This window comes from Pseudoalteromonas sp. Angola-7 (genome assembly GCF_028599255.1).
Taxonomy (GTDB): domain Bacteria; phylum Pseudomonadota; class Gammaproteobacteria; order Enterobacterales; family Alteromonadaceae; genus Pseudoalteromonas; species Pseudoalteromonas atlantica.
Window position 1 is genome coordinate 1 of sequence record NZ_JAQREL010000016.1, and the last position, 115,343, is coordinate 115,343.

At 41.9% G+C, this 115,343-nt stretch carries 88 protein-coding genes, 1 rRNA gene, 1 pseudogene and 1 riboswitch (1 of these 91 running past the window's edge); of the genes and pseudogenes, 44 read left to right on the top strand and 46 right to left on the bottom strand.

The annotated features are described in order from the left end of the window. Window positions 1-4: 4 nt before the first annotated feature. A 5S ribosomal RNA gene (rrf, locus tag PSH50_RS17475) occupies window positions 5-119 on the top strand. A gap of 151 nt (window positions 120-270) precedes the next feature. Here the strand turns inward: rrf and PSH50_RS17480 are convergent. Continuing rightward, a complete protein-coding gene (locus PSH50_RS17480) occupies window positions 271-798 on the bottom strand; it encodes a sugar O-acetyltransferase (protein WP_273609903.1) in 528 nt (175 codons plus the stop codon). Window positions 799-992: 194 nt separating this feature from the next. Here PSH50_RS17480 and PSH50_RS17485 point away from each other — a divergent pair, with 194 nt between their 5' ends. From PSH50_RS17485 to PSH50_RS17505, 5 genes are all read left to right on the top strand, one after another. Further along, window positions 993-4,433 carry a PKD domain-containing protein gene (locus PSH50_RS17485; protein WP_273609904.1) on the top strand — a complete coding sequence of 1,147 codons (3,441 nt, stop codon included), beginning with the start codon at window positions 993-995 and terminating at the stop codon, window positions 4,431-4,433. 184 nt (window positions 4,434-4,617) lie between these two features. After that, window positions 4,618-5,382, top strand: a complete 765-nt coding sequence (locus PSH50_RS17490) for a DeoR/GlpR family DNA-binding transcription regulator (protein WP_256846392.1) — start codon at window positions 4,618-4,620, stop codon at window positions 5,380-5,382. Window positions 5,383-5,428: 46 nt separating this feature from the next. After that, window positions 5,429-7,249, top strand: a complete 1,821-nt coding sequence (glmS, locus tag PSH50_RS17495) for a glutamine--fructose-6-phosphate transaminase (isomerizing) (protein ID WP_273609905.1) — start codon at window positions 5,429-5,431, stop codon at window positions 7,247-7,249. 111 nt (window positions 7,250-7,360) lie between these two features. Then, a complete protein-coding gene (locus PSH50_RS17500) occupies window positions 7,361-8,548 on the top strand; it encodes an alpha/beta hydrolase-fold protein (RefSeq protein ID WP_273609906.1) in 1,188 nt (395 codons plus the stop codon). A gap of 205 nt (window positions 8,549-8,753) precedes the next feature. Then, window positions 8,754-10,052: a DEAD/DEAH box helicase gene (locus PSH50_RS17505; RefSeq protein ID WP_273609907.1), complete on the top strand. Its 1,299-nt coding sequence runs from the start codon at window positions 8,754-8,756 to the stop codon at window positions 10,050-10,052. Between the two features lie 99 nt (window positions 10,053-10,151). On the opposite strand, the gene PSH50_RS17510 is transcribed toward PSH50_RS17505, so the two are convergent. Beyond that, a complete protein-coding gene (locus PSH50_RS17510; RefSeq protein WP_273609908.1) occupies window positions 10,152-13,373 on the bottom strand; it encodes a S41 family peptidase in 3,222 nt (1,073 codons plus the stop codon). A gap of 155 nt (window positions 13,374-13,528) precedes the next feature. Next, window positions 13,529-13,672: pseudogene (locus PSH50_RS17515) on the bottom strand (5-methyltetrahydrofolate--homocysteine methyltransferase); the annotation flags it as partial. Window positions 13,673-14,174: 502 nt separating this feature from the next. On the opposite strand from PSH50_RS17515, the gene PSH50_RS17520 reads away from it, so the two are divergent. Beyond that, entirely contained in the window at window positions 14,175-15,011 is an 837-nt protein-coding gene (locus tag PSH50_RS17520) for an alpha/beta hydrolase (protein ID WP_273609909.1), read from the top strand. A 14-nt stretch (window positions 15,012-15,025) separates the two neighbouring features. On the opposite strand, the gene PSH50_RS17525 is transcribed toward PSH50_RS17520, so the two are convergent. From PSH50_RS17525 to PSH50_RS17550, 6 genes are all read right to left on the bottom strand, one after another. Beyond that, window positions 15,026-15,928: a homocysteine S-methyltransferase family protein gene (locus PSH50_RS17525; RefSeq protein ID WP_273609910.1), complete on the bottom strand. Its 903-nt coding sequence runs from the start codon at window positions 15,926-15,928 to the stop codon at window positions 15,026-15,028. Between the two features lie 166 nt (window positions 15,929-16,094). Beyond that, window positions 16,095-16,340, bottom strand: coding sequence for a DUF3297 family protein (locus tag PSH50_RS17530; protein WP_024034014.1), 246 nt, complete (start codon window positions 16,338-16,340; stop codon window positions 16,095-16,097). Between the two features lie 83 nt (window positions 16,341-16,423). After that, window positions 16,424-17,428, bottom strand: a complete 1,005-nt coding sequence (locus PSH50_RS17535; RefSeq protein WP_273609911.1) for a YeiH family protein — start codon at window positions 17,426-17,428, stop codon at window positions 16,424-16,426. Further along, window positions 17,428-18,423: a TauD/TfdA family dioxygenase gene (locus tag PSH50_RS17540; RefSeq protein ID WP_273609912.1), complete on the bottom strand. Its 996-nt coding sequence runs from the start codon at window positions 18,421-18,423 to the stop codon at window positions 17,428-17,430. The genes PSH50_RS17535 and PSH50_RS17540 overlap by 1 nt, the downstream gene beginning before the upstream one ends. Window positions 18,424-18,432: 9 nt before the next feature. Further along, window positions 18,433-19,395 carry an aldo/keto reductase gene (locus PSH50_RS17545; protein ID WP_029773103.1) on the bottom strand — a complete coding sequence of 321 codons (963 nt, stop codon included), beginning with the start codon at window positions 19,393-19,395 and terminating at the stop codon, window positions 18,433-18,435. Between the two features lie 215 nt (window positions 19,396-19,610). Next, window positions 19,611-20,360 (bottom strand): GntR family transcriptional regulator, encoded by a 750-nt coding sequence (locus PSH50_RS17550; RefSeq protein WP_004586029.1) that lies wholly within the window; start codon window positions 20,358-20,360, stop codon window positions 19,611-19,613. Window positions 20,361-20,563: 203 nt separating this feature from the next. Here PSH50_RS17550 and PSH50_RS17555 point away from each other — a divergent pair, with 203 nt between their 5' ends. The 9 genes from PSH50_RS17555 (at window position 20,564) to PSH50_RS17595 (ending at window position 33,821) form a co-directional block, all read left to right on the top strand. After that, window positions 20,564-21,298 carry a sulfite exporter TauE/SafE family protein gene (locus PSH50_RS17555; protein WP_024034010.1) on the top strand — a complete coding sequence of 245 codons (735 nt, stop codon included), beginning with the start codon at window positions 20,564-20,566 and terminating at the stop codon, window positions 21,296-21,298. A gap of 107 nt (window positions 21,299-21,405) precedes the next feature. Further along, the gene (locus PSH50_RS17560; protein WP_273609913.1) at window positions 21,406-23,466 is read left to right on the top strand and encodes an alpha-xylosidase; all 2,061 of its coding nucleotides are present in this window, start codon (window positions 21,406-21,408) and stop codon (window positions 23,464-23,466) included. A gap of 101 nt (window positions 23,467-23,567) precedes the next feature. Next, a complete protein-coding gene (locus PSH50_RS17565; protein ID WP_273609914.1) occupies window positions 23,568-25,307 on the top strand; it encodes a solute:sodium symporter family transporter in 1,740 nt (579 codons plus the stop codon). Window positions 25,308-25,519: 212 nt separating this feature from the next. Further along, complete coding sequence (locus tag PSH50_RS17570; RefSeq protein WP_273609915.1) at window positions 25,520-27,946, top strand: TonB-dependent receptor; 2,427 nt, start codon at window positions 25,520-25,522, stop codon at window positions 27,944-27,946. Window positions 27,947-28,156: 210 nt separating this feature from the next. Further along, a complete protein-coding gene (locus tag PSH50_RS17575) occupies window positions 28,157-29,740 on the top strand; it encodes an alkaline phosphatase (RefSeq protein WP_273609916.1) in 1,584 nt (527 codons plus the stop codon). An 11-nt stretch (window positions 29,741-29,751) separates the two neighbouring features. After that, complete coding sequence (locus PSH50_RS17580; protein WP_024034005.1) at window positions 29,752-31,539, top strand: alkaline phosphatase; 1,788 nt, start codon at window positions 29,752-29,754, stop codon at window positions 31,537-31,539. A 161-nt stretch (window positions 31,540-31,700) separates the two neighbouring features. Continuing rightward, a complete protein-coding gene (locus tag PSH50_RS17585) occupies window positions 31,701-32,414 on the top strand; it encodes a hypothetical protein (RefSeq protein WP_273609917.1) in 714 nt (237 codons plus the stop codon). A 262-nt stretch (window positions 32,415-32,676) separates the two neighbouring features. Beyond that, on the top strand, window positions 32,677-33,345 hold the full coding sequence (locus PSH50_RS17590; protein WP_273609918.1) for a hypothetical protein: 669 nt from the start codon (window positions 32,677-32,679) through the stop codon (window positions 33,343-33,345). A 149-nt stretch (window positions 33,346-33,494) separates the two neighbouring features. After that, window positions 33,495-33,821, top strand: coding sequence for a hypothetical protein (locus tag PSH50_RS17595; RefSeq protein WP_273609919.1), 327 nt, complete (start codon window positions 33,495-33,497; stop codon window positions 33,819-33,821). Between the two features lie 86 nt (window positions 33,822-33,907). On the opposite strand, the gene PSH50_RS17600 is transcribed toward PSH50_RS17595, so the two are convergent. The 9 genes from PSH50_RS17600 to PSH50_RS17640 form a co-directional block, all read right to left on the bottom strand. Further along, window positions 33,908-35,797, bottom strand: a complete 1,890-nt coding sequence (locus PSH50_RS17600) for a monovalent cation:proton antiporter-2 (CPA2) family protein (RefSeq protein WP_273609920.1) — start codon at window positions 35,795-35,797, stop codon at window positions 33,908-33,910. A 95-nt stretch (window positions 35,798-35,892) separates the two neighbouring features. After that, window positions 35,893-36,786, bottom strand: coding sequence for a DUF4097 family beta strand repeat-containing protein (locus PSH50_RS17605; protein WP_273609921.1), 894 nt, complete (start codon window positions 36,784-36,786; stop codon window positions 35,893-35,895). Window positions 36,787-36,992: 206 nt separating this feature from the next. Next, window positions 36,993-39,524, bottom strand: a complete 2,532-nt coding sequence (locus PSH50_RS17610; protein ID WP_273609950.1) for a TonB-dependent siderophore receptor — start codon at window positions 39,522-39,524, stop codon at window positions 36,993-36,995. A gap of 277 nt (window positions 39,525-39,801) precedes the next feature. Next, complete coding sequence (locus PSH50_RS17615) at window positions 39,802-40,647, bottom strand: DUF4198 domain-containing protein (RefSeq protein ID WP_248532859.1); 846 nt, start codon at window positions 40,645-40,647, stop codon at window positions 39,802-39,804. Window positions 40,648-40,681: 34 nt separating this feature from the next. Then, window positions 40,682-41,191, bottom strand: coding sequence for a DUF2271 domain-containing protein (locus PSH50_RS17620; protein WP_024033998.1), 510 nt, complete (start codon window positions 41,189-41,191; stop codon window positions 40,682-40,684). Next, on the bottom strand, window positions 41,191-41,823 hold the full coding sequence (locus PSH50_RS17625; protein WP_273606603.1) for a PepSY-associated TM helix domain-containing protein: 633 nt from the start codon (window positions 41,821-41,823) through the stop codon (window positions 41,191-41,193). Before PSH50_RS17625 ends, PSH50_RS17620 begins: the two co-directional genes overlap by 1 nt. A 122-nt stretch (window positions 41,824-41,945) precedes the next feature. Continuing rightward, complete coding sequence (locus tag PSH50_RS17630; RefSeq protein WP_024033997.1) at window positions 41,946-42,344, bottom strand: YbaN family protein; 399 nt, start codon at window positions 42,342-42,344, stop codon at window positions 41,946-41,948. A gap of 128 nt (window positions 42,345-42,472) precedes the next feature. Beyond that, window positions 42,473-43,792 carry a hypothetical protein gene (locus PSH50_RS17635; RefSeq protein WP_024033996.1) on the bottom strand — a complete coding sequence of 440 codons (1,320 nt, stop codon included), beginning with the start codon at window positions 43,790-43,792 and terminating at the stop codon, window positions 42,473-42,475. Between the two features lie 102 nt (window positions 43,793-43,894). Next, window positions 43,895-44,377 carry a MarR family winged helix-turn-helix transcriptional regulator gene (locus tag PSH50_RS17640; protein ID WP_004586011.1) on the bottom strand — a complete coding sequence of 161 codons (483 nt, stop codon included), beginning with the start codon at window positions 44,375-44,377 and terminating at the stop codon, window positions 43,895-43,897. A gap of 532 nt (window positions 44,378-44,909) precedes the next feature. Between PSH50_RS17640 and PSH50_RS17645 the strand changes: the two genes are divergently transcribed. The 4 genes from PSH50_RS17645 (at window position 44,910) to PSH50_RS17660 (ending at window position 50,888) form a co-directional block, all read left to right on the top strand. Further along, window positions 44,910-45,770: a D-hexose-6-phosphate mutarotase gene (locus PSH50_RS17645; protein ID WP_054983629.1), complete on the top strand. Its 861-nt coding sequence runs from the start codon at window positions 44,910-44,912 to the stop codon at window positions 45,768-45,770. A 21-nt stretch (window positions 45,771-45,791) separates the two neighbouring features. Then, a complete protein-coding gene (locus PSH50_RS17650) occupies window positions 45,792-46,325 on the top strand; it encodes a PH domain-containing protein (RefSeq protein WP_273609922.1) in 534 nt (177 codons plus the stop codon). Beyond that, complete coding sequence (locus tag PSH50_RS17655) at window positions 46,318-47,862, top strand: PH domain-containing protein (RefSeq protein ID WP_273609923.1); 1,545 nt, start codon at window positions 46,318-46,320, stop codon at window positions 47,860-47,862. Before PSH50_RS17650 ends, PSH50_RS17655 begins: the two co-directional genes overlap by 8 nt. 206 nt (window positions 47,863-48,068) lie before the next feature. Beyond that, window positions 48,069-50,888, top strand: coding sequence for a hypothetical protein (locus tag PSH50_RS17660; RefSeq protein WP_273609924.1), 2,820 nt, complete (start codon window positions 48,069-48,071; stop codon window positions 50,886-50,888). 84 nt (window positions 50,889-50,972) lie between these two features. On the opposite strand, the gene PSH50_RS17665 is transcribed toward PSH50_RS17660, so the two are convergent. Both PSH50_RS17665 and PSH50_RS17670 read right to left on the bottom strand, forming a co-directional pair. Beyond that, a complete protein-coding gene (locus PSH50_RS17665; protein ID WP_273609925.1) occupies window positions 50,973-52,118 on the bottom strand; it encodes a lipopolysaccharide assembly protein LapB in 1,146 nt (381 codons plus the stop codon). A 48-nt stretch (window positions 52,119-52,166) separates the two neighbouring features. Then, window positions 52,167-53,300, bottom strand: a complete 1,134-nt coding sequence (locus PSH50_RS17670) for a PepSY domain-containing protein (RefSeq protein WP_273609926.1) — start codon at window positions 53,298-53,300, stop codon at window positions 52,167-52,169. A gap of 364 nt (window positions 53,301-53,664) precedes the next feature. Between PSH50_RS17670 and PSH50_RS17675 the strand changes: the two genes are divergently transcribed. Then, on the top strand, window positions 53,665-54,279 hold the full coding sequence (locus PSH50_RS17675; RefSeq protein WP_273609927.1) for a PQ-loop domain-containing transporter: 615 nt from the start codon (window positions 53,665-53,667) through the stop codon (window positions 54,277-54,279). A 73-nt stretch (window positions 54,280-54,352) separates the two neighbouring features. Continuing rightward, window positions 54,353-55,141 (top strand): PhzF family phenazine biosynthesis protein, encoded by a 789-nt coding sequence (locus PSH50_RS17680; RefSeq protein ID WP_121638154.1) that lies wholly within the window; start codon window positions 54,353-54,355, stop codon window positions 55,139-55,141. A gap of 42 nt (window positions 55,142-55,183) precedes the next feature. On the opposite strand, the gene PSH50_RS17685 is transcribed toward PSH50_RS17680, so the two are convergent. Beyond that, on the bottom strand, window positions 55,184-57,694 hold the full coding sequence (locus PSH50_RS17685) for a zinc-dependent metalloprotease (protein WP_273609928.1): 2,511 nt from the start codon (window positions 57,692-57,694) through the stop codon (window positions 55,184-55,186). Window positions 57,695-57,984: 290 nt separating this feature from the next. On the opposite strand from PSH50_RS17685, the gene PSH50_RS17690 reads away from it, so the two are divergent. From PSH50_RS17690 to PSH50_RS17710, 5 genes are all read left to right on the top strand, one after another. Next, window positions 57,985-59,169, top strand: a complete 1,185-nt coding sequence (locus PSH50_RS17690; RefSeq protein WP_273609929.1) for an efflux RND transporter periplasmic adaptor subunit — start codon at window positions 57,985-57,987, stop codon at window positions 59,167-59,169. An 11-nt stretch (window positions 59,170-59,180) separates the two neighbouring features. Then, the gene (locus tag PSH50_RS17695; RefSeq protein ID WP_064385951.1) at window positions 59,181-62,321 is read left to right on the top strand and encodes an efflux RND transporter permease subunit; all 3,141 of its coding nucleotides are present in this window, start codon (window positions 59,181-59,183) and stop codon (window positions 62,319-62,321) included. A 111-nt stretch (window positions 62,322-62,432) separates the two neighbouring features. Next, window positions 62,433-62,515, top strand: a riboswitch (cyclic di-GMP riboswitch). 95 nt (window positions 62,516-62,610) lie between these two features. Next, window positions 62,611-63,177 carry a chitin-binding protein gene (locus PSH50_RS17700; RefSeq protein WP_256846394.1) on the top strand — a complete coding sequence of 189 codons (567 nt, stop codon included), beginning with the start codon at window positions 62,611-62,613 and terminating at the stop codon, window positions 63,175-63,177. Between the two features lie 161 nt (window positions 63,178-63,338). Continuing rightward, entirely contained in the window at window positions 63,339-65,414 is a 2,076-nt protein-coding gene (locus PSH50_RS17705) for a S9 family peptidase (protein WP_273609930.1), read from the top strand. Between the two features lie 60 nt (window positions 65,415-65,474). Beyond that, a complete protein-coding gene (locus PSH50_RS17710; RefSeq protein WP_273589491.1) occupies window positions 65,475-65,873 on the top strand; it encodes a hypothetical protein in 399 nt (132 codons plus the stop codon). A 17-nt stretch (window positions 65,874-65,890) separates the two neighbouring features. On the opposite strand, the gene PSH50_RS17715 is transcribed toward PSH50_RS17710, so the two are convergent. Further along, window positions 65,891-66,646: a LytTR family DNA-binding domain-containing protein gene (locus PSH50_RS17715; protein WP_024033980.1), complete on the bottom strand. Its 756-nt coding sequence runs from the start codon at window positions 66,644-66,646 to the stop codon at window positions 65,891-65,893. A 241-nt stretch (window positions 66,647-66,887) separates the two neighbouring features. Here PSH50_RS17715 and PSH50_RS17720 point away from each other — a divergent pair, with 241 nt between their 5' ends. Continuing rightward, window positions 66,888-69,830, top strand: coding sequence for a TonB-dependent receptor (locus PSH50_RS17720; protein WP_273609931.1), 2,943 nt, complete (start codon window positions 66,888-66,890; stop codon window positions 69,828-69,830). Between the two features lie 282 nt (window positions 69,831-70,112). On the opposite strand, the gene PSH50_RS17725 is transcribed toward PSH50_RS17720, so the two are convergent. After that, window positions 70,113-70,586: a Dps family protein gene (locus PSH50_RS17725; protein ID WP_024033978.1), complete on the bottom strand. Its 474-nt coding sequence runs from the start codon at window positions 70,584-70,586 to the stop codon at window positions 70,113-70,115. Between the two features lie 346 nt (window positions 70,587-70,932). Here PSH50_RS17725 and PSH50_RS17730 point away from each other — a divergent pair, with 346 nt between their 5' ends. After that, entirely contained in the window at window positions 70,933-71,142 is a 210-nt protein-coding gene (locus PSH50_RS17730) for a hypothetical protein (protein ID WP_024033977.1), read from the top strand. On the opposite strand, the gene PSH50_RS17735 is transcribed toward PSH50_RS17730, so the two are convergent. Together PSH50_RS17735 and PSH50_RS17740 are read right to left on the bottom strand one after the other, a co-directional pair. Then, entirely contained in the window at window positions 71,139-71,744 is a 606-nt protein-coding gene (locus PSH50_RS17735) for an alpha/beta hydrolase (RefSeq protein WP_004585990.1), read from the bottom strand. The genes PSH50_RS17730 and PSH50_RS17735 overlap by 4 nt on opposite strands. Window positions 71,745-71,761: 17 nt before the next feature. Then, entirely contained in the window at window positions 71,762-72,298 is a 537-nt protein-coding gene (locus PSH50_RS17740) for a YaeQ family protein (protein WP_024033976.1), read from the bottom strand. A 91-nt stretch (window positions 72,299-72,389) separates the two neighbouring features. Between PSH50_RS17740 and ylqF the strand changes: the two genes are divergently transcribed. From ylqF to fusA, 8 genes are all read left to right on the top strand, one after another. Further along, window positions 72,390-73,334: a ribosome biogenesis GTPase YlqF gene (ylqF, locus tag PSH50_RS17745; protein ID WP_054983594.1), complete on the top strand. Its 945-nt coding sequence runs from the start codon at window positions 72,390-72,392 to the stop codon at window positions 73,332-73,334. A 565-nt stretch (window positions 73,335-73,899) separates the two neighbouring features. After that, window positions 73,900-75,141, top strand: coding sequence for an OprO/OprP family phosphate-selective porin (locus PSH50_RS17750; protein WP_273609932.1), 1,242 nt, complete (start codon window positions 73,900-73,902; stop codon window positions 75,139-75,141). A gap of 11 nt (window positions 75,142-75,152) precedes the next feature. Then, window positions 75,153-76,124 carry a tripartite tricarboxylate transporter substrate binding protein gene (locus PSH50_RS17755; RefSeq protein ID WP_126008605.1) on the top strand — a complete coding sequence of 324 codons (972 nt, stop codon included), beginning with the start codon at window positions 75,153-75,155 and terminating at the stop codon, window positions 76,122-76,124. 11 nt (window positions 76,125-76,135) lie between these two features. Then, entirely contained in the window at window positions 76,136-76,603 is a 468-nt protein-coding gene (locus PSH50_RS17760) for a tripartite tricarboxylate transporter TctB family protein (RefSeq protein ID WP_154945240.1), read from the top strand. A 3-nt stretch (window positions 76,604-76,606) separates the two neighbouring features. Next, complete coding sequence (locus PSH50_RS17765; protein ID WP_064385956.1) at window positions 76,607-78,148, top strand: tripartite tricarboxylate transporter permease; 1,542 nt, start codon at window positions 76,607-76,609, stop codon at window positions 78,146-78,148. 11 nt (window positions 78,149-78,159) lie between these two features. Beyond that, window positions 78,160-79,782: a sensor histidine kinase gene (locus PSH50_RS17770; protein WP_273609933.1), complete on the top strand. Its 1,623-nt coding sequence runs from the start codon at window positions 78,160-78,162 to the stop codon at window positions 79,780-79,782. 16 nt (window positions 79,783-79,798) lie between these two features. Then, the gene (locus PSH50_RS17775) at window positions 79,799-80,524 is read left to right on the top strand and encodes a response regulator (RefSeq protein WP_273606587.1); all 726 of its coding nucleotides are present in this window, start codon (window positions 79,799-79,801) and stop codon (window positions 80,522-80,524) included. Between the two features lie 205 nt (window positions 80,525-80,729). Continuing rightward, on the top strand, window positions 80,730-82,814 hold the full coding sequence (gene fusA, locus PSH50_RS17780; protein WP_024033968.1) for an elongation factor G: 2,085 nt from the start codon (window positions 80,730-80,732) through the stop codon (window positions 82,812-82,814). 357 nt (window positions 82,815-83,171) lie between these two features. On the opposite strand, the gene mdoH is transcribed toward fusA, so the two are convergent. The 14 genes from mdoH to PSH50_RS17850 form a co-directional block, all read right to left on the bottom strand. Further along, complete coding sequence (mdoH, locus tag PSH50_RS17785; RefSeq protein WP_054983609.1) at window positions 83,172-85,133, bottom strand: glucans biosynthesis glucosyltransferase MdoH; 1,962 nt, start codon at window positions 85,131-85,133, stop codon at window positions 83,172-83,174. Beyond that, the gene (locus PSH50_RS17790; protein WP_054983610.1) at window positions 85,105-86,724 is read right to left on the bottom strand and encodes a glucan biosynthesis protein; all 1,620 of its coding nucleotides are present in this window, start codon (window positions 86,722-86,724) and stop codon (window positions 85,105-85,107) included. Before PSH50_RS17790 ends, mdoH begins: the two co-directional genes overlap by 29 nt. Before the next feature lie 324 nt (window positions 86,725-87,048). Then, window positions 87,049-89,778, bottom strand: coding sequence for an ExeM/NucH family extracellular endonuclease (locus tag PSH50_RS17795; RefSeq protein ID WP_273609934.1), 2,730 nt, complete (start codon window positions 89,776-89,778; stop codon window positions 87,049-87,051). A gap of 130 nt (window positions 89,779-89,908) precedes the next feature. Next, complete coding sequence (gene hemB / locus PSH50_RS17800; protein ID WP_029772896.1) at window positions 89,909-90,919, bottom strand: porphobilinogen synthase; 1,011 nt, start codon at window positions 90,917-90,919, stop codon at window positions 89,909-89,911. A 12-nt stretch (window positions 90,920-90,931) separates the two neighbouring features. Next, window positions 90,932-92,779 (bottom strand): diguanylate cyclase, encoded by a 1,848-nt coding sequence (locus PSH50_RS17805; RefSeq protein WP_273609935.1) that lies wholly within the window; start codon window positions 92,777-92,779, stop codon window positions 90,932-90,934. Further along, a complete protein-coding gene (locus tag PSH50_RS17810; protein WP_273609936.1) occupies window positions 92,779-93,564 on the bottom strand; it encodes a TatD family hydrolase in 786 nt (261 codons plus the stop codon). Before PSH50_RS17810 ends, PSH50_RS17805 begins: the two co-directional genes overlap by 1 nt. Next, a complete protein-coding gene (locus PSH50_RS17815) occupies window positions 93,564-94,094 on the bottom strand; it encodes a hypothetical protein (protein ID WP_054983614.1) in 531 nt (176 codons plus the stop codon). Before PSH50_RS17815 ends, PSH50_RS17810 begins: the two co-directional genes overlap by 1 nt. Before the next feature lies 1 nt (window position 94,095). Continuing rightward, on the bottom strand, window positions 94,096-94,836 hold the full coding sequence (gene tatC, locus PSH50_RS17820) for a twin-arginine translocase subunit TatC (RefSeq protein WP_004587473.1): 741 nt from the start codon (window positions 94,834-94,836) through the stop codon (window positions 94,096-94,098). A 48-nt stretch (window positions 94,837-94,884) separates the two neighbouring features. Then, window positions 94,885-95,208 (bottom strand): Sec-independent protein translocase protein TatB, encoded by a 324-nt coding sequence (gene tatB / locus PSH50_RS17825; protein ID WP_232423994.1) that lies wholly within the window; start codon window positions 95,206-95,208, stop codon window positions 94,885-94,887. 11 nt (window positions 95,209-95,219) lie between these two features. Continuing rightward, entirely contained in the window at window positions 95,220-95,474 is a 255-nt protein-coding gene (gene tatA, locus PSH50_RS17830; RefSeq protein WP_004587475.1) for a Sec-independent protein translocase subunit TatA, read from the bottom strand. A 79-nt stretch (window positions 95,475-95,553) separates the two neighbouring features. Next, window positions 95,554-97,158 (bottom strand): ubiquinone biosynthesis regulatory protein kinase UbiB, encoded by a 1,605-nt coding sequence (gene ubiB, locus PSH50_RS17835; RefSeq protein ID WP_138577397.1) that lies wholly within the window; start codon window positions 97,156-97,158, stop codon window positions 95,554-95,556. 9 nt (window positions 97,159-97,167) lie between these two features. Then, window positions 97,168-97,851, bottom strand: a complete 684-nt coding sequence (locus PSH50_RS17840) for an SCP2 domain-containing protein (RefSeq protein WP_273609937.1) — start codon at window positions 97,849-97,851, stop codon at window positions 97,168-97,170. A gap of 11 nt (window positions 97,852-97,862) precedes the next feature. Further along, window positions 97,863-98,618, bottom strand: coding sequence for a bifunctional demethylmenaquinone methyltransferase/2-methoxy-6-polyprenyl-1,4-benzoquinol methylase UbiE (gene ubiE / locus PSH50_RS17845; protein WP_004587478.1), 756 nt, complete (start codon window positions 98,616-98,618; stop codon window positions 97,863-97,865). A 95-nt stretch (window positions 98,619-98,713) separates the two neighbouring features. After that, window positions 98,714-99,700, bottom strand: a complete 987-nt coding sequence (locus PSH50_RS17850) for a GGDEF domain-containing protein (RefSeq protein ID WP_273609951.1) — start codon at window positions 99,698-99,700, stop codon at window positions 98,714-98,716. A gap of 355 nt (window positions 99,701-100,055) precedes the next feature. On the opposite strand from PSH50_RS17850, the gene PSH50_RS17855 reads away from it, so the two are divergent. Then, entirely contained in the window at window positions 100,056-101,834 is a 1,779-nt protein-coding gene (locus tag PSH50_RS17855) for a DUF885 family protein (RefSeq protein WP_273609938.1), read from the top strand. Between the two features lie 96 nt (window positions 101,835-101,930). Then, complete coding sequence (locus PSH50_RS17860) at window positions 101,931-103,412, top strand: FMN-binding glutamate synthase family protein (RefSeq protein ID WP_004587481.1); 1,482 nt, start codon at window positions 101,931-101,933, stop codon at window positions 103,410-103,412. A gap of 37 nt (window positions 103,413-103,449) precedes the next feature. Here PSH50_RS17860 and mtnK read toward each other — a convergent pair whose 3' ends face one another. Further along, complete coding sequence (mtnK, locus tag PSH50_RS17865; RefSeq protein WP_273609939.1) at window positions 103,450-104,667, bottom strand: S-methyl-5-thioribose kinase; 1,218 nt, start codon at window positions 104,665-104,667, stop codon at window positions 103,450-103,452. A gap of 128 nt (window positions 104,668-104,795) precedes the next feature. On the opposite strand from mtnK, the gene mtnA reads away from it, so the two are divergent. After that, the gene (mtnA, locus tag PSH50_RS17870; protein WP_273609940.1) at window positions 104,796-105,821 is read left to right on the top strand and encodes an S-methyl-5-thioribose-1-phosphate isomerase; all 1,026 of its coding nucleotides are present in this window, start codon (window positions 104,796-104,798) and stop codon (window positions 105,819-105,821) included. Window positions 105,822-105,869: 48 nt separating this feature from the next. Here the strand turns inward: mtnA and PSH50_RS17875 are convergent, their stop codons facing one another. From PSH50_RS17875 to PSH50_RS17885, 3 genes are read right to left on the bottom strand one after another with little or no spacing between them, the layout of a single operon-like run. Continuing rightward, window positions 105,870-106,412, bottom strand: coding sequence for an acireductone dioxygenase (locus PSH50_RS17875; protein ID WP_273609941.1), 543 nt, complete (start codon window positions 106,410-106,412; stop codon window positions 105,870-105,872). Then, on the bottom strand, window positions 106,409-107,092 hold the full coding sequence (gene mtnC / locus PSH50_RS17880) for an acireductone synthase (RefSeq protein WP_273609942.1): 684 nt from the start codon (window positions 107,090-107,092) through the stop codon (window positions 106,409-106,411). The genes PSH50_RS17875 and mtnC overlap by 4 nt, the downstream gene beginning before the upstream one ends. Beyond that, window positions 107,092-107,715, bottom strand: a complete 624-nt coding sequence (locus PSH50_RS17885; protein ID WP_273609943.1) for a methylthioribulose 1-phosphate dehydratase — start codon at window positions 107,713-107,715, stop codon at window positions 107,092-107,094. The genes mtnC and PSH50_RS17885 overlap by 1 nt, the downstream gene beginning before the upstream one ends. 212 nt (window positions 107,716-107,927) lie before the next feature. On the opposite strand from PSH50_RS17885, the gene PSH50_RS17890 reads away from it, so the two are divergent. From PSH50_RS17890 to PSH50_RS17900, 3 genes are all read left to right on the top strand, one after another. Next, window positions 107,928-109,070: a methionine aminotransferase gene (locus tag PSH50_RS17890; protein ID WP_273609944.1), complete on the top strand. Its 1,143-nt coding sequence runs from the start codon at window positions 107,928-107,930 to the stop codon at window positions 109,068-109,070. Next, window positions 109,058-109,831, top strand: coding sequence for an amidohydrolase (locus PSH50_RS17895; RefSeq protein WP_055255456.1), 774 nt, complete (start codon window positions 109,058-109,060; stop codon window positions 109,829-109,831). Before PSH50_RS17890 ends, PSH50_RS17895 begins: the two co-directional genes overlap by 13 nt. A 68-nt stretch (window positions 109,832-109,899) precedes the next feature. After that, entirely contained in the window at window positions 109,900-111,318 is a 1,419-nt protein-coding gene (locus PSH50_RS17900) for a mannose-1-phosphate guanylyltransferase/mannose-6-phosphate isomerase (protein WP_273609945.1), read from the top strand. A 28-nt stretch (window positions 111,319-111,346) separates the two neighbouring features. On the opposite strand, the gene PSH50_RS17905 is transcribed toward PSH50_RS17900, so the two are convergent. From PSH50_RS17905 to PSH50_RS17915, 3 genes are all read right to left on the bottom strand, one after another. Continuing rightward, a complete protein-coding gene (locus tag PSH50_RS17905; protein ID WP_248452283.1) occupies window positions 111,347-113,503 on the bottom strand; it encodes an ATP-binding protein in 2,157 nt (718 codons plus the stop codon). A 116-nt stretch (window positions 113,504-113,619) separates the two neighbouring features. After that, a complete protein-coding gene (locus PSH50_RS17910; protein ID WP_004587492.1) occupies window positions 113,620-114,276 on the bottom strand; it encodes a response regulator transcription factor in 657 nt (218 codons plus the stop codon). A 219-nt stretch (window positions 114,277-114,495) separates the two neighbouring features. Beyond that, window positions 114,496-114,867 (bottom strand): histidine triad nucleotide-binding protein, encoded by a 372-nt coding sequence (locus PSH50_RS17915; RefSeq protein ID WP_273609946.1) that lies wholly within the window; start codon window positions 114,865-114,867, stop codon window positions 114,496-114,498. 88 nt (window positions 114,868-114,955) lie between these two features. On the opposite strand from PSH50_RS17915, the gene PSH50_RS17920 reads away from it, so the two are divergent. Continuing rightward, a protein-coding gene (locus PSH50_RS17920; RefSeq protein WP_029772876.1) for a DUF2057 domain-containing protein crosses the window boundary here: on the top strand, window positions 114,956-115,343 show its 5' portion. Its footprint extends 224 nt past the window's final position; the window shows 388 of its 612 coding nt (coding positions 1-388); the start codon lies at window positions 114,956-114,958; its stop codon lies off the right edge, out of view.

Below are 115,343 nucleotides of genomic sequence, written 5' to 3' on the forward strand. Positions count from 1 at the left end.
TTTGCTTGGTAACCATAGCGTTTTGGACCCACCTGACCCCATGCCGAACTCAGTAGTGAAACGAAACAGCGCCGATGATAGTGTAGCATTTGCTATGTGAAAGTAGGACATTGCCAGGCTCCAAATACAAGAAAGCCCGACTCGAAAGAGCCGGGCTTTTTTATGTCTGCAGAAAAGTGAAATGCGGATAATTAATGTACACTCACCTACTTCTAGAATGTAGGTCGGGCGAGCGTAGCGACTCCCGACGCAAAACAATATCGATTATAGTTATTGTGTTCTTATCTCACGAGCTGGATTACCAGCAACAACAGTATCCGCCTCTACATTTTTAGTAACTACAGATCCCGCACCAATAACACTGTTATCCCCAATGCATACGCCCGCTAAAATAATTGCACCTGCGCCAATCCATACGTTGCTGCCTATTGTAATAGGAGCAGTAAAGTTTTCTTTATTCAGTCGCTGTGTAGGGTTAACAGCATGGGATACAGTCAATAGCTGAACATTAGGGCCAATTAAGCAGTCATCACCAATGCTGATAGCTCCTTCACTAATTGGGGCATCTAATACCGTACAGTTAATGTTTATGAAGCTACGATCACCAATAGCTATTTGATTACCATAATCGCAATGAAAACCTGATTCTATAATTACGCCTTCACCACATTGAGCGAATAGCTCTTTAATGCGTTTTAAATTACCTTTACTCGGGCTTTTATTGAAGAGTCGGCATATTTCGCCTGTTTGTTTACGTAGGGCTAAAAGCTCTTTGTTTAAGCTATTAAATGGCTGCATTAATTTCGCTCTTTATTGGGTGTCCAATTACTGTTCTAGGTATTATCGCATGGTTATATATGTTTACTGGGATGATGTTGTAACTTTTATACTAAGGCCGAGGTGAAGAAGCTCCATGATCAATACTAGATTTTATTTTAAAGATTTTAAAAAAAAAGATAATGATGTAAAATTAATGTAACAGGGAGCAAGTGATGAAAATTAATAAATCAATCCAAGTACTATGTTTAATAACTCTTTTAAGTGGTTGTGGAGGAGGAGGTGGTGATACGAGTAAACCAGTTAATAATGATTCTGGCTCTTCAGGAAAAGCTGAATTTGTTAAGCCTGACTATCAAAATGCGCCTATTTATAACGGTGAAACATCTTTATTCGAAATAACAGCAAGTAATGTAACTCAACTAACTACTCAGTACTCATATTTACTAGATAGTCTTAATTCCATAGTATTTGGTGAGGATTATCAAAATCTATTTCTCCATGACCCAGTGCTAAGTAACCAATCTGATCATTTCGGTTGTGTTACAGGCTCTACTGTAATGAAAGAGGAAGAGGCTAATCAGCACTATATAATTACTTATAACAATTGCTCTGCTGCTGGGTGGGTTTTTAATGGGCAATCTGATATTTATATCGAAAGCTCTAACGCAGAATTTGTTCTTGAATATGGAATAGTACCCAATTTAACAATTAGTAACGAAGTGCTCGGTGTTGTCTACTCAACAGAAGGTTTTGCTATTGCTAGTAGCGAAGAGGAAAATAGTGACAGTAGCGCTATTGTAAATATCCTATTCAAAGGTTCAGACGAAAGCTCGCATGATATTCTATTTTCGGATGTAAGGCTTGATGCAGTTTTAGATGCAACTAATATTGGATATGGAATTGGTTTTAATGGTGATATTTATTTCAGTGATTTAGGAAAGTTAACAGTAAAAACGGACAAATTCTATCCCAATAATGATATAGCGTTGCCTCCGATTGTTGGTGCGCAATACAGCTTTGTATCACAAAATACTGCTTTAGCTGAGCTTAAGGGCAATGACATTTCGAGCATACGTTTAACTAATGAGTTTATACCACTAGAGTTTTATTTAGCAGATCTAGACGATGTTTATAACAATGAAATCAACTCTGCTCCTAGGGCTGATATTTTAGCCCCTGACTCAATTAGAAGAAACTCTATAATTACACTTGATGCATCGCAGTCCAAAGACCCTGATTTAGAACCATTGGGTTATGAGTGGAAATTAACAGCTTTTCCTGAAAATGCTAGCTGGCAGATTAGCACAGGGAGTAAAATAGAATTTCTTGGAGATCTACCTGGTCTTTATCGTATTTCGTTAACAGTTGTAGACCCAAGTGGCGCAGAAAATACTGCAGAGCATGAGTTCAAATTAGAAAAACTCCCTGCAATTGTTTCTGATATTACTGCATATGATGAAATAGAATTAGGTGAACACTATACAGCCATCATTAATTTGTCTAATGATGAAGTCGATGGTCCTTTTGAGTACAAAATAGCTTATGGGCCTAGTAATATCTCGATTTCAGAGCAAGGAGAGGTTAATTGGTTAAGCAACGCGCCTGACTTTGGTAGTAATTTAAAGGTAAATTTTGCTGTTGATATATCAAACTCTGATACTCAAACAAGAGCTAAGCATCAAATCAACCTTCACTCACGTGGTGGCGTAGATAATCACTCAGTTGGTTATGTGAACAACTCAACATCCGCTGTAGCTTCAATTAAGCTTTCGAACAATAAAAGGGGTGTATTACGCAGTAATGTTGATTATGTCTTAAATCTCAGTGAGACAGGGTTTCTAGAATACAATAAATGGATACCTCCCTTACCTTTAAATGCTGAGCATGTAGGTGCATTTCTTAATCAGTCAGGGACGCAACTAAATTGGCTCAGTATTACTTACAACCAAGAGGCAGCTAAACATCAAATATTTTTAAGTAATGAGGACTCGAGTAGTTTGCTCATAGATGATGTTTCGGCTGAGAATTATAACTCTATGGTATTTGATTACAACGGCGATGATATTGAAGATATCCTCCTTTCGGCGGGTCATTCGTATGATAGTTATTTTATTAATGGGAATGATCTTTCTATCACTAAGCTTATTGTTGCGCCGGACCTTTCACTTAATTATTCAAATAGCTTGATTCAAGTTTGTGATTTGAATAATGACGGCTTTAAAGAGTTAATTGATAGGGGAAGTATATTTGATGTCAAACAGAACAAATACCTGATAGAGCCATACTCTGAATATGAATTTAAGGCGTTTACCAGTGGTGGTGATTGTCGTGTAACTAGGTATAAAGCCTCCGATCACTATAGTGAACTAATATGGTGGGAAGATGGTGAACTGCAGGTTAGTATTGAAAAGTTTGAGACTAGTTTCCATGATGGAATTTCAATCGGCCTTGAGGTAGATAGCCCTTATAGTCATGTTTACTTTTCTAATTCAAAAGAGCTTCATTACTTTGATCAGCAGTGGCAACTGTTCTCTGTATCTATTGATGAAAACCCCTTTGGGAGAGTAATAGGAGCTGTTGATTTTGATAATGATGGAATACAGTCTTTATTAGTAAGCAAAACAGATAGTTTAGAAGGAAGTTATTTATACGAAGAATATACGATGCAAAGCTTTAGCTATGATAATGGGCGATGGCAGCTTGAGTATTCATCAGTGCCTCAAGGTCAACTTCCTAATCTTCATATAGTTGGTGCTGTTAATGATACGGTTAGCGTTTCAGATTTTGGCCGTTCGGCTCAGATAACGCACAATAATGCACCTGTTACTTTCACTGGAGAGATGCTGTTAACGCAAGATAATGAAAATCAAATTGAGTATTCATTAACTCAAATCAATAACGAGACATTCATTGTTAAACGAAACATAGGTTCAACCAGTGTAATTTGGCAAACTAGCGTTTCAGAAGTGACTTTTTCTAATTCGTATGATTTTTCTTTTACAGAGTCCGAAACACACTTGAGTTTTAAAAGTGGTACTAGATATTTCACAATTGTAAAACAAACAGGTGAAGTCGTATCAAGAGTCTTCTTTCCTTACTTGCCGTCTGAAGAGATGTCAAAAATAATAATAGGTTATTACGATTTAGGTATAGCTTTTTACGAAAACCCTAGCTTATCACCCATTTCAATTGACAGTAGCAATTGGCCTGTTCCTTTAGATTTCTTACAAGAATCAACAAGCCATGTAGCGCATGTACACGCTATCCAGCTAGATTCAGATCCTCAACTAGAGCTAATAATTGATTATCGTACTTTTGGTAGTTTCGATGAGGAAGGTGGTTTAATAGTATTAGATACGAAAACGAAAGCATTAGAAATTTTGGATGGGCAACAAACTAAGGGCTTTACAATTTACCACAAAGAGAAAATCCTCGATGAGGCTATAGGTGGTGTTTATGGCCGTAACTATTTGGCGCAGTACTCTATAGAAAAAACAATTAGCCTAGTGGATAAGTTATCAAATCAAGTTATTTGGGAGAGTCCACAAATCTCGAATAATTACCACGATGTACTAATTCAAAAAGATGAGCGTGATTCTTGGAGTTTATATATTTTAGGTAGTGAGTTTTTAACATACCCATATTTGAACTAAAAAATAATAGCGTGCTCAGTAATCTAGTTTCTAGCTCATTGAGCAAGCTAGAATGTTTCACCACATCTACATACTGTTAAATTAAAAAGCGCACATTGCGCTTTTTTTGCTCGTTCACTTGCCATTTAACTAGTTTCGTTTAGAATTGCACATCTTTCGAAACGAAACTTAATCTACGGGCTTTATGACCAAACGAAACACACAGCAACGCCGTCATTTAATACTTACTCAGGTAAATGAGCTAGGTGAAGTGGCTGTTGAAAAGCTTGCGGAGCAGTTTCAAACATCTGAAGTAACCATTCGTAAAGATTTAACTGCGCTTGAAAAAAGTGGCCTGTTACTGCGCCGTTACGGTGGTGCTATTGCACTGCCTAAAGAAATTGTAAGTGACGAAATAGACTCTAAGCGCAAGGTAGCAATAGCTAAGGCTGCTGCTGCACTTATAAAAGATCATAACCGCATTATTATTGATAGCGGGCGCACTACGGCCGCTATGATCCCAGAGCTTGCAAATAAGCGCGGGTTAGTTGTAATGACCAACGCGATTAAAGTAGCGAGCCGTTTACTATCACTTGAAAACGAGCCAACACTTTTAATGACTGGCGGAACATGGGATCCGCATTCTGAGTCGTTTCAGGGGCAAGTTGCCGAAAACGTATTATGCTCTTATGACTTTGATCAGCTATTTATTGGTGCAGACGGCATAGATGTAAAACGCGGCACGACTACCTTTAATGAGTTAGTCGGTTTAAGCCAAGTTATGGCAAAGGCCGCCCGTGAAGTAATAGTAATGGTTGAATCAGATAAGATTGGCCGAAAAATACCAAATTTAGAATTACCGTGGAAAATAGTAACCACCTTAATAACCGATACTGGCTTAGCAGCTGATAAACGCAAAGCGATTGAGGCGTGTGGTGTAAAACTAATTTGTGCAGAGATTATTGATTAGTAACTACAAAGTGAGTTACTAGAATTAAAAAATTAATGGAGACACTATGTGTGGAATAGTTGGGGCAGTTGCAGAACGTCCAGTAAACAAAATTTTAGTTGAAGGCCTTAAACGTCTTGAATACCGTGGCTACGACTCTGCCGGTGTAGCACTATTAGAAGGCTCTACGCTAAATACTGTAAAAGCAGTCGGTAAAGTTGTGAACGTAGAAGCCGCACTTGAGAAAGCAGGCGTTAGTGGTCATACAGGTATTGCACACACACGCTGGGCAACTCACGGTAGCGTTACTGAAGAAAACGCTCACCCGCATGTATCAAACAACCAACTAGCACTTGTACATAACGGTATTATTGAAAACCACGCAAGCTTACGCGCATCGCTTAAAGAAGAAGGCTACGAGTTCCTATCTGAAACAGATACCGAAGTTATGGTGCACTTAATTCATAAGCTTCGTAAGCAACACACTACGTTACTTGCATCTGTTCAAGCAGCGGTTAAGCAATTTGAAGGTGCGTTTGGTACCGTTGTATTTGATAAAGCAAACGACAACGAAATCATCGTAGCGCGCTCAGGTAGCCCGCTTGTTATAGGTTTAGGCCTTGGCGAAAACTTTATTGCCTCTGATCAGTTAGCACTATTACCCGTTACTCGTAGCTTTATCTTCTTAGAAGAAGGCGACGTAGCCCGTATTACTCGTGACACAGTAGAAATTTTTGATGAAAATGGCGATGCTGTAGAGCGTGAAGTTGTTGAATCAAACATCACGCAAGATGCTTCAGGCAAAGGCGATTACCGCCACTACATGCTAAAAGAAATCTACGAGCAACCACTTGCGGTACGCAATACCCTTGAAGGACGCTTAAACGACGACCGTGTAGCAATTGATGCCTTTGGCGACAGCGCTCAGCAAATATTTAAAGATGTAAAACACGTACAAATTATTGCCTGTGGTACGTCATACCATTCAGGTATGGTTGCACGTTACTGGCTTGAGCAATTTGCGGGTGTTAGCTGTAATGTAGAAATAGCTTCTGAATTTAGATACCGTCAGTCGTTTGTTCATGAAAATAGCTTACTTGTTACTATTTCTCAATCGGGTGAAACAGCCGATACGCTAGCTGCGTTACGCCTAGCTAAAGAGCAAGGTTACATGGCCTCAATGACCATTTGTAACGTACCGGGTTCATCGCTTGTGCGCGAATCTGACCTTGCCTTTATGACTAAAGCGGGCGCTGAAATTGGTGTAGCTTCTACTAAAGCGTTTACTACGCAGTTAGTTGGTTTGTTAATGCTTACTGCGTCTATAGCGCAAGAAAAACAGCTTGATCAAAGTGCTATTGTAGATGCTATAAAAGTACTTCCTGCTAAGCTTGAAGAAACATTGCTACTCGCTGATGGCATTGCAGACCTTGCAGAAGAATTTGCCGACAAACATCACTCACTATTTTTAGGTCGTGGCTCGCAATACCCAATTGCAATGGAAGGTGCGCTTAAACTTAAAGAGATTTCGTACATTCACGCAGAAGCCTACGCAGCGGGCGAGCTAAAGCATGGCCCACTTGCACTTATTGATGCCGACATGCCAATTATTGTTGTAGCACCAAACAATGAGCTATTAGAAAAGCTTAAATCAAACGTAGAAGAAGTACGCGCACGTGGCGGCATTATTTACGTATTCGCAGATAAAGATTCACACTTTGAGTCAGACGACACAATGCGTGTAATCAACGTAAACCACACTGACGACATTATTGCGCCAATTGTTTACACACTGCCATTACAGTTACTCTCGTATTACGTAGCGGTAATTAAAGGCACAGACGTTGACCAACCACGTAACTTAGCTAAATCGGTTACTGTTGAGTAAAATCAAAAGGTTGGTAATTACCTGTTAAAGATAAAAAGGCGCTTAATGCGCTTTTTTTGTACCTCAATGCCTGTTAGATTAAATAACACACTATTTTCTAAAGGATTAGTAATGCGTTTATTAACCGCTGTTTTTATATGTAGTTTATTTATATTTTATTCTAGTAGCACACTTGCAGAGCCTGATTTAAAACAGCAAACCATTAGTTATACGCAACAAACACATACTATTAAATCAGCCGTTTTAAATGAGCAACGTACCGTTGTTGTCCAGCTTCCAAAGAGTTATCAAGCTAATCCAAACAAAGTTTATCCGGTCATTTATCGCCTTGATGGCGCGGGTAATATACCACTTATAAGTGCAGTGATGGAGCGTTTACAAAATGATAATCGTGCGCCTGAGGTTATTATTGTCGCTATTGAAAACACCAATCGACTCAGAGATTTTTACCCCACAGTAAATAAAGAACCACAAGGCCCGGTAGGTGAAGGCGGTGGTGCAGCAAAGTTTTTAGCATTTATTGAGCAAGAGCTTATGCCCTTGATTAATAAAAGTTACCGTTCGCACAACTTTAATGTAATTGCTGGGGCTTCTGCGGCAGGCGTGTTTGCACTTTATACAATGCAAGCTAACCCTGAGCTTTTCCAAGCACACATTGCTTACAGCCCTGCGGTTTGGTGGAACTATGGCGCACCGGTAAAAGCGGCTAAGTCGTTTATCAATAAATCAAAAGATCTGAATAACTATGTTTATATAAATATTGGTGAAGAAGCCGGTATAATGCGTGAAAGGTACGATGAATTACAGCAATCACTGCAATCGCATAAAGTGCAAGGGTTACGCTTTTTTAGTGATGCGTTCAATGGTATCTCGCATGGCTTAACCTCTGCTGCAGGCATATTTAATGCCTATTACAACTTATTTTTACCTAAGCAAATGCCAATCAGTGCTTTAAGCGATGATATAGAATCTATTGATGCTTATTATCAAACATTATCTCAGCAATGGGGCGAGCAAATATCTCCACCAGATCGTGCTGTTAGATCACTCGGTTATAACTTAACGGGTAGCAAGCAGTTTACCCGTGCTATAGAAGTGTTTAAATACAATATAAAAAACCACCCAAAATCAGTCGATGCGCTTTCGGCCTTGTCCTACGTTTATGAAATGCAGGGCGATACTCGCCAAGCGCTTGAACAGATGGAATCTGCTTTAGCGATAGCAGACGACTCATATCCTTATATAAATTATTTAAGAGAAACAAAAGCTAGGTTACAAGCAGAACTTAGCAAGAACTAATAATATTGCTAACTTAGTTGTTGGCTTTTTATGAAAGCCTCTTTAAGTTTGGAGTGCTCACGGTGACAGTCAAAATTCCTCGAAGCTTGTAGCTCGACGCTCGCAGCCATTACTTAAACCACATTAAAATCACTAATCCCTACTTAATAAGCGCTAAATACGCTAAAATTACAGGCTACTTTTTTAGCAATAAGCCCACAATTTTATGACCTCAGCAACAAGCCCTAGCACCTTTAACGATCTTGGCCTTATTCCAGAGCTACAAGCTCGTTTAACCGATTTGGAATATAACCAACCTACGCCAATTCAAGCTAAGGCGATTCCAAGTGTACTGGCAGGTAGCGATTTAATTGCGGGGGCAAATACTGGCTCAGGTAAAACAGCGACGTTTGCATTGCCTATGCTACAAACCCTATTTGTAGAGCAAGGCGCTAAAAAAACAGCGAGCAAAGGTAACTTTGTCACTGGGCTTATTTTGGTACCTACGCGCGAGCTTGCTACGCAGGTGGCCGATAGCGTTAAATCGTATTCTGCTAACTTTAATGGCGCCATTAAAACGGTGGCGGTATTTGGTGGTGTGTCGGTTAATACACAAATGCAGGCTCTACGCGGCGGCGCCGATATTATCGTGGCAACACCAGGGCGTTTGCTCGATTTAATCTCAAGCAATGCTATTAAGCTCGATAAAGTAACAACCTTAGTGCTTGATGAAGCCGACCGCATGCTAAGCCTTGGCTTTACCGAAGAGCTTGCCGAGCTGTTAGCGCTTATGCCTGCTAAAAAACAAACTATGTTGTTTTCAGCAACCTTCCCAGAGCAAGTTACACAATTAACGCAAGAGCTGTTAACCAACCCAGTTGAAATACAAGTTCAAAGAAAAGACGAAAGCACGCTTGTACAGCGCGTATTTACAGTTAATAAAGGCGAAAAAACCACGGTTTTAGCGCATTTAATTAAGCAACACAAATGGCGCCAAGCACTTATTTTTGTAAACGCTAAAAAAGACTGTGAGCACTTAGCAGGTAAGCTTGAAAAGCGTGGTATTAACGCACAGGTATTTCATGGTGATAAAGGCCAAAGTGAGCGTACTCGGGTAATTGAAAAGTTTAAAGCTGGCGAAATAGAAGTACTTATAGCCACCGATATAGCAGCCCGTGGTTTAGACATTGCCAAACTACCTGTTGTTATTAACTTTAACTTACCGCGTAGCCCCGCTGATTACATGCACCGTATTGGCCGAAGCGGCCGTGCCGGTGAAGTTGGCCTAGCGTTATCACTGATTGATTATGAAGACTTTCATCACTTTAAAATAATCGAGAAAAAAAACAAACTGCGCTTAGAGCGTGAGGAAGTAACGGGTTTTGCGATAAACCAAGCAAATCTTGATGCAGCACAAGCACTTAAAAACGAAAAGCCAATGGCAAAGCCTGAAGGCACAGGTAAGAAAAAGAAGAAAAAATCCCACAAAGAAGATGATGTATGGAGCGGCTGGAGAAAAAGATAAGCCTTAATACATATAAGTTATTAAACTCGAATTAATAAAAACCCTGCAAATTATGCAGGGTTTTTTTATTGGTATTAGCTTGTTTAGCTCTGCAGAAAATTAAAACTTAGACGGAGCTGGTGGCACCACTAAAGGTTGCTTAGGATTTTCTTTAAGCTCCTTTAATAACTCCTGTACAGCACGTTCTATTGATGGATCTTGGCCTTTATAAATAAGCTCTGGGCGATCAACCACTTTAATATCAGGAGCAACGCCTTCGTTTTCTATAATCCAGTTACCTTGGGTATCTAAAATACGGAATGTAGCCGCAATAACTTGCCCGCCATCTACAAGAGCAGGGTTGCCAGAAATACCAATTAAGCCACCCCACGTACGCGTACCAATTAGCTTACCTAAACCCGCTTGGCGGAAGTAGTAAGGAATTGCGTCACCGCCTGAGCTTGAATAGCCGTTTATTAGCATTGCTTTAGGGCCGTCGTGCGCAAACTGTGGCGTTTTGGTCGGCTCTGTACCTCGGCGCTTCCAATAGTTAAGTGGTTTACGTGCAAGCCAAGTGATCATGTGCTCAGGAATATAGCCACCGCCATTGTAACGGTCATCAATAATCATGGCGTCTTTGGTGGTTTGCGGCATGTAATTTTTAAACATGGCGCGGTTACCTTCATACGCTGTATTTGGCAGGTGTACGTAGCCAATACGTCCATTTGATAGCTTATTAACGTAGGCTGCACGCGAGTTAACCCAATCTAAATAACGTAGACCTTGCTCACTGGCTACCGGTTTTACTGCTACTTGCCACGCACCTTTGCTACGCGGTTTACTGTTTAGCACCAGCTCCACTTGCTCGCCTTGGGTGTTTTCAAGGAGTTCGTAAAAGTTAGCAACGTCTTTAACCGAGCGGCCATTTACCGCAATAATATAATCGCCGTTATGTGCTTTTACACCAGTAGTCCCCAGCGGTGAGCGGAAATCGTCATGCCAGTTTTCACCTTTGAAAATTTGCTCTATTTTTACGTAACCCGATGGATCGCTTGCAAGCTTAGCGCCTAATAAACCGTGGTTTTTACGTTCTGCTTTTGGCATATCACCCGATTGCACGTAAATATGGCCGGAGTTAATTTCGCCAGCAATTTCGCTAAGTACGTAATCAAGGTCGCTACGGTGGCTAATAGCATCAGCCATAGGTTGGTATTTAGCTAAAATAGCATCCCAATCTTGGCCGTGATGGTTTTCGTCGTAGAACCAGTCACGCAGTGTGCGCCAGCCTTCTACGTACATTTGTTGCCACTCAGCTTGCGGGTTAATTTTAAGCGTCATTTTGCTTAAATCGAGCTTGTTGGCGTCTAGGTCTTGCTTGGGTTTAGGCTCAATTAAGCTGTAACCGCCGCTTGTATGTACAAGTAGGTGCTCGCTATTGCTCGATATAGTGTAATGGCTAACGCCTTTAGCCACGGTTTCTAGTTCGCTATCGTGCTCGGTGCCTATAAGTTGTAATCCGCCATTGGCAAGTGTAAGCACGCCGTCTTTTACTGCGGTTAAGCCACGGTAATCGCCAGCAGGAGCATTAAGCGCGGTAACACGCTGCATAAAGTCGCTGCTTTGCAGTGCGTTTTTAACTTTTTTGTCGTCTTCTTTTTCGTCGTCATCGTCTTTTACAATCGTGGTTTCGTCACTTTGTAAGGCAATAAGCGGTTTAACACTGTCGTTTACTGCAGCCGCATAAATACGGGTGGCGCGGTTAAACATGTAGTCAAACTCGTAGCTGCTAAACGCAAGGTTAAAGTCGCGCTCAGAGCTAAAGTAAAGATATTGGCCATCTGGCGAAAAGGTTGGGTTTTGCTCGTTACTCATTTCGTCTGTTAGGCGCGTTACCTTTTCTTTGTTAAGGTTGTAGTGCCACAGTGAGGCATAACGATTTTCGTTATTTTTAACATACACAATGTCTTGGCTGTTAGGCGACCACGTATATTGAGTAATGCCGTCTTCGTCGTAAATGCCGGTATCAATTTTGTGTTGCTTACCCGATTTTGCATCTAACCACCACAGTGTGTGGTTTTTATCTGCAAATAATAATTTTGAGCTATCGGGTGACCAAATAGGCGTAAAGCGCCAAATAGTGCCATTGCTAGTGAGCTGTTTAATGGCATTATTTTTACTGCGATCTTTTAAGTAAATTTCGTACTCGCCGCTTTCATCGCTCATGTAAGCAATGTAACGCCCATTTGGCGACCAACTTGCGTCTATTTCACGGCTTTTTTGAGTGTACGATAAGTTACGCGTAGGGCCTTGTTTAACAGGTACACTAAATAGCTCGCCACGGGCTGTAAATACAGCACGTTTGCCATCGTGAGAAATCGACATAGAATCAATAAAGTCGCTCACATTTTTGCTGTACGGCATAGCGTATTGGCGCACACCTGCAATGTTAATGCTCAGCTTAGTGCTTTTTTGTGTTTTTGCGTCAAAGCGATATAAGTAACCGCCGTTTTCGAACACAACCGCATTAGGGCCTGCTGAGGGCCAAAGTACGTCAAAGTTTTTAAAGTTGGTGAGCTTTTTAGGCTCACTGCCTTTGCGATATTGGTAAAGGTTTAGTGTGTAATCACGATCAGATACAAAATAAATATTGTCGCCAACCCAGGTAGGTTGCTGGTCGGTTGCACGGTTAGTAGTAAGTTGCTCTGAGGTGTTATTTTCTAAATCGTAAATCCATACATCTTGCGCGCGCCCGCCACGGGTGCGTTTCCAGGTACGAAACTCACGATCAATAGGCGTATAAACATACTTGCTACCATCTGGGGAGAGCATACCGCCGCCTGTTTCTGGAATAGCTAAAGGTTGCTCAAGGCCACCGTCTGCAGGGACCATATAAGGGCGACCCATACGTTTACCCCATGGTGTGCGGTTTGCTCTAAACACCACATTTTTACCATCGGCGGTCCAATCTAAAACGCGGTAATCAAAGCCACCACGCGGCGGCATTGGGCCAACATCGTTGTAGTATGTAAGCTGCTTAAGGCCTGAGCCATCGCTGTTAATTACATAAACTTGGCGGCTGCCGTTATACTCAGCCGAAAACGCAATACGCTTACCATCAGGAGAAAACTTAGGAAATGTTTCAAAACCAATGTGGTCGGTTAAACGTTTGCTTTCGCCGGTTTGTGTATTAGCAATATAAATATCGCCGCTGTAAACAAAGGTCACGTTTTGGTTATGAATATCAGGAAAGCGTAGTAAGCGAGTGTCTTTAGTTTCATAGGCCGATACGCTCGGTGCAATAACCGCAGCCAAGGCAAGCGCCAATGTTGTTAATTTTTTCATGGGATTACATCCTATATTAATAGCTGTTACATCATAACAATAAGGTGATAAATAGCGATGCACTTGCGATAAAAGGTCTGTTACAAAATGTGAATAAAAAAAGGTTGGCATTAAAACGCCAACCTTCAAGGGAGTACTCTTTTTAAAGAGTGAAATTAGTGGTCGTGGTCGTCTTCTTCTTCCTCTTGCGCAATACCAAGCCAAGTAATTGCACTAGGAGCAAAAGTAAGCTCAACCTCACTTTCAATTTCTAAGTCTTCAAGGTGTACTTGCACAACGTGCTGAGCAATAGGGTCGGCTTTTATTGCTGTAGCGCACTGGTTTAATTACAAGCAATGCCTTAAACAAAATGACGATAACTGCCCGTGTTCAAGCGCTGAATCTGATCAGGTAGCTTAGCGTTGTTAGTGCTACAAACAACTAACGTGTAGCACTTTAAATTAATCCCCTAGTGTTTAAATTTTTTAATAACCTAAAGCTAAAAGTGAGTTAAAGTAATCATCTAATATTGGTTTATTACGCTTGGCTTAGGTTAGGGCGTGCTGATCTTTGCGGATTGAAATTTGTTCAATCTAGGGGCGATTAAATCGCGGCGCGAGGTTTGCAACCTAGTGGGCTAAGTAAAAACCGAGTAACAAAGAGTTTATCGCCCCTAGGCAGAACCCGAAGGGCAGCGCATGTTTGGCATTTATGCTGCGTTATCGCCTATTTATGGGGAGTAACCACACTTCATAGGCTCTGCCTTGCCTAAAAACCAAACATACTGCTGCAAATTCAACCATCAAGGATCAACACGCCCTAATGAATATTGCTTTAAAATACTTACTGTTACTTTGCGCTTTTATGTGTTTTAAATTAAGCGCAAATACTCCGTACCAAATCCCTAGAAGTAGTGTTATTGAACTCACTGAGCCTATGACCAATCGGGTATATCCTGTTTTTATTCAGCTCCCTAAGTCATATAAAAAGCACCCTGAAAAAATATATCCAGTTATTTATTTAACCGATGCACCGTATACGTTCCCTATTGTGGCAGGTGCTACACGGTTTCCTATGAATAGCGGTAAAATGCAACAGGCTATTATAGTGGCCATTAGCTACGAAAAAGGCTCTAAAGGGTCTAATAGTCGAATTAGAGACTACACCCCAAACAAGGCTAAAAGTTGGAAAAAACAAACCGGTAACGCGCAAAACCACGCGCTGTTTTTAAAAAATACTGTATTGCCGTTTATACAAAGTAACTACCGAGCAAGTAGCACTCAAAAAACTTATATAGGTAATTCTTTAGGCGGTTTATTTGGTGCCACTATTTTATTTACGATGCCCGATTTATTTAGCAATTATATAATTGGCAGCCCATCAGTTTGGTTTAATAACAATGCGATTTTAGCGCTACAAGCACATAAGCCTAAAGTGCCTACAAAGGTTTATATATCGGTGGGAGCAAAGGAAACGCCACGCTTTGGTGAAGGGCAAAATATGGTGGAAGGGGCAAAGCAATTAACGCAAAAAATTAATGCACTTAGCAGTGACAATATTGAATTAAAAAGCGTTGTTGTTGAAGGGGCGAGCCATGCAACCGCTTTTCCTACTACAGCTATACAAGGGCTTGATTGGGTAACAGCAAACAAGCCCTAAAAGGCACTAAAAGCTTAAGCGCTTTCAAGTTCCTGTTTCCAGTTTACTAATACTTCAATAAATTCTGGGCCTATACCACAGCAGCCACCAATAATACTTGCGCCCTGGCTGTACCACGTTTTTGCAAAATCTAGGTATTCTGCAGGTGAAATATCACGATACGCCTGCGAGCCTTCGTTGGCTTTGTAATCGCTTGCGATAGGTGTAAAGCCATTAGCAAACGCGCCTAAAACAACGCTTTTATTTTGTTTAGCTAATACTGCGTTGGTATCGCTAAAGGCTTGCTCTATAACCTCAGGTATTGAGCAGTTAAAGAAAATACCAGTAACATTTTGTTCAAGCAAAGCCGCTACTGCGTCACTTACCAGCTCACCAGAGCGAAGTTTAGCTTGCTCGCTTACCACATCATTTAAGGTAAATGCGTAATAACATGGCTTGTTTGAGCCTTTAAGTACATTTGCCATAACGTGCGCTTCTTCAATGCTCGATATGGTTTCGCCAATCCATACATCTACGTGCTCGTCTTGCGCTTCATATAACGTATCTAAAATAGTAAAAGCGCGTTCGCTTTCAAATAGTTCAGGGCGATAAGAGCCAAATGCGGGTGGTAATGAGCCTGCTACTAATACATTTTGTTTAGCGTTTTGAGCTACGTCTTTTGCAATAATGGCCGCTTGCTGTGCAAGGGCCGCGCCTTGAGCTTGGTATAGCGCTTCACCTAAATGAAAGGGCACACAGGCATAACTATTAACGGTAATTATTTCAGCGCCTGCATTAATAAAACCTTGGTGAGCCTGCGTTACAAAATGTGGGGCTTCTATTAGGGCTTGTGCACTCCACAGTGGCTGGGTAAATGGTGCGCCAATGCGTTTAAGCTCGCGTCCCATGCCGCCATCTAAAATAGTTACTTTATTCATAAAGGATTTCTATACAACTAAACAATATGGCGCTATTCAACCATAATTTTTTTAGATTCATAATGAAACTTCGTCACCTTTAACATGAAAAAAGCTCAATGCTTTTTTACAGGCATAAAAAAAGCGACATCTCGCAAGAGAGTCGCTTATTTAAGTAGGCTAAACCTTACTTATAAAATACGTCTACCGTGCCTTTTACTTTCATAAGTAAAGGTTGGCCGCGGCGGTCTAGTGCTTTAGGTGCGGCAATTTTAATCCAACCTTCGCTAATGCAGTACTCTTCTACGTCAAAGCGTTCTTTGCCATTTAAGCTTACGCCAATTTCGTGTTCAAACACTTCTTCTACGTAATGCTTGCTACGTGGGTTAATAGAAAGCTGATCAGGTAATGCTGGTTTTGTTGAATCGGTCATGGTTTTAATCTTTATTAAAAAGTGATGCGCTATTGTAGGCAATCCACTCAATACGCTCAAGGTTTAATGCTTAGCTACTCAACTTAGCTACACAATACAAAGCCAAGTATTAACAGTGCTATCCAAATGGTTTCGGCAACAATCATAATTATTGGTTTTAGGCCCACCTCGGTGAGTTTGCCTAGGTTTGTTTTCATACCAATGGCGGCTATAGCGGCAATTAAAAAGAATCGAGAAAGCTCATTTGTGGTTTCAAGCACAATAGCGGGTAGGTTAAAGGTGCTGTTTATAATCATTAAAAATACAAAGCCAATTAAAAACCCCGGTACTTTTGGCAACTCGCCATGGTTACTTTTATTTGAGCGATTAATAACCACCATCATAATAAGTACTACAGGCAATAGCATAGCCACGCGTACTAGTTTGGTAAGTGTTGCTATATCGCCAGTTTCGGGCGATACCGAATAACCGGCACCCACTACTTGGGCTACATCGTGTATGGTGCCACCTAAAAATACGCCTGCGTTATGTGCATCAAATTCAAGGTAGTTAACCACAATAGGGTATAAAATCATTGCAATGGTCGACATGGCCGTTACGCCAATTACGGTAAGTAAGGTATCGCGCTCTTTATGCTCGCTGTTGGGCATAATAGATGAAATAGCCAGTGCTGCCGATGCGCCACAAATAGCGACTGAGCCACCGGTGAGTGCGCCAAAGCGTTTTTGTAACCCAAATACCCGTGCAAGTACAACCCCTAAAATAATGGTGGTAAATATAGCGCCAGCTAACATTAGCGCTGTTTGCCAGCCCAGTGTAACCAAATCGCCCAGTGCTATACGGGTGCCAAGTAATACAATGCCTACACGTAAAACCGTGGTACCGGTAAAGTCTATGCCTTTAGCGCACGGGCTGTCGCTTTGATATAAAAACGACACCGCCATCCCCAATAATAAAGCAAACAACATAGCGGGCGCGCCATAGTGTTCACTTAAAAATAAGGCAGCAAGGCCAGTCATTGCAGCAATGCTGGCCCCTTGCCATAACGGGGAAACTTTTACCTTTAGTGCACCGGTTAAGCTTTGCATTAGGCGTTAGCTGCTGTCAGTGCAACAAGCACTTGGCGTTTACGCTCGCCAGTAAATGGGCGGCGGCCATGCATAGCCATTTCGTTATCAACTAAGGCTACATCGCCATCTTGCCATGCTAAATCAAAGGTAAATTCTTTTGATAGCTCAACAATTTTTTCAAGCCCTTGTTTAGGAATGGCGCTACCATCGCCAAAGGTAATAGCAACCGATGGGTTTTCGCGAACGCCTTTCCAGCCCATGTAAGCGGCAATAAGTTGGTTATAAAAAACCTGTACGCCGTTTTCAAGGGTAACTACCGCAGGTAAAACCGGAGTAATTGCTTTTAAAGAGCCATCTTCTAGCCACTCCCACTCGTAACCTAGCTCGGTAAGTTTGCTGTGTGCTTCTTCTTTGGTTTCAACACTTAGGGTGCTTTTCCAGCTGCGACCTTGACCCGATGTAGCATCGTCGGCTGCGGGCATGTAAGTGGTGTACTTTAAGCCTTTTTGCTCAAAGTCATCGGCTAATTGGCTATCAAATTGCTTTAAAGCGCTAAATAATTTATCTGAGCGGCAAAGCGGTGTCGCCCCGCCTTCCTCAGCTGCAGATTTACAAAAAAAGAACAGCTTACTTGGCGAAATAGGTGTTTGTGCCATTTCGTGATGAAGGTAAATTTCTACATCTTTGGGGGCTTCGTTAGCGGTAAATACACGCTCGGTAAAATTAATACGTACCGCGTTAGATAGCGACTCTTGGTACGTAAAGTTGTCGTAATCAAACCCCGCTGAAAACGTATCAAAGGTTTCGGCGCTATCAACAGGAAAGCCTCTAAACAATACAGCGCCTGAGCTGCGTAGTTTTTTAGCCAACTCGCTTTTGTTAGCGCGAATAAAAGCTACCGCTTCTTCAACGGTGCTGGCGTTATTGTTATTAACTACAATGCACGGAAAAACCGAGTCATCAAACGTTAATTGAGTAGGCACTTGGGCATAGTTAAGTTCGGTAGCTGGCATTTTATTATCCTAATCGTAAATAGGGTGAAAACGGTTAAAGGCAGCTTCACAAAAGTGCCCCGGGTCGTTAAAACGGCGGTTACTATTAAGCGCAGAAATTTGCGCCATTTCTTGCTCTGTTAATTCAAAGTCGAACAGCGCGAGATTTTCTTTCATGCGTTCAAATTTAGAGGTTTTAGGAATAATGGCGGTGCCGCGTTGCACACCCCAGCGCAGTACAACTTGTGCTGGTGTTTTGCCATGATTTTGCGCCGCAGCTTTTACCACGCTTTGCTCAAGTACCGACTCAGTTTGATCGGCCATTTCAAGCTCAAGGTACGAAAGTGCACCCAGTGGTGAAAACGCCGTAACCGGAATATCGTACTGTTTGGCAAGCCTTACTAGTCGCTCTTGGGTTAAATAAGGGTGCGACTCAATTTGCAGCATGGCGGGTTTAATTGTGGCGTAGGTCATTAAATCGTGAATAAGCGCGCTTGAGTAGTTACACACACCAATGCGTTTTGCTTTGTTGTTATGTACTTGCTCTTCCATTGCTTGCCACGTTAAATGCAGCGGCACTTTTGCCAGCTCCATTTGTGGGTTTTGTGCATCTGGGTCTACAAACCACTCTGGTGGGTAGCGCGTTTCGATTGGTACAAACGTTTGCGCAATCGGAAAGTGAATTAAGTATAAGTCGAGGTAGTCGAGCTTTAAATCGCTCAAGGTTTTATCAATGGCAAGCTCTACATGCTCTGGCGCATGAAAGGTGTTCCATAGTTTTGATGTTACCCATAATTCTTCGCGGGTACATAGGCCGTCTTTTATTGCTTGAGCAATGCCATCGCCTACTTGTTCTTCGTTACCGTAGTCTGATGCGCAATCAAGATGGCGGTAACCTGCTTTAATAGCTTGGTACACCGTTTGCGCGCAATCTTCTTGTGCTACTTTCCATAAACCGAACCCGACTGGCGGGATGTTATTTAATGAACTCATTGGGAATTCCTGTTAAAATTGCATAATGACTTTGGTCTTGTATAAGACATAAGTTATTATACGAATCTAACAGTGTCAACACTATGTTAACCACAAGCGAATAAATGAAAGGTGTTAAAAAACCTACAGGCAGCAAAAAGGCAGCGTTTGCTGCCTTTAAAAATATTTAATAAGTATGCGCTAATATAACTTACTCGCAGCTAAAGCGCGGTTAATTAATCAAGTTCTATTTGGTAGTGGTAATGATCGCTTCGGCATTTGCTTAACCGGTACTCAATGCGTTTACCTTCGATTGATTCGGTAATGCGCGATACCAACAATAAAGGGTCACCGGCTTTAATAGCGAGCATTTTAGCGTCGGTTTCATCTGCTAAAACGGCTTTAATGCTGTCTTGGGTTTTATGCACGGTTTGGTTAAATTTGGTTTGGTAGTAATGATACAATGTGTGCGGAATATCACTACTTTGATGTATATCAGGAAAGAAACTTTGTGGTAGATATATAGTTTCGCTCATACAAAATTCGTTATCGAGAATGCGTCTGCGAACAAGCTTAGTGACTTTGTCTTTTTTATTAAGTTGCAGCGCATCAATAACATCTTGTGGTGCAGGGCAAAGCTCAACCGACAATAGCTCGGCTTTAGGTAGGTCGGCGCCTTTACCGTCGGCCTGTAGCGGAAAAAACCTAAACAGGGCATCTTGCGCGGTATGCTCAGATACAAACGTACCAACACCTTGGCGGCGAGTAACTATTTTATCGTCGGTTAATAAATTAAGCGCTTTACGCACAGTGCCTTGGCTTACGTTAAACTCTTCAGCAAGGCGAAACTCGCTCGGTAATACTTCGCCAGGTACCCAGCGTCTTTCAACAATGAGCTGTTTAATATAATCAGCCACTTGTAAGTAAAGTGGTTGAAAAGCCAAGCTTGGGCCACTTAATTTGTGATCAAACATAGAGTTACTCATTGTTATTTACCATTAAATTTAATCCACCTGTATTTATATCATAGGTGAAACTTTTTGCGCAGTTTTGCGCAAGCTCAATTAATTGTGAACTATTGCCGTGTAGTTTGTTTTTACATTATGCCTAAAAACAAATCGTTACACTACAATAGCGCACACGTAGGATATTTAAAGTGCTCAGTATTTCGTTAGAACTCATCTTGCTTATGGCGTTGTGCCTAAGCCTTGCCACCATAATGCAAACGCTTAGCGGGTTTGGCTTTGGGTTGCTGGTGGTTGCAAGCTTTACGTTGCTAGATGTTTTACCGCTCACTGCTACCACCTTTTTAGTGAGTTTATTGGGTTTAGTTAACTCAACCACTGTGGTGGTTAAAAATCGCAGTACAGTAAAAGTGCCCGAGCTTAAACTTATGTTGTATACCGGTATTCCGCTAATGCTGTTAGGTTTTATATTGCTTGAATATATGTCGGCGCATTTAACGCAGTTCTTAAACTTTATTTTAGGTATTAGTATTTTGCTTTGTTGTGGCTTAATGCTAATTGGCCGTGATAGAGCAAATAAGCAAAGCGGGCGTGGCTCGTTTTTAATTGCCGGCGGCGTAAGTGGCTTGCTGGGCGGGCTGTTTTCAACTTCGGGGCCGCCACTGGTGTTTCAGTGCTATAAACAAGCTTGGTCTATTGAGGCCATACGTAGCACCTTACTTGCGGTATTTACCATTGGTGGCTTAGTCCGTGTTGGTATTGCCTTATTTGGCACCTTACCCGAGCTCGACATTATGTTTTTAATTGCAGCGGCCATACCGCTGGTATTATTAGTAACGCAATTTGCTCGTAAATTAACGCCTTACGTTGATGCAAAATGGATTCGGATAATAGCAATTGCATTGCTTGGCCTAAGCGGGGTTTCGCTGGTGGCAACATCGGCACCGGGCATATTTTAAAAGTAACGATGTAAATAATTCATCTTAGGGTTATTTACATTGACATGGGGATTACAATTATTTAACTTGTGTCTTATACAAGACTAATAATTGGTTAAGGAACTCCCATGAATGCATTTGAATTACGTGAGCCAGACTGGAACGCAATAGAGCCAGCACGCTTAACTGCAGAGCCTAAATTACAAGGCCATGTGCTAGTTTTACCAACTCAATTTGGCGAGGTTAGCGTTACCATAAGCCAGTTTGGTTTACGTTTAAATGCAGGCTCCACGCATGACGAGACGTTTGAAATATTAACCACCACCCCTTCAAACTTACCGCTATCACTTAATAAATTAGACCAAGGCTTTACAGCCACCGCCGGTGAGTACCGCTTAGAATTTTACAGCGACCCTTTTTACTTTAAACTTTATAAAAACGATAAATTAGTACAGCAATCAGCAACCGATGGCCACTTTGTGCGCCAGCACCGTTTACCGCCACTGGCCAAAACCGATAACGGCTGGATTTTAAGCCTAGAGCTTAATTACGACGAAGCCGTTTACGGCCTTGGCGAAAAATGGGGCAAGCTTGATAAACGCGGCCAGCTTATTCGCTCATACAACCACGATGCGCTAGGCGTCAACGCCGAAAAGTCTTATAAAAACACACCGTATGCATGGAGCCCAGAGGGCTGGAATTTATTTGTACACACGCCGGCGCCCGTTACACATGGCGTAGGCTACGCACTTTGGTCGCAACGTGCTTATGTGTGTTTAGTAGAAGACGACGCGCTAGATGTATTTTTATACCAAGAGCAAACGCCTGCACAAAGTATTAATCGCTACTGCGAGCTAACTGGTTTTGCGCCGGTGCCACCGCAGTGGAGCTTGGGTGTTATTTTATCAAAAGCGTACTACAAAGATGCCGACGAGCTATTAAGTGTCGCCCGCGAAGTACGCGCTAAAAACATGCCGTGCGATGTAATTACCCTTGATGGCCGCGCATGGCAAGACACCGACACCCGCTTTGCCTTTGAATGGGACCCAACACGTTACGCCGACCCAAAACCTGTGCTTGATGAATTAAAAGCCATGGATTTTAAAATTTGCGTGTGGGAATACCCAATGATCTCGGTAAACAACCCATTATTTGCTAAAGCGGCCGAAAACGGCTGGCTAATAAAAGACAAACGCACAGGTAAAGCATATCAATACGAGTGGGATTTAAGCCCATTTGGCGAAGTACTTACGCCATTACCAGAGTCGGGTATTTTAGATTTTACTCATCCCGATGCTTACGAATACTGGCTGGAGTCGCACAAGCCATTGTTTGAGCTTGGCGTAGATATGATTAAAGCAGACTTTGGCGAACAGCTAGAAGACGAAAACATGGTATCGCACAGTGGCGACAGCGGCATAAGGCTACACAATGTTTATAGCATGCTGTATAACCGCTGCGTTTATGAAGCCGCCGAAAAATACTGTAAAACAGGGCCATTTTTGTTTAGCCGCTCAGCATGGACAGGCAGCCAACGTTTCCCAGCACAATGGGGCGGCGACCCACAGGCCGATTGGCAAGGTTTAGCGGCGAGTATTCGCGGTAGCTTAGCATGGGGCATGTCGGGCGGGCCATTTTTTGCAACCGACATTGGTGGTTTTTACAAAGACACCCGCGATGCAGAGCTTTATGTTCGCTGGGCGCAAGCGTCGGTATTTAGTGCACATATGCGCTTACATGGTATTGGCCCACGCGAACCGTGGTCATACACCGAGCAAGCAAGTGACGCTGTATTTGCAGCGCTTAAATTACGCTATCAGTTAATTCCGTACTTACAAGAATGTGCAGAGCAAGCGCAGCAAACAGGGCTGCCTATTCAGCGTGCTATGGCATTGGCGTTTCCTGATGACGTACTGGCACATAGTTTTGATCAGCAATTTATGTGCGGCGAAAAACTCCTTGTTGTGCCATGTGTTGTACCAAACGGTAAAGTTAAATTTTATTTACCACAAGGCGAGTGGGTGCGATTCCCTGATGGGCAGGCGTACCAAGGCGGCAAGTATTACGAAGAAACACTTGAGCTTACACAAATGGCCGTATTTGTTCGTAAAGGCGATACGCTCATGTTAGGCCCAGAGGTTCAACACACAGAGCAAGACATGAGCCAGCTAACAGCATGGCCAAAATAAAACTCGGTTAATAGCAAACACACACAACACACGTAACACACACAATAATAAAGATATTAGCTTACTTTTTACCGGGTAAAGTAAGCTAAAAGGGGCGCAAGATGGAAGGTATGAACATTACCATGACACTGCTATCGTGCTTGGCGTTTATGGCGCTGGTAGGATATATCTCGTACCAAAAAACCAAAGGGGAAGTTAACACCCAAGACGGCTATTTTTTAGCGGGGCGTGGTTTAACAGGTACATTTATAGCGGGGTCGATGATCCTCACTAACTTATCGGCCGAGCAACTTATTGGCCTTAATGGCTCAGCGTATGGTTACAACCTAAGCTCAATGGCGTGGGAAGTAACAGCTGGGATATCAACCATTATAATGGCGCTGATCTTTTTACCGCGGTATTTAGCCGGCGCGTTTTCTACCTTGCCTGAATTTTTACGGGATCGTTTTGACGATACCGTACGCCGCATGACGGTGATCTTATTTATGGTAGGGTATTGTTTTATAACGATCCCTTCTGTTTTGTACTCAGGATCAATCGCCGTTCTTAGGCTGTTTGATGTGCCCACCTTATTAAACTTAAGCTATCAAGCAAGCTTAATTGTCACCATTATTATTGTGGGCTCCGTGGGCGCTATTTACGCGGTATTCGGCGGTTTAAAGGCAGTTGCAGTATCCGATACCATTAACGGTGTTGGGTTATTAATTATTGGTATTTTAGTGCCTACCCTTGGCCTTATTGCCCTTGGCGATGGCAATTTTGCCGATGGCCTAAGCACACTGGTAAACACCGATACCGAAAAGCTCAACGCCATTGGTAGCAGTGACGATCCCGTGCCATTTGGCACCATTTTTACCGGTATGATCCTCGCTAATTTATTTTATTGGGGCACCAATCAGTACGTGATCCAGCGTACACTGGGCGCTAAAAACTTAGTAGAAGGCCAAAAGGGCGTGTTGTTTTCAGGGTACTTTAAAGTGCTAGTACCCTTTATGATGATGATCCCAGGCGTAATTGCGTATCACCTTTATAAGCACGAAAGCTTACAAACCATAGATTTAGCTTACCCACATTTAGTTAAAGATGTACTGCCTCAGTACTTATCTGGGTTCTTTTTAGCGGTGCTACTAGGTGCGGTATTTAGCTCGTTTAATTCACTGCTAAATAGTGCCGCCACGTTGTTTTGTTTAGATGTATACAAACCCATGAAAAAAGACAAAGTAAGCGACGAAAAGCTGATTAAAGTGGCCAAAATTACCAGTATTGTAATTGCTGTTTTATCGTTTATTACCGCGCCATTACTGATGTTTGCACCAGAAGGTTTATGGCACATAATTCGTGTATTTACCGGATTTTACAACATTCCGGTCATCACAATTGTGCTCGTGGGTTTATTTACTCGCAAAGTGCCTGCACTGGGCGCTAAAGTGGCTATTGTTTTTCATGTTATTGCCTACACTTTGCTTAAATTTGTGTGGGATGTAGATATTAACTTTATCCATATTTACGCCATATTATTCTTTATTGAGCTGGCCATTATGTTAGGTATTGGCTACTACAAACCTCTTGCCACACCATGGAACTTTACCCGTAAAGCCGAGGTAAACCTAAGCCCGTGGAAATACGCACTGCCTTGCGCCATTGTATTAGTGAGCTTAATTATAAGCTTGTACATACTGTTTTCTCCGCTTGGATTGGTGGGTGGCACCAGCGTGTACTTTTTACCAAGCTTAATTGCTGTTTGGACTAGCGCCTTTGTGCTTAGCTGGTGGAGCGTACGCCGATGGCATACACGCTATACAAGTAGCTTGGCGCATATTGGCGTTGCTAAGGCGACATAATGCGCCGTTATATTCTTTATACAAATTTTAAATCACATTTTATTCACATAATGTTTGCAATAGAACATAAGTTTGTTTAAGTTTATATCTCTTGTATAAGACATAAGAGATATAAGGAAAATAACTACAACACTCTGGCACCGCTTTTTAGCAACCCACACACTTGCTAGCGCGGTAATTTAACAGCACACACGCACAATTTGGAGAATGACATGAGAGCTAAAAAGTCCGTCTTAAGCTTGGCAGTCACGTTAGCAATGACAACGGGTTTAGCACTAAGCACGCAAGCACATGCGCAGCAAGAGCAAACTGAGCAACAAGCAGAGCAAAACAATAACGACCAGTTTGAAAAAATTGTTGTTACCTCACAAAAACGAACGCAAAGCCTAAACGAAGTACCGCTTGCGGTGTCTGTGCTTAATAGCGACCAGATTGATTCGGCGTTTGCTAATAATATGGAAGGCCTGCAGTCACTTGTACCTTCGGTCAGTTTTAGAAAAGGCACCACAACCCGTAACTCAGCGCTAACAGTGCGAGGTATTGGTACTATTTCGTTTAGTATTGCAGCTGAGCCAAGTGTAGCAACGGTGGTTGATGGCGTGGTGCTAGGTCGCTCTGGTCAAGCCTTTGCCGATTTATACGATGTATCTCGCATTGAAGTACTACGCGGCCCACAAGGTACCTTATTTGGTAAAAATGCTTCGGCGGGTGTGGTAAACATTACAACCAAAGATCCTTCGTACGATACTACCGGCAGCGTAGAAACCTCGTTTTATCAAGACAACGAATACCGCTTTAAAGGCGTGGTAAGCGGCGGCTTAACCGACGACTTAGCAGCAAGCTTAACCGTGTTTAAAGGTAAGTTTGATGGCTACATTGATAACGTTTACAACAACGAAAAAGTAAACGGTTACGACCGTGAAGGCGCACGTGCTGTATTTAAATACGAGCCAAGCGATGACTTAAACGTTAAATTTATTGCCGAATTTTATAACGCCGACGACGACTGTTGTGCCGATTTAGAAGCCCTGCCAAGTGGCCGTAACCCAGATTCAGACGCAGCCCCTAACAGCAACGGTATTGTTGATGGTGTGGCCGATATTGACCTAGACCAGCGCAAAGTTGATCACGACTATGAGTCACGCACTATTGACGAACACAGCGCGTTTTCGGTACAGGTTGATAAAACCATTGGTGACTACACATACACCTCTATTACTGCGCAGCGCTCGTGGGATAACACCGAATACCGCGAAGGCGACTTTACCTCAATAGCTGGCGACAGTAACGAACCGGTATTTGGCGCGCCCTTTCAATTACACGATTTAGGTGCCCAGCAGTGGGATCAGTTTTCGCAAGAATTTAGAGTTACTTCAAACCTAGCGGGTCCGTTTAACTATGTGGCTGGCTTATTTTACTGGAACATGGACTCACAACGTAACTTTACCCGTGACGCGAGTTGTCAAAATAACGGTGGCCAACTAGACGCTGCAATGGCGTATTACGCACAAAATAACTTAACTGGTGCAGAGCTTGATGCCGCATTGGCCGACTTAGACGCCTACACACAAAGCTTAGGTGTAAGCTGTAATGCTAACGATATTGTATCGGCAACCGCGTACATGAGCACCGAGTTTAACAACTGGGCAGCCTTTGCCGATGGTACTTACGATTTATCTGAAGACTTACGTGTACTGTTTGGTATTCGTTATACCGACGATGAAGTGTCGTACACACACCGCCGTGTAAGCAATGACGAATTTGGTCGCACCGGTGTAGGTGTACGCTCAGCAGCACTAAATACCGACGAATCAGGCAGTGCAGAAGAAACCAATGTGTCGGGTCGTTTAGGTATGCAATACGACCTAGGCGATGGCCAAATGGTTTACGGTACTTACTCGCAAGGCTATAAAGGCCCTGGTTTTAACGTGTACTACAACTTTAATCCTGATAACGATAGCCGCGAAATATCGCCAGAAGAGTCAGATGCATACGAGTTAGGCTACAAATACGCAAGCCGCGACTTTGTATTTAACTTTGCTGTATTTAGAACCGAAATTGAAGGCTTTCAAGCCAATAACTTTGACTGTTCAGACGGTACCTGTATTACCCGTTTAACCAATGCAGGTGATGTAAGTACACAAGGTGCTGAGGTTGACTTTATGTGGGCGGCTACCGATTCACTTACTTTAACCGGTGGTATTGCGTACATTCAGGCCGAAATTGACGAATTTAATTGTCCGGCAGAGGTAGATGCAGGTTCATGTACTGACCGCTCTGGCTTAGATGTCCCGTTTTCGCCAGATTTAAAGTACTCACTAAGTGCTGATTACTTTATTGAAACAGAGCACGACTTTAATATTCATATTAACGGCTCTTACATTTACACCGACGAGCAATACTCAGACCTACCAAACAATGTAGGCGAGTTTAACCCAGCTGCGTTACTGCCAGATTACGGTATTTTAAACGCAAGTGTGGGTTTATCGTTTAAAGATGATGCATTTAGAGTATCGCTTATTGCTAAAAACTTAACCGATGAAAGCTACGTAACCACCTACAGTGGCGACAACTTCCGTTACCAAATTCCGCGTGATGCAGAGCGCTACTTTGGCGTATCGTTTAAGGCGCGTTTTTAATTATATAAATATATCCCTGTGAAAATTGTGCTAAGCGCAGCGTTTAACCGCTGCGCTTTTTTGTGTCTTAATTTTGTCATGGTTTAGTCATTGTTTTTTAATTAAAAGTACTCTTAGAGGTCACATCTATTTTCTATAGTGCAGCGGTTACTTATTTGAGGTTTACGCTTCAAGCAAAAAATAACCACTACACAATGGGAATAATAAAGGATGAAAATTAAAAAAGTTGCTGCGGCAGTTGGCTTAACGTTTATGTTAAGTGCTGCAAGTCATGCCGATGTATTACCACAAAGCCAAACAGACAATGACTGGTATACAAATGCCCAAACCACACTCGCCACAAAAACTGCGCTTGCACAAAGCCAGCAAACAACAAAAGCTAAAAACGTTATTTTGTTTGTAGGCGATGGCATGGGTGTATCTACCCTTACCGCGGCACGTATTTTACAAGGCCAGCGCGCGGGTGAGTTAGGTGAAGAAGGTTATTTAAGCTTTGAAGAGTTTCCGTACTCGGCGCAAGTAAAAACGTATAACGTAGATGCGCAAACCCCCGATTCTGCAGGCACCATGACCGCGATGATCTCAGGGGTTAAAACCGATGTAGGCGTTATTGGTGTAGACGAAGACATAGAGCGCGGTGTGTGTTCAACTGTATCGGGTAATGAGCTTTTAACAGCAACAGAACTTGCTGAAATTAAAGGCCTAGCAACCGGTGTTATTTCAACAGCGCGTATCACCCATGCAACGCCAGCGGCAACCTATGCAAAATCGGCAGACCGTAACTGGGAAGATATCTCAGACATGCCAGAAACCGAAACTGCATGTGAAGACATTGCTTCGCAATTAGTTAATTTTGAAAAAAACCTAGAAGCACGTTTTGTAGGTACCGACGTAGACGGCCTTGATTTTGTAATGGGTGGCGGACGTCGTCACTTTTTACCAAAAGATGAAGCAGCTAATTCAGCAGATGCACTTAGCGCTGTAGAAGGCGATCGTACTGATGAGCGTAACCTAGTTACTGAGTGGCAAACACAATACCCACAAGGTACTTATGTTATGGACCAAGCAGGCTTTGATGCTATTGCTGATGATGCCACTAAAGTGTTTGGCTTATTTAACGAATCGCACATGCAATACGAAGCAGACCGCGCAAACGATATTGCCGGCGAGCCATCGCTTAGCGAAATGACCAGCAAAGCAATTGATGTATTAGGTAAAAACGAAAACGGCTTTTTCTTAACCGTTGAGTCGGGCCGTATTGACCACGCACACCACGCGGGTAATGCCTACAACGCACTTAACGACACCATTGAATTTGCTAAAGCCGTGCAAGCTGCGGTAGATAATACCAACCCAGAAGAAACCCTTATTTTAGTAACCGCCGATCACAGCCACGTATTTACTATTGCTGGCTACCCTAAACGCGGTAACCCAATTTTAGGCCAAGTAGTTGCCGTAGGTGAAACCACACCAAGCCTTGCTGCCGACGATATGCCTTACACCACAGTAGGCTATGCAAATGGTTTAGGGTTTAGAAATTTAGTTGATGAAACAGATGCCGATGCAGCATATACAACTGGCCCAGTTGCTGGACGTGTAGAGCTTACTGGCGTTGATACTACCAATGTTGGCTTTCACCAAGAAACCACTGTCCCTCTTGGCTCAGAAACCCATGCCGGTGAAGATATTTCGCTGCATGCAAAAGGCCCTGGTGCACAGCTAGCTCAAGGCGTAATTGAGCAAAACGTAGTATTTCATTTAATTAATCAAGCTCTTGAACTAACTCAGCAATAATGGCGGCTAACATGAACAAATTAACAGTACTTTCTTTAGCAGTAATGGTCGCGCTAGCAGGTTGTAGTGACGACGACAAAGACGAAAATAATATTCTCGCGGTAGATAACACCATTGCAGTCGGCTCTGAGCAATGTGTTAATGGCGGCGTAGAAACCCAAACTGGCGTAGATACAAACGGCAACGGCGTGCTAGATAGTGACGAAGTTACCTCTTCAAACTTAGTGTGTAATGCACCTGCTACGTCACTTACCAGCGAGCAACTTGCCACCTTAACGACTAACGCATGGTATGGCGATGCACAAACAAAGCTTGCGGCAACACAGCAAGCTAATAGCGAAGTGGTTACTGAATCTGGCAAAGCGAAAAACGTTATATTATTTGTTGGCGACGGCATGGGTATTTCTACCGTAACAGCTGCACGTATTTTAGCAGGCCAGCTTGAAGGCGGTTTAGGTGAAGACTACCAGTTAAGCTTTGAAAAAATGCCGTACTCAGGTTTTGTTAAAACTTACAACGTAGATGCACAAACGCCGGATTCTGCAGGTACAATGACGGCAATGGTATCAGGTGTTAAAACCGATGTGGGCGTAATTGGTGTAGATGAAGACATTGAACGCGGCGACTGTGCCACGGTAACAGGCAACGAACTAGTTACCTCGTTAGAGCTTGCTGAAATAGCCGGTAAAGCAACCGGCCTTATTTCAACCGCACGTATTACCCATGCAACACCTGCAGCAACGTATGCTAAATCGGCTGACCGTAACTGGGAAGATAACTCTGATATGCCAGAGGGCACTGAAGCCTGTGAAGATATTGCATCGCAACTAGTAAACTTTGAAGCCAACTTAGAGTCGCGTTATGCGGGTATTGATGTTGATGGCATTGATGTTGTAATGGGCGGCGGACGTCGTCACTTTTTACCAAAAGATGAAGCAGCAAATTCAGCCGATGCAGTAAGCGCCGTAGAAGGCGACCGTACTGATGGCCGCAACCTAGTAACCGAGTGGCAAACAACTTACCCAAGCGGCACTTACGTTATGGACCAAACTGGTTTTGATGCAATTAGCGACGATGCCACTAAAGTATTTGGTTTATTTAACGAATCACACATGCAATACGAAGCCGACCGCGCAAACGATGTAGCGGGCGAGCCTTCGCTTAGCGAAATGACCGAAAAAGCAATCAACGTACTAGATAACAACGACAATGGCTTTTTCTTATCGGTAGAAGCAGGTCGTATTGACCACGCGCACCATGCGGGTAATGCCTACAATGCCCTAAACGACACAGTAGAGTTTGCAAAAGCTGTGCAAGTGGCAATGGAAAACACTAACCCAGAAGAAACGCTAATAGTAGTAACTGCCGATCACAGCCACGTATTTACTATTGCAGGCTACCCTAAACGTGGTAACCCAATATTAGGAAAAGTTGTTGCCGTAGGCGAAACCGAGCCAAGTCTAGCTGCCGACGATATGCCATATACCACAGTTGGCTACACCAACGGTGGCGGCTTTAGAGATTTAGGCGATGAAACCGATGCCGATGCAGGTTATGCATTTGCACCTGTTACAGGGCGTGTAGATTTAACCGATGTTGATACAACTTCAGCGGGCTTTCACCAAGAGGCACTTGTACCACTTGGCTCAGAAACTCACGCAGGTGAAGATGTTGGCGTATACGCAATGGGCCCAGGCGCTCACTTAGTTACAGGCACTAACGAGCAAAGCTTTTTATTCCATGTAATGGACTTTGCAGCAGACTTAGTAACTACCGCTGATGAAAAAGTAACGCCATAAGCAATTTAATACGTACGCTCAGCACATAAAGTACGTATAAAAATGGGGTATTTAAAAACAACTCGTACGCTGTGCGAGTTGTTTTTTTATGTCATAAAAATGCCACTGTAAATGGGTATGGTAATGCCTATTACAGTGACGTTTAAATAAGAGATAATTTAATGAAACTAGCATTATTTTTAATGGCAACATTTGCCAGTACCAGCACCCTAGCGCAGCAATGTAATATTGATAGCGCGCATTTAAAAGCCGACTATAAAATTACCAATACTCATAAAAACGAGCAAAGCACGCAATCACTTACGCTTTGGCGAAACAACTCACAAGTTGCGCACCAACGTGAGGTAATTACTGAGCTTTGGCAGCACTTAGCTAACAAACAAATTCGCCCAATTCGTTATTTTAATGCTCAGCAACGTGGTATTGAGTATCAGCCATCTGAGGTACGCGGTGTACAAAGTTGGAGCGCTAAAAATCAGCTGGTGGATACGCATTTAATCGAAAAAATGACCCTAGTTAACACCCAAGGCAACGGCTGCGATGAGGTAAAAAACTACACACTTTCTGAGGGCGACAATCAATTTAAACTCGTTTTATTTACCAAATCAAACTTGGTTAAAAGCTTTAGCGTAACCAATAAAAAAAGCGATACCCATACTTTACTAAGCCTTAACGAAGTAAACAGCAATAAAGCAGAAATAACCGCACAGTTTGCCAAATGGGATCGCTTTCAAACCACCGATTATGCCGACATAGGCGATAACGAAAACGACCCGTTTTTAGCAAAAATGATCAACCTAGGTTTTATAGAACACGGCGCAACGGGGTTTTATAACCAGCAAGGTAAAGCGATTCAAGGTGGGCACCATCATTAGGTTTTAGCGTTTTTAAATGTAGTAGCTCATAGCTGAAAGGATGATCGGTTATGAGTTACTTCACGAGTTAATACAGTCAGAACAATCAAAATACTATCAGGCAGCTTTCCTTTTACCTCTAAAGTAACTCTCGATTTTCACATATTTATAGTTGGCAATAATTTATACAATTTGATACTAATAGAAGTTCACACAATAGGGACATTTTGTAAAAGTAAGAAAAATGCTCTCTGATGAAGCAGATATATTCTAAGGATTATCAATGGAAGATTTTAGTAAATTAAAAAGCATAGTAGACCTGTACTTTAGTAAAAAGTACAAACTTTATAAGCCTAAAGATGCGGATGGAGAAGAAATTAATAAATGGTTTGAATTTGAAAGCAGAGCTAAATTTTTAGATTCATATTTAGAGTATTACCAACAATTGCCTGACTTAGAGTCGGTAATTATAGATGCTTGCACCGCAAAGTTTAAGGTACTATATGAAGGCCAAGAGTACACATTAAAACATACACATCAAGAAGAGTTTATAGATCGTGATGGCAAAAGTAGAGGTGTTGGAAATACAGTTTTGTTTCTTATGAGATCTGAACTTATGCATAAAGTTGGTGAATTAAGAAAAGCTCAATCATTTGAAGACGTTTATGAAATAGTTAAGAGTATTAAAGTAAATGGTTTTGGTGAGCTTTCTAATTATGATACAGCCATACGTATCTCTAGTTATCTTGGCTTTAAACCGAAAGATATATATTTACATGCAGGCACTAAGGTCGGGGCAGAGTATTTAGAAAATAAAGGGTTGCTACCCAAAGACTCTCGACATGAGGCAAAGATACCAACAGATGTATTTCCACAGCCATTTCAAGCGCTAGACGCTTTTCAAATTGAAAATTTTCTTTGCTCCTTTAAAGATAATTTAAAGGAGCTATAAGTTACTTGAACGGATGAAACAACTGGTTTTAAATCGGCTGCTTCATATTGCTTAGTAAGTAACTCAGGGTATGAGGTTCTATTTATCTATGCTTATAGCTCAATCATTGTGGCTGTGACCTACTGGTTTATATTCGCAAGGAAAAAGTTATGGAACGTAAAATAATGCAAAAGCTAAATGTACCGGTAGATTGGATTGAAAATTGTAACCCCGTTCAGCCTGGCCTATATTTTGTTGCGTCTAAATATAATAAGACTAGGTTTGGCTTTTACGATTATCTAAATTGGGATGGTGAAAAGTGGCTCAAAGCTGATTCAATAAAGGTTGTAGGCTGGGTATCCCTTGCTGATTTTTTGGGGATGATCGATGCTGGTTGGCCTGCGAGTGATGACTTAGATAAAGAACTTGAAAAGTCTTACCATAAAAATAAAGAAAAGTTTAAAGGGAACGAAGGTGGATTCTTTGAGGTTGAATAACATAGGAAGTTAATTTTTTAGAACGCATTGCCTCTTAACGAGGCAATATCATGACCTGCTATTATCTTAATTCTAACTATCTGGCACTACTCAAGATGAGAATCATCAGGCTTTTTAGGTCTATCAGCTAGCTCTGTTAGGCCGTCTTCACAGTCGCCGCTGTCGCAGGTATTTAAATCGCTTTGTGCTTGCTTATCTTGTTGTAGCACTTGTTTTAAATCTTCCATACGTTGGCGCACGGCTACGCCGTAGCTGGCGTCGTCGCCCCACAGTTCGGCCAGTTGCAATACGGCAGCGCGGTCGTGGTCTCTAAATAGTTTTCCGGCGCGCTGGGCATCTTCTTTATTGTTACCTAATAGCTCTAATGCATCTACCGCTAGGTTAATGGCTGAGTCGACCGTTTCGCGGTTAAAGGCATCTACTTTTAAATTAAGTAATTGATACGCGTGGCGGCGGTCGATAGCGCGGGCAACAATTTTAAGCTGCGGGTAGTTTTTATGCGCACGCTTAATAATTTCGAGGGTTTTGTCTGCATCGTCTATTGCCACAATTAGCATTTGTGCGGTGTGCGCGCCTGCGGCTTCTAGCAGCTCTTGGCGGGCTGCATCACCATAAAATACGGTATTGCCAAAGCGGCGTAGAAGTTCTATTTGGCTTGGGCTGTGATCAAGTACAGTAATGTCGTAGCCTTGGGCGTGTAATAAGCGCCCCATAATTTGCCCAAAGCGCCCGTAGCCTGCAATTATAACGTGTTTAGCACTGCTAATTTGCTCGGGCTTATCAAACTCGGGCGCACTGTTACTGGTGCGTTTTTGTAGCTGCTCGTAAGCCATTAATAACAGTGGCGCAACCAACATTGAAACAGCCACCACTAACGTGACTAAGCTTGTTTGCTCTGGCGTTAATATGCTTAATGTAGTGGTTACGCTTAAAAGTACAAAGGCAAATTCGCCGCCTTGTGCCAGCGCTAATGCAAACAGCAAACGCTGCTTTTTACTAATATTAAAGGTGATGGCAAGGGCAAACAAAATACAGGCTTTTACTACAATAAGCAGCGCAACGAGTGCAATAACGGTTGTAAATTCATCCGCTAATAATTCAAAGTTGATTGATGCGCCAACAGTGATAAAAAACAGCCCTAACAGCAGGCCTTTAAAGGGTTCTATATCGGCTTCTAGCTCGTGTCTAAATTCGCTTTCGGCAAGGACTACACCGGCTAAAAATGTACCGAGTGCTGGTGATAAACCAATACTTTGCATTACAAGGGCAATCGCCACCACTAAAAACAGCGCAAAAATAGTAAATATTTCACGCATGTGGGTTTGTGCTATGTATCTAAATAACGGCGCCGACACATATTTTCCACCGGCAATAATAGCGGCGATAACCGCTACCGATACGCCAACTTGTTGCCATACCGGCCAGCTTGCAATAATGGAGTCGCTAATGTCTTTTGAGCTACTTTGCGGAGCAAAAGCTAGTAGTGGTAGGAGCGCTAAAATAGGAATAATGGCGATGTCTTGAAACAGCAAAACCGAGAATGCGTTTTGCCCGGCTTCTTGCTTTAGCCAGCCTTTTTCTTCAAGGCTTTGCAGCACAATAGCGGTTGATGACAGCGCCAGCATTAAGCCAATGGCGAGGGCGGTTTGCCAATGCATGGTAAAAACCCAATAACAAAACGCAAAAATAGCCGCGGCGGTAAGTGCGACCTGTAAGCCGCCAAGCCCTAATATTGAATGGCGAAGCTTCCATAAACGGGCTGGTTGTAACTCAAGGCCAACCAAAAACAGCATCATCACTACGCCAAACTCGGCAAAGTGCATTACATCTGTTTGATCCCCCACAATACCCAGGGCGTAAGGGCCAATTAGTATGCCCGCAATTAAATAACCAAGTACCGAGCCAAGTCCCACTCGCTTGGCAATAGGTACAGCCACTATGGCCGCCGCTAAGTAAATTAAAGCTATTTCTAACACGCGTATATCCTAATAGTATCAAGGCTTTTAGCATGGCTTAGTGGCTTTAAAAATACAATGGGTCATGTGGCTGAAAATGGATCATTTAGTCATAATTAATCGGCTACTTTTACTGGGCCGTTAATGTTATCAATGCTTACATCACCAGAGCCCGATTCGGTAATGGTAAGCCCCATAGCGTGGTTTACACGAATGTCGCCCGAGCCATCCTCAATGGTTACGCTTGCTTGCACGTGCACAATGACTAAATCGCCAGAGTTATCGTCTACATCTACTGCGCCATTAATGTTATTAATAGCCATGCTGCCTGAGCCGTCTTCAACAGTTAAGGTGCCGCGCACATTACTAATACGCATATCACCCGAACCATCATCAACAACCGCATTGCCGCTAACATTATTAATATTTACGCTGCCAGAGCCATCGGTAAGCGCTAAGTTACCGGTGATGTTTTCAAGGGTTATATCGCCTGAGCCATCTTCAATAGTAAGGTTTTTAGCGCTGTTGATAGATAAGCTACCTGAGCCGTCTTTTATATCTATATTATTTTGCATAGCGCTTATTGCAATGTCGCCAGAGCCATCATCAATATCGAGCATTAAATTACTAGGCACGGTAACCACTAAATCAATGTGTGGCGATTGGCCGCTGTAAAAACGCATACCTCTGGCAGTATTATTGTTAGCAACTAAGGTAGCTTGTTTGCCGTTTTGCTCAAGGGTAAGTGTGTATTCGTCTTCAATGTCGGCGGTAAAAATTGTGGCATCTACACTTATGCTGGTGGCATTGGGCGAGCCTTTTATTTCAAGAGAGCCAGCACCGCTTAATACGTTTAAGTATTCTAGGTTATTACTTGGCAGTGATAACTGCTGAGTTTGTTTTACTGAGGCAACGCTTGGCGATATATGAAACACACAGCCGCTTAATAATAAAATGCCGCCAATAAGTGAAAGTGGTTTTGTAATGTTAGATACAGTTGGTGAGCTCATGTTTAGTCCTTTGTGTTTGTTATTTATGCATGTTTTGTATAAGCATAGTAGAGCAAAAACAAGACCAACTGTAAGTTATTGATTTTATTATGGTGGGATGTGTTTGTGAAAAGTGGATTTACTAATAAGTGGTTAAATACACTAAGAAGTAATTAAAAAAGGATGCACATGGCATCCTTTTTAAGTGTTTGCTTTTAGGTTATTTATTAAAAGCTGTAAGTAATATTACCGTATAGGAAGCGCCCGTCTAATCCGTACGGTGCATATGGCGTGTACGGGAATATTTGGCCAAAGTCAGAGTAACCAATGTTATCTACCGTTGCTTGTGGGTACTGATCGAACAAGTTGTTTGCACCTACTGCAAACTTCCAGTATTCGTCTGGGCGGTAGGCAACTTCTAGGTCGGTGATCCATTTAGGGTCAATGTACTCATCGCGATCGGCGGTAGTTGAAATATCAGCCACTTCACCGTAGCGCGTTGCACGAAGAGTGGTTTGCCATTCGTTAAAGTTCCACACTGCTGATAGGTTCCATTTGCTATCTGGCGTGCCTTCTTCAAAGCGGCCTACTTCGCGGCGTGCAAATACCACGTAGTCGTCACCTAGTGAGTTTAGCTCGCTTGGGTTGTCATCTACATGTGTTACTTCGGTATCGTTAAAGTTAGCCGCTACGTTTAAGCGTAAGTCACCTAAATCGCTTAAATCTAAGTTGTAGGTAGCAACAATATCAACACCTTGCGTGCGCGAGTCGATAGCGTTAGTAAAGTAACGTACGCTTTCTGTGTTTAGCTCGCCGGCATTTTGCAGTATTTCTACTACAGCATCGCCCTCTAGGTTTTCAGACAATACAATACGGTCATCAATATCAATGCGGTAGGCATCTACAGTTAGGCTAAAGCTGCCTTGCGTGTACATAAAGCCAGCCGTTACGTTTACTGACTCTTCGGCATCTAGTTGTTCAGCACCTAGCGCTTGCGCTGCCGCTGAATCGGTAGGGAATAAACCTACTTCAAACGGTTGGTTGTTCTCAAGTACGGTAGAGATTTGGCGGTACGAGCTTTGCGCAAGTGATGGTGCACGGAAACCTGTGCTAATTGCACCACGCAATGATAGGTTTTCGTTAATGCTGTAACGCGACGCAAGCTTTGATGTAAACGTATCGCCAAAGTCGGTGTAATCTTCGTAGCGACCCGCTAAAACAAGGTTCCAGTCTTCTGTTAGGTAAGTATCAAACTCAACAAATACAGCTACGTTATGGCGGCTCTCATCGGTTACGCTTTCTGGGCCAAAACCAGCTAATACTTGTGCGCCACCGGCAGCAATTGGATTGCCATCGCTATCTAAAGCGGTAATGTAAGAGGCTTCTTCGCCTTGCTCAATTTTGTAGCTTTCGTGGCGGTACTCTGCACCTACAGTAAAAAATACGTCATCTGGCAAGCCAAAATCTAGCACTGTATTTGCCGTAGCGTTTACTAAAAACTGATCGTAAACCAATGCACCGTTGTCAAATTCGGTTGGGCTGTCGGCACCTAGTGATGTATTTATACTATTTACAACGCCGATACCAAAGTCGTTACGGCCGTAGTTGGTACTTACATCCCAGGTCCATTCGCCAGTTTCGCCTTGCAGGCCTAGGGCAAATGAGTAATCTTGTACGTCGGTTTCAATTTGCGGTAAAAAGCCATCCGGATACACTTCTAACACGTTGCGGCTGTCTTTTGCACGGCGGTAAAAACCACCTGAGTTACCTTCGCGTTTTGAGTAGCTACCAAACGAGTACAGGTTATAGCCGTTATCAAAATCGTAACCCATGTTGTAAAACAGTGCGTAGTCTTCAAGCTCTGCTTTACCAAAGCGGTGGTTGTAACGGTCGATAGTAAATTCGCGTGGGTCTAGGCTGCCATCTTCTAGGCGGTCGTATTGCTCGCGCGGGTCAAAGCCTGAGCGCTGAGTAGAGTCGTTATCGCGATACTCAATTGATACGTTCACAAAGCCGTTATCTAAAAGCTCAAAACCAGAGTTTGCGCTGATTGTACGACTTGCGCCGTCGTTTACTTCGCGGTCGGCGCCGGTATTAAAGGCAAGGTTGCCATCGGCATCTGCGTAGGTGCTCTCTAGCTGAGGTACGCCAGCCATTTGGGTGTCGTACTCGCCGTAGGTTACGCTTACGCTGCCCCCTTCTGAGGCATCTTTAAGTACAATGTTAATTACACCGGCAATGGCGTCTGAGCCGTACTGCGCTGCTGCGCCATCACGTAGTACTTCTACGCGTTTAATGGCTGATGTTGGGATCATGTTTAAGTCAACAGCGGTAGAACCACGGCCAACAACACCCGCTAAGTTTAATAGCGCGCCAGCATGGCGGCGTTTGCCATTAATAAGCACTAGGGTGTGATCGGGTGCTAAACCACGTAATACAGCCGGTTTAGCGTGGTCTGTACCATCACCCATGGTGGCGCTTGGGTAGTTAAAGCTAGGTACTTGGTTTGCCAGTATTTGGCTAATTTCTAGCTGACCCGTGCTTTGCATATCACCACTGGTAATAATATCTACAGGTACGGTACTTTCGGCAATACTGCGCAGGCTTCTGCGGGTACCGGTAACCGAAATCACTTCAATACTTTCTTGTGCTTGAGTGTCTTGTTCTGCAGCAAATGCAGGAGAATAAGACGCGCCAAGCGCAGAGGTAACGGCCAGGCTAAGTGCTACTTTTTTGGCTGATAATTGCTTTAACATGATGTTGATTCCCTTAAGGGCTGCTGACTATTGATTTTTCAAAGGAGCGCATAATATAGAAGGCACTACCTGTGTGCAAAGATAAAAACTGTCTAAGTTATTCTAAGTTGTTAACAACTAAAATGACAGTTTACGCCCGCTATAGACGTTTAGATCGCTCGAGTTGCAATCTTGTGTCGAATGGTTGCGAATTCAAGGGGAGTGTGAGTAAAAGTTATTAAAAAGTAAAAAGGCCACGCGAGTGCTTGGCCTTTATTTATTTTATAAATTACGCAAAAAATTATTCAGGTGCTACTTCAAGTGTTGTAAATAAAGCATAACGGCCAGCGTCTACGCCTTCTTCGTTTACTTCAACATCGTTAGACGTTTCTATTAAGTATAAGCCAGGCTCTTTCCACGTAGTTGTGAACATACCATTTTTATCGGTAGTTACTTTTATTTCGCCACGTTCGTTACGATAGCGTGTATCGCCTTTTAAAATGCTTACTTCAATGCCTTCGCCCGCTGGCTTGCCATCTTGTAGTAACTGAAAACGCGCTTGCTCGCCAACAAATAAATCGTTTGGATGCGTTGGGCCGCTAAGCTCAAGGCCTAAGCCAAGTTGTGCAGGCTTAGAAGTACCGTTACGGCTTACAAATGTATCTACTGTAGATATAACTTTAGTTGTGGTTACATCTTTTGCATTGCTTGGTAATTTAGCTTCTGACTTTTTACCAAATACGCGCTTGCGCTTACCTTCTTCGTTTTTGTAGAAGGTCATGTACATTGGCTTTTGCGTCATGGCAATGTGGTAAGTGCCTTCTTCTTTTAGGCTTACCGCCGCTGAGCTTTTACGCTTTAGGTAATAAGCACGAATGGTCTCAGATACTTCTTCGCCGTTTGGTGCAAGGGCCATAAGTAGAGTGTCGTCGTACTCTGCGCCTTTTTCTTTTGGCTTAAAGGCTTTGTCGGGTGCAAACATTTCGTTAGAAATACTCGCGTCAATCATTACGTAGTGCGCTTTGTCACCAGATAATGACGTGTGCGAAGGTAATAACCAACGACCATGTGCACTTGCCGATGTAGATACCAGCGCCGATAAGCTAAGTGCGCCAATTAAAGCCGTTTTTAATAAATTAATTTTCATTGTATTTCCTTAAATTCAAATGATTAAGTAGCAGCTACTTAGTGCTTACGGTTACAAAACTTGTCGAAAATTCTTTTTTACCTTCAATGGTCACTTTGCCAGCTTGCGATAAATCAAGCTCTACGCGGCTGTAATCACGGCCGCCTTCTTCGCGCACAACCTCAATGTTTAAAAGGTATTTGCCAGGCTTTACGGCATTGCCGTCTAAATCTTTACCTTGCCAGTCAATGGTGTAAGTACCTGCGCGCTTAGTTGCACCACTTATGCCGTCAAAGTTAATGTCGGTTTTACCTGCTTTACGCCACCATTGGCGCAAATCTTTAAACCATTCTGCTTTTTGAACCCATAGCGCAAGCGTCGTTACGTGTTTACGCTTTGGCGTTTCTAGCCAAACAGCTACGTATGGGCGGTGGTAAGGTTGTACATCGAGATCGGGTAGGGTTAATTCAATCTCTAGCTGCGGCGTTTGTGCCTGCGCAGTTGTTTGAAATAATGCGGCAATCATTAATAGTGCTGCACTTAGTACCGTACTTACTTTTAACATTAAGACACTCCTTTAATTTGTGGCACCCAACATAAATAAATAACCAAAGGCGTTGCTATGCCTAAAACGGTTATCCATATTCCTGCTAAGCGTTTTTTTCTGTTTTGAAATAAAATAATCATCCCGGTGATTGAAAAAATAATCATCAATACCGCTGAAATATCAATAACCCAGCTCCACACGGCGCCACTGTGGCGGCCTTTGTGTAAATCGCCAATCAGGCTTAAAAAGCCACCGGTTTGGTAATCTAGGTTTAGCTCACCGGTTGTAAAATCAAGCTCTGCGTAAGCAAAACCTGCCGGTAGTGGGTAGTCGAGCATAACCAGCGCGTCTTCTTTTTCCCACTCAATGCTTTTAACTTTAGTGAGCGCGTATTGCTCGGCAAAAAACGCTTCTATGTCTGGGTAGAGGGTGGGTAATGTATCTAGTTGAGTATTCGCTTTAGCCATTAACGCTTGAGGAATAGTGGTGCTTACTTGGCCGTTGTTTTTGTCGTTTTTAAGCCAATCAACATGGTTAAGTACAATGCCGCTAACGCAAAATAAAATAAGCAAAAAAAACAAAGCTGTAGAAATATAAATATGGAGCGCACGGCTTGTGCTGTACAAAGCCCGCTTATTAATAAACGCCATAAAAACAGTAATTAAATTAAATTTAGAACATGATAATCATTTGCATTAACTATTACAAATTTACTTACTTAACTTTACATTAAATTTTTGGCTAAACGGTGTGTGCATGCAAAAAAGGGCGGTTATTTAGCGCTTGGTGGGTGCGAGGGCCTTAAAATTAGGTAAATCATAACGGCTATTTCAATTACGCCAACAAGGTAAATAACCCAAACAGGGGCGTTTGAGTAAAGCAAAAATACAAAACCAATAAGCATACCAATCGCGGCGTAGCATTTTGCTTTTACAGGCACTACTTTATGCGCTTGCCATTGTTGTAAGGTAACGCCGTAACGAGGGTGGTTAAGTAGCCAGTGTTCAAGCGCTGGTGATGAGCGAGTAAAGCAGGTAAGCGCAAGAATAAAAAAAATGGTGGTAGGCATAACCGGCAGCACAATACCAATAATGCCAAGAGCCACTAATAATAACCCAAGTGCTTTAAGCCATAAGTTTTTATAACAAATAAATACTGCTTTTATATTCACTTAGGCTCTTTTAAGTAATGGCTGTTAGTTAGGATTGTAGGCCAAATAGTTATAAAATCGAACCCTATAAACGCAAAAAAGGGCAAACTAAGTTTGCCCTTTTAACATACTAAATATGTGTTACTTATTTAGAAGTAGTAACCTACGTTGATGTTAAAGCGACGTTCTGTGTCGCCATCACCTGCAACAGAGCCACCAATAAATGGCTGGTTACGTGCTTGAATAAAGTCAAAGTAAGTAAATAATGCACCGGCCGATACGCTCATGCCTGTTACGTTCATCCACGTATCTGGGCTGTCGTCAGACTTGTCGTAAATAATGCCGTAATCGTTGTAAAATTGAACGCCTGTTACTGGGCCCCAATCAAGCGATAGGTCGTAAGCTACGTTAAAGTTGGTCATGGTTGCTTCGCTTGATACGGTATCGTAGTAATCAAACGCGCCAACTACAAAGCGGTTGCTGTTGTCGTCTAGGTCGTAGTCGTACTCGCCGTGCTGAAATTGAATATTCCAGTTATTAATTTGGCTATTTACATGAAACGCCCATGCGCCGTAGTTACCTGCACGGTCGTTACCGTCGTGCAAACCACCGCTTAGTAGTGATACGCCAATATCGGTTTTAGCGTTTTCACTGTGCTCAATTTGATACACTGTACGGCCAGCAAAAGTATTGTACTCACCAAGGCGCGAACCTGGTGCGTCGTAGGTGCCTTCGGTTGTTGCACGGCTACCAACAATATCGTAAGAGTAACGTTCGTTAACTTCTGAGCTGCCATCAACGCCGCCTACTTCATCATTTTTGAAAAAGCCGAGGTCTAGTTTCCAGTTGTCTTTAAGTTTACGGTTTACTGTCACACCTAAATCAAAGTCATCTTCTAGGCCAACGTAGTAGTTGGTGCTAAAAAAGTAGCTGTGTGAGTTGTATGGGCCGTTACCAAACGGTACAGGTGCAATACCGGCTTGCGCTTCCCAGCCATCTGTAAATTCGTAACCTAAGTATGCATACTTAACAATGGTCATGTAATCGTAAAAACGAAAATCACCATTTACAGAAATATCGCTAATTTCACCCGATAAGTTAAGGCGAAATACTTCAAAGTCTAAATCGCCGCCACGGTCTTGCGTGTCTTCATCGTAGGTGTTTGTGCTGTAGTTAAAACGTACGGCACCGCCAATTTTAATGCCTTCATCTTCTTGTTCAGGCGCAGCTGCGGCAACAACAACTTCTTTGTTGTCGGCCTTTTTACTGATCTCGGCAACTTGTTGTTCGTGTTGCTTGTTGATTTGGCTTTGCTTTGATTTTTCATCAGCAAGCTGCTGTTCAAGCAACTGCATTTGTTGCTTAAGCTGCTTTAATTGGCTTTGTAGTGTGTCGAGATCGGCTGCATGAGCAGTGCTTGCTGCACCGCCAAGCATTAGTGCTAGCGTTAATTTTGAGAGTTTAGTCATTGTTGATGCTCAGGTTTTGATTAAAAAATAAAAAAATTCAAGGTGCCCAAAGGCCCCTTACGAATGATGTAAGAACTAATTTAAATTTATTTTTTATTTTTTTTATTTATTTGGTGTTTGAGTTAACGCGCCTACCTCTAACAGAGGTGATGCGTCTAACTTATCAGCATCCATCATTGCTGCAACGCGTTGCATAGATGAAAGCAATAAACTTTGCTCCCACTCTGCAAGTGCAGAAAACTTTTCAATAAAGTGTTCTTGCAGTGGCTGAGGTGCTTTTTCTAGTAACTCTTTCCCTTGCTCGGTGAGGTATAAGCTCACTCGGCGTTTATCCATTTGACTACGAACGCGTGTTACAAGGTTTCTGCTTTCTATTCTATCAAGAATATTAGTTACAGTAGCCGGGCTTAAGTTAACATTCTGAGCGATACGGCTTGCTGTTATTCCATCGGTGTGCGCTACTTCTTGCATTATAAGCAATTGTGGGCCTGTTAAACCTGATGTTTTATTTAGCTGCTTAGAATGTAAGTCAATCGCGCGGATTACTTTACGTAAAGAAACTAATAATTCGTCATATTTTTGCATTTGCTTATCTCGTCGATGGGCCAAAGGTGTGCCGTAATCGCGAAATGTTACACATCAAATAAATTGAATTCAAATAATAAATTAAGCTTGAGCCCATGTTTATTGGTTTTTATTAGTTTGAGCAGAAACTAAAATAGTATAATTTTGTTTAAAACTTATTAAATGTTATTAGCATATTGTTTGCATTGTGGTGCGCACACTACGTATGTTGTGAATAATTGGCAAGTCTTATGGTTTAGACTTTAGTATTATACCCACCTGCATTAATACCTTAATAAATTTAACATGCGTTTGCCTAAGCTTAGCCGCGGTTTTACTGCCTTAAAGCATGGCCATTATTTATACGCATTAGTGTTATTTATAACAGCTGTTATTAATTGGTAATTGTTTGTAAGTTAGCTGTGTATGTATTAATCGCCAATGAACAAATTATGCACGCAATGTTTAGTGAGTATAGCGTATACTTTGCACATGCATTATTGTTTATATGCACATGTTAAAAATCTTTAATATCAGCATTGTAGGGAAAAACATGAAATTATCGCCATCAGTTAGCATTGAACAAAGCGAAACCGGCCTAGAGTTTATAAAAGTTGCGAGCTCAAAGTGTGATGCAAAAATATTTTTGCAAGGCGGGCAAATTACCGAGTTCATCCCAAAAAATAACAAGCCACTTATTTGGGTCTCTAAAAATGAGACGTTTCAAGAAGGGGTGAGCATTCGCGGTGGTATTCCTATTTGTTGGCCTTGGTTTGGTAATCATGAAAATCAAGATTGGCCAGCGCATGGCTTTGCACGTACCAGTTTATGGCAAGCTGATGCTGTGCATGAAGATGATGAGCACATTACAATTAGCTTAAACTTACCCATGAAATTAGTTAACCCAACGTATTGGCCGCACAACTCGGCGTTAAAGGTTGAGTTTGTATTGAGCGAGCAATTACAGGTGCGTTTAACAACCACTAATTTAAGTAATAGCTCTTTTAGCTATACGCAGGCTTTGCACAGCTATTTTCCTACCTCAGATATAAAACACACCCATGTAGAAGGTTTACAAGGCGCGCAATACATTGAGTTTGGCGAAGGGCCGTTTGCGCAAAATGCCCCAGTGGAGTTTACCCGAGAAACCGATATGGTTTATACCCAGGCCGCTAAGCAGCAACACATTCACACCCCTGATGGGATTATTAATGTAAGCCGCGAGAACTCAAGCTCGTGTGTGCTGTGGAACCCATGGATAGAAAAATCTAAGCGTTTATCTAATTTTGCTGACGATGAATACCTGAGCATGGTGTGTTTAGAAGCCGCCAATGTGTTAGAAGATAACGTGACACTTGAGCCTAAACAAAGCCATACGTTAGTTACTACAATCAGCTGGGCTAACAGTCAGTAAATAGGAAAGGTACTTAAAATCGTGTTTGATAATCAGCAAGTAATGGATTTACCTAAGCATAGTGAAATACAGCTCAACCCCTTGGCCGATAAAGCGTTACTACACGTGCAACTTAATTGGCTGGCGTTTTACATTCCTTTTTGCGCAGTACTGTTTGCTGTTTGTTACTTTAACGAAGCGTTTGCTAACAAAGCACAAACCTACTTGCTGATAGGCGTGCCTATTTTAATATTGCTTTCAATGTTTTATAACGCCCTGAGTATTAAGCTGCAGGGCTTTGCGCTGCGCAATCACGATATTGCGTTTAAAAAAGGGGTTATTTGGCAGCAAATAACTATTTTGCCCCTCGCGCGTGTACAGCATATGGAAATTCACCAAGGCCCTATTGAGCGAAAACTAAAGTTAGCCAGTTTAAAGTTATTTAGTGCCGGCGGGGTCAGTGCTGATTTACAAATAAGTGGTTTAACCCACGAGCAGTGCAAAAACATACGCCAATTTGTACAAAATTATCGCCAAGACGGCACACCCGCGCAGGTTGAATTAGCAAATGAGTAATACCATTAGCGAGGAGCAAAGTAGCTCACTACATTGGCAAAAAGTATCGCCTTGGGCGGTGTTGTATTTTGTGGTGTATTTTAGTGTGCGCTTTGTAAAAGACGGGCTTTTAAACCTGCTGCCTATGCTTGTGGTGTTTGTAACACAAGTAGAAAACAAGCTGTTTTGGGCGCAAGTTGCAGGTGCTATTGCGTTAGTGACACTGCTAATATATTCAATTTTATATTACATAAATTTTAAGTTTTGCATTAGCGACGATCACGAAATTTTGCTTAACAAAGGGGTGTTTAAAAAAGAGCGTCTAACGCTAAAGTTTTCGCGTGTGCAAAACGTAAATATTGCTGAGCCCTTTTATTTTACGCCCGTTAATTTGGTTAATTGTATTTTTGATGCCGCAGGCAGCGTAACCCAAGAGGCGGTTTTGCCAGGTGTTACCAAAACCTATGCACAGCAAATGCGTAAACAAATTTTTGCCTTTAAGGCGCAGCAGCAACCCGACGAGCAAACACCCTCCAGCGAGCATTTTGAAGCAGAAAATAGCTTACGTATCAGTAATAAAGAAATCGCTAAATTTGGCTTAATGTCTAATATGGCTATATTAGCAATGGCCGCTATTGCGCCTTTTATAAATGTGTTGGTAGATTTTTTAGAGCAGCAAATTATTGCTAAGGTAGAAGGGTTTTATCAGCAAGAGCTTGGTTTACTGGCAAGTGCTGCAACCTTTGCCATGATAACGCTTATTGCTTTGCTTGTTTTAACGGCTGTGATGTTGTCGGTAGGTATGTCGCTTATTCGTTTTTATAACTTTGAGCTTTACTTTAAAGGCCAAAAATTTAAACGTATTGCTGGCTTATTAGAGCGTCATCAGTTGTCTATGAGCATGGATAAAGTGCAATCTATAGTTATAAAACAAAACCTAATGGGGCGGTTACTAAAGCGTTTTACCGTTGAGTGCTTACAAGCAAGTAGCGGCGGTATAGCGGCGGGCGTGGCTGCTAAAAAAAATAAACAAACCTTAGTGTTACCCGTTTTAAATAACGAGCAAGTAGATAGCGTTTGCCAATGGATTTACCCGTGGTTTAATAGCAAAAAATTGCAGTTTAACGGCGCAGAACCGGCCTTACTTTATAAAAACTTGAGCTTTTATGCCTTAATTCCAAGCGCTATTGTGCTGTTAGGTTGTTATTTAGGCGACTTTAATGCCTGGCTTAGCTTGGGAGTATTACTTATTTTAGCGGGATTAGTAACGCTTGCTTATCAGCGTTATGGCTATTATTTGCATGAAGACAACGGCCGTTTTTACATGGTGGTACGCAAAGGTATGATAGGTGTGCATTACCGTGTGTTTGAACTGTATAAAGCGCAAAGTGCACGCAGTATTAGTACCTACTTTATGCGCCGCGCAGGGCTTAAAAGCCTGTATATACAACTTGCATCAGGGTTTGCCTTTATGCCTTATATAAAGCAGCAAGATGCTGATTATATAATTGATTTTACTCTTTATCAGGCGGAGTCAACGCAGCGTAACTGGATGTAATTATACCAATCGACTTACATATTTAGCCTTTTTAGGTTGCCAAATAAAGCGTTAACGGCGTTATAGATTTTTCATGTAAAACAAGGTATTGCTTAATTTTAAAGCTTATAAAACATACACTTTCATAAGCTTTGTTACATTTTTTTACTGCAACATTGGCTGGTTTAATAATACTCTAAGTGGTATCAATCATTTAAAGGATTATTATGAAAAAATCACTCATCGCTGCCTCTTTGTTATTAGCCACACCTACCTTAGCTGCTGATTGGCAAACTATTCATACCGAGCACTTTAATGTGCATTACAGCACCGAAAACGCCGATTATGCTAAATCGACAGCGGTCGAACTTGAAATAGTGCGCAGTAAAGTGCTTGAGCAGCAAAACCGAGCACTTGATAAAATAGTTGATGTAGTAGTGTTTGATCCCCTAAATGCGCCCAACGGCTTTGCTTTACCTACTTCTAATAATCCTTTAATGGCCCTTTTTACCACGCCCCCGCAATCAGATACGGTGGTTTCTAACATTAGTGGCTGGCAGCAATTACTGATATTGCACGAATATATTCACTTAGTGCATTTAGCGCAGCCAACACGCAACACGTGGCAGCAAAAAATACGGGGTGTGTGGGATATTTACGACTTAACTTACAGTGATATGCCGCGCTGGGTAGCCGAAGGTTATGCAACCTTACTTGAGTCAAAAATGACGGGCCGAGGGCGACTATTTGATAACTACACTGAGTCAATGCTCATTGAGTTTGCTCAGCAGGGGGCATTGCCTAGCTATAGCCAGCTAAGTGATACAGAGGGCGGTTTTATGGCTGGCTCTATGGCGTATTTAATGGGCAGCCGGTTTTTAAATTGGCTAGAGCAAACTTATTCAGAGCAAATGCTCGATGCTGTATGGACACGTATTCAGGCAGTTAAAAAGCGCGATTTTAACGAGGCCTTTACTGGGATATTTGGCCAAAGTGCGGCTAAGTTATATGGCCGCTTTATTGCACAATATACCTATAAAGCGATGGCAAAAGAGCAGTCAGAGCCTGCGCTTAACAGCGAGCTGTGGTTAAAGCTTAACTTATACGCAAGTAACCCTGCGCTTTCAAAAGATGGCAGTAAACTTGCGATTGTTGAGCGCGATAAAGATAAAAAAACCAAGCTTATTATTTATAGCACGCAGGATAATACTAAAGCTGAAGATGAATTTACAAAAGCACAAAAAGCGCTATTAGAAAACGATGCATTGGATATACCCGATAACGCCCCGAGTGTATTTAAACGTGAGAAAAAGCACGTATTAAATCAAATAAACAGAGCGGGAATTGCTAATCCACAATGGGTAAATAACAGCACACTTTACTTTAATGCTTATACACGTGAAGAGACGGGTATTTATAACAAAGTGTCTGATATTTTTAGTTATAACACCGAAACTGGAAAAGTTGAGCAGTTAACTAAACTTGCTGGCTTACGCCGCTTTAGTGTTACAAACAATGGAGAAACCCTTTACGCCGAGCAAGTACGTGGTGGCTACTCAGAATTAGTAAAAGTAGACTTAGCAACGCAAACCATTACCCCTTTATTTACTAAAAGCTTAAAAACAGCTTACGACTACCCAACTTTTAGCCCTGATGAAACCCAGTTAGCTTATGTATCAGCCAATTTGAATGAGAATTGGCAATTGTATATACAAGATGTTGCCAATAATACTCACCAAACCGTGCCTATGCCAAACGGGTACCAATACCTAAGCCAACCCAGCTTTAGTAAAAACGGAGAAAAAATTTACTTTGTAGCCGGCTTAAAAGGCTCAACTGATATTTATAGCTACCATATTGCAAGTAGCACATTAACTAAACTTACTCAGGGCCAAGAAGCCGTTGCCCACCCGCTAGAAACAAACGAAGGGGCATTACTTTATTTATCTATTACTGCTGATGGGCCTAATGTAAAGCAACTACCGAGTACGCTAGAGGGTGAAGTAATCACTGATTTAGCACTTGATAATAGCGCGCCACTGCTTTTGGTTGATCAATACACTTTGCCTAAAGCAAAAATATATAGCGACAATGTAGGTAAACAAAGCAGCTACGATGTGCTTGATCAGCATGCGAGCCTAGCGCTTGGCGCACAGTATTACTCGGCCGCTTCAAGTGCTTTAAATATAAATATTAAAAGTAGTGACTTACTTAAACAGTTAGACCTTCAAGCGGGCTATAGTGTTGATTTAAATGATGATGCTTTGCATGGCGGATACGCCCAAGCAAAATACAATGCACTGCCAGTTAAGCTTAAATTGAGTGTATTTGATTATGATTTAAATACCGCAAAGCAGTACCAAGCGAGCGAAAATGCAGATGTATCTGCACGAGGTGGTTTTGCAGCCTTAAGTTACCCGATTAAATACGCGGCGTTTAGCATAACGCCAGAGCTGGCTTATAACTATACCGATTATAAGCAAGACTATAATAAATGGGCACGCATAGGCATTACACAAAGCTGGCAGTACGACCGCCAAGCATTTGCTATAGGGCAAAGTGTTAATGCCCAGTATTACGATGGCAGCAGTAAAAACAATAATTGGGATGGCTATGATTTAGCGGCCAAAGTATTTGGTAAAGCGTTTGATGTGCCGCTTTATATTAATTTTACTCAAAAGCAGCGCGATGATAGCAGCTTAGCGCTAGGCGGATTTAACTCAAACCTAATTAGCGAGCATCAAAATAGTGAGTTTGTGCTTTCATCAGAGCTGCCATTTTATAGCACAACTGCTGAGCGCTACATGGGTTATGGCGGTGGTTTTAGCTTTAAAGAAGGCATGCCGTGGCTTTATTACAAACAGCATCAGGTAGATGATGCGGTATACGCACAAAGTTATGGTTTAAAATATCAAGGCAATTTTAGCTTTGGATTAGGCCCAGTCGGTGTGAACGATTTAACCTTTAATATGGGATTATCGCGCGTTGAGGGCGATAGCTTTGAGGATGAAATGCGCGGCTGGTTTAGCTTTTACTACTCGCTTTAAGTAAATTGCTATAACACGCTAATGCACTTGTGTAATAAGTGCATTAGCAAAAGCCGCGTTTAAACTAATTTAAAATACCTATGGTTAATTGTGCTTGTTTAGCGACGCAAGCTTAGCTTGATATACGTTTAGCCTTTCTTTATTGCGCTCATACTGGATGGCTTTTTCAAGCAAGCTTTGTGTTTGCGCTGTATTACCTTGTTGGTAGCGAATTTTAGCCAGCTCTAAATAGAGCTCCGATATATAAGGGGCTTTTGCAATGGCGAGTTCGAGTTGTTTTTTAGCTTGAGTGACCTTGCCCTGATGTAAGTTATTTTTAGCAATAACGAGTAGCTCGTAGGGATCTTTTTCTTTATCAACAAGCTGGCTTGTTAGGCGTTTTTCTAGTGTTTTATCTCCCAGCTCTTTTGCTAATATTCGATAGTTATTAATTAAATTTATACTTATATCGTTTCTATCAAGCGCGGTTTGGTAAATCATGTGAGCGCTTTTTAAATCGCCTGCACGGCGGTGCAGCACGCCGGCTATATTAAATAGTTCTGCATCGTTTGGCGTAAAGCGGTTGGCTTGCATAATTAAAGAGTAAGCCTTATTAAGGTTGTTTTCGGCTAGTGCCGTGGCCGCTAAGTTGCTATAAAAATTAGACAGTAAATCGTTATACGTAGCGCTGCCTGAGTAAAAGCTGCCACGGGTGGGGAAGTAATCAATTAACGTGCCTGCGCGAATTATTACAATAATATCTTCATCTGTTTCTTTTTTTGGGGCGTAAATTTTCGTTCTAAAGTGGTTAGCAACATAAATTACATTGCCTTCTTTGGCATACACAGGTTCGCTCGTCATTTCTTGAAAGCTGGTTTCGAGGTTTAAAAGCTGCGCATAGCTTTGCGTAAGTATGGCTAAACTAATGCAGTTACCTTCTGAGCGTTCAATCGATTGTTGGGCTGTGAGGGTGGCGCCATCATACTTAAAGTTGGTGAGCTGGTTTTGCAGGTAATTAAAAATAATTTCATCAGCGCGTACATTGTTTAAACGCGAGTGTGCATAGGTTAAAAACGCGCTTTTTTCAGGCTCCGACAGCTCAAAAATACTGTGCTCGCTAGGTGTTTTAACCTGCTCGAAAAGCGAGTGATTTATTATATGGGTAAGTTGTACTTTTTTAATTGGCGCTTCGGGCGGGGTGCTACTGCAAGCAGTTAGCAATAAACTAAGTGTAAAAACTAAATATTTCATATATCACCTCACTGTGATTTTTAACATTACAGTGAGGTGATTTTTTAATCAAGCACTTACAGTGCGGTGTTTACTTAAGCGGTTTTTTTGAGACTGTTTTTTACGCTTACGGCGAGTAAACCATAAATAAAAGCCAGTACCGCCAAGCCAAACGGGGCTTAAACCAATAACACACCAAATTATTTTACTAATGAGCCCTGCAAAATAACCAAAGTGTAGTTTTCTAAAGCTATCAATTACTTGCCAACCTACACCCACTTCGCGAATGTCCCAGTTAGCCATATGCTCGCCCGTTAGCTTATTGTAAGTCACGGTATTGGCATATTCACTGGCAAGCGGGTTGCTGGTATCAACCTCACCAAATAACGTTATGTTTTCGTCTGGCTCAAGCGGCATTACTAAAAACGTACCATTAAAGGTGGGTATTTGCTTTTGGCTGTCATCAAGTACGTGCTGAAAAGAAATCTCTTCATTGTATAAATTTTTAGTTAATACAAAGTGCTCTTCTTCTGCGTGTTCAACTACTTCGTGATACCACACCGCGCCATTAAAGTAGCCGCCGGTGATGGCTAAAATTATAATAATTGGCGAGCCAATTACGCCGGTCATTTTATGAATGTCGCTAAGCACTATTTGCAGTGTGGCGCGCCAGCGTACGCTAAATAAACGCTGCCAAAACTTACGATAAATAATAAGACCTGTAATACCCAGTACTAAAAAAAACACCGCAAAAAAGAACCCTAAAACAGTGCCAGTTTGCCCTGGTAAGCTTTTTAAATCGTTAAGTAAAAAGGTGTAATGTAAGTCTAAAAACCAGTCGGTAAAGTAATGGCTAGTGCCTACTGGCTCCGATAAAATATTGCCCGTGTATTGATCTAAATGAAATTTATACCAGTCCTCTGTACCGCGTTTAATTAAATAAACCCGATCAGCAGTATCATCGTTAAATATTTCCCAGCTACCAACAACATACTCAGGGTAGGTTTTTTGAGTTTTTGTTATAAGTGTATCAATAGGTAAGCGGTTGGCTTGTTGTTGTACAACAAAGTGACTGTCTGGCATTAGTAAGCCGTCAATCTCGCTTTTAAATACCAAAACGCTACCAGTTATACTGATAACAAGCAGCGGAATAAGCGCTATAAGGGCTACCCAGCTGTGAATTTTAAAAAGTGTTTTTCTCATAGTTTATTTTTTGTGTAATTGCCACGGACCTGCGTATGATAACAATTATCAGTTCTATTTCATAGTTGTGCGATGAATGCACAATAATTGTTTTAGAGCGAGCCGATCTCTAGAGTAAAATGCGTTTAAGCTGAGGTGTAAGGTTGGTAACTTTTAAATGCAAAGAGGCTCTGGTGTTCACTTAAAGTAACGATTTTTGTACAGCTATCTTGCCAGTGCCTAATATAGGTTTACGCTAATTTGTTGAGTAAAATGTATTCATCATTACAATGCGCGCTCACTTTAAAACCCTTTTAAAAACATATGTTTATTTATTGTTTCAGGCGGGTTTTATATTAACATTTAAGTAACGAGCGAGGTTGTTTTGGCGCACTATCTACCTATTTTTTCGGCTTTTATTTTAGTTTTTAGCTTTTTACCGCTATTGAGCAAAATTAGAAAGAATCGCAGTGTGTCGGGGTTATCACTATTAATGATGACCTTTGGTTTAGCACAAAGTCTCTACTTTATTACCTACAATATTTATTTTGAACGCTACTTTATTGCTTTACCATTTTTTGTAACTGGGGCGCTAAGTGGTCTAATTTTATATTACTTTGCACGCTATAACGCCGCAAAAGCTGAACGTATACAGCTTGTGGCTATGCTTGGCTTTTCGTTATTACCTTTTTTATTGCTGTTAAATAAAAGCTTAGAAACATCATCGGTGCTCAACGCCCTTACATACGTAGGGCTGGTAATGAGCTCAGTGCGGGTTATGCCGCAAACGTATAAAACCTTACGCAGTGGTAATATTAGCAATTTAAGCGCCCGCTACTTTAGCTTGCAGTTTGTAGCAGGTACTTGTGGCTTATTTGTAGAGCTAAGCAGTGCTATGCCCAGCACCTCGCATATTTTAATGTTTGTTATGCTACTACTTACAAATGCCGTGCAATTTGCATGTATGCAATATTATAAAATGCGCCCCGCAATGGCTTAACTATAAAATTAATAGTGATTATTTAATGGCTATGTGGCAGGTTTAAACTCTAATTAATTTAGGGGGGGAACCTATGCAACTCACTATCCATCAAATTGATGCATTTACAAGCGAGTTATTTAAAGGCAATTACGCGGCTGTGATCCCGCTTGAGTCGTGGCTTAGTGATGAGTTAATGCTTAATATTGGCGCTGAAAATAATGTTTCTGAAACTGCGTTTACTTGCCCTTTGGCAGATGGCAGTTTTGCAATACGGTGGTTTTCGCCATTAATGGAAATAGACTTTTGCGGCCACGCTACGCTCGCTGCTGCGTATGTTTTATGCGAGCAGCACAACCTTAGCCAAGTGCGCTTTAACGCCGCGGCTGTAGGGGAGCTTATTGTTAATAAAAATAGCGATGGCAGTTTTGCTATGACCTTTCCTAGACAAGCGCCAGATGAAGTACAAGCGGTACCCGATGCGCTATTGAAAGGGTTGTCTATACAACCTATTAAGGTGCTTAAAAACCGCCAAGCATATTTTGCTATATACGAAAATGCTCAACAAATTCATGATTTAACCACTGAGTCTGATTTGTTAAAAACCTTATATCCACTTGATGTGGTCGCCACAGCGAGTTCTGCTGAGTACGATATTGTGTCTCGTTATTTTTGGCCAGCAAGTGGCGGCGAAGAAGACTTTGTTACGGGCTCTATTCACACCGGCCTTGCCCCTTACTGGGCGCAGCAATTAGGTAAAAATAAATTAAACGCGTATCAGGCTTCAAGCCGAGGTGGTTTTATACAATGTGAGGTAGGCGAAAATACAGTGACCTTAACCGGTAACGCTGTGCGGTATTTAAAAGGCACAATTTATTTATAAATAAACAGGCCACGTATTACGTGGCCTGTTTGATTTAGTTAATTAAGCTTCTAACGCTTTAGCAATTAAGTGATCAATATACTTTTTATGCGCTTTAGTTGCTGTATCGGCTCCCCATCCTACGCTTGTATCAGCTATTTGCGTTAGCTGATAGAGCGCGGCAGTTTTTGCCAAATTGTCGTGTTTACTGGCTTTGCCTAGGCCTGCAATAGCAATAAGCTGATTTACATACTCAATTTGTAGATTGCGGCTAATAGACGTGCTCTCTTTGCTATCAACAAAAATACTGGCAGTTAGGTCGTCCATAAATTGCGTTAGGCTATATTCGTTACCGTACAACGCGGTGTCTGAAATACGCAGCATAACAGCAGGGTGCAGCAATTGCGCAAGTACTGTTTTTTGCATGCCTAAAATCATTTTGTGCGCTTTAGGGTCTTCATTTTTACCATAATGGCTAAAACCACGACGCTGTTGCTGTAAATAGTTATACAGTGGTTGCATGCTAGTGAGTACATCTGGCGCAAATACATATTTAGCAAGTATGTTCATTGCTTCTGTTTGGCGCTCAAGCGGTACGGGGGTAAAAGGTTTATCAGCATGCTGGTCGCCCACAACGGCACGTTCAACATATACGCCACCTATTTGGCGAGAAACAATGCCCGCTTGCGAGCGGTATTGGCCAAATAAACTATTAGCTGAGGTAACCAGTTGTTGGTAAGACTCACCTTTTACTGTGGCTTTATCTTTTAGCTCAGTAAATAGCTTATTAATTAGCGCCATACGGTCGGCGCCATAGGCTGCAGGGTTTGATGAAAGGTCGCCTATCATTACGCGTGGGTCTATATGGCGACCCGGTGCGCGCATGTCGTCGGCATCGTTACCAAAGGCAAGCGCATGCTCGCTAGAGCGCGCTAATATAGTATTTAGGCGTGCGCGCTCTGCGGCTTCATCTTCAAGGGCTGTGCTGTAGCCATAGTTTATAGCCCAGTCGTCATAAGGGCCTGGCTTGGTTTGAAAAATATCGCCTTGCTGCACACCAATGGGTGCTATGTTGGCCGGCGCATAATCCATCACTGAGCCTGTAACTATGCCTTGGGTTTTGGTTTTATCATGAATCTCTTTTTCATCCCACAAAATAGACGATTTCATATTGTGGTTTAAGCCTAGTGTATGGCCTACTTCATGAAGAATTAACTGAGTTAAACCTTGGCGAATCATTTCATTGTCATCAATGGAGGCACCTGTTGCTAAGCCTTTAGCAAGTAATAGGTTTTGTTGAATTTCATGGCCTAGTGAGCAATTTAAATCGCCACTTGTGTGCAGGTTTTCGCCGTGGCTCATTGTGCCTTGTGTGTAAAGCGTGTCGTAAATCCAGCGGTTTTTCATAAACACAAACTCAAGCATAATGTCTGAGCCAAGTATTTCACCGGTTAGCGGGTTGGCAAGAGCTGGCCCGTAGCCACCAAATGGCGGTTTAGGTGATGAAGTCCAACGTAATACGTTGTAGTTAATATCACCAGCATCCCAGGTTGCGTCATCGGGTTGTACTTTAACTTCTAGTGCGTTTTTAAAACCGGCTTTTTCAAAAGCGCTATTCCAGGTAAGTACGGCATCGCGTATTGTGTCGCGCCACTCTACTGGGGTGGTATTTTCTATCCACCAGGTAATTGGCTTTACTGGCTCAGAAAGCTCAGCACTAGGGTTTTTCTTTTGTAGGTCCCAGCGTTTAATAACATCTTCATACGGTGCCCAATCGGTCGAGGTCATTAGATCAAATTGATTGGTGAAATAGCCTATGCGCGCGTCATCTTTACGTGGTTTATAGTCGTTTGTTGGTAATGCAACAAAAGAGTGCTGCACCTTTACAGAGACATTGCGCGGGTCGCTTACTGCGCTTGTACCACGCACGGTGGGGCTGGCATTACTAAATACGTAATCTACAACCACATCTAAGTTATTTGGGTAAGGACGCTGCTTAACAATACGCGACTTTTTACTGTTTAATTTACCCACTTTAAAGCGTTTTTTAGCTTTTTTATCGGCTGGGTTTGGCGTTGGCGATACCTTGTGTAGCGCCTCACTTAAAAATAGCTTGTTGACCTTAAAGGCTATTTTTCCTTGCTCTTCTTTTTCTATTTTAATGCTGGCTAAAACGGCTTCGCTAATATTGGCATTGCTTGCTTTGGCAATGGCACTGTTTTGATCAAATTTATAGCGAGGGGTTTTGCTAACTATATCTATGCGGTCAAAGTATTTTCTAAACTCAATAAGCTTGGTTTCTCTATAGGCACCGCGATAATGCCCAGCATCAGTGACACCGTCGACTGTATGGGCAAAGTATACAAAAGGGGTATTAAGCTGCGATTCGCTGATCACCATTAAGTGCTCACCGGTTTTTGGGTCTTGGTATAAATTAAAAATACCTGAAAATTCGGTTTGTCCTTCGACCATTTCGCTTAGGGTTTGTGGTTTTTTGTCTTCTTTTTTATCGCTAGCCAGTGCGTGGCCGCTAAGCGCTACACTAAGTGTTAGCGCAAGGGTTGTTAATTTCATTGTAATAATCTTTTTCGCTGTTATTTATTTAGTGTGACTGTACGTAAATTAAAATTTGTTCGCACATCTTCTCGATGAAATAATAGCCTAAACCTGTAATTTATTGATTTTAAATAGTAAAAGTTTGTAACAAAATATAATAAATGCGATGAATAGCAGGTGTTTGTTAACGGGTACAGAGCTATATTTAGTTCCCAATTTGATTTGTAACAGTTGCTTACAAATGTCAGGTTAATGTTTTATTGCGCTCTGTTATTATAGTGTTAGTAGAAATATGAGGTAATTAGGATATGCAATCAAATTCACTGAGATGGGTGTTCCCATTTGTAGCATTAGCCATTGGTGTAGTGGGCTTTATGGGAATAAACGCTATTGCACAAGAAGATCAAAGTAAAACAGCAGTAGATACACGCCCCACCGTGCAAGTTGAGCCTGTAGAAGCTAATAATCATCAAGTAATAATAAACAGCTATGGCGAAATAAAACCATTAGAAAATACGCAGTTGGCGGCGCAGGTGTCGGGCGAAGTAATTAGCTGGCACCCTAACTTTGTAGCGGGTGGCGTGGTTTCTCGTGGCGATACACTTATTAGCATTGAAAAAGACAACTACGAAGCAGCCGTATTGGTAGCCGAAGCCGATTTAGCGCGTGCCAAAGCGGCCTTAATTGAAGAGCAAGCGCAGGCAAAAGTAGCCGAAGACGAAGCAAAGCGTTTTCCGAGTAAGGCACGTACCGACTTGTTTTTACGTAAACCGCAGGTGCTAAGCGCCCAAGCAGCGGTTAAATCGGCGCAAGCCGCATTAAAAAGAGCGCAACGCGATTTAGAAAACTGCGATATAAAAGCACCTTACGATGCGCTTGTTATAAGCCGCAATGTGGGGGTAGGCCAGTTTGTGGCTATGGGCGCACAAGTGGCCGATTTAAATAATATAGAAACAGCAGAGGTTATTATTCCTATTGCTGGTTTTGATAGCGTATTTTTACCGGAGCGAATTAAGGGCATTAAGGCCACTATTATTCAAAAAGGTTTAAACAGTTTTACACGTGAAGGCGTGATTGACCGCGACCTAGGTATTGTAGATAACGCGACGCGCATGAGCAGCTTAGTGGTACGTATTGAAGACCCATACGGCTTAAAAACACAGCAACCGGCTATTAAATTTGGCAGCTACGTGCAGGTTAATTTTGCAGGCGCCATGCTTAATAATATTTACCGTTTGCCGCAATCATTAGTTAATAACCAAATGGTGTGGATAGTTAACGAAAACCAAGAACTTGAACCGCGCAAAGTAACCGTAGTGAGAGAAGAAGGCGAGTACTTTTATATTAGCAGCGGACTTAACGCCGATGATAAATTGGTTACCACGTTACCTGAGTACCCACAAAAAGGCATGCAGGTTAAAGTGGCTGGCATGGGCGAGCCAAGTAACGCTAATACAAACACCGAAAGTAGCGCTGATGCGCAACAGTTGTAAGGTGTAAATTAATGAGCGAATCAATTGAAAAAAAACAAACAGGGTTAATAGCTTATTTTGCTAAAAACTCTGTTGCAGCCAACCTAATGATGGTTTTTATCATCATCATGGGGATTATTAGCTACTTAACCATTCAGCGCCAAATGTTTCCTAATGTAGAAATTAACTACATTAATGTTGAGGCAAATTACCCCGGTGCCTCACCACAAGAAATTGAAGAAAGCATTCTTATAAAAATTGAAGAATCACTAAAGGATGTGACCGAAATTAAAAAGGGCGTGTACCGCGCCTTTAGAAATGGCGGTAGAGCAAGCCTTGAAATTAACACCGATGCAGAGCTTACCGATGTACTTGATAAGGTAAAGCTGCGTGTTGATGGTATTGCAACCTTTCCTGCGGGTATGGAACCGGTCACCATAAGTCAGATTGAGTTTAGACAAGATGTTATAGGGATGACCTTAGTTGCCGACTTGCCGCTGACAGAACTCAAACCAATTGCCAATCAAATTGAAGATGAGCTATTACAGCTATCAAACGTGTCGTTGGTAGAAAACGATGTGCCGCTTGATGAAATAGCCATTGAAATCGACCCAGACACTTTGCGCCAATACAACTTAACCCTAAGCGATGTAATGACCGCTGTGCGTAATTACTCTGCTAATTTTTCGGCGGGGCAACTAACAACAGATGCGGGGATTATTTCTGTTAGGGTTGAAAACCAGTATTACTCTGGCGATGAGTTTAGACAAATTCCGGTAAAAATAGGCGAATACGGCGCTAAAGTATTGTTGCAAGACATTGCCGTTATTAAAGACCAATTTACCGAAGGCGAGCGCTACTTTAAATTTAATGGCGAAAACGCAGTGTATATGTCGGTAAAGGCAACGCAAGATCAAAACATGATCCCCGTTGCCGATTCGGTTAAAGCATTTATTGAGCAAAAAAATACCCAGCTGCCACCGGGCGTTAGGTTAGAGCCTTTAATGGACATGACGTACTACCTAAATGCGCGCCTTGATATGATGAAGGCTAACTTGTTTCAAGGGGCAATATTAGTCGCTATTATGCTTTCGTTATTCTTGCGCTTTAAATTAGCGCTTTGGGTAATGATTGGCTTACCAGTGTGCTTTTTAGGCGCCATGATGCTAATGCCTTTATTTGGTATAAGCATTAATATTATTTCGTTGTTTGCTTTTATTATGGTGCTCGGGATTGTGGTAGATGACGCCATAGTAATAGGAGAGGCCGCCTATACTGAGGTTGAAAAAAGCGGAGGTGGAGTTGAAAACGTCGTCCGTGGTGCTAACCGTGTAGCAACCCCTGCTACATTTGGCGTACTAACAACCATTGCGGTGTTTGCCCCGTTTACACTTTCAAGCGGGCCAGAAAGCGCCTTTTTTTACGGTATTGCCGTAGTAGTTATGCTGTGTTTAGTATTTAGCTTAGTTGAATCAAAACTTATTTTACCGGCGCACATTGCCCACACGCACTTTTCACCTATTAAAAAAGGGGGCTGGCGCGATAGGTTTAATACCCGCTTTTTTGGTTTTGTAAATGGCCCTTATAAGCGTTTTATATCGCGTTGTGTAGATTGGCGTTGGACAGTATTGTTTGGCTTTATTGCTATGTTTTTTATAAGCATTGCGCTGATCACATCAAATAAAGTACGCACTGTACCTACTCCTAAAGTGCCGCATGATTTTCCGCAAATTCAAATAGAAATGAATGACAATGTGTCTGATTTACAAACTATTGCAGCTATTCGTGAAGTAGAAGCCATGGTGTTAAGAGTTGATGAAGAAACAGAGCGTGAATTTGGCCAAAAAATAATTCGTGATGTACTGGTATTTAACCAAGGCAGAACGGAGTCTCAGTTACTTGCGCCGTTAGTAGATGAAGACTTACGCCCTTATAACGCGTTTGAACTTTCGCGCCGCTGGCGAGAAGCCATGCCAACCATTGCCGGTATTAAATCACTCACTATTGAAGATGATGTTGGCGGCGGTGGCGGCACCGGCGAAGGCGAATTTGGTTATTTACTGTTTGGCTCAGATATAGAAACGCTTAATGCGGCAGGCCGTCGTTTTATTCAGCTATTGCAGCAACAAAAAGGCTTGTTTGATATAAGTTCAACCATTGACCCTGCTAGCAAAGAAGTGCAAATGAGCTTAAAACCTGTAGCTTACGATTTAGGGCTCGACCTTGCTAACATTGCAAATCAAGTAGGCGCTAGTTTTTATGGTGGCGAAGCACAGCGTGTAATACGTAACGGCGAAGAAGTAAGAGTAATGGTACGTTACCCTAAACTGACTCGCGAAGCGTTTTCATCGCTAAAACACACTGTAGTTACTACACCGCAAGGGCGTGAAGTACTTTTAGGTGATGTGGTTGAATTAACCGAAACGCCGGGTATTAGCTATATTCGCCGTGAGGGCGGTTATCGTACTGTTTATGTGTACGGCAGTATTGATGAAGAAGCTATAGAGCCAGGCGAAGTGGTTTCGCAAGTAAAAGAAAACTTACTGCCGCAACTTAAAGAAGAATACCCAAGTGTAAAATCAGAGCTAGGTGGCGCAATAGAAGAGCAACAAGCGCAAGCTAATGAGCAGCTGCTGTTTTTTGTAGGCGGCATGATTTTAGTTTATATATTGCTTGCTGTACCACTTAAAAGTTATGCCCAGCCGCTTATTGTTATGTCGGTTATTCCGTTTAGTTTAACGGGGGCTATTTGGGGACACTTTTGGTTTGATTTAGACATTAGCTTAATGTCGGGCTTTGGTTTAATAGCCGCGGCTGGCGTTGTAATAAACGACTCGCTGGTAATGACCGACTACGTAAACCAAGTACGCCGAGAGGGTGTAAGCGTTAAAAACGCGGTAATAGAAGCCGGTTGTGCACGCTTTAGGGCAATATTATTAACCTCTATTACAACCTTTGCAGGGGTTCTGCCCATAATGTTTGAAACCAGTTTACAAGCTAAATTTGTAATCCCTATGGCAGTAGCGCTAGGCTTTGCGGTAATGTTTGCAACACTAATCACCCTTATATTGGTGCCGTGCTTGTACATTATTTTAGGCGATATTGGCGGCGTGTTTAAAATGGCTTTTCGAAAAGTATTTAGGCGAAAAGCCCCTATAAACCAAACCTCTTAAACTATTAAAAGCCAACTTTAACAAGTTGGCTTTTTAGTTATTTAGGGTTATATAAAAATCTTGGTTACATTCTTTTGTTTGAATAAGCTTTGCGCACGTTTTATAATCACTTTTTTCTGTTGGCAAATTAGTCGAAAGGCTAAGACGCAAAGTTTCCGGTCTAAGGTGTAAACTACGATAGCGGGGCTGCTGCATAATTTTTATACGGTATTGCTTGCCCTCAGTGTCGTTTTTGTGTATCCATATGATATGGATAAAATTTTGTGACTCTTAAGGTGTTACTGTGTTTATGCATACGTCGTTGGCCTGTGGAAAATGGTCAACTATAGGTTGTTTAAACCATCATACTCAATTATTCATTGGGGATGTGGTTAGTGTAACCTTTTCAGACATGCAAGGAGTGCTTGTTGATTTATCGTTTGATTATAAAATTACCTCTTTAGAACAAGGTGAGCCTCATGCTTGGCCACGCTTAGTTGCTGAGTATATAAACGTGCATGTGCCCCTGGTAAGTGCAGGTAGAATGACTAAGCAAGGGTTGGTGGTTGGCTATCGAGATAACGAAATATTTGCCCTAGAAAGTAGCGGTATTAATAAGGCAAAGGTTGATTTTCATTGCATTGCAAAGTGCGATACCCCCGCTAAGTGCACCAACCAAGCATATGATTTTGTATACCCTAATGGGGGCGAACAATACAACGCGGGGACTCGCGTACTGCAGCCTAAAACAGGTTATATATACCAATGTAAGGCATGGCCATTTAGCCAATTTTGCAGAACCAATAATGATAAAGACCCAAGCTTTGAGCCTGGTATCGGAAAAAGCTGGGCAATGGCCTGGACTAAGGTCACTTAACGCTTTTAAAATAAAAACCATCTTCCCATGGGTGTAATGACAAGAATAAAATTGCAGTAATTTTAAAATTTGGACTTATACCTCAAGCCCACTCTCTATGAGTGGGCTTTTTTATTTTTATGATAAACTGCCTGCATTGTTATTTTTTATACGGTTTTGTTGTGTCTTTAAGTGAATTTTCTTCTCAATCATTAGCGCGTTTTCCTGTTGCTAAAAAGCAACCTCATCAATTAACTATGCACAATAAAACGCGCACCGATAACTACTACTGGATGCGCGATGATGAGCGCGAAAACCCAGAAATACTCGCCCATTTAGCGGCCGAAAATACATACTGCGATGAGCAACTAGCCGCAATAAAACCACTTCAAAACAGTATTTTTGAAGAACTAAAAGGGCGCATCGTAAAAGATGACAACACGGTGCCGGTTAAAGATGGCAAGTACTGGTATCACTCAGAGGTACGTGGTGACGATGAGTATTCGCGCCATTACAGAAGCACAAGTATTAACACCGATAACAAGCAGTTACTACTTGATGTAAATGCTTTAGCTCAAAACCATGAATTTTACGAACTAGGTGAAGTCGCGCTAAGCCCATGCGAGCAATTAATGGCATACAGCGAAGACACCGAAGGGCGCAGAATTTACAGCGTACATTTTAAAAACCTGCAAACAGGTGAAATGCTCAGCGATGTTTTAGAAAACACTGAAGGGCAAATTGTTTGGGCTAACGACAATAAAACCGTATTTTACGTTAAAAAAGACTTACAAACGTTACTGGGTTTTCAGGTGTTTAGGCATGAACTAGGCACAGCGCAAAGCCAAGATGTTATGGTGTACGAAGAGCACGATAAAAGCTTTTTTATGGGCTTGGGTAAAAGCCGTGACGAGAGCCTTATTATTATAGATTTGGCCACCACCGAAACAAACGATACCTGGGTGCTTGATGCCAATAACCCGCAAGGAGAATTTAACGCATTACTACCGCGCGAAGAAGGGCATGAGTTTGATATAGATAAACACGGCGATACATATTACATAGTAACCAACTGGCAAGCTAAAAATTTCAGACTGATGACGGCAACAAGCGAAACGATTGCAGATAAAACGCAGTGGCAAGAGCACACCGCGCACCGTGAGCATGTATTGCTTGAAGGCGTAGAGATATTTGACGACTTTTTAGTATTAACTGAGCGCGAGCAAGGTCAAGCTCGCTTTGTTGTTATTAACCAAGCTCAAGAGCGCATGGCGCTTGAATTTAGCGACCCATGCTACTATGCCGCTGTGGCGATGAACCCCGAGCCACAGGCGCGTTCGGTACGTATTTATTATTCAAGTCTAACCACGCCTGGAACGTTGTACGATGTTGATTTAGCCACGGGCAAAAAAACATTGTTAAAACAGCAGCAAGTACTGGGCGGGTTTGATAGTGCACTTTATGCCTCTGAGCGCTTATTCGTGACAGCACGCGATGGCGTGCAAGTACCTGTTTCGTTAGTTTATAGAAAAGACACCTTTACCAAAGATGGCACTAACCCACTGTTTCAATATGGCTATGGTGCATATGGTTACACGATAGATCCGAGCTTTTCGAGTACCTCATTGAGTTTGCTAGACCGCGGTTTTGTGTATGCGATTGCACATGTTAGAGGCTCCGAAATGCTAGGACGCCACTGGTACGAGCAAGGTAAAAAAGAGCATAAACAAAATAGCTTTAGCGACTTTATTGATATTACAAAGGCTCTTGTAGAGCAAGGCTACGGTGATAAAAACAAAGTATTTGCCTCTGGCGGCAGTGCAGGTGGTTTGTTAATGGGCACTGTATTAAACCAAGCGCCAGAGCTTTACTTAGGTGTAGGGTGTCATGTGCCATTTTTAGATGTGTTAACCACCATGCTAGATGAAAGTATTCCACTTACCACTAACGAGTATGATGAATGGGGCAACCCAAACGATGAGCACTTTTATGATGTAATAGCCGCGTACTCACCTTACGATAATATTAGCGCCCAAGATTACCCGCACACTTTAGTCACCACAGGCTTGCACGACTCTCAAGTACAGTATTGGGAGCCTATGAAGTGGGTAGCAAAAATGCGAGAACTCAAAACCGATAACAATATACTGGTATTCAAAACCGACATGGATGCAGGGCATGGCGGCGCATCTGGGCGTTTTAAAAGCCTTGAAGAAAAAGCCCTCGAAATGGCCTTTTTTATTACGCTTATAAATTAACTGCAAAATACGCAAAATGTATTAAGCTTTAATGAAGCACTGATATATAAAAGGTTATTTATGTTTGGAGCACATGGAGAGTTTTATATTTGCTCTCAGCCACCCACCATGTATTTAAAGCTAATGGGTAGTTTTAATAATGAAGGAATTACTTTACTAACTAATGGCGTGGTGAACGAACTAAGTATGCACCCCAAAGGCGCGGTAAAGTGTGTTGTGGTTAATTTAGAAGAATTTGAGTTAATAACTGTAGATAGCATGGACTCGTTAGAGGCGTACTTTGCCAGCGTAAAAGAGCGTGGCTACGAACGCGTAGATTACTTATATGCAAACATTATTGCTAAAAATATGTTCGAGAAGGTCTGGAACAACAGCGATATTGAAGTTAACTTTTATAAAGACTCAGAAAGTTACCTACATCAACACCCAGACGATGAATACATTAAAACCTACTGGTAAATAGTCATTACAAGCCCCTATGCTACGGGGCTTATAATGCTCTCTAGGCAGTTTTTGTACCTTCTTGATAAATTTAACGAGATATTGTTTTTAAGCTTCACTTTATAGTCGCCACTGTCTGTTGGCATAAGCTCTTTTATGGCATGTTTTCTAACAAGCGTGGAGCGGTGAATACGTATAAAACCTTCAGGCTCTAGCTGTTGCTCAATGTTTTTCATGGTTTCACGGTGTAAAACAGGGGCGCTGTTACCATTAAAGTGCAGCTCTACATAATTACCCGCACCGTTTATCCATACAATATCGTTAATATCTATTAAACGTACCTTACCTACATCTTTAACAACAATATGTGCAGCAATGGGTTGCTCGTTTTCAGATGCGGCTTTAAACAAGCGCTCGGCTTGTGTGGCTAATGGGCATAAATGAATAAGCTTATCGAAGCATTTTTCAAGCCTTGAAGCGGTTGCATCGACGGTTAAAAAATCGACTGCGCCGACTTCAAACGCAAAATTAGCAAATTCAGCCGACCTAGCAATCACCACCACTTTCATTGTTTTAGCCAATTCAGTTAGGTGCACTATTTGAGTAGGATCATTTAAATTAGATAATTCGTAAAAAAGCACATTAAAACGAGAGGTATCTATTTGATCTAAACGCTGCTCGGGCAGTTGCGTTTGCGAATCAAAGTGACGGTGAGCTTGCACCTGCTGAGTTAAGAATGTTGCAAATTTGCTCGTGCTAACTCTAATTAGTGCATGAAAGTAAGTAATCATAAAAAAATCCATCTCTAGAGTGTGTAGTTATAAAGACCGTGTATTTAATAAAAAATGTTAAAAAAATTTAATCTAATTTATAACAATCTGGGATAAATACCTTCATCCCATATATCCTGCTGTTTGTACCTGACTAAATGCCTATTAAATAATGCGCATAGTGTCTTAAAATTATTCCACTTAATGTTGAAATGTTTGTAACCAACCAGTTACAAAAATAACATTTCAGGGACATTATAGTATGAAAAAAATAAATAACTTAGATAGTCGTACATTTAAAAAATCTTCATTGTCTTTAGCACTTAGTGCGACAGTGCTTGCTGGCTTTTCTTTTCAAGGTTTAGCCGCAGAAGAAGACGAACTAGAAAAAATAGAACGCGTGCAAGTAACGGGTTCTCGTATTCGTTCAGCCGAGGCGATGTCATCTGCACCTATACAGGTTGTAAGTGGCGAGGCAATTGATGCATCGGGTTCTTTAAACATCCAAAACCTACTGCTAGAAAACCCAGCATTTGGCTCTCCAGCTATTAGCCGTACTAACTCTAACTTTTCAACTGCAAGCGCGGGTGTAGCTACTGTTGATTTGCGTAACTTAGGTTCAAACCGTACTTTAGTACTTGTGAATGGGCGCCGTTATGTATCGGGTGTACCTGGTAGCTCGGCAGTTGATTTAAATACCATTCCTAGTCAATTTATTGAGCGCGTGGAAATTATGACCGGTGGCGCATCATCAGTATATGGTTCTGATGCGGTTGCAGGTGTAGTTAACTTTGTACTAAAAGATGACTTTGAAGGCGTAGAATTTGAAGGCCAATACGGCGAATCAAGCGAAGGTGATGATGAATCGCGCCAGTTTTCTTTTACCTCGGGTTTAACTACGGGTGATGGCAAAGGTCAAGCCATGTTCCACTTAGGCTACTCAGACCAAGGAGCTGTGTTTTCGCGCGATCGTGAGCGCTCTGCAGTAGACCAATTTTCAGGTATTTATTTTGAAGACGATCCGGCGGCAAATCCGGGCTCTATTTTTGAAGCCGTTAATCCGTTTTTCTCATCATTTCCGCCACAAGGGCGTTTTGATGCAGGCGATACACGCTTTACTTACGATCCAAACAACAACTTACAAGACTCGTTTAGCACCAATGGCGGTGACGGTATAGATGCCAACGGCTTTAACCGAAGCGGCGTACGTACCATTGCTATACCAACAGAGCGCTACTTATTTGCCTCAAATGGTAGTTACGAGCTAACAGATAAACACAGCTTCTTTTTTGAAGGGACGTACGCATCTAGTACCACTATTTCAGAGTTAGAGCCTTTTCCGTTTGCCTCAGATGACATTTATGCCAATGGCCGCGTGCCAATTGAGTTTGACGTAAATGGCGAAATGCTCAGAAATGCCTTTGTGCCAGATGATATCTACAATGCAGCAACAGACACCGACGGTGATGGTGCTAGAGATATCTTTTTTGCAAAACGCTTAAGTGATGTAGGTAACCGTGGTGCTCGTGCAGAGCGTGATACATTCCGCTTAGCTGTGGGCTTTCAGGGTGAGATTAACGACAGCTGGTTTTACGATACCTACTATGTGTACGGTAAAACGAAAGAGTCGCAAGTATCAGGTGGCTTAGTAAATGTACAAAGCTTTCGCCAAGGTTTAGAGGCGGTAATTGATAGCCAAGATTTAGATGCGGATGGCATTACCGATGAAGCGATTTGTATTGATGCAACAGCGCGTGGCTTTAATTGTGCGCCAGTAAACATTTACGGATTTAATTCACTATCGCAAGGTGCAATTGATTTTGTTAGTGCGCCAAGTACGCTTTCTACGTCGGTAGAGCAAGAAATTATTGGCGGTAATGTCTCAGGTGATTTATTTGAGCTGCCTGCGGGTATGGTAGGTATTGCGGCTGGTTTTGAATACCGCGAAGAGTTTTCTCGCAGTGAATTTGATGCCCTACAGCAAGCGGGCTTAAATGCCGGTAATGCAATTCCTGCAACCGAAGGTTCTTTTGATGTAACTGAATACTATATTGAGGCTAACATTCCAGTGCTGGATGCGGTAACAATGAACGCCGCAGTCCGTTTATCTGACTACTCAACAGTAGGTAATACAGAAAGCTGGAACGTAGGTGTTGATTGGGAAGTGATGGATAGCTTACGCCTTCGTGCTACCCGTGCTCGTTCTACACGTGCGCCTAATATTGATGAGTTATTTTCACCGCCTTCGCAAACATTCCCAAGTGGTTTAAACGATCCATGTATAGGTGTTACAAACAGTGGCGGTGGCGCTGTAGGTGATGCGTGTCGTGCCGATGCGGGTGTTGCAAATAATATTGCATCAAACGGTGAGTTTACCCTTAACCAGTCTGACTTACAGGGTATTAGTGGTTTTAACCGTGGTAACCCAGACTTAAAAGAAGAAGTGGGCGACTCTGTGACTGTGGGTGTGGTATTTACCCCAGAGGAGTTAATTTCGGGCCTTGACGTTACCCTTGATTACTTTGATATAGAAATCACAGATGCGATTGTATCTACACCGCGCCAATTTATTTTAGACCAATGTTATGGCGGTGGTGACGATAGCTTCTGTAGCTTTATAACTCGTCGTAGCGGCCCTTCTGGTAATAATAGCGCAGGTTCACTTGAGTTTATTGACAGTGGTGTATCAAATAGTGGTGGTTTAGGAACTGAAGGTGTTGATTTAACACTAACTTACTCTGCCGATATTGGCCCAGGCGCATTTAGAACTCGCCTTGCATACACTTACTTGATTGACGGTTACACTATTCCGTTACCGGGTGCGGATAAAGATGAGTTTGCAGGTGAAATTGGCGCATCTGAGCACAAAGCTAACTGGAACTTAGGCTATAAGCTTGATGACTTTGATTTTAACTGGAGCATGACCTACATAGGGGCTGCTGACTTTGATGATCAATTCTTAAGTGGCTTTGGTATTCCAGCTGGCGGCGTGGGTATTGGCTCAGTAACCTACCATGATGTACAAGCAAGCTATCATATAAGTGACGCGGTAGAGCTATACGCTGGCGCTAACAATTTATTTGATAAAGAGCCTCCGCGTATACTTTCAGGTGTAAGTGGCTCAAGCACAGGTACTGAAACCGACGCAGGTACGTATGACCCAATCGGACAAACCTTCTATATTGGTTTTAGAAGTAAATTTTAAGCAGTTAATACTGCACAATTGTCGTTTTTCCAGCTTCACTTAATTAAGGAGCTGGTATTAACAAAAGCCCCAGCCGTTGCTGGGGCTTTTTAATGCAAGCGCGACAAGGGTGGGCTAGTTTGCTTTAAAATTATTTATGCTCCGCTTAAACCAAAAACAACGCCACTGGTAACAGTGGCGTTGTTTAGTCAATAGGGGGCGCTAATATAGTATCCGAATCGCAAAGAAATTTACGATTCTCCCTATTTGTAGCCCTCCCCTTTTGAGGGCTTATTTTTTAGCTTAGTCTAAGTACGCTTTTAACATCCATACTAGTTTTTCTTGCTCTGAAATATAATCACCCATTAATGACGCTGTACCTTCATCATCTGCATCGCCTGCTTGAGTTAGTATTTCACGTTGCATTTTAATTAGAGTGCTGTAGCCAGCTAATAGGTTTTCTACAGCTGCGGTACCTTCGCTAATGTTTTTAGCTTCTTTAATTTCACTTACTTCTAAGTAATCAGAAAACGCATGTAGTGGCGCGCCATCTAACGTTAAAATACGTTCAGCAATTTCATCTACTTTTTCAAGCAGAAGATTGTAAATCTCTTCAAATTTAATGTGTAATTCAAAAAAGTTACGGCCTTTAATATTCCAATGAAAACCGCGCGCATTCATGTATTGAATTTGGTAGCTGCTCAATAATGTATTGAGTGACTTAACAATGTCTTCGCTTTTTGCGCTGTTTAAACCAATTGCATTTACCTGTGACATACCTTGCTCCTTGATGAACCGTTTATTTATGAACTGATGATCATTATTGCTCAGTGCTATTAATTAGTAAAATTGTTTAAACCAGTCAATGCAATAGGTTTTAACTATTAATAACGTACAGCGCAATAAATCACTCATACAATATAGATGGGTTGAATTTATTAAAATTCTACCCCTTAACAATAAAATAAAGACAAAACATGGATAAATTATGATCTAAAACAAGTTTTCTACAAGGTTGAATATTGGCTATTTGATGTATTGATCTAAATCAGTAAATGCTTATGGCTGTAGCGCATAATTCACTCAAGCAAAATAAATATCTTAAATTTATTGGAGAGCGATTATGGATGCAAAAACAGTAAAACAAAATAAAGCAGAGTTAATAGTGGTAGGTATAGCCGTTATAGCATTTGTATTGGGGCTGGTGGCGCATTTAGCAGGCGCAAGTTTTGCCAATGCCGACACGTTTGGCTACATTGCCGCACCCATGCCACTTATTTTGGGGGTGATATTTTTAATCAGTTATAAAATAGCAGAGGCGGGCGAAGACTAGGCTGCTTCGTTAAGGCACTTAATAATGTACTCAAGCACTTGGCGAGAGTAAATCATACTGGTATGGCTTAAATGAAACACTTTATGCTCAGCCATGCCTTTAAGCTTGGTTTCGTCTAGTAAAACGGTGCCATCGGACTGACTGCCTTTGACAATTAACGGCATTAACCCAATGGGCAAATCGCCAGCAATACTGTAAAGCTTGGCCTTAAACGGCCAGTTACCATTTTTAGTGAGTAAAAACTCGACGCTGTTTTTTAAAAAGGTTTCAAACCCTTTTTGCTTCATCTTTTGCGCTATGTGGCTGCCTTGATGGGGTGTGCCAAGCGTAATCACTTTAGTGACATGGTGACTCGCTGGCGTGCCTGCCTCTAAGTAGGCGCGGGCAATTAATCCGCCCATAGAGTGACATACTAATGCAGAGGGCTCATCACCAATAAACTCATCAATTTGTTTAAATATGGTGCTTAAGTTAGGGTCGAGCGTATTGTAAGTGAGATTAAGTACTTTAACTCCAGACTGTTCAAGACGAGAGCAGAGCGGGCGCATAACAAAGCCCGACATATAAAGGCCGTGTAATACAATAACGTGGTTTATTTTCATACGCCCTTACCTACAATTTACATTAACTGTTGTGGTTTTATTTCGATATTAGCCGTATCAGAACTGACCCACACATCACCATCTTGAACGGTAATGGTAAGTTTTATATTGCGGTCAGCTAAATCTGCAAGTGCCTGAGTGGCGGCGTAATCAAGGCTAAAAATACTTAAGTTTTTAAAATCGTACAATTTAGGTTGATGTTTTTGCCACCAAATAGCTTGGTTGTTTTCGCCATAGGTATAAAGCACCACTTTTTTAGCTTTATTGCAGGCTTTTTTAAGACGCTTTTCATCTGGCAAGCCCAGCTCAATCCACAGCTCTATCTCTTCACTGTAGTTTACATGCCAAAGCTCAGGTTCATCGTCGGCACTTAAGCCTTTGGTAAACTCTAAGCCATCACAACTATTTAGCGCATAGGCTAATAAGCGAATCATCAAGCGTTGCTCGGTTTCAGAGGGATGCTGTGCCAACGTTAAATTAAAATCTTGGTACACGTGGCGGTCCATATCGCTTAACGATAATTGCGCTTTAATAATGGTAGATTTAAGAGCCATAATATCTAATCTAAAAAAATTTGCGCCAGTATAGCGCAATTAAATGAATTGCCAGTTAAAATAGCGTCAAATTATATGTTAGGAGTTAAAAATGGCTATCCAGTGGTTCCCTGGGCACATGAATAAAGCCCGTAATGAGATTAAAGAAATAATGCCGCAAATGGATGTGATCATTGAAGTGCTTGATGCACGCATTCCTTACAGTAGTGAAAACCCTATGGTAACCACGCTTCGTGAAGGCAAGCCGGTCATCAAAATTTTAAATAAGGCGGATTTAGCCGATCCTAAAATGACCCAAGCGTGGAAAGACTATTTTGAGCAAGAAAGTGGCGTTAAAGCCATCGCGTTTGGTCATGATAAAGCCGCTGAGGTGCACCGAATTAATGAGCTTTGTAAAAAATTAGTGCCACATAAAGTGGGCGCCGATAAGCAAATTAAAGCCATGATCATGGGTATTCCAAATGTGGGCAAATCAACGTTAATTAACGTATTAGCTGGGCGCATAGTTGCAAAAACGGGTAACGAGCCTGCGGTAACAAAAGCGCAGCAACGTATTAAGCTTGAAGACGGCATTATGCTTTACGACACACCAGGTATGCTGTGGCCTAAAGTAGAAAATGAGAACTCGGGTTATCGTTTAGGCGCCACCGGTGCAATACGTGATACAGCGCTTGAATACGAAGATGTGGCAAGTTATACCGCAGAGTATTTATTAAAAGCCTACCCAGAGCTTTTAAAAGCACGCTATAAAATAGATGAATTGCCAGAAAGTGACTGGGAGTTTGTAGAAATGGCCGGTAAAAAGCGTGGCTGTATTCGTGGCGGTAACCAAATAGACACCTATAAAATGTCTGAAATACTGATTAACGAATTACGTGATGGGATTATCGGCCGTATTACCATGGAAACCCCAGCCATGCGTGAGGAAGAAGAAATTATGGTAGCTGGCTTACGCGCCGCTGCAGAGGCCAAAAAAGCCGCTAAAGAAGAAGAGAAAAAACAGCGCCGTGCACGTGCACGTAAAAACCGCCGTTAATATGTGAATTTATGTGAGTATGTTACTTACTAAATTACAGACATAAAAAAAGCCCGTAAGGGCTTTTTTAGTTTCATATCTACCGTCACCGATATGAGCAATGTAGCAAGTAAAATAGTAGGGCGGTTACTTATCATCAACATCAAGGGGCGTTGCGGTTCATAACAAGTAACCATAGCTGTTTACGTGCGCCACACGTTGTTTCAGGGTCGAGAAACAAATTAGTTCATTCCGTCACAAGTGGGTATGCATTCCCGTCTTGTTGATATTGATTATCAGTTAGATCTAATAAACTGTCAACACCTAAATGCAAATAATTCTTATTTTATTAAGTGCGTTTTTTAGTCATCGCATAGGTGTACTTCACGACCCTTCTTATTAGTTTTTGTTTATGTCTATTTTGTTCATGGTTTTTATGAACAAAATGTACTTTACCGTCATCAATGCACCTTTCCCTCAAAATATTTCGTTAATTTCACGTTAACAATAAGCTGCGCTTTAGATAGCAGTTTGTCGTCGCTTATCTACCTGACAATAAAGATACAAACACAGCGTGGAGAAAATAATGAAAGCAAGTAACACACAGCTCGCTTTAACAATTACAGCAGCGTTGGCTAGCACATCAGCTTTAGCCGATAACGATACTCAAAAACTACAAGCACAATTAGATGCATTGCAAAAAGAAGTTAACTCTTTAAAAACATCAAGTGGCTTTAATTTGGAGTTTGGAGGACGAGTACAGCTTGATTACAACTATTTTGAAGGTGCCTATAACGCAGGCAATGATGGCTCAGATGGGAGCGACTTCTTCCCTCGTCGTATTCGTACCTACGTAGAGAGCGAGCATGGAAACTGGGATCACAAATTACTTTTAGAATTTGGCGAAGGGGATGCCGAAATTGTACTTGCCCGCGTGCGTTACGCCTTTGAAAACGGTCTTAAAATTAAAGCGGGTAAAATCCGTGAAGACATGTCGCTAAACGCACTTACTAGTTCAAAGCACATTAATACTATTGAGCGTAGTACGCTTGCTAATACTTTCTCGCCTTTTTTCCGTTGGGGCGTATCTGCTTATCAATACTTTAAAGACTCAGGCTTTCGATATGCCGTTGGGGTTTATAAAAATGATGCCTTTGGTGCAACGGGTAACGATGAAAACGACCGTCTAACGCTTGCTATTACAGGGCGTGCTACGTGGTCAAGTGCAGCACCTGGTGACGTGATTCATTTAGGTGCATGGCATTCATACCGTGATATGGGTGGCAATGAACTAGGCGAACGTTTTGCGCGTGGTGAAGTGCGCGAAACTAATGTACGCCTTGTTAATTATGCTACAGGCGGCACAGCGGTAGCACTGGATAGCTTATCTCAGTCTGGGCTTGAATTTGCTTTTCAGGCTGACTCTTTAACATTAGAGGCAGAATACGCAAGCCGTGCTTTAGATGCGCTCAACAGCAGCGATGATCTAGATGGCGAGCGCTTTGACGGCTTTCATATCTCAGCAAGTTACTTTTTAGGGGGTGAGCAACGACAGTATAAAGCTGGCTCTGCACTATTTGTACAACCTAAAAATATTAAAAATGCATGGGAGTTAGTTGCTCGAGTTTCTCAAATGGATGCAACGAGTAAAAACCAAGGTAGCGAAGTAACTACCTACACACTTGGTACAAGCTATTACGTTAGTAGTGACATTAAATTTATGGGCAATCTTATCTACAGCGATGTAGATGGCCCAGGTACCGCTGCGCTTGTAGGTGATGAAGACTCTGGTATGGGATTTAGTGCACGTATGCAGTATTTATTTTAAGGGGACACATAATGAAATTATTTAAGTCAGTTAAAACAACATTATTAGCGGCATCATTAGTACTAAGCAGCCCTATGGCATTGGCCGATATTCACTTTTTAGTACCAGCAGGCCCAGGTGGCGGATGGGATACAACAGCGCGCGGTGTAGGTGAAGGTTTAGTAAAAGCAGGCATTGATAATAATGCGTCTTTTCAGAATATGTCGGGCGGTGGCGGCGGGCGCGCCATTGCCTACTTAATAGAATCAGGTACTAAAAAAGGCGATATATTAATGGTTAATTCAACGCCTATTGTATTGCGCGCCTTAACGGGGAAAATTCCCTATAGCTACCGAGATTTAACTCCCGTAGCCAATATGATTGCTGATTTTGGTGCCTTTGTTGTTCGTAACGATTCGCCCTATAAAACCTGGCAGGATGTTATTAAAGCGCTTAAAGAAGACCCAAGCTCAATTAAAGTAGCGGGTGGTTCTGCCCGTGGCAGTATGGATCACTTAGTTGCTGCACAAGCGGCTAAAGCAGGCGGGGTTGATGGCCGCAGAATTCGTTACATTCCTTACGATGGCGGTGGTAAAGCAAAAGCTGGTTTACTCTCTGGTGAAGTAAACTTACTTTCTACCGGTTTAAGCGAGGCGTTAGAAGTTGCAAATGGCGGGCAGGCGAGGGTGTTAGCAGTTACATCGCCAGAAGCTTTAGCGGATTACCCTAAAATACCTACGTTAAAGTCGATGGGTTACGATATGGAGTTTGTTAATTGGCGCGGCTTTTTTGCTGCTCCTAATTTACCTGCCGATAAACTTGCTCAATACACCGAGAAACTTCGTAAATTACAATCAACTCCTGAGTGGGAAACTGTTCGCGCACGAAATGGCTGGTTAAATCTCTTTCAAGAAAAAGATGAATTTATCCAGTCACTCGAAAAACAAGAAGCACAGCTTAAAGTGGTAATGCAAGAGCTTGGCTTTATTCGTAAAGCGGATTAATCGAGGTTTTTATGATGAATCGCGAACTACTAGGGCCAAGTTTATTCTTGACGCTATTTACACTCTACGCCATTGTGGCGTGGCAAATTCCACTATTACCATTTGAAGAATACGAAACGGTTACTTCTGCTACATTACCAAAAGTATACGCAGCTTTTGGCATTGTGGTGTGCTTGCTTTCTATCGGTTCTACTTTGCTTAAGCCAAACGAAAAAGCGGCAGAAAACCAGCCTCTAGAAAAGTCGCATGTCGTACGAACTTTAGGCTTATTAGTTTTAATGGTGATTTATAGTGCAATGTTGGAGCCTGTTGGTTTTTTAATCTCGACCAGCGCCTTTTTATTAGCGGGTTTTTTTGTAATGGGTGAAAGGCGCAAGAAGATTCTATTGTTTGCCTCTATTCCTGTTGCCGTGGTGTTTTGGTTTTTGATGACTCAAGTATTAGGTATTTACTTGGTTCCGGGCGATTTATGGAGTTAAGTTATGTTTGATGGAATTATGCTTGGTTTGTCGACCGTGCTCGACTTTAATAATTTAATGTACGTGATAGCAGGCTGTTTGGTGGGTACTTTTATTGGTATGTTACCTGGGCTTGGACCAATAACTGCTATTGCATTGATGATCCCTATTACTTACAGCATAGGTGCTGATTCAGGGATGATTTTAATGGCTGGGGTTTATTATGGCGCTATTTTTGGTGGCTCTACATCATCCATTTTAATAAATGCGCCAGGGGTGGCGGGTACGGTGGCTTCATCTTTTGATGGCTATCCGTTAGCAAAGCAAGGGCATGCTGGTAAAGCCTTGGCTATTGCCGCTTACTCCTCATTTATAGGTGGAACTATAGGCGCCATACTACTTATGGTTGCCGCACCTCTACTAGCAAAGGTGTCATTGAGTTTTCAATCTCCTGATTATGTTGTGCTAATGTTTTTAGGTTTAACAGCTATTGCTGCATTTTCAAATAAAGGCCAATTTTTAAAAGCAATGATGATGACAGTATTTGGTTTAATGCTGGCAACGGTAGGTATAGATCCATCCTCGGGCACCGAGCGATTTACCTTTGGACAAGCCGACTTACTCGATGGTATTAGCTTTTTATTAATTGCAATGGCAACGTTTGCACTTGCTGAGGCATTAATTAATGTTGTTAAGCCAGAGAAGAAAGACGCTAAAAGTCTTAATGATTCAGATACGCCGCAAATAGGTTCAACTAAATTAACAAAAGACGAAGTTAAAGATATGGCGCCGGTTGTTGGCCGTTCGTCATTTTTAGGATTTATTGTTGGTGTTTTACCTGGCGCAGGAGCCACTATTGCAAGCTTTATGGCCTATGCCACTGAGCGAAATTTGGCACCTAAAGGCCTAAAAGAAAAATTTGGAAAAGGCTCTTTACGTGGTCTTGCCGCTCCTGAGTCTGCAAATAATGCAGCATGCACAGGCTCATTTGTACCTTTATTAACATTGGGGATTCCTGGCTCTGGCACGACGGCCATAATGCTAGGAGCATTAATAGCGTATGGTATTCAGCCAGGCCCTATGCTCATGCAAGAAAACCCAAGTGTATTTTGGTCTGTCATCGTAAGCATGTACTTTGGCAACATTGTTTTATTGATTTTAAACCTACCTCTCATTCCTTATTTTGCAAAAGTATTGGCAATGCCAAAGTCGGTATTAACCATTATGATTTTGTTCTTTAGTTTAATTGGCGTGTACTTGGTGTCGTTTAACACATTCGACTTATTTATGATGGTTGGTGTTGCCTTGGTTGCGTTAATATTACGCCTATTGGCCTTTCCAATGGCTCCTTTGTTACTTGGCTTTATTTTAGGCGATATGATTGAGCGAAACTTTCGTCGCTCAATGATGATTTCGGATGGCTCTTTAAGCTTTTTATGGGATAGGCCACTCACATTAAGTATTTTTATACTTTCTATTTTAGTGTTGTTGTTCCCATTAAAAGATTATTTGAAGCAGCGCCGTGCGGATAAAACAGCTTCTAGGTTACAGCAAGAACAAGCTTAATAAGGACGTTAATGACAAACACCAACAAACCAAGCCCATTGCAGAGCATGGTAAAAAAACCTAAAAGATTAGAAACACGTTTAATTATTTGGGTAACTGGGCTATGTGTTTTACAAGCAATATTGTTTGGGGCGTTGGTGTATCAGCTTACGGCGCAAAGTTTACATAATCACATGGGTGATAAAGCACTCTCTGTAGCAAGTAGTGTCGCAACACGAACTGATGTAATAAATGCGTTAGAGGGAAAAGGTGATTTAACAGCATTTAATTTGCAAATAGAGAGCCTTACGGAGCTAACAAGCGCTGATTTTATAGTAGTTGGCGATATTAATGCACTGCGTATTATACACCCTGATGAGCACAAAGTTGGCAAACCTATGGTTGGAGGTGATAGTCAGGAGGCCCTTCAAGGCGAGCGCTATATATCGGTAGCTCATGGCAGCATGGGGGAGTCAATTCGCGGTAAAGTACCTGTATATAATGCTAACAATGAAATTATAGGCCTAGTGTCTGTTGGTTTTTTGGTGCAATCAATTGATCCGCTTATTTTATCTCGTAGTGCTGAAATACTTATTTGGGGGCTGATGCTTGTTGGTTTAAGTATTATTGCCGCGGTTTATATTGGTCAACGAGTACGTAATGCTATATTTGGTTTGCAACCAGATGAGATAGCAAGATTATTTTCAGAGCAGGATGCTATTTTAAACACTGTACGTAGCGGCATTATTGCACTGGAGCCTGATGGAACCGTGCGTAAACTAAATCAACGTGCCTGTGAAATTCTTGATAAGCCTACATCTACAATCCATAAAAACCTTACTCTAGAAGACCTATTGCCTGAGCATGCTGAATTTTTACTGCGCAATCAAAGCCGCAAAATTGTTGGGTTTGAGTTATTTGCTGCAGATAAACGAATTATTTTGTCGCGGTTTTCTTTACAAGTTCAAGGTCAGGATGATGGTATTTTGCTCAGTATGCGCCCGTCTGATGAACTGGAATATTTAAGTCAGCAGCTAACAAAAGTACAAGCATTTGCTGAGTTACTTCGTGTTCAAACACATGATTACTCGAATAAATTAAACCTAATTGGTGCTTTAGTACAAATGGGCAAAAACGAGCAAGCAATTGAACTTATAGGGCAGGAAAGTCAGGGTTCTCAAGCACAAATTCACAACTTACTTGAGCGGATTCAAGACCCCGTATTAGCTGGTTTATTGGTGGGAAAATACCACAAAGCACGAGAGCTTAATGTTGCTCTTGAGCTTAACCAAGATAGTTTGCTTGGTGTTATAGAACGTAAGGATATGCTTGAACGAGTGGTTTCTATTTTAGGCAATTTAATAGATAACGCCATTGAAGCTGCTATTAGAGCATCTGATACTCGCCCTGCTAAAGTAAGGGTAACAGTTGACGAAACCAGTCAAACTTTATTGTTTGATGTGGAAGATACAGGGTTTGGTTTAGGCTCTGATCATGAAGTCATTTTTACGCCTCAATTTAGTTCTAAGTCTGGGGCGCAACACGGTATTGGTTTGTACTTAGTAAAAACCAATTTAGACTCCTGCCGTGGTAGTTTAGAAATTGGTGAGTCGGATTTATTAGGGGCGCGGTTAAGTGTTTATATTCCAAAATAATAAGAGTAATTAAGCAATGACCTATACTGTAATTATAATTGAAGACGAAGTTGAAGTTGCACAGCTAATTGCCCAGTACTTATTACTGCCGGGGGGCGCTGCGGGAAGTCAAATTGCAAAACAGAGTTTACGCCAAGGACAGTACCAAGTGGTTGGAATTGCAGGTAATTTAAGTACTGCAACAGCTCTGTTGCAAGCGATAGAGGCAGATCTTATTTTACTCGATATACATTTACCTGATGGTAACGGACTCGATTTATTATCAGATTTACGGCGTCGTGAAATTAAGAGCGAAGTGATGCTACTAACGGCTGCCAAAGAAGTTGAAACACTTGAAAAAGCAATGCAACTTGGTGCCTGTGATTTTTTAGTTAAACCGTTAATGTTAAATAGATTAGATCAAGCTCTTTCGCGCTTTGAGGCGCGTCAACAGTGTTTTTCTGATGCAAACGAAGTGACCCAATCAATGGTTGATGTGTTATTCGGCTCAAAAGAGAAAAAACAGGGTGCTATTAGGCTGCCCAAAGGCGTTGACCAGCTTACATTGCAAAAAATCCATGATGCATTCGTACAGCATGATTCAAGTGCATTTACTGCTCAGCAAATGGGCGATTTAGTGGGGGTAAGCCGCTCAACTGCTCGTCGCTATTTAGAGTTTTTATTAGAGTCTGAAAAGTTAAGTGCTGATCAAAGCTACGGTAGTATTGGCAGGCCAGAGCGTTGTTACAAAATAATTAAGTAACTGAGTGCCCTTCAGATTACAAGAATAAAACACAATCTTTTTAATGGGTTACATAATAATCAGTGCTATTTAACCAGTGCTTGATGTAAATCTAGAAAAATTTTATTGAATTGATTGCATTTTAAGCGACTTGTATGGTGATGTTCGCTTTAAGTAATGCTATACTCCCGCCGAATAATTTATCGACTTTATTAAGAGTAAAATAATGGCAGATTTATCGAAGTACAGAAACATTGGTATTTTCGCGCACGTTGATGCGGGTAAAACCACTACTACTGAGCGTATCCTGAAGCTTACAGGTACTATCCATAAAACAGGTGAGGTTCATGATGGTGAATCTACTACTGACTTCATGGATCAAGAAGCTGAGCGCGGTATTACTATCCAGTCTGCGGCAGTAAGCTGTTTCTGGAAAGATCACCGTTTCAACGTTATCGATACTCCTGGACACGTTGACTTCACAGTTGAAGTTTACCGTTCACTTAAAGTATTAGACGGCGGTGTTGGTGTATTCTGTGGTTCTGGTGGTGTTGAGCCACAATCAGAAACTAACTGGCGTTACGCTAACGAATCAGAAGTTGCACGTATTATCTTCGTAAACAAATTAGACCGTATGGGTGCTGATTTTTACCGTGTAACTGAGCAAGTACGTAAAGTACTTGGTGCTGTACCACTAGTTATGACTTTACCAATCGGTATTGAAGATGACTTCGTTGGTGTTGTAGACGTTCTTACTAAAAAAGCATACGTTTGGGATGACACTGGTCTTCCTGAAAACTACGAAATCACAGACGTTCCTGCAGACATGGTTGACAAAGTAGACGAATACCATGAAATGCTTATCGAAACTGCTGTAGAGCAAGACGATGACCTAATGGAAGCGTACATGGAAGGTGAAGTACCTTCTTTAGAAGATATCAAGCGTTGTATCCGTAAAGGTACTCGTGACCTTGCTTTCTTCCCTACATTCTGTGGTTCTGCATTCAAAAACAAAGGTGTTCAACTAGTACTTGACGCTGTTGTTGATTACTTACCATCTCCTACAGAAGTTGACCCTCAACCTCTTATGGATGAAGAAGGTAACGAAACTGGCGAGCATGCAATCGTATCTGCTGATGAGTCTTTCAAAGCATTAGCATTTAAGATCATGGATGACCGTTTTGGTGCATTAACATTCGTACGTATTTACTCAGGTAAACTTAACAAGGGTGATACTATCCTTAACTCGTTTACTGGTAAAACAGAGCGTGTTGGCCGTATGGTTGAGATGCAAGCTGACGAACGTAAAGAGTTAACTAGCGCACAAGCTGGTGACATCATTGCAATCGTAGGTATGAAAAACGTTCAAACTGGTCACACTCTATGTGATCCGAAAGACAAAGTAACTCTAGAGCCAATGGTATTCCCAACTCCAGTAATCTCGATTGCTGTACAGCCTAAAGATAAAGGCGGTAATGAGAAAATGGGTATTGCTATCGGTAAAATGGTTGCAGAAGATCCGTCTTTCCAAGTTGAGACTGATGAAGATTCAGGCGAAACTATCCTTAAAGGTATGGGTGAGCTTCACTTAGATATCAAAGTAGATATCCTTAAGCGTACTTACGGCGTAGACCTTATTGTTGGTCAACCACAGGTTGCTTACCGTGAAACTATCACTCGTGAAATCGAAGATAGCTACACGCATAAGAAACAATCTGGTGGTTCTGGTCAGTTCGGTAAAATTGATTACCGCATCAAGCCAGGCGAAGCGAATTCAGGCTTCACGTTCACTTCATCAGTTGTTGGTGGTAACGTACCGAAAGAATTCTGGCCTGCAGTTGAGAAAGGCTTCAAGTCAATGATGAACGAAGGTGTTCTAGCTGGCTTCCCAGTACTTGACGTTGAAGTAGAGCTTTTCGACGGTGGCTTCCACGCCGTGGATTCATCTGCAATCGCATTCGAAATCGCTGCTAAAGGCGCTTTCCGTCAATCGATCCCTAAAGCGGGCGCACAACTTCTTGAGCCAATCATGAAAGTTGACGTGTTCACTCCAGAAGATCACGTTGGTGACGTAATCGGTGACCTTAACCGTCGTCGTGGTATGCTAAGCGACCAAGAAGCTGGTTTAACTGGCGTTCGCATTAAAGCAGACGTTCCGTTATCAGAAATGTTTGGTTACATCGGTTCACTACGTACAATGACATCAGGTCGTGGTCAGTTCTCTATGGAGTTCTCACACTACGCAGCATGTCCACAAAACGTAGCTGACACTGTAATCGCTGCAGAAAAAGAGAAAAAAGCAGCTAAGTAATTAGCTCTGTAACTCTTTAAAAAAACCCGCATATGTTGCGGGTTTTTTATTGCCTACGATTTAATTACTCTTTGAGTTAGCGTCTCTCAAAAACAGTAATACCAACATTGGCAGCCTAAATAAAAGGCTGCTTAAAGCGGTGAGCTATACATGCTTTAATTAAAGCTGAAGTGATGACCGTAGGAGCAGTGGCTGCTTAGCTTCGCACAGAGTCCGTAAGAGCGCTCACCTAATACAGTAATCTATACTTGGGTTAGTGAGGCGCAGTTATGAAAGAGAAGTTGTATAGCGGCTTATTTTAGGTATAAAAAAAGGAGCAATTATGCTCCTTTTTGTATTTAGTGCGTGCCCATTGCGCTAATTAAACTTCTTAATTGCTTTAGCTCTTAGCGCTTTCATCTTTGGCAAGCGAGGCTTATTAAAGCTTTGTATTGGCATAACCACTAAATGCTCTTGTGGCAGGGCTGGCACCGTTTTAGGGTATTGCCCAGGCTCTGGTACCGAAATCTCTTTTAAATGCACTTTAAGGTTGTTTAGCATAGGGTCGTTATCAACTTCGCTAGGGCAAATAAATATTCCCATTTTACGCAGTTGCACACCTAATTTAATGCTACTGGTGTAGCGTATTATTGGCGCTCCAAGTAATAGACCGAGCAATATAGGCGATAACCACCAAAAGAACACTGGCGTAAAGTAATAGGCTGTAGCGCCCCATACTATGGCAACCAAGGTAGAAAATAGCGTGTAATTAAACGCTTCTTTCCACGGTACCATGCGGCCTTCGCGCGGTTGTGCATCCCACTTAACTTTTTTACCTAAAAATACACACACTACAAAGTAAGCATGAAACACCATCATAAGTGGTGCCACAATAATGGCAAATACAGTCTCTATTATTGAGCCTAGTATTAATTTAAACGAGCCGCCAAAGCGCTTATTTCTGTGCACTAGCGTGACAATTACACCCATTAATTTAGGCACCAATAATATAATAATGGTTAAATAAAGTAGTGAATCAATTAGGTCTGTTTTAGCTATTTGCCACGTTGGGAATAACTGATAAACCCGATTAAAGTACACATCGCTATTTAATGCACGCGTTACCGCATCTATGGTGCTTAGTGCCAGCATAGATAACCAAATAAGCGATGAAATATAAGCGGTTGCGCCTAATAAAAAGTGAAACTTACTCATTAACTTTAATTTAGACGAGCCTAATAAACCAAGATGCTGAATGTTACCTTGAACCCAACGTCTGTCGCGTATGGCATAATCTAAAATGTTACTTGGTACTTCTTCGTAGCTACCTTCAATATCGCTAAGTAATAAAACATCCCAGCCTGCACTGTGCAGTAGTGAAGCTTCTACAAAGTCATGACTCAAAATTTCGCCACCAAAGGGGGCATTGCCTTCAAGCGTAGGTAAACCACAATAGTTAATAAATGCTTCAACACGAATAATGGCATTGTGGCCCCAATAATTAGCTTTGTCGGTTTGCCAAAAAGCAGACCCCGTTGCCAGCATTGGGCTGTAAAGCACAGAGGCAAATTGTAAAAAACGACCAAAGTAGGTGTCTTGACGAACTGGAATAGGGATAGTTTGAATTAAACCAGCTTGCGGGTTGTTGATCATGCTTGTGGTCAGCTCTAGCATACATTTACCCGTCATTACGCTGTCGGCATCAAGTACAATCATGTGATCGTATTGGCTGCCCCAGCGCTCGCAAAAGTCGGTTAAGTTACCTACTTTACGGTGTTTATTATCTTCGCGGCGACGATAGAAAACCTGTTTTGCAGTATCGCCTAAACGCTCACATAAAGCATGCCATGCGCTTAGCTCGTTTTGTGCTATTTCAGGGTCTTGCGTGTCGCTAAGTAAATAAAAGTCAAAATTGGCAAGTTGCCCAGTCTCTTTTAGCGATTGTAAGCTCACTTCAAAGCCGGCAATAACACGGTGCGTGTCTTCGTTATAAATAGGCATAACTACCGCGGTTTTTTGCTGTGCAAGCGCGGCATTGTCAAACTCAATAGGCTTAATGCGTCTTAGGGTGAGCGGGTCAATACGAAATAATTGCAGTACAAATCCTATCGTGCCGCTACAAAATGCCGTAACAATCCATGCAAAGGTTATTGAAAATAAAACCAATAGCGCATATTCAAGCAAGGTCATTCCGTTTGAGCTTAAAATTTCAAACATAATGGAGATGCCGTACCCTGAAACAGTGAGTGCTGCAATAGCAAATAACCATACGCGCAGTGTTTTGAATGGCATTGGTGTGCCCTTTCCTTTATTACTTGATGTCATTTGGGTACCAAACATAGCTCCATACCTCACTAATTTCTTTATCACGAAGTTTTAACGATAAACGCATATCTACGGGTTGATCGTCCTGTGGTGCAATTTTAAACGCTACTCGCCAACCAAGAGATTTAGGAAGTTTTTGCACTGTTACATCCCTTACTTCACCTGTTGTTAGCTGAATGTCGGCTTCAAGTGTTAGCTTTTCAGACAGGTTGTTTAAATCGGGGCCTGCAAAGTCAACGGTAAACTGGCGATGGCTTTGCGGAGGTGGATTATCTTCACCTGGCAGCGCTGCGCTACCAATGCGCGTGCGTGTTACACGCGCCTTTTGGTGTTGAGTTAAATGGGCGTTAAAGGTGCTCATTTTGTAGCTTAGCTTTAATGAATCACCAGCTTTCATTGGCTTTTCAGGCACCCAGTAACTCACTATATTGTCGTTCGTTTCTGTATCTGTTGGTATTTCTACTAGCTCAACTCGGCCATTTCCCCATTCACCTTTTGGCTCTATCCACAGGCTTGGACGGTCGTGGTAGTGCGCTTCAGTATCTAAGTAATTGTTAAAGTCACGGTCACGCTGTGCTAAACCAAACCCCTTAGGGTTGGTGTATGAAAACGACGTAACGCTTAACTGTGTTGGGTTGTTAAGCGGGCGCCATACCCATTTGTTATCAGCTGACTGTGTTAACAAGCCGTCTGAGTCGTGCACTTCTGGGCGGTAGTCATCAAAAAACTTAGTGCTGTTTTCACCGTGGTAAAACATACTTGTTAAAGGGGCTACGCCTAGCTTTTTAATATCTTTACGGGCAAAAATTTGCATATCAACATCAACTAACATGCTGGTTGTTGGGTCAATATCAAATTTGTAAGCACCAGATACCGAAGGGCTATCAAGCAATGCAAAAATAGTGATGTTAGTTTGCTCAGCCTGGGGCTTAACAAGCCAAAACTCTTTAAACATAGGGAACTCTTCACCCGATGTTTCGGCGGTATCGATTGCTAATCCGCGTGCTGATAAACCATATACTTGATTAGGACCAACAACTCTAAAATAAGAGGCCCCTTGAAACACCATTACCTCATCTTTGTATTCGTTTGTGTTAATTGGGTAATGTAAGCGAAAGCCTGCATGGCCTAGTTGTGTGCCGGCTACGCTTTTTGCTATTTCGTCTTTTAAAGGGGCGGCTGTGCCATCGTATTGATAAAAATCGGTACTAAAAGGTAGGCGATTACGTTTTGAGTCGCCTTCTACGGTATTAATTGTTACCGGTGTTTTATATAAAAAACCAGGGTGAAAGAGTTGTAGCTCATACAGGCCTTCATCTTTCCACACTGATTTATCCTGCTTAAATCGAATTGAGCGGTAATCTTGGTAATCAATGTTATTTAATGCTTCTAGCTCTATATTTTTTGGAGGTGCATATTCTTGTTCGGCTAGTTTTTTAGCGCGGGCGCTTATTACTTCAAATAGGCTTTCTTGCGGAATTGCTGCATCAACACTTGCTGCTATTGCCTGCGTGCTATAGCCCCAGCCAGAAAAAATAAAAAGTAGACCCAATAATGGCGTTGCTTTTTTCTGCCAAGTAGGAGGTGTTTGGGTTAATTGTTTCATTTCCATTCCTTTATAAAAACACGACTTATTTTTACGCTTAGGGTTTGTTACTTAACTACTACACAAGGGTGACGAACTTATAGTGCAACTTTTAATCCGTAAATAAAGTGTTTACATTTCAACAGTTAAATTTATTAAAAAGGGTTTTAACTACGGCTTATGTGTAAAAAATACTCATTTAATGTATTTGTTGCGCGGCTAATTCTATTAATAGTTAATAAACGGTATGGAAGATATTAAGGGTTGTTTACTGAAGCTTGTCTGAATTACATTTTTATAAGCATAAAAAAAGCCGCAAAATGCGGCTTTAAAACAAATCACTCGTTATTTTTTCTTAAATCTGCGCACTAATGAAAGTGGTGCTAATAAAAGAGATAACCAAAGCAATGAGCCTGAGTCGTTATCGTCATCACCACGTAGGTTGTTTACTCTTACTACAACCGTTTGTGCTTCAGATACGTTACCTACACTATCCTCTGCTTGTACTGTAAGGGTAATACGATTTTCAAACTCGTAGTCTACTTCGCTTGCAACAATTAACTGACCTTGCTCGTTAATTGATACAGAATCGTTACCTGATACGATAAATTTAACCACAGGTGATACATCAGCGTTAGGGTCACTAAAATCAAGTGTGCCAATCACAGTGCCTACAGCGCTGTTTTCATCTACTGTGAATATTTGATCAGGTGCAATTACCGGTGTTTGCTCTTCAGGGGTAAGTACTACTTCAGATTTTATATCAACAATAACTGGGTCGTGATCAGATGCACGGTATGGCCCTTCTGCGTATAGCGTAGATTGATGACCTTCGCTTTTATACTCTAGGTTGTAATCAAGCACGATAGGCTCATCAGCATTGATATGCCAATCATTTGCTGCAACAACTTTGCTTAGTAAAGACTCGGTTGCTAAAGCATGGTCAAGGCTACCTGCACGACCAGAGAAGCTATAAGAGTAGCTTAATGTATCGCCATCAAGCTCTGCGACTACGTTTTTATAGCCTTTTTCATCAAACTTACGGATTGGATCTTCCATTGCATAAGCGTTCATATCACCAACAAGAATGATATCTTCGTCATCTACGCCAGTAGGTTTGTTGTCTAACCAATCAGTAAACGCATCAGCAGCTTCGGTACGAATTTCATTCCAACAGCCTTGGCCATCACCTAGGTCGTCGTTGTTATCATCACCACAGCTCCCTTTAGATTTAAGGTGGGCTACAGAAACAGTAAATACTTCATCTGTTGAAAGTGACTTAAAGCTTTGTGCAATTGGGGCACGGTTGCTGTAATCAAACGGGTAATCAGTAGTAATAGCGGCTGTGCCTACTTCTTCTACTTTATCTGCGCGGTAAATAAGGGCTGTGGTGATTTCGTCGGTACCAATTTGGGCTACGTTAAAATCTACAAACGCGTAGTTGTTAGCGCTGTCAGCATCGTTTAATGCATTTACTAAACTTGCTATAGCACTGAACTCACCAAAGCCATCATTTTCAATTTCCATTAAGCCAACAACATCAGCTTGCATTGCACTAATAGCGCTTACAAGTTTTGCTTCTTGACGTACAAACTCTTCTTCTGAGTCTGCACCACGGCTAGTAGGGAAACCACCGCCTTGGCCATCACCGTTAAAGTAGTTAAGTACGTTAAAGCTGGCGATTCGTAAATCGGCTTCTTCACTTTGCTCAGGCGCATCTTCACGCGCATTAGTCGCTATAAACTGTGGTGTAACTGTTGGGTGAATGCGATACGTGCTAAAGCTGTATGTAACTACCCCTGTTAACGCATTTACAGTATCGCCGGTACGTAGAGTATTTTCTGCCGATAGGCCTGGCGCTGGGTAAGCCGTTGGATCTGAGTTTTGAGCTGTAGAGCCATCATCTAATAAGATTTTTTTAGTCAAGTTAGCCGCTTCAACAGCATTGGCTGCATCACCAGGTAAAGCAACTTGAGTGCCTTGATATAAACGCTCAGTGGCTAGTTCTACTTCACCATAGCGACCTAAGCCGTAGTTGTTAGTAACTACAAGTGTTTGATCTAGGCTTACTAGCATACCTTCATAAGCTTCTAGGTCAGCTTGGCTCTCTAAAGGTAAGCTTATTGAGGTTGCAGAGGCCGCTTCGTCAGTACCACATACAGCAATTTGTGTTACATCTGCAAGTTGTGTTGAATCATAGTATTCATCAACCGTACCCTGTACGCGCACGTGGTCACCTACATTTACATCGGTATCAGTAAAGTATACAAATAGACCTTCAGAGGTCATTGGGTCGTTATCTACATCTGCAGCAAGCGAGGTCACAAAGAAACCATCTAAGCCATCTTCACCTTGAAAATCGGCAGTGACAATACCTTCAATTTCAACAAGGGTATCTACTAACGGGCTTGCTTCACCAGAACCTTGCACAGCGCTAATTAGCGTTTTATCTGCGCCACATACAAGCGGTTCTAATGGTTCTGGCTCAGGGTCTGGCGCAGGAGCCGTACCACCATCGCCAGCATGCGAGCCTAAGCCGTCAAAGGTGTCAATATCAAACTGTTCCCATTCATCGCTAGGATTAAAAGTTGCAGTTGAGTCAGTTCGACCCGTTGTGATGCTATTTTTTCTTCGTAAGGTTTTATTTTGAGTTTGTACGGTATCATCAGACCAAAAAGAGCCAGGATCAACACCCACTTGGCCAAAGCTATCAACTACCACACCATCTTTAGTTAAAACAAGAGCATCGTCACCGTTGTAGTAAGTTACTGTGCTGGTTTCATCTGCAATATCAAGAATGGCAGCGTCTGCACTAGGGTTTGAAATGATAAAGGTGGTATTGGCAGCCAATGTGCCTGATAAATCAATTGAGTTACCTACCGAACTACTACCATTTGAATAAAGTCCTAAAGTATAACCTTCAAGAGAAAGCTCTGTATCAGCATTGTTATAAAGCTCAATCGCTTTATTGTTGCTGCTGCCTTCGACGTATTCAGAAATGATTAGATCGGCGGAGGCTGGTGCACTGAGGCTTGCTAATACAAGCGCCAGTGGCGTTATTTTCGTTTTTAACATTTTTTATTATTCCCGTGTATTTAAATCCCAAAATGGGACACCAGTTTAGGCAATCTAAATGACAAAAAGAATACAAATATGTTAATGATTGTAAAAAAATTAAGGCGGCGTACCGCCTTTGATAACATGTTTACTTATTTTGCAGCCATTGCGCGGCCTGCTTGGCAAAATACGTTAAAATACCATCCGCTCCGGCGCGTTTAAATGCCAGTAAAGATTCCATAATTGTGGCCTCTTCACTCAACCAGCCGTTATCGATTGCCGCTTTGTGCATTGCATATTCGCCACTGACCTGATATGCGAAAGTAGGTACACCAAATTCATCTTTAACACGACGAACAATATCAAGGTACGGCATACCGGGTTTCACCATCACCATGTCGGCGCCTTCTTGTAAATCAAGTGCCACTTCACGAATTGCCTCATCAGAGTTGGCAGGATCCATTTGATACGTTTTTTTGTCGGCCCCTTTCAAGTTACCTGCAGAGCCTACAGCGTCTCTAAACGGCCCGTAATAGCTAGAGGCATATTTAGCTGAGTAAGCCATTATGCGTGTGTGAATATGTCCATCTGCTTCAAGTGCTTCGCGAATAGCACCAATACGGCCATCCATCATGTCAGAGGGTGCAACCACATCTGCGCCTGCCTCGGCGTGCGAAAGCGCCTGCTTAACAAGAATTTCAGTGGTTATGTCATTAATTACATAACCTTCATCATCAATAATGCCGTCTTGGCCATGAGTAGTAAATGGGTCAAGGGCTACATCGGTAATAACCCCAAGCTCAGGAAAAGCTTCTTTTAAAGCACGAACTGTGCGTTGTGCTAAGCCATCTTCACTGTAGGCTTCTTCGGCCATCAAAGACTTTTTGTCAGCAGGGGTTACCGGAAAAATAGCGACGGCAGGTACACCTAAATCTACAAGCTCTTTAGCTTCTTCAAGCAATAAATCAATTGATAAACGCTCAATTCCTGGCATTGATTCAATTGCTTCGCGGCGGTTTTTACCTTCAAGTACAAATACCGGAAAAATTAAATCGTTTACCGATAGTTGGTTTTCGGCCATAAGACGGCGAGAAAAATCACTGCGGCGCATTCTACGCATGCGGGTATATGGGAAAAGGTCGAGTCCTGATTGGGCCATGTTACTAAGCTCCTACTGTGGAATTGGAAAACTAATTACTTGATTTCGGCCGTGTTGTTTAGCGAAATAGAGCGCTTTATCTGCGTCGTCTGTAAATAGCTCAGGGTTACTAATATCGTTTACTACAGCGCTGTTTACGCCAGCACTAATGGTTACTTTTACGGATGTTCCGGCTACGTTTACGGTATTACTCTCTACGGCTTGGCGAATTTTTTCAGCAATATCAACAGCCCCCTCTTTTGGAGTGTTAGGTAGCAAAACAACAAACTCTTCGCCGCCGTAGCGAGCCACTTCATCCAACGGGCGTTTTAAATGCTGTTTTATAATGTCGGCTACAGCGCGTATTACTTGGTCGCCGGTTAAGTGCCCGTAGTTATCATTTACGCGTTTAAACCGGTCTATATCGAGCATAATCATACTCAAAGGCGTTTGTTCACGCCGAGAGCGACGCAGTTCCATCACTAATTTTTTATCAAAAAAGCGACGATTTTTAACGCCACTCAGCGCGTCTTCCATATTAAGTAGCTCAAGCTCGCGGTTTTTATCTTCTAGTTCGCGCAAAGTGACTTGTAGCTCAAAGGTGCGCTCATCAACTAACGACTCTAATTCTTTTTGTGTTTGGGCTTGCAGCGCGAGTCGCTCATTTAATAGTGTATCTTGGGCTGCATTTTCAGCAATCAAGGTTTGTTGAGCAATAACTTGTTCATCACGCTCTAAAATAAAGCGCTTCATAACGCCATAACATAGGCAAAATGTACTACCAAAAAAGCATATAAAAACAAAAGCTAAGCTACTTCTACCTAAAGGATATAAGCCAAATACAGCAATAATAAGGTACACCATAACAAGTAAAAATAGCATGAGTGCAATTAGCAGTGCTTGAATTGGTTTTGAAGGCGCGTTTTGCTGGCAGATGTAGGCGCTTACCAAGCAATAAACAATAACAATCGGGCTCGCCAGTAAGCTAAATGGGGTAAACACTGTGCTAGGTAAAGCCCACATAAACAGCAGGCTAATTGCGTAAATATTAGCAACAATGGTTTGCCATTTTAGTAGTTTAGAGGCTTTAGGTTGGCACAGTTGTTTTTGTAGCGGCACAAAAGCAAGCGTAGTGAGCATTAGTAAAACAGGTATCATTACTTGCTGTAATGAAGGCGAATTTGGATGAAAATAACGAGCGCCAAAACCGCATAAATAAGCCAGTAGCACACCTAAGGTCAGCGTAATAATGCCTGCATAAGCAAAATACAACTTGCGCGAAAACCCATACAAAACCAAGCAACTTATGGCCAATGAAAATAAAAAACCAATGAGTAAGCCATAAATTAAATTAAGTTTACCTTTATGCGCTAGGTAGGCATCTGGTTGCCATAAAGTCAGCGGGATGCGTAGCCCAGCACTGTTGTTAACCTTCATTATTACGGTGCTAATACTATTTGCCGGCAGCCTCAAGGTTGCTAATAAAGATTCACTTTTTATTAGCCGTGATGAGAGCTTAAAGTTATCGCCAGTTTGCGTGTGTGAGAGCAGTGCTGAATTATAAAAATGAAAAATTTGCGCTTCATTTAACAGCGGGTTATCGAGCGATAAAATAGGGCTTATATTGTTATTTAAGGTATTTTTAACTGTAAACTTGACCCATACAGGGCGTTGTTCAAACCCTAAATTTAATGGCTTATCACTTACTGTTTGCCAGTCGTTAACCTCATGGTAGGCATTGTTTGCTGTGGTGGGCGTAAACGAATAGCTCAGGGTGTCTATTTTTATTGATTTAAAATTTTCAGAAATTACGGGGTTTGCAACACTGCAAAATGAACAAAGGAGCATAAATAGGCTAAATAGCGCCTTTGGGCTTGTCATTAGCGACCTGCTATATCAAATAAGCTATAAAAGTTAGCCGTACTATGGGTGGCAATAGTACTTGGTTCAACGTTATAAAGCTTAGCGAGTGTTTCACACACATAGCTAAGATAGGCGGGCTCATTTTTACGTGATTTTGGTTTAGGGGTTATTGTGCGTGGAATTAAAAAAGGCGCATCGGTTTCTATTAATAACCGCTCAAGCGGGATACTTGGCACCAATTGTTGCAATGCTTTACCGCGGCGCTCGTCACACACCCACCCAGTAATGCCAATATAAAGGCCTAATTCTAAATAGTCTTTAAGTGCTTGGGCATTGCCCGTAAAGCAATGCAGCACGCCACGTGCGTTATAGTTAGCCAAAATATTTAGCATATCTTCGCTTGCGTCACGTTCGTGTAAATAAACAGGTAGGTTTAGTTTTTCAGCTAACGCTAACTGGCGTTTTAATACGCTGCGCTGAATATCGCGAGGAGAAAAATCGCGATTATAATCAAGCCCACACTCACCAATGGCCACAACGCAATCGTTACTAGCAAGCTGCGTTAAAGTGGTTTCAAGTTCATCGGTGGCGTCTTTAGCGTCATGTGGATGCACGCCAGCAGTAGAAAACTGATTATATTGTTTTGCTAATGTAAGCGATTGTTCGCTACTAGGCACATCGCAGCCAATTAGTAGCATAGCTTGCACGCCCGCGGCATTTGCGCGGGCAATAATGGCCTGATGCTCACCTTCAAACTGGTGATTGGTTAAATTAACGCCGGCATCAACTAACGTGTAGGTCATTACTGAGTGCGCTTCACACGGATTGAGCGGTTTTGACCATCTTTACGAAGTAAAAAAGAATTAAATACACCGCGGCTAATAACTACTGTGTCTGACTCTTTTAATTTAAGACTGTCAGAGCCAATTTGACGCCATTGCTGATCGTTATCAAGGGTAATAATGAGCTCGCCATAAGGGGCTTTTCTAACTGATGATACTAATGCTGTGATATTTTCGTCTTTATCTTTAGTGATCTCTTTATGCTCAAGGCCAAAATCATCTGCTTTAGCAGCAGGCGCTGCTTTAGAAACAGCTGCAACAGGTGCACTTACGTTTGGCGATACATTGGTTACGGCTTTTGGTGGGGTAAGGGTTTTTTTCTCACTAGGTTTAGTAAGCGGTTTACCTGCCACTGTGTTGTCATAACATAGTAAACGGTTAAAGTCGTTTTCAATAAAGCTACATGCTTGCAAAGCTTGCACGTTAATTTCTTGCGCTGCAAACGTCGGTGCGCTTAGTAAAACCAGTAGTGAGAGTAGTTGTTTTTTCATTTTATTCCTCAGATTCCTGTTGTTCTTTAGCGCTATAAAATTTCGCTAAAATTAACCCTAGCTCAAATAAAAGCAGCATAGGAAGTGCTAATAGTGTTTGTGATAACACATCGGGCGGTGTTAAAAACATCGCCACAACAAATACACCAACCACAATATAAGGGCGTTTTTGCTTTAAACTCTGCGTGGTTGTAGCGCCACTCCAACATAGCAACATTATGGCTACGGGTATTTCAAACGCCACACCAAATGCAAAAAATAGCTTAAGTACAAATCCTAAATAGCTACTAATATCCGGTGCTAGGGTCATCATTTGCGGCCCTACACTAGTAAAAAAGCCTAATATAATAGGAAGCACTATAAAGTAGCAAAAAGCGATACCGCCATAAAATAGCAAAATACTCGAGGCCAAAATTGGCATTAGCATGCGTTTTTCGTGTTGGTATAAGCCAGGTGCTATAAATCCCCAAATTTGATGCAATATCCACGGAATAGCGCCAAACAAGGCAACAAATAGCGTTAGCTTAAACGGTGCAAAAAACGGTGCCGTAACATCGGTAGCTATCATAGTGGCAGTGCTTGGTAAATGTGCGACTAAAGGGGCGGCTACAAACTCATATATATCATTGGCAAAATACACTAGGCCAATAAATATCACTAAAATACTAAAAAGTGATTTAATAAGCCGATCGCGCAGCTCAATTAAGTGAGCGACGAACCCTGATTTAGCTTGTTCAGACATTATTTTTTATACCACGTAATAAGTTGACCACAAATAGGGGAATTAATTTCACTTTTTTTCATCGAGTTGTTCGTTAGATGACGTGCTTGAAGTGTTTTTATAGCTATGAGTAACCGACTGCGCTGCTTTTTGCAGTTCATCAACCGATTGTTGTAGCTCAGGGCTTAAATCTTTAAGCTCTTGTTGCTCTGCTTTTTTTAGGTTTTCGTGAAGCTCGTGTATGCGTAGCTCTTCACTCACTTCTGCTTTAACTGAGTTGGCCATCGACTTAACGGTTTTTACCCAGCGCATTACGGTGCGAATGGCAACCGGTAACCGCTCAGGGCCAAGTACCACTAGGCCAACAATAAAAACAACAACGAGCTCCCACATTCCCATATTGCTTAAACCTTAGTATCGTCTTTGGTTTTTTCAGTGCTTTGTGTCTGTGTTGGCGCTGCTTTTTGAGACTCTTGGATTTGCTCAGCTTTTTCGCTTTCAGTCTCTTTAGTTTGATCATCAGACATGGCTTTTTTAAACCCTTTTACTGCACCGCCTAAATCACCACCCATGCCGCGTAGTTTTTTAGTACCAAAAAGAAGTACGATAATCGCTAAAACAATCAATAATTGCCAAATACTAATGCCACCTAAACCCATGGTTATCTCCAACTGATAAATGCTTAAATGTTTATTTTAAGTACTAATTATACGCCCTGTGGCATAAATAGCACTTAGTTTATGTGTTACGCCACGCCACAATAAAGCTAATTGCAGACGCTGCTAATGTTACGCCTGCCGCTATGAGGTCGTGCTGCAGATAACACAGTGCCGATACAATCAGTGTAGCACTGCCAAATAGGCTAAGTACTAGCGCTTTGTGTGACACTTTACTTGGCTGAGAATGCTGTATTTGCGGACTACGTTTTAAATTTTGATAAATTAAATCAGGTAGTTCTGGCATTTTTTCAGCCCAAAATGGCAAGTTAGCATACATTTGTTTCATTACTGATAACGGTCCAACTTGTTGTTTTACCCAATCTTCTAAAAATGGCTTAGCGGTTTTCCACAAATCAAGCTGAGGATAAAGCTGACGCCCTAAGCCCTCAACGTATAATAACGTTTTTTGTAATAATACTAACTGCGGCTGTACTTGCATGTTAAAGCGGCGTGCGGTGTTAAATAAATTAACGAGTACATGGCCAAACGATATCTCAGCCAGCGGCTTATTAAATATAGGTTCGCACACGGTACGAATTGCAAATTCAAACTCTTCTATGCTGGTATCAGGCGGAACCCAGCCCGAGTCAACATGTAGCTGAGCAACTTGGCGGTAGTCACGATTAAAAAAGGCGATAAAGTTTTCTGCGAGATAGCGTTTATCTTCTTTGTTTAATGTGCCAACAATGCCACAGTCGATACCAATATACATGGGATTTTCAGGGTGCTCGCGAGAGACAAATATATTGCCAGGGTGCATATCAGCATGAAAAAAACTGTCTCTAAATACTTGGGTAAAAAACACTTCTACACCGCGCTCAGCGAGTAATTTCATATTGGTATTTTGCGCAATTAACGACTCAGTATCTGAGACCGGAATGCCGTAAATACGCTCCATAACCAAAACGTTACTGCGGCTATAATCGCTATAAACAGCCGGGATATATAACGAATCAGAGCCTTCAAAGTTACGCTTAAGTTGTATGCCATTTGCGCCTTCGCGCATTAAATCGAGCTCATCTAGCAAGGTTTTTTTATACTCTTTGACCACTTCGACTGGGCGTAACCTTTTTGCTTCGCTGTGTACATTGGCAAGTACTTTAGCGAGCTTTTCCATAAGTGCTAAGTCGGCATTAATTTGTGTTTTTATATTTGGCCTAATCACTTTTATAACAACATCTTGGGTATTGTTATGGGCATCAACTAGCTTAGCAGTATGCACTTGTGCAATAGACGCTGAGGCCAATGGGGTTTGCGAAAACTCACTAAATAACTGGTTTATATCGCTAATTTCGAGCGCTTTTTCAATTATTTTTTGGGCAAGTTCGCCTTCAAAGGGCTCGACTTGGTCTTGCAAAAAAGCAAGCTCTAACGCAATGTCGTGAGGAAGTAAGTCTCGGCGGGTAGAAAGCATTTGGCCAAACTTAATCCACACAGGGCCAAGCTCTTGCAAGGCTAAGCGCAATCGCAAGCCCGCTGGCTTATTTTTGTGCTGGTTACGTAACCAAAACAAGCTACCACGCGCAATTTTAGCGTACCAAGGTATTTTTTGTTTTGGTATTAACTCATCTAATCCGTAGCTAAGTAATGTTTTAGTGATGTAATACAATCGAGCAGTCGACACAAAAAATCCTTAGCGGCTGTTGGTGTTAGAAGAGTTGATTAATGCATTTATGCGTTGTTCAATAGCGGCCACTTGCCCTTTTAGCACTCGGTTTTGTTGTTTAAATTGTTCAAGCTCTAATGGGTGAATAGTTACAGCGAGCTCATCTTGGCATAGGCTAGTTAATGTGGTGCTAATTTGCTGACGCGCTTTACGCTCTTTACTGCGTAAAGCGTTTAGCTGTATGTAAAGTTGTTGTGCGGGCGCATCGCCAATATAGTGCGATAGTTGCTCAGGCCAATCTATATCTAGCCCAGAAAATGCGGCGCTGTAAGCCTGAGCGACGTTTAAGTCGCCTTGCAGGTCTAGCTTATCTTGACGAATGAGCTGTGTAAGCATGGCTGGGTCTTTAAGCGCCATGAGTGTATCTATATCTGCGCTGATCATACACTCTGCGCTATCTTCAACGCTGGCACTGTAAAGGTGTAATAGTTTACCATCAAAGGTTAATACTATTTGCTGCTGCCAATTGCGGATTTCGACCTTTAATGGTTTGTGCTTAACGGCACTGAGCTTATCTATTAAGGTGGCGTCGAGTTGCAGTACCTTATTAAGCACTCGCTCTATAAGCGAAAGTACAAAATTAGGTAACATAAAAAACTGTGAATCGGGTTTTGCTGCGATCACATTTTCGCTTTTTTGCTCAAACGCCATAACTGCCTGCCTTAATATTTAAAACCACGGTGCAGTGCAACAATACCACCGGTTAGGTTTTGATACGTTGTTTGTTCAAAGCCTGCTTCTTCCATCATTGCTTTTAAGGTTTCTTGGTCTGGGTGCATACGAATCGACTCAGCTAAGTATTGGTATGACTCGCTATCGTTCGCCACTACTTTACCCATAGTTGGTAATAGATTGAATGAGTAAAAATCGTACGCTTTACTTAAAATTTCATGCTCAGGTTTGGAAAACTCTAATACTAATAAACGTCCACCTGGCTTTAATATACGGTACATAGAGCGCAGGGCTTTGTCTTTATCGGTTACATTACGTAGGCCAAAGGCAATCGTGATCACATCAAAGCTGTTATCTGGAAATGGCAGCATTTCGGCATTCATTTGCACGTAGTCGATATTGCCGACTAAACCCAAGTTGTGCAGTTTTTCGCGGCCCACTTTTAACATTGATGAGTTAATATCGCCTAAAACCACTTGGCCGGTGTCACCGACTAGTTGGCTAAATTTTGCTGTTAGGTCGCCAGTGCCGCCTGCTAAATCAAGGACGTGGTGGCCTTTGCGCACACCTGAGCTGGCTATAGTTTGACGTTTCCATAATCGATGTACACCAAAAGACATTAAATCGTTCATTACATCGTACTTTGCTGCAACCGAGTGAAATACGTCTGCAACCATTGAGGCTTTATCGTTTTCGGCTACGGTTTTATAGCCAAAATGCGTGGTCTTTTGCTCTGTTTCGTTCATGGTTAGTCTCTATCGTGGCAATAAAGACTAGTGTACTTGATTGTATACTGCAGGTGCAATTTGAATATGATTTATCAGGTAATTTAGCGTAAAACCTAGTGGCCAGCTGTAAAGCTACTTTGCCCCAGTGAGCGTGCTTTAAATGCCGCTTGCGAGGCTTTTTTAGCTAACTGGTTAAAGTCATCATTTTTGAGTTGCTGCGCTATGCCTAAAGATAAGTTAATGCCAGGCAGCTTAGTGCCGCTTTTTGAGCTAACAAAACGAAGTTTTTCTACGCCATTACGCACTTTTTCAGCAATAACATTGGCGGTTTCGGGGTCTATATCTGGCAGTAATACGGTAAATTGGTCCTTTGCTGTACGCCCAGGTAAACCACTTTGAAAGACATATTTTTTTACTTGTTTAGCCACTTTGTTCAAAATAACTTCGCCAATTATATCGCCGTAATTATCTACAAAATGATCTAAATTATCTATTTGAATAGCAATTGCGCAAATTGATTTGTCTTGGTTGCTCCATAGTTGGGTTTGCTGTGTTAAATAATGACGTTTATACAGCCCCGTTTGTGAGTCAATAATGTGCTGCTTACGTAATTGCGCCAGCTGTTTTTGGGTTTTTTCATGTAACTTTTTAGCTTTATATAGCTCGTGTTTAAAGTGCTTATGTTGCTCAAGTAACGTGGCTGATTGCGTGTTTAACGTATCGAGTGCTTGGCGGCTTTGCTCTATATTATTCTCATCAAGCGTGTGAATGCACTCACTTACTTGGCCGGCAAAGCTAACAATTTGTTTTTCGGTTGATTGCGCATTGCGCGACAGTGAATCAATAACCCCATTTACGTTATTAATCATTGCCACTTGCGTGGTATGCCCTTCGTTTAAAAATTCAAAGTAGAGCTGCTCAATCAAAATACTATCAATTTGGGCTTTATTAGTAATGGCCTCGTCTATGGCGTTATTTAGCTGAGGATTTACTTTACTAATATAGGTATAGGCAACGTGGTAATTTAACGGAGAGGGAGGCAGCGTATGACGTTCTAAAAACAGGCATACATTCGTCATTTTTTCTTGAGCTACAGCCATGGAATCATGGAACATCATTTTAACTACCAACTAAGTACGCATTAAATTACACATTAAAATAACTCTTCAATGAGGCGGCAATGCATCCAAGCTTTATTATTTTTTTACTACAATAATCGTTAAGCAGGCTATTTAAAAGTAAAAACCAGTATTAGTGAACTTAAATTTTTACTTTTGCTGCCTAATAGCTGATTTTATCATCAAAGAGCACGTATTTAGCTTAATTTAGGCGGGTTCAGCTTATTTTACCCGCTCCAATTAAGCGTGTGTTATTGAGATTAATCGCATTTGTCTTGCTATTTACTCAGCCTACGATAGTTTTGTGAAATCTATTGTATGGTTAAGTAAAACTAAAATGAATTATTCCTTACCCCCGCGAATTTGCCGCACACTGCTTGTGCTATCACTTTTTGGCACGCTAAGCGCATGTACATTAACAAGCCCCAACGCAAACACACAATTTGAACAAGTGGCGCAAAGTATTGTTGATTACCGCAAACGCGTTAATCCCTACACTCAGCCTGAAGGGGTTGATGGCTATTTATTACCTAATTTATCGGCTGAATTTTTAAAGCAGCAATATGAGGAAAAAACAGCATTATTAAGTCGTTTAGATGCAATTGATAGCGATGAGCTTTCAAGTGAAAACAGTATTAACCTCAGTATTATTCGTGCGCAAGTACAAAACAGTGTTGATGAATATGTATTTAATGCGCACTACATGCCGCTAACTTCTGAGTATGGGTTTCATTCTAGCTTGTCTTATATGATTAATAGTTCGCAGTACAAGCAACCGCAACAGTTAGAAACGTATTTAGCCCGCCTTGAACAAGTGCCGCGCTTTTTTGAGCAAAACATACATTGGATGAAAAAGGGGCTCGAAACGGGGCTTACTCAGCCACAAGCGGTATTAGCTGGGTATGAAGACTCAATAAGCGCATACATAGTAGATGATGTAACACAGTCAGACTTTTACTCCCCGTTTAAAACGAACACAGCAGGGTTAAGTGAAAACGACTTTAAAGCGTTGCAGCAAAAAGCTAAACGCATCATAAAAAACGATGTTATTGCCTCTTACAAAGCGTATTTAACATTTTTTACTACGCAATATCAGCCAGGTGCACGCACTACGATTGGTATTTCGCAAACCCCTAATGGCAAGGCATTTTATAAAAACCGCGCACAGTATTACACCACCACAAATATGAGCATTGATGAAATACATCAGCTGGGGTTATCTGAAGTGGCGCGTATCCGCAGTGAAATGCAGGAAATAATTAAAGAAGTAGGCTTTGAGGGCTCGTTTGCCGATTTTATCCACTTTTTACGTACCGATCCGCAATTTTACGCCACCACTCCAGAGCAGCTATTAAAAGAAGCTGCTTATATAGCTAAAAAAATGGACGCGCAGCTGCCTAAGTTATTTCACACATTGCCACGTATGCCCTATGGCGTTGCACCTGTACCTGCAAATATAGCTCCTAAATATACAACCGGTCGCTATGTTGGCTCGAGCCGAAGCGATCAAGCAGGTTATTATTGGGTAAATACATATGCGCTAGATAAGCGCCCATTGTATGTATTAGAGGCGCTGACCTTACACGAAGCCGTACCAGGGCATCATTTACAAATATCGCTTAATGCAGAGCTTGAAAACTTACCAAGCTACCGACGTGATGCCTACCTTTCGGCTTTTGGTGAAGGGTGGGGGCTTTATTCTGAATACTTAGGTATAGAAGCAGGCTTTTACCAAGACCCATACAGCCGATTTGGCCGTTTAACCTATGAAATGTGGCGTGCAGCTCGTTTAGTGGTTGATACAGGCATGCACATGTACGGCTGGAGCCGAGAGCGCGCTATGAACTTTATGAGCGAAAACACGGCGCTTTCATTACATAATGTTAAAACCGAAACCGACCGCTATATTTCGTGGCCGGGGCAAGCTTTGTCGTACAAAATTGGCGAGCTGACTATCAAGCGTTTACGCACAGAGGCCGAGCAAGCGCTTGGGCCTCGTTTTGATATTCGTGAGTTTCATCATCAAGTATTGCGTCATGGTTCTGTGCCGTTATCAGTGCTTGAAGAGCAAGTTCGTTTGTATATAAAGGCCGAGCTTGAAAACACACAAAGCTAATTATCTAAAAGTATAAACCTTGAACAACGAAAGGTGTTGTGTCATTTTGACGCAACACCTTTTTTATTTTTAAAAACAGCCATCAAGGGGCCTTGGATGAGCGATTTTATTATTTTTAGTATTGATGTATTTGCGAGTATTTTTATTGTTGCATTAGGATTAATTGTACTTACCGTTATTGTTTTTTATTTTCGTGATATTACTCAAACAAAGCATGCAATTAGGCGAAATTACCCGGTTATTGGCCGCTTTAGGTACTTTTTTGAGCGCCAAGGCGAGTTTTTTAGGCAGTACTTTTTTGCCCTTGATAGAGAAGAAATGCCGTTTAACCGAGCAGAGCGCAGCTGGGTGTATCGCGCTGCAAAAGATGTCGATCGTACCGCTGCATTTGGCTCCACGCAAAGCTTAGAGGTTACAGGTACAGTGATGTTTATGAACTGTGCTTTCCCTACCTTAGATGAAGAGGCGCTGGACCCAAGTAATGTAACTTTAGGCCCTTATTGTAAAACGCCGTACACCACTAACTCCTTGTTTAATATATCGGGAATGAGCTTCGGCGCGCTCTCAAAACCGGCTGTCAGAGCGTTATCAAAAGGAGCAAAATTGGCCGGCTGCTGGATGAATACTGGTGAAGGTGGGCTAAGCCCTTATCACTTAGAGGGCGGAGCCGATTTAGTGTTTCAAATTGGTACGGCTAAATATGGTGTGCGCGACGAGCTTGGAAATTTAAGTATTGATAAACTTAAAGAAATTGCGGCGCATAAAAACGTAAAAATGTTTGAGCTTAAATTAAGCCAAGGTGCCAAACCAGGTAAAGGCGGTATGTTACCTGGTAAAAAGGTTAATGCTGAAATTGCTAAAATAAGGGGCATCCCTGAGGGTAAAGATTCAATTAGCCCAAATGGGCACCCAGAGATCAAAAAGCCAAGCGACATATTAGATATGATTGCCACAGTGCGAAACGCCACAGGTAAACCTACCGGCTTTAAAGCCGTTATTGGTGATTACACATGGCTAGAAACACTATTTGCAGAAATAAACCACCGCGGGCTTGAATCAGCACCGGATTTTATCACTATTGATAGTGCCGATGGCGGTACGGGCGCAGCGCCACAACCCTTATTAGATTCGGTAGGTTTACCGCTGCGCGAAAGCTTACCGCTGGTTGTTAATATGCTTGAAAAACATGGCTTAACAGGACGGGTTAAAGTCATTGTATCGGGTAAGTTAATTGTGCCCTCTAAGGTGGCATGGGCGCTTGCTTTGGGTGCTGATTTTGTTGTTTCTGCTCGTGGTCATATGTTTGCGTTAGGCTGTATACAGGCCATGCAATGTAATAAAGACACCTGCCCAACCGGTGTAACTACCCATAACGAGCGGCTACAGCGTGGTTTAAATGTTGCAGATAAAGCCCAGCGAGTTGCCAATTATAATAAATATATTCATTACGGTGCTGGCTTAATTGCCCACTCATGTGGTGTAACGAGTGCGCGGGAATTAAGGCGTAAACACGTGCGTATAGTGCAAGAAAGTGGGCTGTCGGAGCCGCTCGATAAAATTTACGAAAACTACCAATAACGGTATTGGTAGTAAAAAAGGCGCTTTGGCGCCTTTTTTAATTTAGCTGGCTTATTAATAAACTAAAAAAGGCATCTTTGTTGTCGCAGCTTTTGGCATTTAAAATAAGTTGCTCACCTAAGCTCAGCGTTTGTTTTTGTACTGCAAGGCGCGTATTTTCATCTTCAATGCTGTCAATATCTACCACATGCGCTAGCCCTATGGTGCGCCTAATTAGTTCTGTTCCACAATAACCTATGGCGTCTTGTAATACGGTTTTCATAAAGTACTGTGGGTAGCCCTCGGTATTAAGGGTGCGATCTGTGCTGTGGTTGGCAATTAAAGCTAACCATTGTTGCTCAAATAAATTATAGCTTTCAACAATGCAGCTAAGTAAATGCGTTTGATAGTTTCGTCGTGCTACAAACTCTTCAATATGCCCTGCTTGTGCGCAGTAATTTAATAGTAAATTGCCAATAAAAGAGCCTATATCAAAGCCAACAGGGCCAAAAAAGCCAAACTCGGGGTCAATCACTTTAGTGGTATTGGTATCTACAAAAATGCTGCCGCTGTGCATATCGCCGTGCAGCAATGTTTGCGGGTTAGATAAAAAATTAGCTTTTAATTTCGCAACTTCTAACTTAAGTGCCGTGTTATCACGCAAAGCGTGTACATGTGTAGTAAGTTGCTCGTCAAAGTGATTGCGTTCGTGATCTGTATACGGATCGCTAAAAAATAAATCTTCTGTAATTTGGCAAAGCTCAGGGTTAGTAAATTGCTGCACTAGGGCCTTTTTATGCTGGGCGGTTAGGTAAAAATCTGAATTATAAAACCCGGTATGGCTTAAATACGTAGCTACGTGCTCGGCTAACCTAGGAAATTGCTCCGCGTTATTTTGCGCGGTACGCAATATTTTTAAGTGACCTAAATCTTCTAAAATGGTAAGTGCGTAAGCTTGGTTATAGTGCAGTACTTTAGCGGTGTTTTGTGGGCAAATAGCGCCATGATTAAGTAACACTTGCGCCTCAATACGAGCTCTATCAAGCGTGAGCGGCCATGATTCACCTACACAACGAGCATAAGGCAGTGCTTGCTTTAAAATAATGCTGTTATGGTGCTCATCGCTAATTCTAAATACTAAATTAAGGTTACCGTCACCAAATTCGTACGCAGTTAAGTGTGCGCCAGCATTAAAAAAATCATACTGTTTAGAGTCAATTAGCGAATTTACATATTCAATTGCGCGCTGCGCATCAAACGCGACATAGTTAGCCATAGTGAGTTCTCAAATAACCTTTTTGGGCATTCTATACCTTTAAATGTTTAGATGTCTACAAGTCTAACTTGAGAGTTATTCAAACTGATGTAAAATACCCTTACGCATTTTATTTAAGCAGCCTCACCATGCAAAACCTAATCGCAAGCAGTTTAAAATATGAAAACGGCACATTAAGTGTGCTTGACCAGTATTTACTTCCTCATCAGCAGGTATGGCACGAATGCCATAGTGTTGAGACGATGAAGGAGCTGATCATCAGTTTAAAAATTCGTGGCGCACCATTAATAGGCTTAGGTGCGAGTTTGCTGGTTGCTCATTTAGCGCAGCAGGGGGGAACTCAAGCGGCGCTTGCAAAAGCAATTGATGAGCTTGAAGCCACAAGGCCAACCGCTGTTAATTTAATGCATTGTATGGCTACATTAAGAGAGGCCCTTAAAAGCGATGATTTTGTAGCAGCTGTGGTGTGCAGCGCAGAGCGCCTTTTTATTGAAGACATTGCCCTATGTGAGCGCATGGCAACGCGCGGAGCTGAGCTTATAAACAGCGGCGACAATATTTTAACCCATTGTAATACTGGCGCATTAGCGACTGCTGGTATTGGTACAGCATTAGGCGTTATTTACAAAGCGCAGCAACAACACGGCAATATACATGTGTGGGTTGATGAAACGCGGCCCTTGTTGCAAGGCGGGCGTTTAACCGCGTTCGAGCTTGAGCGCTGGCAAGTACCGTACACGCTTATTTGCGATAATATGGCAGCAAGTTTAATGGCCGCAGGCAAGGTAGATAAAATAGTGGTAGGCGCCGATCGTATTGCTGCTAATGGCGACTTTGCTAATAAAGTGGGAACTTATAATTTAGCTGTATTGGCGCATTTTCATGATATTCCTTTTTATGTTGTCGCGCCTTTAACTACGCTTGATACACAAACAGCTTGCGGTAGCGATATAGCAATAGAGCAGCGAAATAGCGCAGAGGTACGCGGCGTAAGTGGCAGTTTTGGTGATGCGCTGTGGGCACCCACGAATGCCAATGTGTATAATCCCGCATTTGATGTAACACCTGCAAAACTAATAACAGCTTGGGTGTTAGATACCGGTGTTTACAATAAAAGTGATGTAGAGAGTGGGGCGTTAACAGCGCTTAAGTAGTTTTAAAACAGCGCTCCACTTATCCCTTTGTGGAGCGTATTACTTTTGCTATGCGAGCAACGGAAACTGCTTCGCTATTTCAGACTCGGTGCTTTTTGCAACCCAGCCCTCGGTATTATTAAATAATCGAATGGCGGTAAATTCTGGGTCGCTCCCCATATCAAACCAATGTGGGGTAAGGGTTGGGACCGAAATTAAGTCACCTTGCTGGCATAATACTTGGTAAATTTTGGCATCAATATGTAGGCAAAATAACCCTTGGCCTTTTACAAAAAAACGAACTTCGTCTTCACTATGAGTGTGCTCAAATAAAAACTTTTCTCGCATTTGTGCCGCTGCAGGGTTACCTTTTGCAAGTGAAATAACATCCACCGTTTGGTAGCCATTTTGCGCTTTTAAGCGCGCTATATCATTTTTATATGCTGCAATAATTTGCTCATTTGTGGTGTGCTCATTAATGGGTGCAGTTGCTTGCCATTGTTCAAAACGTACATTTACTTTTGCTAATTGCTGAGTAATTTCGCTTAAATCGCAGGTGTTTACCAGCGCATTAATTGGATTGTTGTTAGCATAAATTGTTAATTGGCTCATGCAAATTGCTCCAATTTAACTGTGCTAAAGTCATGTACGTATGGGTGCGCGCTATGTGCTTGGCCATCACGTATTAAGTGCAAGGTGTTAAGCCCTGCGGCTTTAGCTGCATCAAGCTCACCTGCCACATCACTTAAAAACAAGATTTCGTTAGCACTAAAAGGGAGCTGGTTAACGATAGTGTTATAGGCAGCTTGCTCTTGCTTTGCGCCGACTTTGGTATCAAAAAAATCATTAAACAGGGGGCGTATATCGCCATAGTCACTGTATTTAAAGAGTAACTGCTGCGCCCTCACCGAGCCTGATGAATACACATAGAGTGCGGTACCTTGAGCGTGCTGAGCTTGTAAAAACTCAAACGCATCTGCGTATAGGTGGCCTTTAAAATCACCGTGCTCGTAGCCCGTTTGCCAAATTAACCCTTGTATTTGCTTTAAAGGGGTAATTTTTTTATCTTCTTCAATCCATTTTAGTAACACGCTAATGACGTTTTCTATATCGGCATCTGGCTCATTAATAATGGCTTTAACAGCCGCTATTTGCTCAGCGACATGGGTTTTATTTTCGTTTAAGCGCATAAACGTTGCTAGTTGCTTGGCTGCATACGGAAACAGCACCTCTTTTACAAATGAGATACGTGTTATGGTGCCTTCAATATCAGTTAAAATTGCTTTTATCATTATAGCTGTGCCCCAATACCTTCTATTTTTAACCGTTCCAGCTCGCAACTAAATAAAAACTCTAACCCTTCTAAATGGCGAAGTGCTTGCTTGTAATTACGCCCTACTACATAAACGCCATGCCCACGAATTAACACTGCATGCTCAATGGGTGTATGTAAGTGGTGATCGCTAAGCAGCAAGCTTAAGCGGTCTATGTCTTGGTCGTTTTCAAAAATAGGAATGCTGAGCGTATCTAAATGCGAGGTTACCCCACTGAGTGACTTTTGCATTTCGTAACCGCTTAAATTTAATGTATGGCTTTTAATTACACGCGAAAGTACGGTGGCTGCTACTGAGTGAGTATGCAGTACCACGTTTGCGTGCGGAATAAGCTTATACATGCCTAGGTGCAGTTGCGTTTCGGCCGATGGGTTGCCAGCACCTTTAGTGCGATTACCTTGATGATCAAGCTCAATGAATGTGTGTGTACCGAGCTGACCTTTATCAAAGCCGCTAGCGGTAACCACATACCCTGTTGCGGTGCGCGCCGAAAAATTTCCGCCGGTGGCGGGAACCCAGCCTTTTTGACTGATCCATTTTCCGGCTTCAATAAGTTGCGAAATAGCGGTATTGTTGTGCATACATTCCTCACCAATGAGTGTAATACCAATGCGTAATAATACTTAATGCGTTTGAGGCGCTAAACCAAACGCGAGCTGCGTTTTTGCTACCTCAAAATAGCTCAGTTAATTAAGCAAATTGATATAAAGCTATTTAATTTTAGACGGCTATACTTCTGTTTTAAGCAATGATAGCATCGCTTTAAGCGCAAAACCATCATTAAGGGCCTGTCGTGTTTGAAAGTAAATTACCAAATTTAAGTGTTAGTATATTTAGCCAAATGAGTGGCTTGGCAAGTCAGCATTCGGCAATAAATTTATCGCAGGGTTTTCCTGAGTTTGATGCGCCAGAACTACTGAAAAACCAGCTAAATTTTTATGTTCAGCAAGGGGTTAATCAATATTCGCCATCCAGTGGTGTGCCCCGTTTACAGCAACAAATAGCAAATTTAGTTTCGCGTAAATACGCGGCTAATATTGATGCAGCTGAGCAAGTTACGGTAACGTCGGGCGCCACCGAAGCATTATTTGTGGCTATTCAAACTATAGTACGCCCCGATGATGAAGTCATTGTGTTTGACCCCGCTTATGACTCTTACCAGCCTGCCATTGAGCTTGCTGGCGGTAAAACAGTTCATATTGCATTGCATGCCCCCGATTATGCTATTGATTGGCAAGCTGTTCGCAGTGCAGTGAGCAAAAGCACGCGCGCTATAATTATTAATACGCCACACAATCCAAGCGGAAAAATACTTAAAAGCCATGATATAAACGCGCTCAAATCGTTAGTAAGCGATCACGATTTATATGTAATAAGTGATGAAGTTTACGAACACATTACCTTTGATGGCGATAAGCACTTAAGCATGCTTTGTGATGAGCAGCTGCGTGAAAAAAGCTTTGTTATATCAAGCTTTGGCAAAACATTTCACAGTACCGGCTGGAAAATGGGGTACTGTATTGCGCCTGCACCGCTTGCTATTGAATTTAGAAAAATACACCAGTATGTTACTTTTTCAAGCTTTACACCTGCACAACACGCATTGGCCGACATGCTTGAACAACAAGGCGAGCATGTAGATGAGCTGAGTAATTTTTATCAGCAAAAGCGCGACTTACTGGCGCAACACTTAAGTGACAGCCGTTTTAATATTTTACCAAGCCAAGGTACGTACTTTTTATTGCTAGATTACAGTGAAGTGTCTGATCTTAATGATGTGGATTTTTGCCACTGGTTAGTAGAGCAAGCCGGGGTTGCTGCTATTCCTTTAAGTGTGTTTTATAAGCAACCTTCAAATGATAAAGTGATTCGACTGTGTTTTGCTAAAAACGATGAAACCTTAATAGAGGCCGCGCAAATATTATGTCAACTTTAACGCTTACACTCGTTCAAAGTGCGCTGCATTGGCTTGATAAAGACGCCAATTTAGCCATGTTTGATAAAAAATTAGCAGCGATGAGCGCTCAACCTGATTTAATTTTACTACCCGAAACCTTCGCCACAGGCTTTGCTATTAATCTTGATTGCGCAGAGCCCGAAAATGGCAAAGTGTTGAGCTGGCTAAAAACCCAAGCACATAAACATAAAGCCGTTATTGCAGGTTCGGTTTTGGTTGCTCAAGGCGATAAAAAAGCGAATCGCTTTTATTGGGTGACCCCAAGTGGCGAGGTAAATTATTACGATAAACGTCATTTATTTCGCTTAGGCAGTGAGGGCGATTACGTTGTGGCAGGGCAAGCGCGTAAAACGTTTGAAATTAACGGTTTTAAGTTACTGCCGCAAGTATGTTACGACTTGCGCTTTCCGGTTTTTCAGCGCAACAATAATGATTACGATGTAATGATAAACGTTGCAAACTGGCCTGCGGTTCGCCGCCATATTTGGGATACGCTATTAATGGCGCGTGCTATGGAAAATCTATGTTATGTAGTAGCTGTTAACCGTGTTGGCGACGATGGCAATGGTGTTGCGCACAATGGCGGCACGGCCGTGTACGACTTTAAAGGCGATACAATCGCCAAAGCAAAAGACAATACACAAGAGTTACTTACCGTAACACTTGAAAAAGCACCGCTTGATGATTTTAAAGCCTCGTTTCCTGCTTATTTAGATGCCGACGCGTTTACCTTGGTATAAATCGCTAAGCATTAGCGCCTAGCCAATAAAGTGCTAAAATAGCCGCTGATATGTTTATTGGCGGCTTTATGAATACAACCCTTATAACACCGGTAATTTTAGCGGGTGGCATTGGCACACGGTTATGGCCGCTGTCTCGCCAAGCTATGCCTAAGCAATTTTTACCTCTGCTTGATAACAAACACTCACTATTACAAAGTACGTTAGCGCGTGTGTCGGGCAAGGAGTTTGCAAAGCCAATACTTGTTTGTAACGAACAGCACCGCTTTATTGCTGCTGAGCAAAGTGCACAGGCCGCTCCTCATGCACTTTTGTTAGAGCCGCAGGGTAAAAATACCGCGCCGGCTATTGCGCTGGCAGCACACTACGCTTTACAGCAAGGCATAACCGGGCCAATACTGGTGATGCCTGCCGATCATCATATATCCAACTTTACTGAGCTCACACTTAAATTAAACGATGCAATTGAATTAGCCCAGCAAGGTATGTTGGTCACGTTTTCAATTACACCAACACAGCCCCACACTGGGTTTGGCTACATTAAGCAAGGTAGTAAAATAGTAGGCTCAAATTGCTATAAAGTGGCTGAATTTAAAGAGAAGCCAAGCTTGGCTACCGCTGAGCATTATTTAACTCAAGGCGGTTATAGCTGGAATAGCGGGATGTTTTTATTTACACCACAAGCCTATTTAAATGAGCTAGAACGCTTTGCCCCAAAAATTGCACACAGTGTAAGCGCGGCGGCTAATTTCTCTGACGATTTAGGGTTTACAAGGCCGGTAAGTGAGCCACTTAAAAACTGCCCAAGTGACTCTATCGATTACGCTATTTTAGAGCGCAGTAATAATGTAGCAGTGCTGCCTGTTGCTCTTAATTGGAGTGATGTAGGCAGCTTTAGTGCCTTGGCTAGCCTTATTAAAAAAGATGTACATGGCAATAATGAAAACGACAGCCATACCGCGCAAAATAGTACTAATAATTTCGTTATAAGCGAAAACGATCACAGCGTTGCTACCCTTGGGGTTAGCGACTTAGCTATTATTCATACCCACGATGCCACCCTCGTTGCCAATAAAAACAAGCTCGATGGTCTGCCTTTATTGCTCAAGCAATTAGCGGTTAGCCAAAGTGATAAACTCAATCACCATCAGGTTGTGTATCGGCCATGGGGCAATTACCGCACTTTGGTTGAAGGTGATGGTTTTAAAGTTAAAAAAATAACCGTAAACAGCGGGGCTAAACTTTCAACGCAGCGCCATCAGCATCGTGCAGAGCATTGGGTGGTGGTATCGGGGATTGCCGATGTACGTATTGATAAGCAAGCATTAACACTTAGCCACGACCAATCTTGCTACATTGCAGCAAAACAAATACACAGCTTAGCGAACAATCAAAAAGAGCCGCTAATTGTCATTGAAGTACAAACTGGCGCCGTACTAGATGAAAGTGACATAGAGCGTTTTGATGATAAGTATGGAAGAGAGTAAACAGCTTAATCTGTAATAGAAAAGCCCATTAACTTAACTGCCCGCGCACGTACTTTAAGTATTGTTCTAGGCTGCGCTGCCATAGCTCTAACGCCTCATCTAGCAGGTTATTATGGGGTTTGTTATCAAGCAAGCGGCGCTCTATTTTTTTAAGCTCAATACCGTAACGGTTAAAGCCTAATTGCAGCGCGGTGCTTGCTTGGCGGTGCAATAATTTAATACACTGCTCTGGTTGCTGGTCAATAAGTTCTTGGCATCGGGTTAGTTTAGTCCGTGCTGAGAGTACAAATTCATTGTAAATCGACGACACTTCATCCTCACTAAATGAGCTGGTTAGCGTTTCTGCTGCGGTTTCGTCGTACAAGGTGTCTACTAGCTCTACAGCTATATTTGCAGTTTGATTGGATTGTGAATCACTCAGTGCTTGGCGAAGCTTTTGCTGCTTAATTGGTTTGCCTACTATGTCTTTTATTCCCAGAGCTAAGTATTCTTTTACCTCGTCAGGGCTTAAGCTTGCTGTAAAAGCCAGTACGGGCGTGCGCTGGTTTTTATGCTCCAAACGCTGCAGTCGTTTTAATACTTCTTGGCCGGTAAAGTCTGGCAGGTTCATATCCAGTAAAATAACGTCAAAGTGATGCGTTTGCAGCAGTTCAATAGCACTTTTGCCATCTTTGGCGAGCTTTATTTTATGCTCATCTTCGGCCATAAATTCAATGGCAATTTTTTGATTTAAATCTAAATCCTCGACTAGCAGTACTTCAAGGCCGGTTAAGTAGTCTTTGTTTTGATGTCGCTGCTCTACCAAACTAAGCTCCCCTAGCGTAAAGGTGGTAGTAAAGCTAAATACGCTACCAGTGCCTAGTTGACTGGTTATTTCTAAACGGCTGCCTAGCTTTTCTAGTAAGCGGCTGGTGATGGCAAGCCCAAGGCCGGTGCCGCCTTTTTCTTTGCCGGCGCTACTTTGTACGTAGGGTTCGGTTAAGTAGGCTATTTCGTCTTTTTCGATACCAGGGCCTGAGTCTTTAACGCTAATTTTTATGGTGTGCTCAAGCTGCCTATCGCTTATTAAATCAACCTGAATTTTTACTATACCGTGGTCGGTAAACTTAATGGCGTTACCAACAAGGTTAATAATAATTTGCCTTAATTTTTGCTGATCGCAGTAGTAACAGGCTTGTTCAGGAATATTACATACCAGTTCAAACTTAAGTTGTTTTTGCTCCGCTAATGGGCTGAGCAATAAACATAAATTGTTTAACCAGGTTTTAAATTCAATGTCTTCTTCGTAAAGTGCTTCATCACTTTGATCTAGGCTTGCGTAGTCGAGCACTTTATCAACCAGTAAATTTAATGACTCGGCTGAATTAATGATGGCCTCACAATAGGCTTTATTGCGGGTGTCGGTGCTTTGGTTCATAACCAATTGGGCGCTGCCTAATATGCCATTAAGGGGGGTGCGAATTTCATGGCTAATCGTTGATAAAAACAGGCCTCTAATTTCTAAATCTTTTTGGGCTTTGTCGGCCAGCTTGTTAAGGTTTTTTTCTCTGCGTTCATTACACAAAAGCGCCATACCGGCGGCATAAAACATAGGTGCAATAACGCCATTTAAAAACAGTAAGCTGCTAAACCATGGGCTTTGCAATAGCAGGGGTTGTTCAATATTAACCATAAATAGTGAGCGGCTAATAAAGCTCAGGCCAACTAAAGTTAATATTAAAATGTAAACAATGGTGCCATTTGGGTAGGTTTTTCGGGCATATTTAATAAATAAAAACAGCAAAAAAGTGGCTTCTGCAATGTGCTGTACATCCGAGACGTAAATTCGCTCGCGTAAAGAAGGGTCAATAAAAGAATAATACCCCAACATTACTGCGCTAAACGCGGTAAAGGAGCACAGTAGCTTAAAGCCAATACCCCGATAATCTAAAAATTGGCATATAGCCAAGCTGTGCACAATTGATGCGCCAAACATCATACTGCTGGCAATACTAATCACAATAAGGTTGTGCGTTTTGCCAATAAGCGTAAAGCCAATTACTGCGCCTAGTAATAAAACCGGGTAAAAAATATAAAGCAGAGTACCTGGGGTACTTTTGTTGGTACGCCATGTTAAAAAGTTAAGAAGGGTCATTACAATAATAACGGCAATGCTGGCAAAAAAGAGGGTAAATGAGTCGAGCATAGAGGTTCCAGCAATGGGTACTTTAAATAGAGTAATAAAAAGCGATTAATTTAACAAGCATGCAGCATAAACAAAAACAGGCACCATAAGTGCCTGTTTTTAAATTACGAAATTGATTAACGAATTTCGTCTGGAATGTTTTGTTGAGCCCAAGATAGTAGCTCAATACGGTTACGACATTTAGTTTTTCTAAATGCGCTGTATAAATGTGTTTTAACTGTGTGCGGGCTGATGCTTAAATCTTCAGCAATTTCTTTGTTTTTAGAACCCTTACTCATTAACGAGATTATTGCTTTTTCTCGTTTAGTGAGTTTAATTGGCTCTATGTCACCTTCGGTCAGCTTGTGTAGTGCGTCTTTATTAAACTGCAGCATGCGGTTTAATGCATTACACATAATGTCACGTCTGTACCAAAGCTGATCTTCTAAAAGTAAGCGAATACCTTTCATTAATACATCAGCGTTATCTGTCGTATAAAACACGCCACGAATACCGCTCAACAGCGCGCGGTTAGCGAGCTCTGGGTTTTCGTCTAGGTTAAATAATACGATATCGCACTTGGTGCGCAGGTTAACTAGCTGTTCTTTTAGTTTACCCCATGCATCGTTACTTGATGTTTCAATGAACAGTAATCGAGTCCCTTCTGGTACATCTAAAATATTTGTACCCGTGGTTACGTCAAGGCCTTGCGTTTTTAACAAAGGTTCTAAAACGTTAATGCCAATGGTGTTAATTGGCTCTTGATCTAATAACAAAAAGGCTGAACTGCTCATGTTTTTATACTCTTTTTATAAAGCTGACTAGTTAAGTTTATCACGACTTCCACACCTTTTGTATTAGAAAGTCGGGTTTCGCCTTGTGAACAAGTACGATTTTACGATTATTTAAACATAAAATGTTGCAAATAAGTAATTATTTTTCACTTTATATACATGATAAACCATAACATTTGTAACTAGCTAAATACTAATAATTCCAGTGAATTTTTATTATTAAATTTTTAATTTTTTAGCTTCTTGATACGGAGGCCAGCCCATTTCTTTGCCTGCAAGCATATGTAAATGTATGTGATACACGGTTTGCCCGCCGTGTTTATTGCAGTTCATTACTACTCTGTAGCCATCGTCACTAAAGTTAAATTGCTTGGCTAATTTAGCAGCAATCTCGTATAAATTTCCAACTAAATGTGAGTTTTCGCTATTAATATCATTGATAGTGGCAATTGCTTTTTTTGGAATAATTAACACATGAAAAGGAGCTTGCGGGTTTATATCTTTAAATGCAAGGGTAGTGTCGTCTTCGTAAATAATGTCGGCAGGAATTTCGCGGTTAATAATTTTTGTAAATAATGTTTCTGTGCTCATAATCGTTTCAGTGTAAGGTTTGAATTTAAAGTCACTAATGACAAATTTTGTTTGCAGTGTCAAACTCAAAACAAATAAAGGAGTTTTTATGCGTAAACCAATGTTAATAACTGCAGCTGCGGCACTATTGATGAGTATGTCAGTAAGTGCCGGAAATATTCACTTTCCTGAAGAGTTAGTGCCTTTACAAGTCGGCGAAAGAGTGATTGAAAGCTCTCTATTTAGCCGCGTTGACGACATTGAACTTGCCCCTGGGTCTTATCGATTAAAATTAAAATACACCGATTTATACGAGCTAGGCTTTGACGACCATGAGGTAATAGAGTCTGAACCGTTTTGGGTAGATATTACTATTGACGATAACAAAGACTACGACATGGTGTTTAATCGTGCCGATAACGCGGTATCAGCGAAAATATTTGCTGAGGCACCACAGGTAAGTTTAAAAGCAAAGGGCGCGTCTGTGGCACAGCCGC

Bases quoted from the DNA above. Each gene is read 5' to 3' on its own strand.
- PSH50_RS17480 (WP_273609903.1), bottom strand. From the start codon at position 798: ATGCAGCCATTTAATAGCTTAAACAAAGAGCTTTTAGCCCTACGTAAA.
- PSH50_RS17485 (WP_273609904.1), top strand. From the start codon at position 993: ATGAAAATTAATAAATCAATCCAAGTACTATGTTTAATAACTCTTTTA.
- PSH50_RS17490 (WP_256846392.1), top strand. From the start codon at position 4,618: ATGACCAAACGAAACACACAGCAACGCCGTCATTTAATACTTACTCAG.
- glmS (WP_273609905.1), top strand. From the start codon at position 5,429: ATGTGTGGAATAGTTGGGGCAGTTGCAGAACGTCCAGTAAACAAAATT.
- PSH50_RS17500 (WP_273609906.1), top strand. From the start codon at position 7,361: ATGCGTTTATTAACCGCTGTTTTTATATGTAGTTTATTTATATTTTAT.
- PSH50_RS17505 (WP_273609907.1), top strand. From the start codon at position 8,754: ATGACCTCAGCAACAAGCCCTAGCACCTTTAACGATCTTGGCCTTATT.
- PSH50_RS17510 (WP_273609908.1), bottom strand. From the start codon at position 13,373: ATGAAAAAATTAACAACATTGGCGCTTGCCTTGGCTGCGGTTATTGCA.
- PSH50_RS17520 (WP_273609909.1), top strand. From the start codon at position 14,175: ATGAATATTGCTTTAAAATACTTACTGTTACTTTGCGCTTTTATGTGT.
- PSH50_RS17525 (WP_273609910.1), bottom strand. From the start codon at position 15,928: ATGAATAAAGTAACTATTTTAGATGGCGGCATGGGACGCGAGCTTAAA.
- PSH50_RS17530 (WP_024034014.1), bottom strand. From the start codon at position 16,340: ATGACCGATTCAACAAAACCAGCATTACCTGATCAGCTTTCTATTAAC.
- PSH50_RS17535 (WP_273609911.1), bottom strand. From the start codon at position 17,428: ATGCAAAGCTTAACCGGTGCACTAAAGGTAAAAGTTTCCCCGTTATGG.
- PSH50_RS17540 (WP_273609912.1), bottom strand. From the start codon at position 18,423: ATGCCAGCTACCGAACTTAACTATGCCCAAGTGCCTACTCAATTAACG.
- PSH50_RS17545 (WP_029773103.1), bottom strand. From the start codon at position 19,395: ATGAGTTCATTAAATAACATCCCGCCAGTCGGGTTCGGTTTATGGAAA.
- PSH50_RS17550 (WP_004586029.1), bottom strand. From the start codon at position 20,360: ATGAGTAACTCTATGTTTGATCACAAATTAAGTGGCCCAAGCTTGGCT.
- PSH50_RS17555 (WP_024034010.1), top strand. From the start codon at position 20,564: ATGGCGTTGTGCCTAAGCCTTGCCACCATAATGCAAACGCTTAGCGGG.
- PSH50_RS17560 (WP_273609913.1), top strand. From the start codon at position 21,406: ATGAATGCATTTGAATTACGTGAGCCAGACTGGAACGCAATAGAGCCA.
- PSH50_RS17565 (WP_273609914.1), top strand. From the start codon at position 23,568: ATGGAAGGTATGAACATTACCATGACACTGCTATCGTGCTTGGCGTTT.
- PSH50_RS17570 (WP_273609915.1), top strand. From the start codon at position 25,520: ATGAGAGCTAAAAAGTCCGTCTTAAGCTTGGCAGTCACGTTAGCAATG.
- PSH50_RS17575 (WP_273609916.1), top strand. From the start codon at position 28,157: ATGAAAATTAAAAAAGTTGCTGCGGCAGTTGGCTTAACGTTTATGTTA.
- PSH50_RS17580 (WP_024034005.1), top strand. From the start codon at position 29,752: ATGAACAAATTAACAGTACTTTCTTTAGCAGTAATGGTCGCGCTAGCA.
- PSH50_RS17585 (WP_273609917.1), top strand. From the start codon at position 31,701: ATGAAACTAGCATTATTTTTAATGGCAACATTTGCCAGTACCAGCACC.
- PSH50_RS17590 (WP_273609918.1), top strand. From the start codon at position 32,677: ATGGAAGATTTTAGTAAATTAAAAAGCATAGTAGACCTGTACTTTAGT.
- PSH50_RS17595 (WP_273609919.1), top strand. From the start codon at position 33,495: ATGGAACGTAAAATAATGCAAAAGCTAAATGTACCGGTAGATTGGATT.
- PSH50_RS17605 (WP_273609921.1), bottom strand. From the start codon at position 36,786: ATGAGCTCACCAACTGTATCTAACATTACAAAACCACTTTCACTTATT.
- PSH50_RS17615 (WP_248532859.1), bottom strand. From the start codon at position 40,647: ATGAAAATTAATTTATTAAAAACGGCTTTAATTGGCGCACTTAGCTTA.
- PSH50_RS17620 (WP_024033998.1), bottom strand. From the start codon at position 41,191: ATGTTAAAAGTAAGTACGGTACTAAGTGCAGCACTATTAATGATTGCC.
- PSH50_RS17625 (WP_273606603.1), bottom strand. From the start codon at position 41,823: ATGGCGTTTATTAATAAGCGGGCTTTGTACAGCACAAGCCGTGCGCTC.
- PSH50_RS17635 (WP_024033996.1), bottom strand. From the start codon at position 43,792: ATGACTAAACTCTCAAAATTAACGCTAGCACTAATGCTTGGCGGTGCA.
- PSH50_RS17640 (WP_004586011.1), bottom strand. From the start codon at position 44,377: ATGCAAAAATATGACGAATTATTAGTTTCTTTACGTAAAGTAATCCGC.
- PSH50_RS17645 (WP_054983629.1), top strand. From the start codon at position 44,910: ATGAAATTATCGCCATCAGTTAGCATTGAACAAAGCGAAACCGGCCTA.
- PSH50_RS17655 (WP_273609923.1), top strand. From the start codon at position 46,318: ATGAGTAATACCATTAGCGAGGAGCAAAGTAGCTCACTACATTGGCAA.
- PSH50_RS17660 (WP_273609924.1), top strand. From the start codon at position 48,069: ATGAAAAAATCACTCATCGCTGCCTCTTTGTTATTAGCCACACCTACC.
- PSH50_RS17665 (WP_273609925.1), bottom strand. From the start codon at position 52,118: ATGAAATATTTAGTTTTTACACTTAGTTTATTGCTAACTGCTTGCAGT.
- PSH50_RS17670 (WP_273609926.1), bottom strand. From the start codon at position 53,300: ATGAGAAAAACACTTTTTAAAATTCACAGCTGGGTAGCCCTTATAGCG.
- PSH50_RS17680 (WP_121638154.1), top strand. From the start codon at position 54,353: ATGCAACTCACTATCCATCAAATTGATGCATTTACAAGCGAGTTATTT.
- PSH50_RS17685 (WP_273609928.1), bottom strand. From the start codon at position 57,694: ATGAAATTAACAACCCTTGCGCTAACACTTAGTGTAGCGCTTAGCGGC.
- PSH50_RS17690 (WP_273609929.1), top strand. From the start codon at position 57,985: ATGCAATCAAATTCACTGAGATGGGTGTTCCCATTTGTAGCATTAGCC.
- PSH50_RS17695 (WP_064385951.1), top strand. From the start codon at position 59,181: ATGAGCGAATCAATTGAAAAAAAACAAACAGGGTTAATAGCTTATTTT.
- PSH50_RS17700 (WP_256846394.1), top strand. From the start codon at position 62,611: ATGCATACGTCGTTGGCCTGTGGAAAATGGTCAACTATAGGTTGTTTA.
- PSH50_RS17710 (WP_273589491.1), top strand. From the start codon at position 65,475: ATGTTTGGAGCACATGGAGAGTTTTATATTTGCTCTCAGCCACCCACC.
- PSH50_RS17715 (WP_024033980.1), bottom strand. From the start codon at position 66,646: ATGATTACTTACTTTCATGCACTAATTAGAGTTAGCACGAGCAAATTT.
- PSH50_RS17720 (WP_273609931.1), top strand. From the start codon at position 66,888: ATGAAAAAAATAAATAACTTAGATAGTCGTACATTTAAAAAATCTTCA.
- PSH50_RS17725 (WP_024033978.1), bottom strand. From the start codon at position 70,586: ATGTCACAGGTAAATGCAATTGGTTTAAACAGCGCAAAAAGCGAAGAC.
- PSH50_RS17730 (WP_024033977.1), top strand. From the start codon at position 70,933: ATGGATGCAAAAACAGTAAAACAAAATAAAGCAGAGTTAATAGTGGTA.
- PSH50_RS17735 (WP_004585990.1), bottom strand. From the start codon at position 71,744: ATGAAAATAAACCACGTTATTGTATTACACGGCCTTTATATGTCGGGC.
- PSH50_RS17740 (WP_024033976.1), bottom strand. From the start codon at position 72,298: ATGGCTCTTAAATCTACCATTATTAAAGCGCAATTATCGTTAAGCGAT.
- ylqF (WP_054983594.1), top strand. From the start codon at position 72,390: ATGGCTATCCAGTGGTTCCCTGGGCACATGAATAAAGCCCGTAATGAG.
- PSH50_RS17750 (WP_273609932.1), top strand. From the start codon at position 73,900: ATGAAAGCAAGTAACACACAGCTCGCTTTAACAATTACAGCAGCGTTG.
- PSH50_RS17755 (WP_126008605.1), top strand. From the start codon at position 75,153: ATGAAATTATTTAAGTCAGTTAAAACAACATTATTAGCGGCATCATTA.
- PSH50_RS17760 (WP_154945240.1), top strand. From the start codon at position 76,136: ATGATGAATCGCGAACTACTAGGGCCAAGTTTATTCTTGACGCTATTT.
- PSH50_RS17765 (WP_064385956.1), top strand. From the start codon at position 76,607: ATGTTTGATGGAATTATGCTTGGTTTGTCGACCGTGCTCGACTTTAAT.
- PSH50_RS17770 (WP_273609933.1), top strand. From the start codon at position 78,160: ATGACAAACACCAACAAACCAAGCCCATTGCAGAGCATGGTAAAAAAA.
- PSH50_RS17775 (WP_273606587.1), top strand. From the start codon at position 79,799: ATGACCTATACTGTAATTATAATTGAAGACGAAGTTGAAGTTGCACAG.
- fusA (WP_024033968.1), top strand. From the start codon at position 80,730: ATGGCAGATTTATCGAAGTACAGAAACATTGGTATTTTCGCGCACGTT.
- mdoH (WP_054983609.1), bottom strand. From the start codon at position 85,133: ATGTTTGGTACCCAAATGACATCAAGTAATAAAGGAAAGGGCACACCA.
- PSH50_RS17790 (WP_054983610.1), bottom strand. From the start codon at position 86,724: ATGAAACAATTAACCCAAACACCTCCTACTTGGCAGAAAAAAGCAACG.
- PSH50_RS17795 (WP_273609934.1), bottom strand. From the start codon at position 89,778: ATGTTAAAAACGAAAATAACGCCACTGGCGCTTGTATTAGCAAGCCTC.
- hemB (WP_029772896.1), bottom strand. From the start codon at position 90,919: ATGGCCCAATCAGGACTCGACCTTTTCCCATATACCCGCATGCGTAGA.
- PSH50_RS17805 (WP_273609935.1), bottom strand. From the start codon at position 92,779: ATGACAAGCCCAAAGGCGCTATTTAGCCTATTTATGCTCCTTTGTTCA.
- PSH50_RS17810 (WP_273609936.1), bottom strand. From the start codon at position 93,564: ATGACCTACACGTTAGTTGATGCCGGCGTTAATTTAACCAATCACCAG.
- PSH50_RS17815 (WP_054983614.1), bottom strand. From the start codon at position 94,094: ATGAAAAAACAACTACTCTCACTACTGGTTTTACTAAGCGCACCGACG.
- tatC (WP_004587473.1), bottom strand. From the start codon at position 94,836: ATGTCTGAACAAGCTAAATCAGGGTTCGTCGCTCACTTAATTGAGCTG.
- tatB (WP_232423994.1), bottom strand. From the start codon at position 95,208: ATGTGGGAGCTCGTTGTTGTTTTTATTGTTGGCCTAGTGGTACTTGGC.
- tatA (WP_004587475.1), bottom strand. From the start codon at position 95,474: ATGGGTTTAGGTGGCATTAGTATTTGGCAATTATTGATTGTTTTAGCG.
- PSH50_RS17840 (WP_273609937.1), bottom strand. From the start codon at position 97,851: ATGGCGTTTGAGCAAAAAAGCGAAAATGTGATCGCAGCAAAACCCGAT.
- ubiE (WP_004587478.1), bottom strand. From the start codon at position 98,618: ATGAACGAAACAGAGCAAAAGACCACGCATTTTGGCTATAAAACCGTA.
- PSH50_RS17850 (WP_273609951.1), bottom strand. From the start codon at position 99,700: ATGGCTGTAGCTCAAGAAAAAATGACGAATGTATGCCTGTTTTTAGAA.
- PSH50_RS17855 (WP_273609938.1), top strand. From the start codon at position 100,056: ATGAATTATTCCTTACCCCCGCGAATTTGCCGCACACTGCTTGTGCTA.
- PSH50_RS17860 (WP_004587481.1), top strand. From the start codon at position 101,931: ATGAGCGATTTTATTATTTTTAGTATTGATGTATTTGCGAGTATTTTT.
- mtnK (WP_273609939.1), bottom strand. From the start codon at position 104,667: ATGGCTAACTATGTCGCGTTTGATGCGCAGCGCGCAATTGAATATGTA.
- mtnA (WP_273609940.1), top strand. From the start codon at position 104,796: ATGCAAAACCTAATCGCAAGCAGTTTAAAATATGAAAACGGCACATTA.
- PSH50_RS17875 (WP_273609941.1), bottom strand. From the start codon at position 106,412: ATGAGCCAATTAACAATTTATGCTAACAACAATCCAATTAATGCGCTG.
- mtnC (WP_273609942.1), bottom strand. From the start codon at position 107,092: ATGATAAAAGCAATTTTAACTGATATTGAAGGCACCATAACACGTATC.
- PSH50_RS17885 (WP_273609943.1), bottom strand. From the start codon at position 107,715: ATGCACAACAATACCGCTATTTCGCAACTTATTGAAGCCGGAAAATGG.
- PSH50_RS17895 (WP_055255456.1), top strand. From the start codon at position 109,058: ATGTCAACTTTAACGCTTACACTCGTTCAAAGTGCGCTGCATTGGCTT.
- PSH50_RS17900 (WP_273609945.1), top strand. From the start codon at position 109,900: ATGAATACAACCCTTATAACACCGGTAATTTTAGCGGGTGGCATTGGC.
- PSH50_RS17905 (WP_248452283.1), bottom strand. From the start codon at position 113,503: ATGCTCGACTCATTTACCCTCTTTTTTGCCAGCATTGCCGTTATTATT.
- PSH50_RS17910 (WP_004587492.1), bottom strand. From the start codon at position 114,276: ATGAGCAGTTCAGCCTTTTTGTTATTAGATCAAGAGCCAATTAACACC.
- PSH50_RS17915 (WP_273609946.1), bottom strand. From the start codon at position 114,867: ATGAGCACAGAAACATTATTTACAAAAATTATTAACCGCGAAATTCCT.